The sequence below is a fragment of the Candidatus Methanoperedens sp. BLZ2 genome (assembly GCF_002487355.1).
Classification (GTDB): Archaea; Halobacteriota; Methanosarcinia; order Methanosarcinales; family Methanoperedenaceae; genus Methanoperedens.
In genome coordinates this window covers 1-115,343 of sequence record NZ_NTMG01000062.1, presented here as the reverse complement: position 1 = coordinate 115,343, position 115,343 = coordinate 1, and the positions used below count along the sequence as shown (strand labels likewise).

The window sequence follows — 115,343 nt, the reverse complement described above, 5'->3', positions numbered from 1 at the left end:
GAGCGACATCAGACGGTGTTATACATATAGCCGGGATCACAAGATCCGTTTCTCCTTCCCTGTCCTCGGCATCAAAAAGAAGTATCATTTTACCATTTCTTAATGCATCGATTGCGCTATCAAGACTCATTTTATCACTTCCACATTAACATTATGGCCATCTTTCAGATCAAGGCGGTCACGCAGGTTAACAGGCGCTATTATTTCAATAATATCATCAGGATAATGGGTTCGCTCAGGAGTTATAACGGCGCCTTCAATATCGCAAATCCTGACCCTGAAGCATGAACCTTTCCCGAAGGTCCTGTTCTGGTCTGTAAAACCAGAGATACTTATGCTTTCTGTTATTTTCTTACGAAGATCAATGCTTTTTGCATCAAGTTTGATGTTCAGTGTGCCAGGATACGGGTCAAAACCCAGCTTTTCCAGGAACTGTGTCCTGTAGCCCTCAAGTGAAATGTAATATTGTCCTTCCCCAAGCCCTGTAATTAGCTTTCCACTTAAGATTTTGATGCTTCCATTCCCTGAAAATATCTCGGTGTAATCGTACAATTCCTTATGCAGCGCATCGATCCCATTTTTTGTTATGGAGATCAACTGCCCATCAGGCAAAAACTGCCGTGAGATGAGCTTTTCCTCTTCAAGAGCCTTGAGTTTTCGTGCTGCTGTCTGCTGGCTCAAATCCAGGTGTGCTGCAAATTGTATTGATGATAATTCCAGGGGTTTGTGGTGCGCGCCAAGAAGCGCAAGTTTTTTCAAAGATCGTATATCCATATAATCCACTCATTATTGTATATCTATATAGTCCACTCATTTTTGAGCTGCTACTCAAATATGGGTTTGTGGGTGTATAAAACTTTTCATTGATCATTTTGCAGCCGGATATGATCCCAGTATTTTTAACATTCCAACCTTGCTCTTTATTTTCAAGAGCGTTTCCTTTATGGTTTTATCTTCAATGTGCCCTTTGATATCGATATAAAAAACGTAATCCCCCAGGACTTTCTTGGTTGGACGCGATTCTATTTTTGTCAGGTCAATATTTTTGCTGGTAAATTCGCCAAGTATCTCATAAAGAGCCCCGGGCCTGTTTTTCTCAAGATACACAATAATAGATGTCTTATCATTACCTGTGGGCGATGGCGAATTTTTTCCTATAACAATGAACCGGGTGAAGTTCTCCTTCACATCCTGTATATTTTCATCCAGTATATTCAAACCATACATCCTGGCCGATTCCTCGGATGCTATTGCAGCAATTTCCTTAGATCCCGATGCAAGTTTTGCAGCGTGGGATGTACTCAGGTCTGACCTTATTTCGACTCCTTTGAAATTATTCTTAATATATTTCCTGCACTGGGATAAGGGCTGAGGATGTGACATAATTATTTTTATGTCCTCAAGATTTCCTTTTGAGAGGAGGCAATTTTTTATCCGGACTACTACTTCACCTGTGATTTTTAGCTGGTGTTCCATGAGGAGATCAAGTGTGAGTGTGATCGAGCCTTCAAGGGAATTTTCAATAGGCACTATGCTGCAATCAACTTCTTTTCGCAAAAGTGCATCAACAGTATCAAATATATCATCATAAAATTTCAAATCAGCTTTATCGTCCCATTGTCGTACAGCTTTTTCCGAATACGTGCCCTTGGGCCCGAGAGTTCCTATTATCATCTGCTCCTTATATTGATGCGTAAAAGAAATAGTTTGTTGCTTTTTCCCTCATGCCAGCATCTTTTAGCAAACTTTTAAAAACAATCCATCTTATTATAAGCGGAGATTGATTTGAAGCTTGATAAATATATCCCGATAATTGGCATGGCTTTGATGCTGCTCCTTGTGCAGCTTATTGCGATCGCTTTGAGCAAACCGCTTGAGGTTAATAACTTTAAGGCATTTGAAGATCCAAACGATACAGGAAACGTTTTCGTCTGGGTTGCAATAATTCTTATTTTCACTGCATTCATTTTTCTTATAATAAAATTGAATAAGAAATGGATTCTACAGGCTTTTATCCTGATTACAGTGGGCTGGACTTTAGCATATGTCTTCTATGCGCTTTTTTCAATGTTCCCAATGTTCATAACACCCGATATGAACCTGATCTTAACAATTATAATCTCCGCTGCCCTTACATTTATTTTGTATAAATTCCCTGAATGGTATGTAATTGACATAATAGGTGTAATACTGGGAGCCGGTTCTGCTTCAATTTTCGGGATATCCCTTAATATAGTGCCAGTGATTCTCTTACTTATTCTGCTGCTTGTTTACGATTATATTGCAGTATACCGGACAAAACACATGGTGGCTCTCGCAGAAGGCGTTATGGACTTAAGACTTCCCATTTTACTTGTGATCCCGAAGCACTGGAATTATTCATTCAGGGCTGAAAAATTCGATAAAGAAGACCGCGAAGCCTTCTTCATGGGTCTGGGAGATGCTGTTATGCCAACTTTGCTTGTTGTTTCAGCAAACGTTTTCATCACCGGGACTACTTATTATTCACTCCCGCTTATTGGCGCAATAAATATCCCGGCAATTGGCGCGATCCTTGGAACATTCCTGGGATTTTCCGTACTTATGGTATTAGTTATGAAAGGCAAACCCCAGGCGGGTCTTCCATTCCTTAACGGCGGGGTTATCCTGGGATATGTTGTTGGGAGCCTGATCGCCGGCTCAAGCATATTTGGAGGATATTTTTAAGTTAGACTCCAGGTTAGATTAATCAGCGGTATTTTGTATCGTTAATCTTATTACCTCCGCTTGTTAATATTATCTTAATGAACGGGACTACTTTACAGGTAACAATAAAAGGGGTATATCTTATTGAGAAAGCGCCAGGCCCGGTGCCGATCGTATTGCTGGAAGATGAGGCAAAACGCATGATGCCGATATATATCGGGATATCTGAAGCGATATCCATAAATTCTGCTCTTAATCATGAAATACCACCCAGGCCGATGACACATGACCTTTTTGTCTCTTTAATAACCCATCTTGATTCAACGATAGATGACATACTGATAGATGAATTAAATGAAGGGGTTTATTATGCGAGGATGACAGTTTCCATGGATGGAAAGCGTTTTGAACTGGACGCAAGGCCAAGCGACTGCATAGCAATAGCTCTTCGATGCGGCGCCCCGATACATATAAGGGATAGTGTACTTTCAGAAGCGGTAATGTCAAAAGAAGAGCTTCAAAATGCAGTACCTCTTGAAAGTTATATTTCAGGATGATCACTTTCACGTTGCTATCGAAAAACAGATACGTTAAGTGATCAATCTGGAAGAGCATGGGTTTTGAAAGTAAAGGTATCTATACAGTACACGAATTCACACTGGCGGTAAAGAATGTTCTTACCCGGGGCCATTTCAATGATATGTGGATCCGCGGTGAAATATCGAATTTTACGAACCACGGCTCAGGTCATCGTTACTTTACATTGAAGGATAAAAACAGCCAGTTGCATTGCGTGATGTTCAAATGGTATGGAAAAAATCTCAAATTCGAACTTGAACACGGTATGAAGGTCATTGTTTTCGGGGATCTGGATGTTTATGAGCAAAAAGGTGTTTACCAGCTAAAAGTCAGGGATGTCCGGCCTGATGGTATCGGGGAACTATACAAAGCATATGAGCAATTAAAGAATAAACTTGCTATGGAGGGACTTTTCTCACCTGACCATAAGAAGGCGCTTCCCAGGTTCCCGAAGAAGATCGGTGTGGCAACATCCCCAACAGGTGCTGTTCTTCATGATATTCTCACTGTACTTGGAAGGAGATATCCGGTCAATATTCTTTTTATCCCGACAGTAGTGCAGGGTGACAATGCAGGCCAGAGCATTGTCAGGTCAATTGATGCGCTAAATAAAACTGATGTGGACCTGATCATCCTGGGAAGAGGCGGAGGCTCGATCGAGGACCTGTGGGCTTTTAATGAAGAAACTGTGGCGCGTGCAATTTTTAATTCAAGGATACCGATCATTTCAGCAGTAGGACATGAGACCGATTTTACGATCAGTGATTTTGTGGCAGATATCCGGGCGCCGACGCCTTCGGCTGCTGCTGAAATTGCAGTCCCTGACCGCCTTGAATTAATAAATCACATTACGAGGCTTGGGCACAGGTTAATCGAGAACCAGAGGAGATTTGTCAGCGAAAGCATGTCTTATCTTTCTGACCTTGAGGATGGTGTAGCGCCACATCTTTTTATTGAACGATTGACCCAGTACATCCAGTTTATTGATGAACTGACCCGGAGGCAAACAATGAGTATAGGACGGCTTATGGAAGTTAAGCAGGCTCTTTTGAATGCCCATGCAGGAAAACTTGATGCAGTAAGCCCGCTTGGAATACTTTCAAGAGGCTACAGCATTACATTGAAAACGCCTGGAAAAACACCTGTGCAAAGTATAGGGGATGTTGAAAAATCCGATGAGGTTTCTATAATTGTGAGCGATGGAAAAATAAGGTGCAATGTTTATGGTAAGGAGGAATGCAAATGGAAATGAGTTTTGAGGAATCACTTACAGAACTTGAGGGAATAGTAGATAAACTTGAGAAAGGACAACTTTCACTGGATGAGAGTTTGATGCTTTTTGAGAAAGGGATAAAGCTTGTGAGGGGATGCGACACGAAGTTAAAGAGTGCACAGCAGAAGGTGGAGCAATTGATAGAAGAGAATGGGCATATTAAGGAAGAGCCGTTTGAGGTAAAGGGATAGACCTTGCTATAAAGGAAAATGAGGCTTATTTGCCCATTTCTGATATTCCTGCAGGGCAAATCTTCACAAGGCACTAGAATACCGTAACGGCATCTATATATATTCCGTAACGCAATCAGTAGATATATGACTGAACGTAAATATACCCGCTGGAAAAAATGCCTGATATGCGACGATTTTGTGAAACTCATGTTCCCGGAGGATGCAAGGGATATACTCATAATTTACGAACCCGTAGAAGGAATGAGCGATGAATCCGGCAACTGGAAGAAAAAACAAATGGGATATATACACAGATCCTGTCTTTTAAAGGCTGCATCATCGTCATTGAAAAAAAATAATGAAGAAAGAAACAGCAGTATTCCAGAGGGCATATAGTGGCATATAAGGATTTACGTGAATTTATCGGAATTCTCGAAAAACGAGGACTTCTGAAGCGGATAAAAACAGAAGTGAGCGCAGAGCTTGAGATCACTGAAATTCTTGACCGGTGTGTTAAAAATAACGGCCCTGCACTTCTTTTTGAAAACGTAAAAGGCTATAAGATGCCTGTATTTGCCAATGCATTCGGTACAATGGAACGAATGTGTCTTGCACTTGATGTAAATGATCTTGATGACATCGGAGCAAGGATACGCAAACTCATGGAATTTGAAGCCCCATCCGGGTTATGGGAAGGAATAAAGAAGCTTCCCGAGGTCGTTGAACTTACATCATTTGCCCCAAAATATGTAAAATCAGGCCCCTGCAAAGAAATAATTCTTAAAGAAGGTTTTTCACTTGATGACCTTCCAATATTGAAATGCTGGCCGGAAGACGGGGGGCGCTTTATAACGCTTCCTCTTGTATTCACAAAAAACCCAAAAACCCAAAAGCAGAACGTAGGGATGTACAGGATGCAGGTCTATGACGGCAAGACCACAGGTATGCACTGGCATATCCATAAACACGGAGCAAGGGATTATGCGGATTCGGCAGGCAACGGAAAAATTGAGGTTGCGGTTGCTATCGGGGCAGATCCTTCTGTTGTATATTCGGCAACTGCGCCTCTTCCTGATAATATCGATGAGATGATGTTTGCAGGATTCTTGCGTAAAAAGAACGTGGAGCTTGTTAAATGCGAAACAGTTGACCTTTATGTTCCTTCACACGCCGAAATTATCCTTGAAGGATATGTTGATGAAAAAGAGCGCCGCACAGAAGGACCTTTTGGCGACCACACAGGATATTATTCACTTGCAGATGAGTTCCCGGTATTCCATGTAACATGCATTACACACCGAAAGAATCCCATTTATCATGCGACCATCGTGGGAATACCGCCAATGGAAGACGCATATCTTGGAAAAGCAACTGAAAGGATCTTTCTTCCGCTTATGAAAGCCCAGCTTCCTGAAATCGTCGATGTCAACCTGCCTGTTGAGGCCGTTTTCCATAACCTGTGTGTCGTATCAATAAAAAAACGGTATCCTGGGCATGCAAAAAAAGTCATGTTCGCGCTCTGGGGAATGGGACAGATGATGTTCGCAAAGACCATAATCGTGCTTGATGATGATGTAAATGTGCAGGATATGAGAGAAGTTCTCTGGGCAACGACCACGCGAATGGATCCTGCAATGGATGTCACGATAATCGATAAAGCGCCGACCGATACGCTTGACCATGCTTCGCCTCTGCCCAACCTTGGCTCAAAAATGGGAATTGACGCCACGCGAAAAGGACCGGACGAAGGATTCAACCGGGAATGGCCTGATGCTTTGAAAATGGATGCTGGAGTAAAAACGCGGGTGGATAAGATATGGGAGGAGCTTGGATTGTAATTAGTCCTTGCTCAGGTCTTCTCCTCCATAATATATCTGCTGAACTGTATTGTATATGTCTTCCATGCCTGATCCATAAGTCGATGAGGCAGGGATAATATTCTGGCTTGCCCCAAATGATTTGAGCGCCAAGAGGAATTCAATACTTAGCTGGCTTTGCATCGTAGGTACCTCGTTATGGATATCATCTTCAAGATCCATAATATTCCTGCTCCAGTTAATTATTTTCTCACGTTCATCATCTTTTAGCAGATCTGATTTTGGAAGGATATTTAAGAAAGGAACATTGAACCGCATCTGAACCGATGCAGCCTGGAGCATCAATGAAATAAATCCCGATGGGGTTTTTGAAATTATGGGATCATACAGGAAACCGATGATCGACTGGTCTGCGCCAAGGGTATCAATAAGGAATTTTCCGGACTGGCGAAGCACAAATAGTTCCATCTGCCCTGGCGTGTCAAAAATAACATAATCGGCTTCAAAGCTTTCAATTATATCTTTCATCTCATCGATATTTAAAGCAAGAAGATCTGCTGCAATGATCTGGGCTCCGTTTGGCCCAACTCCATATTCCTTTATTACATCATCCAATTTTACCCAGTCACGGATATCCACATCAGGGACATAAGGAGCATTTTCAATACCGGGGTCAAGGTTTACCGTAATTGCATCATATCTCTGATTTTCCATCCATCCAAAAAAAGCGTTTGTAAGTGAAGATTTGCCACTTCCCGCCGAGCCGATAAAATAAAGATTGATCATTGCTATCAGGTAGTAAATATCGGTCAAGAGAGAAAAGATTTTTGATGTTAAAAAAATTGAAATTATATGCAGATTTTGTTGTGCTGAGGCATACGCTGTTTGCCATCCCCTTTGCATATCTTGGCGCAATCCTGGCAAGTAAAGGTATTCCTGAACTTCGGGTTTTGTTCTGGGTCGGGCTTGCGTTCCTGGGGGCGCGAAGCGCCGCAATGGCGCTGAATAACCTTATTGATAAGGATATTGATGCAAAAAACCCGAGAACGGCGAATCGCGAGATGCCTGCGGGTAAGATAACATTATCCGAAGTATGGGGATTAATAGTCATATCCTATTTTTTCCTGTTTTACTCAGCCTATAAACTGAATCCATTATGCCTTGCGCTTGCGCCCATCATTCCGGTTACGTCAATAATATATCCATATCTTAAAAGATCTCTTCCGATATCGCATTTTGTCCTGGGGATGAACCTTGGTTATGCGCCTGTGGGAGGATGGCTTGCAGTAACGGGAATATTTAATTTTCCGTTCGGCGCTCCGGAAATTGCCATGCTTCTGTTACTTTTTGCTGTTACCTTCTGGGTAGCAGGTTTTGATATTATTTATTCGCTTCATGACATTGATTTTGATATCAAGAATAAGTTGTATTCTGTCCCGGCTGTTTTCGGTGTAAAGAGAGCGCTTGATGTGTCATTTGTATCGCATATATTGATGCTTATACTCCTGGTCGGGTTAATGTTAGTGTTGAAGCTTGGGATTATTTTCAAGGTGGGGCTGATTGTTATTGCTGCTCTTATATGGTATGAGCATACGCTTGTTAAAGCTGATAATTTTACCAATGTTCCTGTGGCGTTCTTTAATGTGAATGCTGCTGTGAGTTTGAGCATGCTGGCGTTTACGGCATTGGATATTGTTTTAAGCTGAACAGTTGATATTGAGGACTATATCCAGAAAAAGAGGGAAAGCCTTTCCCAATTATTTCTGCGAACATTATTTGTAATACACCGCCAATTACCCACCCATGCGCAAAAAACAGAAAGACTGGTCAAAGGACATGGCATTTCAGCGCATGATCTGGCTTTTTGAACTGGCTCACATTGAATTTGAGAAAAATCCCGCTCGCAGCAACCGTTATGTGCAGCTTGCGCGAAAAATAGGGATGAGATACAGGGTCAGGATGCCCCCTGAATTCAAGAGGCAAATCTGCAAGCACTGCCATGCTTATTTAGTTCAGGGCGTTACTGCGCGCACAAGGCTTCAGGGTACACATATAGCCACTACATGCACCTCATGCGGAAAGCAAATGAGATTGCCATACTGAAAATTAGAACCGTGAAATATGGAAAACATCATTAATTCAGGAACTTTTTCATTAATTATCCTTCCAATCCTGATTTTTTTGGCTCGTATCGTAGATGTTACATTCGGGACTATCAGGATAATATTTGTTTCAAGAGGTCTGAAGTGGCTTGCCCCGATTTTTGGTTTTTTTGAAATAATGATATGGCTCTTTGCAATCGGCCAGGTTTTCAGCAATATGACAAATATTACTTATTATGTAGCATATGCTGGAGGCTTTGCCTGCGGAAACTTCGTAGGTATCTGGATAGAAGAGAAAATGGCCATAGGTACAATGGTCGTTCGAATTATTACAAAAAAAGATGGGATACAGTTGATAGAATTTTTAAAAACAGAAGGTTTTGGTGTCACGAGCATTGAGGCAGAGGGAGCTACAGGAAAGGTAAAAATCATTTATACTATCATTAAGAGGCGAGACCTTCAACAAATTGTGGGCATTATTAAAAGATTTAATCCAAAGGCATTTTACTCAATAGAAGAAGTCAGATCAGCAGCTGAAGGCATATTTCCACCTGAAAAACAAGGATTAATGGGTAATTTCACAGGTTTTTCCAGGCTTATGAGACCTGGAAAATGATTCCAACTCTAAAACCTATTCAATTAACCGAAAATCAGTAATTGAGAAGATTTTAATTATTGGGACGCTAAAGTAGACTTAATGAGTGAAGAGGTTGGTAAAAGAAAAGCGAACCGATTGATCGATGAAAAAAGTCCGTACCTTTTGCAGCATGCATATAATCCTGTGAACTGGTACCCGTGGGGGGAAGAAGCTTTTGATAAAGCCAGGACCGAAGATAAACCTGTTTTCCTCTCTATTGGATATTCCACATGCCACTGGTGTCATGTGATGGAAAAGGAATCCTTTGAGGATGATGATGTTGCAGCATTGATGAATGACACCTTTGTTAGTATCAAAGTTGACCGGGAAGAGAGACCCGATATTGATAGTATCTATATGGCAGTCTGCCAGGCTATGACAGGAAGCGGGGGATGGCCGCTTAATTTATTACTGACACCTGACAGGAGACCGTTTCACGCTTTGACCTATATACCGAAAGAAAGTAGGTTCGGCCGGGTTGGTATGCTGGACCTGATACCCCAGGTCAAAGAGCTCTGGAAATCGCATAGAGATGAAGTTGAAGAAGCTGCGAACCATAATGTAAATGCTCTCAAGCCTGCGTCAGGATCCCTTGCAGGAGAAAGACTGACTGAAGAGATACTTCACATTGCATACGAACAGCTTCTGGGAATGTTCGATGAAGAACACGGCGGGTTTGGTGATGCGCCTAAATTCCCGGCGCCTCACAACCTCATGTTCCTTCTTCGCTACTGGAAACGCACTGGAGACAGGATGGCTCTTATGATGGTTGAAAAGACACTTTACGCCATGTGTATGGGAGGAATTTATGACCATGTGGGATTTGGTTTTCACCGCTATTCTGTTGATCAAAGATGGCTTGTTCCGCATTTTGAAAAAATGCTTTACGACCAGGCTATGCTGGCAATGGCTTATATTGAAGGTTACCAGGCCACAGGAAAAAAAGATTTCGAAAAAACATGCCGGGAAATTTTTACCTATGTATTAAGGGATATGACCTCACCTGAGGGAGGATTTTTTTCAGGTGAAGATGCCGACAGCGAAGGTGAAGAAGGGAAATTTTACCTCTGGACTGAAAATGAGATACGGCAGGTTCTCACGGATGAAGAGTATAAATTAGTTAAGAAGTTATTTAATATCAATGTAAACGGAAATTTCCCGGGAAATGGACAAAATATTTTTTATTTATCAAAACCTGTCACTGAAGTTCCTGATTTTCCAGCAAATATAGAGAAGATCATTGAGTCCTCACGACGCAAATTATTCGAAGCACGTGAAAAACGTATCCATCCTGGCAAAGATGACAAGATCCTGGCAGACTGGAATGGATTAATGATAGCAGCCCTGGCTAAGGCTTCCCAGGCATTTGACGAACCAGAATATGCAAAAGCTGCTCAAAATGCTGCGGATTTTATTCTTTCCACAATGCGTAACGCAAATGACGGAATTTACCACCGTTACAGGGAAGGTGAAGCCGCAATTAAGGGTTTTTTGGATGATTATGCGTTTTTGGTCTGGGGATTACTCGAACTCTATGAGGCAATCTTCGAGATCCGTTACCTGAAGGCAGCTCTTGAATTCAATGAATATTTACTTACGCATTTCCGGGATATGGAGGCCGGTGGATTTTTCCTTACATCAGATAATGCAGAGAATATTCTCATAAGGAAAAAAGATATTTATGACGGAGCCATTCCGTCAGGTAACTCGATAGCGATGCTAAATCTTATCCGGCTTGGCAAGATCACGGCTGATCCGGAACTTGAACGAAAAGCTGATGCTATCGGGCAGGCATTCTCTCTGAAAGTTGGACAGGCACCTGCTGGTTATACCATGCTTATGTCTGCGCTTGATTTTACTATGGGGCCATCGAGTGAGGTTATAATTGCAGGGGATCTGCAGGCAGATGATACGATGGAGATGCTAAAGGCCCTCAGGAAAGAATTTATTCCGGATAAGGTTGTAATTTTGCGGCCTGATGAAGAAAGTGAGATTACGCGAATTTCTGATTATACAAAAAGCCTTTCAAGCAAGGGAGGAAAGGCAACTGTGTATGTATGCCGGAATTTCAGCTGCAGATTGCCTGTAACTGAGCCAGGGAAAATGCTGGAATTATTGTGAGTGAAACCCGCAGAAGAGAAACACATCTATTTTCTCACCCATAAGAAGTACAATGCAATTACAATAAAATTCATAATTAATATGATCAATATTATAGACCATGTCGAAACCAATGATGTTTCAATTCGTGTGATGACCGCTGTTTCAACAGGCTTCTGTGATGCCCCGGGCTGTTGTGGGGTTTTAAGAGGGGATATGTTGGCATTAGGATTGGCATTGGTATTAACATTGGAATTGGCACTGGTGTTGACATTGGAATCGGCATTGGCAATAGGTCTCGCTTCACTTATCTTCGCAATTATAGCAAACGGTGAGAATGTAATTGTCTTTCCTTCAAAGAATGTGTCTGTGTCGTCTTTTGATAATACGTTGGTTTCAAGTTCTATCCAGCTATTCCCGTTCCATTTCACCAATACAATATCGCTGCTTGTAACATTGTTAGCGCTCATCCAGGAGTTTTCAACCCTGAATTTAATGAGGGCTTCCTTAATGTTCCTTGATGTTGCAAAGCCTGGTGTTCCCACCCGGATGTTGATATTTTTATAAACAAGACCCTTCGGCGGCGTCTTAACAAGGGTGGAAGTACCATTCAATACTTCCGTTAAGGTCGTTATTATATCCATAGTGGTATTGCCCGTTATATTGACGAACATTACAGGGTTCTTCACATGTGTAAACCTGTAGAATGTGGTCACATTCCTGTATATTGGCAGGTCGGATCTTTCAATCAGCTTAATATTAGATACGTTCTCTCTGGATGAACTCCCTCCGCCGCTGCTTATGGGTGTATTGTCTGGCAGGGAATATGTATATGAAGAGCCTGCTTCAACGGTTACTGGATCAGAACCAGGTACTGTGGCGACCGGGTTTTCATCTGATGGAGAGGCACTCGCCCGGGATACCAGAACAAGAAGAACTATCAATAAAATTATTTTAAATGTAACGGAGATTTTACCTGGAAATTTACTTTTAATTATTTCACTGAATTTATTTGTCATATCAGTATTGTTTGTTAACAATCCTTTTTCTCTATTCTGCAATTTAGTTATACCCCTCAGTATATAAATCATAACTTTGCAATTTTTTTGGTGATAGCCGGAATAGCTTGCAGCATAAATAAAATTTCTGAGATCTACTTCCCAATTTTAGATTTCGATTTAACAGGAACTTTGCAACAAACTTTATCCAGATACGACTCTATCCGACCCAGCGCCTCAATAAGCTGCTCGCGCGATGTTGCATATGAACAGCGCAGATGCCCCTCGCCGCAATCCCCGAATACATTTCCAGGAACTACTGCAACTTTCTCTTCTTTCAGGAGCCCGCCTGCAAACTCCTCAGATGTCATTCCGGTGCTTTTGATACTGGGGAATGCATAGAATGCGCCTTTGGGTTCAAAACAATCAAGACCAAGTTTATTTAATCCATTCACGATGAGGCGGCGTCTGCGATCATATTCCCTGATCATCTTTTCCATTTCACCGTTTCCGTTCTTCAGGGCCTCAATAGCGCCCATTTGCGCGGTTATCGGCGCGCAAAGCATTGCATACTGGTGGATCTTGGTCATAGCCCCGATCAAATCTTCGCAACCCGTCGCAAAACCGAGGCGCAAACCAGTCATGGCATGGGATTTTGAAAACCCGTTCAATATTATCGTTCTTTCTTTCATTCCCGGAATTGATGAAAAACACGTATGTGAGCCGCCATATGTTAATTTGCAATATACTTCATCCGAGATCACGGCAAGGTCGTATTCATTGACCAGCACAGCTATTTCCTCAAGGTCTTTTCTCCTCAGGACCGCACCTGTAGGATTATTTGGATAGCTCAGCACAAGAGCTTTTGTTTTCTCTGTTATGCTCTTTTCTATCTCTTCTGCTGTTACCCTGAACTCATTTTCCCTGTTTGTCCGTACTGGAACGGGGATCCCTCCTGCAAGGGAAACGCTTGGTTTATAGGAAACATAACTCGGTTCCGGGACGATCACTTCATCCCCCGGATTTATTATTGCCCTGAAAGCAAGATCTGCGGCCTCACTAACCCCTGTTGTGACCAGGATCTGGTTCTGGGGGTTGTAATCAATATTATATTCTTTTTTATAACTTTTCGAGATTAATTCCCTTAATTCAAGAAGGCCAAGATTAGAAGTATAGGATGTGAATCCTTTATCAAGAGAATATATGCACGCCTCCCTGATATGCCAGGGTGTGACGAAATCAGGCTCACCTACCCCAAGTGATATTACCCCTTCCATCTCAAGCACAAGGTCAAAGAATTTCCTGATACCTGATGGAGGGATGTTCTTTACTACTTCTGCAACGAATTCATCAGACATAAGATCACTATGGTGACACCGGCAGTCTCTCAGAACGCTCTTTCTCAAACAGGATATCCCCGTCCTGCTTGTATGTTCTCAACACAAAATGCGTGACAGTTCCCTGCACCTGTTCAAGGGTAGCTATCTTTTCCGCAACGAAAAATGCAACATCTTTCATGGACTTACCGCGCACGGTGAGTGAAAGATCATGTCCTCCAGAGATAAGACGGACTGACACAACCTCAGGGAATTTGGCTATCCGCTCTGCAATAGCATCATATCCCGTCCTTGAACGTAAAAGAACTTTTAGCTCGATAATAGCATATACATATTCTTCCCCTGCTTTTTCCCAATCAATTACAGTCTTGTATTTCCTGATAATCCCCTTTTTTTCCATTTCCTTTATCTTTGAGGCAACTTGAGCTTCCGTAAGCTCTGTCATTGTTGCTATTTCTTTTGGCTGTATTTTTGGGTCATTTTCAAGAATATCAAGTATTTCTTTCATTGTCTTGCCTCGCGACTTTTTATTGTTCTGGGAGGTAATAGGTTTTGTGTTCAAATATTCCAAAACGATAATATTTTAGAAGAGCATGAATTAGTATCAATGGTTTACGTTACAGGTTTTAGATGTTTCAGGTGTGGAAGGCTGCATAAACCCTATGAAATAGAGCGGTTGCCAATTCCAAGGTGCGAGTGCGGCTCGGCTGTGGATGCTGAATATGATTACAAATCCATAAAAAAAGTAATTCTTCGCGATGAATTCATGCGCACACCTGCGACCCACTGGAAATACTGGGCTTTCATGCCTGTAAAAGACCTTTCAAAGTGCATTTCGATGGGTGAAGGCAGCACGCCTCTTCTTGAAAACAAAAGACTTTCAAAAACAGGGCGATTGCTCATAAAATACGAAGCTGTAAACCCCACAGGCTCTTTTAAAGACAGGGGATCCGCTCTTGAAATAACAAAAGCGCTTGAGTTCAAGAAGAAAAAAGTGGCGCTTGCATCAACTGGTAACATGGGTGCATCCATGGCCGCGTATGCGGCTTTTGCAGGGCTAAAATGCAAAGTGTTCATTCCTGATATCGTGGGAAAAGAAAAGATCATGCAGATAAAAGCATATGGTGCAGAAACGATACTTGTTGCCGGAGATTATTCTGTGGCCATGAGGCGCGCCGAAGAATTTGTGATGTCAAACAACGATTCATTCCTGACAGGAGATTATCCATGGCGCAGCGAGGGCACAAAGACTGTAGGATTTGAAATAGCAGACCAGTTGTACTGGCATGTTCCCGATTATATTGTAGTGCCGGTTGGTAATGGAACACTGATATGGAGCATTTATGAAGCATTCCATGAGCTTGCGCTTGTGGGAATAACAGATAAAATACCCAGGATTATAGGCGTACAGGTTGAAAATTGCGCACCTGTGGCTGATGCCTGGGAAAATAACTTAAAAGAAATAATCCCTGTAAAAAATCCTAAAACAATAGCAACAGCCATTGCATGCGGGGATCCGATAGATGGCCTGGCCGCACTCAGGGCAATAAGGGATTCAGGAGGCTTTGCCATAAAGATCACAGATAATGAGGCGCTATTGGCGCGTAATTTGCTTTCCTGTAATGGGATTTTTGTTGAACCCAGCGGTGCTGTTGCGTATGCCGGATATATAAAGAATAAGCTGGAAGGCACAGGTGTTTGTATTGCCACAGGACATGGATTAAAGGATATGTACGGGCTGGAGTGATGAGCGCTGATGCCGGCGCTATGCTGGATATCAGATAATAAAGTTAAAAAATACCTTGGAGACTTCGATGAAAGTTGATATAGAAGAACTAAAAAAAGAAAAAAAAGCTAATTTCAAGGAACGATTGGATTTCATTGATAGATACGTTGAATGGATTAAAGCGACGCCAAACAAAGTATGGTCAAAGCAATATAAAGATTTCATAGACAGTTCATTTCAAAAAAAATGATTTTCTCGGATAGAGGCTAGACCAGCGCCGGATTGGACAGGCTAATGCTGGCGCTACAAATTCAGTCGATAAATAAAAAATAGCGTTACGCTCTCGTTCCACGCCTGAAGCGCCATGCAACAAGCAGCGCCATAAAGACAAAAATCCCTGAGGGGAACGGCGCCGCTTTCGCCGGGGGAGCGCCTGTTTCGGTTATTTCCGGTGCGGGGGTCGTTCTGGTGGCGGCGCCGGTGTATTGCTCATCGAGGATGTAGGGGTTGGCGATGGTGAAATCGACTTTTTTGTCATTCATGCCCTTGTAAAACTGAACAAAAATATTTATAGGTGCGTTTCCACCTTTCCAAGCCCCATTGGGGGCTATTTTCCACGTATAAGTTTTTGACCATCCAGACTGTATATTCATGATATCTATCCGTTTTTCAATCATACTTGGTCCATCTATGACTTCAAATGCTTTTGTAACTCCTGGTTCATACAATTGTATAATTACATCACCATTAATTTTCGATATCACATCAACTTTTATATCAGCAGTTTCCCCTATTTTTAGTTCAACACCATTTGCGGTTGCATTTTGTCCGTTAAACCAAGCTTTAACGATACCATATTCATTTTCGGCGCCTGCTGCTGTTTGAAATATCAAAATGAATGACATCAAAAACAAAAAATAATTTTTAAAACTCATTTTTTCACCTTGTACGCGGCAGATTCTTCGATAACTATCCAATCTTTATCTCCAACTCCTTCTATTTTACCCGGAGGCACTACTATAAAGGTTCCAGTTGTAAAATTGAATTTAATACGAGAGTTCTCTCCTATAATCGAATTGGTTACTGAGTCTTTCGCAGTACCACGTTCCCTCACATACACCTGCGCCTCATGCCCGAAAATCGGATCAGGATGCACCTCATTATCAATATCCTGCACCTCAAACTTCACGAACTCACCTTCCACATCTATAGCCCATGCATTAAAAGTCGCGATCCACGGCTCAAGAGTAGGCAAAATATGCACTCCATTTCCTCCCAGCAGATTAATATTCCTCAATTTCAACGTATAAAGCTGCTCCTCACCATAAGGCATTTCCGCATCCAAGAAATTTGGCTCCTGGTTGATCAACAAAGTCACGCTCTCATTCCACGCCTGAAGCTTCCCTGGCTCATAAATATTCCCATCCACATCCACATGATATGCCCTCATGCTAACAGCAAGCGGCAGTTTGAACCCGCGCGACAGGAACTTTGCAGCATCGCGGTTTGCCTGCTTCACTTTATCTGGTTCAGAAAAGTTTTTCTTTATCTCATCATCGATCTCCTTACTTCCTTCAGAAAACTTCTCCCGTATCTGGTACTTCACCTGGTCAACATACCATTCCCTGATAACAGAAATCACCTTTGCACCTGCGCTATTATATTTACCTGTATAATAATTTGACTTATTCACATACCCCGCCTCTTGAACAGAGATTTTCTCGATCAGGTCATCCCTTGCCGCATTGATCAGGTCAGAAGGAACAGGATAATTCTCATAATTAATATCAGGGTCAAGATGAATATCACTCCTCATCCGTTCACTAATATCATCAACAGCATACTGCGACTCCTCAGAAACCCATGCGGGTTCATCCACTGTAAATGATTTTTTGTCAGTATCACCATTCAAATCCATGTTCTTCAGGTTCGATATCTTATTAGAATCGAAAAAATCCCTGTATTGCAGGTATGCAGGTTCAAGATTCGGGTCTATGTAATCAACCCCATTCAAGAGAGTCAATCCGTATGTCACATTCTTTGAAACATAAGTCCCGAACAGATCATTCTTCGATGCAAGAGATTTACCTGCAAAATCAAGATTGATATTGGTATTTGAATTCTCAACAGCCTTCAACGTGATCGCCACCCTATCAGTCCTCGAATCCACCGCAGTCATATAATTATAATGCGGCACCTGCCTCGTGCAACCTGCCCCGCACGATTCAGTCACCCAGTACGTGTGCCTCCAGACATGATTTCGCGTCCATGTGAGCTCCCAGGTTTCACCATACAGGTTTCCAGGAACATACGAGTCTTTTGCTATCGTTCCTGTCTGCGTCATGCTGTCAGGTTCGCCCCATTCCTCAATACTGTCACTTTCCTCATATCCGTCATGCGATCCCGGATAATCCGTTGTTTGCCTTGCAACACCAGTTGCAAATAAAGTACTGTAAACCGGGGTAATGACAGCTCTTATCTTCTTATTCACGATCGAGCCTCCGGGCTTTGAATCATTGTTCAGGTAATCAGTAATAACTGTGGTATTAAAATCGTATTTTCCTTTCTGTGATTCTTCCTTTGCCTTATCAGGATCATCAGTTGAATTATATGCATCCTCCTTCGGGTCAACTTTGATAGAATTATTATCAAGCATCACATCCTCGTATTTCTTTTTCTTTCCCGATATCGTGTATGCGGTCTGGTTTGCATATTCAACAAGGCTCATCGGGTCAATTGAGTTAAAAACAAAACCCTGGTCAAGAAGCAGCGCCCCGTTAAGGATCAGGGAAAGGTGCGTATTATTAACAATGTTAAGAGGCGTGTGTTTTCCATATTGCATATACCCCCGGCCCCATGTGTATGCCATTGCAAACGCAGTTGTTTCTGTCATCACTGCATTTGTTCCGTTAACTCGTTGTTCGTATTCTTCAGTAAGGTCATGCAAAAGCGGATATCGCGATGTGATAAGTGTTTCCACGATTGCGTTCTCGCTTAAAAGCTCTGATTTCATATCAAGATCATTAAGATGAATCCTTACAGGAATGGATACTTTCCAGTATGTTTCATAACCATTTCCATTCTTTCCAGGTTCAAATAGCGGCGGACGTATAGTCCTGTTGAGTTTCGTTCTTATCGGAGTAATGGTTATTTTTTCCCATGAATCAGGAGGTTCCACGTTCACAGAATATCCTCCGTATGTGAACATATCGTACATGTAGTTTGATTGCATATACTCGTCAAATGTGGAATTTGTCATGGCGCGGGCCCAATTCATGTTGAACCTATAAGGGTCGCCGTTTGTGCCGTTGTAATACTGGCTTGTGTTATCAGGTATGATTACAGGTGTTTCCCCGATTTTTTTGAGTGCTTCCATAGCCGCATAGTTTAAAGCACGTTTCAGGTCTGCCTTTGCGTATGCCAGCGCCTGGTCAGGCGCTGATATTTCAATATTTGATGACATGGTCTTTGCCATTTTTATATCCATGCGTGTGAGATTGAGTGAGATGATGGTGGACAGGATTACGAGGAATATACCGATAACAACGAAGGGAACACGGGCTGAGTCATCGCGGAGGAAATGGATATTTTTATGGCATCTGTCATTTTTTAGGTGCATGTAAGGCGGCGAGAAAGAACTGTTTTGTTGATAAGGTTTACTATTCTTTTCAGATTACTATTCTTTTCAGATTTTTTGAAATTAGATTCAAACCATATATTGCACCTTACATCATTGACTTTACATCTTCGCAATGGCAGAAATCATATGTCGCGTATACAATTTCCCTTTGAACCACTTTTCCTTTCGTGATTCAATTATATCGCACGAAAAATCCCTTAACAATTCTTCCATTTCAGGTTTATCAAAATAATGATAAACTATACCGTTTTTCCTCGAAAAAGTATCTGGTTCAATCTCAATGCCACCATATCGCATATCATCTTTCCCGAACACTTCAATAAACAAAATACCTTCTTTTCTTAAAATGCGTCGAAATTCCCGGACTGTAAATTCCCTTTCTGTCAATAAAAGATGCTGCAGCACACCATAACACCAGATGATGTCAAAAGATCCATCCATAAAAGGCAATTGGAAAACATTCGCAGCTATGATACCTATATCAAGTTCACGGGTCTTGCTGCTTTCTCTTAACATTTGCAGGGCCTTTAACGAAACGTCCACACCTACAACTTCAAATCCCCGCATCCGTAAAGGCAGCGAATATTTGCCGCTTCCGCAGCCTGCATCAAGAAGCCGTCCTTTTCTTATAGACGGATCCAGTAACTCAAGTGAATAATGACCTTTCCAGATACTTTTTCCATATTCATCTTCCCATGCTTTGATATGATGCGCCATTGTCTTCCTGACTATAACTGGAACTATTATAATGTATGGAGATTATCTTTGCATGATGAAAACAGCAATGACAATAGCAGGTGCGGATTCCGGTGGTGGGGCGGGAATAGCCGCAGACCTGAAGACATTTGCAGCGCTCGGGGTTCACGGAACATGTATTATAACATCGGTTACTGCTCAAAACACGCAGGGTGTCCTTAATTCCTTTGACATCCCTCCGGATTTCATTGAAGAGCAGTTCGAGGCTGTTATTGGCGATATAAAAATTGATTGCGTCAAGACCGGTATGCTTTCATCACCTGAAATTGTAAGAGTTGCAGCAAGGCTTGTAAAAAAAGAAAAATTGCCTCTTGTTATTGATCCTGTAATGGCTGCCGAAGCAGGTGGAACTTTGCTGAAAAGTGAAGCGGTTCAGGTTTTAATAGAAGACCTCCTGCCTCTTTCTGTAGTGGTTACTCCGAATGTTTCAGAAGCACAAAGACTTTCAGGGATGAAAATAAGAGACATCTCAGATGCCAGTAAAGCTGCAAAGATAATTTCAGAACTTGGCGCTAAATCCGTTATTGTTACAGGTGGACATCTTAAAGGAACGGACATTCTTTATTCAAATGGGGAATTCATCCTAATTAAGGGAAAATTGATAAAAGGAGGCACTCACGGCTCCGGATGCACGCACTCGGCTGTTATTACGGCGCAACTTTCAAAAGGAGCGACCCTTATAGAGGCCGCGCATTGTGCAAAGGAGTTCGTTGAACAGGCAATAACCCTGAGCTTTAAAATTGGGAAAGGAGCAGCCCCGGTAAACCAGATCGGACATGTGCTTGCCGATGCCCAGAGGTTTCGTGTTATCAGGAATATAGAGCAAGCTCTGGATTTGATCATAAATAGTCAGGGGTTTTCCGACCTGATCCCTGAGGTTGGATGTAATGTCGCTATGGGTATCCCAAATGCTTCCTCAGTTTCAGATATAGCCGCAGTCTCAGGAAGGATCGTCCGTTTGAAAAATGAACCTCATGCAGTAGGATGCGTTGCTTTTGGCGCCAGCAGTCATATTGCCAGGATTGTATTGACCGCTATGCATTACAATGACCTGATGAGGGCTTCGATGAATATCCGGTATTCAGAGGAGACGCTTATTACATGTGGGGATCTTGGTTTTTCCATTGCGTCATTCAGGAGAGAGGATGAGCCTCAAGGTATGTCTACTATGGAATGGGGTGTATCGGATGCAATAAACAGAGTTGGGAAAGTGCCTGATGTCATTTATGATAAAGGCGGTGTCGGAAAAGAAGCAATGATAAGGCTTCTGGGCCGTGATGCCATGGAAGTGGCAGGAAAAGCAACAAAGATAGCAGGTGCGATGAAGAAATTTTGAATGCCAGCATTATCCTTATAAACTCAATGAGCATAGTAGTTCCTTCAGTACTTATTTATATTAAATTATAATTCCGGACAAATATGATATTCGAAAAAATACCCACAGTTCCCACAGCCGAAGAACTTCTTGACAAATCCTACCGCCGTGCCACCCGGGCCAAGCGTGGAAAGCAAATCCTTGACAGGAAATCCAAGCTCCAGGCTGAAGAATCAATGCTCCTTACAGCAGCAAATATACTAAGTGATAATCTTGCCCATATAGTACGGAAATTCCCAAGCCTGGAACAGTTGCCGCCTTTTTATCTTGAGCTTGCAGAGGTAATGGTGGGTGTTGAGGAGATGAAAATGAACCTTGCTTCGGTACAGTGGGCAGGTGAAAAAATAGGAACCCTGGCAAGAAAATATGTGGGTATGATGCGCGAAGCCGATGATTCGAAAGTTGTGCGAAAACAGGCATTTGGCAGGATATCATCAATAGTCGCAAGTATCGATGGAAACCTGCGCTTCCTGAATGAAGCACGTAACAAGTTAAGAAAGCTTCCCGCTATCGATGAAGGGCCTACCATCGTTGTTGCAGGCTACCCGAATGTGGGAAAGTCAAGTTTCGTGGCTCTTGTGAGTAGCGCCCGTCCTGAGATAGCCCCTTATCCTTTTACAACGAAAGGGCTTGCAGTTGGGCATTTCACACGAAATAATATACGGCATCAGGTAATTGATACACCGGGGCTTCTTGACAGGCCGCTTGAAGTGAGAAATGAAATTGAGCTTCAGGCAATAACTGCGCTAAAACATGTCGGGAAGGTAATACTTTATGTCATTGACCCATCCGAGACATGCGGTTATTCTCTTGATACCCAGATGCATCTTCTTGAAGAGATAAAAAATAGATTTCCAGTGCCATTCCTTATTGTTGCGAACAAGAAGGATATTTCTGCTACGGAAATTGGTGATATGAGTATGTCTACACTAACTGGCGAGGGTGTCGATGCAGTGCTTGAGAGATTGCTCGAAATGATGCCTATTATTGATCCATTGGTAAGTGTAATGTAGTGTAGAATCCTGATATTTTTCGAACTACAGATAGAATTTTTTAACAGATTATCTCTTTACAGTCTTATCCAGGGCCTGTTTTTAGTTATGTTGGTATGTATTGGCGCCTATAACACCCTTTTGACTTTTATTAGCAAAAATGAACACGAAAATAGTGAAAGCTGCTTTCAGTAATTTCAATCCATGCTATTTCTTTTTTTCAATTATTAAAAATGTTCTAAAACCAAACTCTTTAATATCTTCAAGATTCTTGATAAGGTAAGGCCATAGCACAGTTCGGAACTGCCATACCAATATTCGCAATCACTAAAAGAGGACGAGAACTACTGCTTGAGCGGGCAAAGGAAGTAAGGGACCCCATACTGGTGAACACTATGAAACTTCCTGTCCTGCCTGAAGAGAAACAGCCAGCACCGTTGGTGTGAGAAAATGAAAAAAAAATTGAAGATAGCAGTCGCTTCAAGCGACGGGAAAGTTATAAACCAGCATTTTGGCAAAGCAAGAAAATTTATCGTAATAGAATCGGACGGAGAGGTGATCAAAGTCCTGGATGTGAGGGAGAACAAACCTGCCTGTGGTTCTCTTGAATACGGAGGTCATGCTGATAATGTCCTGAATGAAAGTGTATCTCTTATCGGCGACTGCGATGCCGTACTCTGTAGCAGAATCGGAGGAGGCGCAGCTGAAGGATTGCTCTGTATGGGAATAGAGCCTGTTGAAGCTCCCGGGTTCATTGAGGAAAATGTTCTTGCATTTGCCAGATACAGGTTGAAAGCCTGCTTTATAAAAAAATAGCATAATATGGACAATAATTGCTCGAATGAATAACCTTATATTACATTAATTCGAATTTAAGGATGGTGATGAACCAATGAGGAATCGTCTTTGCCAACAATGGCCAACAAATTGAACAATCGAAGATAGAACATTTACCACCTTCAGCAAAACTTGTTTTTAAGGTGCTTGAATCCAGTGGATTCATAACACAGAAAGATATTGCGAAGCAAACCTATCTTCCGGCAAGAACAGTAAGATATGCCCTTAACAGACTAAAAGAAGAAAAAGTTCTTCAAGAACGCTTCTATTTTCAGGATGCTCGACAGAGCCTGTACGGGTTAAATATTATAGAGCCGGAGGTGGTGGGTAAATAATTTTTTAATGTAATTAAAATGTCAGCCACAGATAAGCGTTTCATTAACGCTTTTTATTTACTTTCGCCTTACGGCGCTGGGGGTTGCAACCCCCGGACCCTGAGGATGCGCCGCCGATGGCGGAGTTTCAGTTACGATTATCGGTTACAAAATAGATAATCAAATCGGATTCATATTTTGAAGAACCTATTCGCAAGATTATAATTCAACAGCTCCTTTATTTTGAGATCAGGAATATCCTGGTCCGGGCAAAAAAATTTGGAAATATATTGATCGTCCTGATCCCAAAAAGAAAGGCTGAGCTCTTTATTTTTACATCATTCTTTCTGCAATAATCCCTGAAATCCGAAATACTCATGAAATGAAGATTGGGCGTATCAAACCATTCGTAAGGAAGCGATTGGGTGATTGGCGTCTTTCCCTTAAAAAAAACCTGGAACCGCGCCTTATAATGTGCGAAGTTGGGAAAACCGATAACGACTTCTTTCCCGACTCTCAAAGCTTCCTTTAAAACCGTATCCGGTTTTTTTACCTGCTGAAGGCTATGGTTCATAATGACATAATCGAATGACTGGTCGCCGTATTCCGAAAGCCCGTTATCAATATCCTGGTGCGATACACCAATACCCCGGGCAACGCATTCATATATCGCTTTCTCATCTATTTCGATCCCGTGAGCTTTAACATTATTTTCTCTTATCAAGATAGAAAGCAGCTCCCCCTTATGGCAGCCAAGATCCAGCACTGATGAGCCCGGTCTTACCATCTTCATCATGATCCTGTAATCTACATTAATATAATCACTTACCATGTTCGTCCGCTATTGCATATCCATTATGGACCTTTTTCAAAAAATCCGTGATAGCTTGGGTCCGGTTCTGTAAATTCCGGGAATTTGCCGTTTCCCCAGTTGAACTTACCCGAATCCACGATTACACCGCCGACTGACGTCCCATGCCCGCCAATGTACTTGGTAGCCGAATCCACAACTATGTCCGCTCCATGTTCTATTGGCCTGACTATACCCACCCCGACCGTGTTATCAACAACAAATGGTATGCCTGAATCGTGCGATATCTTTGCGATCGCTTCAAAATCCGGCACATCCAATTTTGGATTGCCGATCGTTTCTGCATAGATTGCTCTTGTCCTGCCGTTAATTGCCTTTTTGAATTACTCAGGTTTTGCAGAATCAACGAATTTCACAGTTCGTCCCAGTTTGGGGAATGTATTGTGAAACAACTGGTAGGTTCCGCCATAAAGATTATTTGCTGCATGTTCCGAATTCTTAAAAACATACGATGTTGTCTGATAAATGGGCACAGCTCGCGCACCTGTAGCCGGGTCAGGAGTCTCCTGTCCAGCGTGTAATGCTATTGTTTCTAATCTATTTTTTGCCATTTTCTGTTCCTTCTTATTGGTTATTTGTTAGATGAGTTATGGACGAGTATTCTTAAATATGCAGAGAATAAGGCGATAATTGCTGGTTTGGTTTCAAAAAGAGAATAATTGCGGCAAAAAGCTTCAATAAAGAATACTCATTTTCTTGATATGTAAATTTCCTTTCCCGATATGGTTTTTAATTTTTTTTTAGTTTTACAAGTTGATACCATTTGTATTGTGATACAACACTGCATGTCATTAAACCGAGCACAATCAGATTTTGCATTAAGTAAATATTACTTTCATCTAATGTTGATCCCAGGATATCTTTCATTTGTATTATTGCATTCAGGAGAAATAGGAGACATCCAAAGGAAAGCAATATCCAGATATCCCTGAAGAACGAATCATTAAGAAAGGCTTTAGCGCCCAATGTTTTTAGATCTATTCGCGATCGTAAAATGTTGGTTATATGAACAGCAAGATAAATTCCTGTGATTGCCAATAATATTGTAATAAGTTGGATAAGCGTTTTTATTGTGAACATATTATACTCACATTTTTTTGTGTTATATATACTGAGCATCTAAATAATTTTGTATTTTAGCACAATTTACCGCTATAATTACGAATAATATTTTATAAAGTATAAGGCAATTTTTCCCTTCTATGTTACAGAATTGGAGGATTTCTGCATAAAATAGCCTATTTAAGAGGTTTAAATATGAATGTCCGATTATTAGTAAATGCCACTTCCGGCAGAAGTGAAATGTGCTTGGGAGTCACATTTCACGTCCTATCTTTTTTACTTTAAGATTGAATATTGACAGTAATAAAATTGGAAAACGAAAATGAGTGAATTAAATGGTAAAAATAAAAGGACACGAAATTGGTTCAATAATTGTCAAGGACGCCAGTAATCGAAGAGCTATGCAATTTAAGAATAATATTGTTACGGTTTTAAGAAGGATCGGTGTTAACGAAAATGACATTGATATCCCTCTTGAAAGGGTAGCAATAAAAAAAGCCAGAGCTTCCGCAACCTGGTACCTATCAGGCTATCGAATGCATTACAGTCATAACCTGCAAAGTAAATATGTAGAAAATCTTCATGTTCTATTCAAAGTAATTGAGATTGAAGCAAATCTTGTCATTTCTGAGACAAAATCACTTCACGATTTTATTTCAGAGTTCAAAGAGGATTCGGATGTTGATAATAAGCGCAAAGAAGCGCGAGAGTTTTTTGGCTGTGAACATGATGAGACCGATTTTGAGGTCATTAATAAAAAATACAAGGCGATGGCAAAAGAATTGCACCCGGATATGCCAGCTGGAGACGCTGAGAGATTCAAAAAGCTAAATATTGCACATAAGACACTGAAGAGAGAATTGACCTAGATCTCCTCAGACTTCAAGGTATTGAAAATTCTTTCAATTTCAATTAATAGCTATTGTAAAAGTTACAATACTTTTCAGATAGGCTCTAAGCCGGATTTAAGAGATGAAGTCTGCCTTATACATTCGTGAAAACAAAATTAAAGCTTGTAATAAGATTGGATTTTTCCAATCTTAAACTGCGACTGCACTTTCAGAATACGATTTACCCCATATGTTAGATATGCTGGTAAATGTGTCAGCGTATATTTTGGCTGCATTCTTTACAGGTTCCAGAATCTCTTTGAACGGGCTGACCGCTGGCGTGTTATCAAAGAAGTTGTCAATTGCCTTTTCATACGTTTTTGCCCAGAGATTATAATATTCTTTTTTTGTCTCCGTATCAGCAGTTTGTTTTGATAGTTCCCTGGCTTTCAGTGACAGTTTTTCAAGGGTCGCTATCCATGAATTATAGAGGTTCAGATTAGTGTTTGCGCTTTGCACGAAACCCTCAAATATTTCTTTTGAAGGCTTCGCTGACTTGATATCAAACAACCCGCCATAGGACTCCTGAAATGTATTCAGCCATAATGCGTAAAATTCCTTATAAGCTTCAGGACTCGCATTCCCCCGCGAGATCTGTGCTGATTTCGCAGAAAGTTCTGGTATGGATTCAATCCACGGAGCGTAAATCAACGTAAACGAATCTTTCCATTGTTTTGATATCCGGACAAGGATATCTAAATAAAAATCCGGTGTGCCTGTGAGGTTTTCGAAAATCTCTTTTATATTTTGCCGCAACGGCAGTGTTAGAAGCTCGTCGAATATTTTTCCATACGACTTGATCCATAGATCATAGACTTCTTTATATTTTGCAGGATCCGGTTCTCCATTGAGTGCTTCTCGTGTCACCCTCGAATTCTCTTCTAAATCTATAATCCATGACCTGTATAATTTATTCGATTCCTCTGCACTTACCAGGAGTTTCTCAAACAGCTCTCCTGTCTTGAAAATATCCCTCTTTTCTTCGATAATTTGATTTAGATTCATTTTGAATCACCATATACAGTTGCGAGGGCAAGGGTATTTAATCTGTGTAAAAAGGCGGTTTTTAGTATATTGATTTCGAAAAAAGAAGGATTGAGGCAAATTGTCTTATATTTTCTTACTTTTTGCTCTTTTTTTAACTGGCATATAATCCTCAAGTGTAAATAACAGCACTCCCTTCATTTCCGCCTCCTTTTTCATCCTGTCAGTAAATCCCGATTTGCTGATCAGCGCAAAATATTCCTTCCTGTCGTGATGCCACTTCACATAACCCGCTTTTTTAACAAGTTTGAAATAAACATCTATATCGACTTTGTTATTCTCCCATTTGCATTCACAGAATAGAATCTCCAATGTGTCATCATTAACAGCCACAAGGTCGATCTCGTACTCATTCTGTCCCTTCGGAACCATCGGGATTTTGCCCCATTCCCTGCCAAGTTTCTGGAACCTGAACGGTAATTTTTCCTGGGAGTTGAGAGAAATTAACATCTCCTTACCGATTTGCTCAAACGTCTCTCCAAGATAGGCATTAAAGCTATTTTTCACATCATCGATTGCCGGTTTTTTATCTCCCTGTTCAATTTCATCCCTGTGCGATAAGACATAGCGGAACCAGAATCTCAAAAAGTTGTCTTCAATCCTGTAGATGGTCTTTTTTGTTGTGGGTTTCTCAAGTACAGGATGTTCTTTTCTCACAAATCCGAGTTTTATTATTGTGTCCAGATAATACGGCAGGTCTTTTGCTTCCAGATAAGATTTGGAGGCAATTTCTCCAGGTCTTGCTGCTCCTTTTGATATTGCATAAAGGATATTCATGAACGTCGCAGGCTCTTTCAGTTCTTCCCGCAGTAAAAATTCGCCTTCTGCATACATTACAGCCTCCTTTGCGAAAAATACATTCTGTAAATTCTCATAATATGATTTGTTTGGGTCAAAGAATAACAGGTAAAAGGGAACGCCTCCGGCTGCACCATATATGTTCACTATTTCATGAAGCGGCTGTTCAGGGAAAAATTTCCTAATATGCCTGAACAGGATAGGTTTTACCTGCATCTGACCGGTTCTTCTTCCGTATAGCGGACTTGAATGGGACAGCGTGCTTTTCTCCATCATTGATACAGATGAACCGCACAGGATGAGGTGAAATAAACCAGCTTTTAGTATCTCATCCACTATCAACTGGAATACCGAAGGGATGGAATCATCCATTTGAGCAAGATATGAGAACTCATCAATAACTATTACCAGTTTTTGTCTTTTGTTCCATTTTGTTTTTATATATTCGAAAACTTCATCAAAGGTTTCAAGATTTGGCTCAAAATCATTAAAAAATTCAGCAGCTTTTTTTCTTAACCTGAAAAGATTCGGTTTTGTTCCTCGTTTATCAGCCAGAAAGTAGATGTTGGGTTTATCTTTCAGGAAATTACTGATCAACTCAGTCTTGCCTACACGGCGACGGCCATAGATCACTGAAAAAGAGAAACTCTCCGATAGATATTCCCTGTTCAAATAAGCTCTCTCTTCATCGCGGTCAATAAATTTTCGGAGCATAATCATTATAGTCTATATCCGAATTATTTATACCTTTCGGAATGATCATCCTTTCTTTACAAAGATATGATATGATCCTTCTTTTGACTCGACATCCAGGAACTCATCACCGGATTTGGTCAGCCATACATCTATATTCTGCCATGCTTCAGGATCACTGGCTATAACTTCAAGTATCTCGCTTTCAGCTCACTCAAATTTATTTTTTATTTGATCCTTTTTCTTTCAATACCGAATCTAAGAAGCTCTGATCCACCCATGAGTCCCAATTCACTTTTCCATCCAGCAGATTATTATCATTCATGAATTCCTCTTCGTCTTTAAAACTCCGGACCGCTTTATCTATAAGTTCCGGATTCACATAGAATGTATTAGCAGGGAATTGTTCTCTAACTGCTTCCTCTTTATCTTTTCTTGCAGTGGCATAGATCGTAATCGCCTCATCAAAATGTTCATCTGACCATTGTGCGGTTTCCAGATCGACTTTTAACAGTCTTTTAACAAGATCCGGATGTTTCTTTGCAAAATCCCCCCGGACAGTAATGGCACTTGGCGATGACCATTCCGGATTATCTTTTCCGCTTATAATGATTCTTGCTTCTCCTGTTGAAACAAGCGGATAAACCGTAGTTTCACTCTCGACCAGGGCATCAATATCGCCCCTTATCAATGCCGGACCTGATGCCTGGAAGTTAAGATTGAACGATTCGATATCTGCAATGGACATATTTTCTTTCTTTAATGATTTTACGATAGCTGCATGGCGTACAGTCCCTTTCAGGTATGCTACCTTCTTGCCTTTCAGATCACTGATCGACCTTATTTTTGAGTCGTTCCTGACTACTATAGCTGTACTCGTAAGAGGATTAAATGAGGATATGGCTATTAATTTAATATCTGCACCAGCCGCCGCTGTACGTAATGCGGGGTTGCTGCCCGTATAAGCAAAATCAAGACTTCCGCTTGCTAAAGCGGTCATGGCTTCGGAACCTCCGCCTGTGAATGGATAAAATTCCACTTTTATCCCGTCTTTTTTAAATTCATCAGCCATCCATCCTTTTTGTTCAAATATTATAAATTTGGCATGACCGGGAGCAGTGCTTCCGATACGGATTACAGAAATCTTCTCTTCAGTTCCCTGTGAATTATTTGCTGCAATGATAATTCCTGCCACAGCTGCTATCAGCACGATTCCGATGACTAATAGTGATTTGTTGACCATATTTTTCTCCTAACTAAGCATTTCAATAAATGATTCTATACGATTCTGGGTCTGCTCTACAGATTCTAATTGTCCCAGTTCAGCAACTTCGAGGTTGATCGTTGGAACACCGGTTTCTTCTTTTACGATGTCGGCGATCATCCTGGAAATCCCTGATTGGAAGCTGCATCCCCAGTTATTTCCGCAAATAACACCATCTGCCCTGGATTGTTTAACCAATTCAACTACCCACCGGGCGCGAATTTCAGTAGGCTGTTCGTAGTGATATGAAAGCACACTCCTGGCCAGATTCTCATATGGATCTCCGGTCTCATCAACATCAGCATATATTTTGCTTAAGTGATCGTCAGTTCCTACATGTATACCGCCTTTATCTTCAAGAAAATCACCGCGAAGACCAAAACAAGAACCGCATGAAAATATCCTGACAGGATCATCAGCCACCCCATCTGCTTTTACCGAATGTTTCACTCTTTCCCTGACCTCATGATTCGCTTCTTCCAGGACCTGTGTTGCAGCAAGAGAATCGCCGCGGTCAAACCTGCCAAGAGTGATAGTACTTGAAGTCTCCACACTATTCATCGGAGGAGTGGAAGCTGACCATGAAAGTTCAACAGTTTCACGCGCCAGTCGCCGTCCTTTATTTTCAAGCTTAATCTCTTTTTTCAGGTCTTCATCGCTTGCTTCACTGCCTTTTATTTCGCCAATCTTTTTTATCAATCCATGAATTCTTGCTGCAAGATATTTTACAGTCCAATCTTTATCCTGGCTGATCGGATAATCCAGGAGATATACGGGGACTTTGTGTTTACCGCTTCTGTAAGATTCGATCGCATAACCTATATCAGAGCAGCGCAGGCAAAGATATGGCGCTATCAGGTCAACAGGCACTATTTCCTGGTGGATTGCTTCTATGGCAGCTATCGGATTATTGCAGGCATCGATTGAAACCGCTTTTCTCCCGCCTTCAAGGATTTTCATCACCCTGTTGCCAGCTTCCCGTAAACTCAGTCCTTCCTGCATATCCCTTGCCCAGCCCCGAAGTGGTCCTGGTACAATGGGTATCCCGCCCGCAGCAAAATAAGGATCAACTGTTTGTCCTCCCTGGACATGTATGATAGGTGTACCCTCATTATGTGCTTTTAAAAGACGATCCCGCAGTGTAAGGGAAAGATATCCCCTTTTTATCCCGCTGAAGAATTCTACATCTTTTGACAGCTGGCTATTATGGTATCTGCTCATACTGAACGCATGGGGAAATCTTCCTGGAGCTTCAAGTGTCATAAAATTCCAGATCTCTGCGGATGAAACATGAGTTCCATCCCTGAAATCCAATCCTTTTGTTTCAATAAATCGCTCTTTTATTTCCTCAGGATATGCAAATATTTTCTCTTTATTATTTAATTCATTCATTGTTCCACCTGTTCAATTTTTAAGTAATTCTTAGTATTTTTTATAATATTGCAGAATCAAGATCCCCTTTCCAGTATGTTGCCCTCTTTTCGATCCAGATAAGAATATAATTCATTGAAACACCAATTATTGAAAGTGTTAATATTCCTGCATACATCTCCGGGATGCGAAACATTAATTGGGAATCCTGGATAAAATATCCTAATCCTGATCTGGCAGCCAGCATCTCGGCGGCTATCACTACCATTACAGCAGATTTTGCTGACAGCCTTGCACCGGCGATTATAGACGGAAAAGATCCGGGAAGTATAACTTTCTTGAACAAATAATAATTCGATATCCCGAATGATTTAGCAGCCTTAATATAGAGAGGATCTACGTTTTTTACTCCGCTTATTGTGTTAACCAGCATGAACCAGACTGCTGCATAAAATACCATTGCAATTTTTGATACCTCACCAATTCCAAGCAATAGAATAAACAGTGGAAGAAGGGCAAATTGCGACGTATTTCTTAAGCTCTGCATGAGCAAATCCGTATACTTCTCAAAACGCGTGTACCATCCCATAACGAATCCCAGCGGGATCGCAACAATAGCGGCTAATCCGAATCCTATCAGGGATCTTTCCATACTTGCTTTGAGATGGAAAAACAACTCTCCGGACAAAGCTAAATTTTTTAGGGCAATGACCGTATCGGAAAATGGAGGGAAGAATACGGAACTAACTATTCCGCTCCTTGGTAATATCTCCCATGCTATAAAAAACAAAAAAACAAGTATCAGACCATGCGACCGTCCGATCACTTTGTCTTTCAAATTACTGAATATTTCTCCTGACATAATTAACTCCTGATTTTTGATCCTGCCTTGCTACTTTGCTACCTTGCTACCTTGCGTACACAGATGCCAGTTCCCAGTCTTTCTGTGCTTTTAACACTTCATCTTTAAGCGCATCCCAGACTTTATGCCGGTTCCGGGCAAATTCGTTGCTCGATCTTATGTTTCCGTTCCTTGGTCTTTCAAGATCGATGTCTATTAACTGTTTAACAACACCCGGCCTTGCAGTCATAACAGCTACCCGGTCTGCAAGGAATACTGCTTCATCGATGCTATGAGTTACAAAAATAACAGTTGTATCTGTCCCTTCCCAGATCCTTAGAAGCTCGTTCTGGAGAATTTCCCGCGTCTGGGCATCTAAAGCTGCAAATGGTTCGTCCATCAACAATACATCCGGATTGGTGGCAAGAGATCTTGCGATTGCAACTCTTTGCTGCATACCTCCGGAAAGTTGATAGGGGAACCTGTCCTCAAAGTCCGAAAGACCGAATTTGGATAACAGCTTACGTGCAATTTTTTCTCTTTCCTCTTTTTGAATACCGTGTGTTTCAAGTCCGAATTCTATATTTGAAAGGGCATTTCTCCATGGAAAAAGCGCATACTGCTGGAACACATAACCTGTTTTGAAACTGGGCCCGACTATCGGTTTGTTATCCAGGTAGACATTTCCGCTCGTAGGGTTCGTGAGTCCGCCTATGATATCAAGAAGAACGGACTTTCCACATCCGCTTGGCCCGACCACAGTGAGGAACTCTCCCTTTATAATACTCAGGTCAACACCGTTTAATACCTCGACTTCGTTTGTTATCGAGCCATTTTTATTAACCTTCTGGCCATCCTTAAGTTTGAATTTTTTTTTCAGACCTTCGGCTTTTATTTTTTCCACAGGTCAAGCCTCATTCTCAAGAATATTTTTATTTCTTATCAGCTCGACAAAAGCCTCAGCCCGGGTTCTTATAGCTTCAACGTCAGAGCCTGCATACTCCGTGTGTATCTCAAGCAGAGGCACACCTTCTACTTTCAGTACATTCTTTGTTTCTCCGGCTTTGAAGGAGAATGCGTCGCAGTAGCGCAATGTGTGATATAATACCCCCTGTGCCCTGTGGTCCCTGATAAGCTGCTTCAGGTTTTTGAGCCGCCTGTCTGTTTCCAGGTCCAGAAAGGGAAGTGCAGCATGAGGAACGCGGTTAATATACGCACCTGCTATCCCTTTTATAGATGCTTCCCTGATATTTACATCAAGTGAAGGATTAAGACCTGACCATAGATCATCGCCCACTATTCTTCCCCCAACCTGCTCTATGATATTTATCAATTTTGTATCTCCCGGTGGAATTATGCTTCCTGATATCAGGATACGGGCATCTCCATTCAGGTTTCCAATTACGGGTTCACCATGTTTTTCTTTCAGTTCAGTCAGCAGTTCCTGCAACAATGAAAGATACTTTTCCCTGTCGAGGTAAAATCCTGCATGTACTATATCGAAAACCTCGCGCCATTTTATGGGCTGGTGTTCTATTGCCTGGTATTTGTATAATTGTTTCAGGGATTTTCTGATGTCATTATAGAGCTTGATGGATTCTGATAGCTTGTTCGAATTAAGCTCAGTTCCTGCAAATACTTCCAATTTCCGTGTGAACGATTGCAGTTCTTTCCTGAAATATTCCTGTCCTTCGGGCTCAGAGAAATGCTTTGGTACTCCAAGTATCAGCGTATTCACCTTAAAATAATGTTTTATAACTTCTGCCACACGGTATGTTTGCAGGCAGGTTGCGTCTACTGCGACTATATCCGAATTTATAATATATGGGTCTTGATTCCGGGCAAAAAGCCCTACAAGTTCTCTTGTATAAACACAATTTTTTGTTGAGATGTATCTTGCGCCAATTTCAACTAACCTGTCGTCTCCACCTGTTCCCAGCCTGATCGGGATCAATCCCAGTGCGTAAATGATCTCTTCAGGGATATTGTAGTTGAACCAGCCGGCGACTTTAGCTCCTTTTTCTCTTGCTTTTACAAGCTCCCGGGGTCTTTCCTTTACAGCCTGATTTATTTTTTCTAACGTTTCCAATACCATTGTTATACCTTTCCGCTGTAGTTTCTTGCAAGTACTGCTGCCCCAAGCGCTCCGACTAACTGAGGATCATATTCCGGTGCCACTATTTTGGCTTTTAGCACTTCTTCAAGTGCAGATCTCATCCCTATATTTTTTGCAACCCCGCCTGAGAAGAAGACATCACTTTCGACGCCAACGCGCGAAAACATGCCTGATACCCTGTTCGCAATAGCATGGTGTATTCCTTTGAGGATATTCTCTGGTTTTTCTCCCCTGGCCAGGAGGGAAACAGTTTCTGATTCGGCAAATACGGTGCATGTGCTGCTCATAGGAACGATTTCTTTTGCCCGCAGCGCTAAAGAACCAAGATCATTAAGCTTGACCTTGAAAACATTAGCCATCACTTCAAGGAACCGGCCTGTACCTGCTGCGCATTTATCGTTCATGGCAAAATCCACGACATTTCCATCCTTATCCAGGCGTATTGCTTTGCAATCCTGCCCGCCCATGTCGATAATTGTTCTTGTGGTCGGATGCAGGTAATATGCGCCTCTGGCATGACAGGTTATCTCTGTCACAGTCTTGTTTGCATATGGCGCTGAGATCCTCCCATAACCTGTTGCGACGATATATTTCAGGTCTTCACGTTTGAGGTTTGCTGACTCCAGCGCTTTCCGGAGAGCGAGCCGTCCATTCTCTTCCGTATCTATTCCTGTTGGAATCAGCCCATAGCCAGCTATCGAACCATTTGATATGATCACTGATTTGGTCGTCAGCGAGCCTACATCTACTCCGGCAAATTTTGGTATGTTATCTGATTTTGTTGTCATATATCCTCCTGATAACACTCTAATCCCTGTTCTTATAATACACTTTAGAAATCAGCAACTGTCGCCTATTTTATTCCGGATTCTGCATGGTTGCGGCAATAATTTCCCATTCAATTCTGTTTCTTGTGTTTCTTGTTTTCCACGAAAGTATAGATCGCCAGCATGCCAAATGGCACTATAAAAGCAAGGAAAATCGTATGGACACCAAAAGAATCCCCTATCATTCCGGCAAGTGTAGGTCCTGTTATAGAGCCCAAGGCATTACCAAAAGAAAAAAAACCCGCTATCTTACCTTTTTCTCCATCAATATTTCCAACTTCTGTAAAATTGATCAGGGTTATAAGACCGGTGCCTACGCCATTTATCAAAGAGGCTACAGCCAGCGCAATAGAATCAGTTCCAATTCCTAAAAGAAGAAGTGAAAAGATAGTTGTAATGTAAGCAAATAAATATAAACCATTATTGTTTTTCTGAAGGTATGTCCCCCCGAAGAATACAACAAACAATGTGGACACCCCTTTTATAGAGATAAGCGCTGCAGCTATGCCCGGAGATAAACCCAGGTCTTTGATCGCCAGCACGATTATAAAGGTTGTAAAGGTCATGAAAAATGCGGAGTTCAAACCATTTTTTATAGTTGCGCTAACAAGAAGCCTGTTTTTTGTAAGAGACTTATAGTGGTTTGAAGTATCAATGAAGCTAAAAATTTTTGGTTTTACCTGCGAAGTATTTTCGCGGTACAGGCGGGAGGATATGATAACAAGCGGTAAAAGCAAGAATGCACTTGTTAATACAAAATAGCTTGTATAACCCATGGCTAAAATCGCTATTCCTCCGATTAATGGACCGATCAATGCCGATCCTATGGTTATTGAACCCTTAAAATAGCCGGCTTTACTGGCTCCAATAGTGTTCATATGTTTAAAAAAATCAGCATTATTTGAAGTTGTCCTGATAGTTTTCGATATGCCATAGAATAACATTATTAGCAGGAGAAAACTGGCATTTGTTGCAAATGAAATGGAAATTATTATCAAAGATCCGAATATACAACTTACAGAATACATCTTTTTTGAGCCAAAATAATCTATGAGAAACCCAGCAGGTAGAACTATAAGTAAATCCCCGATCCCTGTAAATCCTTTTATCAGGCCGATTTCAGCAGACGTTGCATTGAGACTGAGAGCATACACCGGAATGATAAAATTCATCATGCCAACGGCAATCCCTGAGCTGATGTTCACAAGCATAAAATTGAAGAGAAGTTCATTTCGCTCAAGAAATTTCATGGCCAAACTCTGAAAAGAAAATATATATCCCTATAGAAATCAGCAAGAATTGTTTTATTTATTCGGAAAAACGAACATTTGAGGCAAGGTTCCTGTATCGATACCGATGGGATAAAATCCAACTTAACCAACTCCTGAAGATAATACAGTTCTTCCACCTTTTGCTGACCACACGAACACACCCGTTATTACCAGCGCAAGCACAAAACTCGCAAAAAAGCCGGCTGTGAACCCTGCTACGGTAATGATCATACCGGTCACCAGCGGGCCCATCGAGTGCCCGATATCCATTGTTGATGAAAGGGCTCCCATGGATGCGCCGATCTCTTCCCTTCTGGCAATATCGGCGACATACGCGCTTGTAGCTACTGTGGACAGTGAAATGCCAAGGCCTGTCCCGATACTGATCGCGATGAATTGGGGGAAGGATGAAGAGAGAGAAATGGCTCCAATCGATATCCCTGACAGGAGGAGACCCGTGCATATCTGCAGGCGCTTATCAATGCGATCAGCGATCCAGCCGAATACTGGTTTTGTGGTCGCGATCAGTAACACCTGCACCGCAAAAATGATGCCGATATGGTACGGATCAACAGCCCTGGATGCGAGGAATAGCGGCAGGAATGTTTCGAATGTTCCGAATGCAAAATAGGTCGCCATATCGACAAGAGCGATAGCACGAAGCCTGCGGTGGGAAAAGAAATCAACAAAGCTCTTCCTGAATATCGACAGGGTGATAACTTTCAGTGGTCGGTCATTTCTTTCCCTGTAGAACAGGGTCATCACAAAGACAGGAAATGCAGCCAGCGCGGCAGCAACATAGACCATCCTGAACCGAAAAATACCAGGGTACGCAGCAAAGAATGAAAGGATCATGCCGCCAGCAATGGGCGCAAATGTCCGGCCGATCAGGGTTGAGGATGCATACTTACCGAGCATCTCTCCTTTTTTGTCAAAGAAGCGTTCAACAATGATAGCAGAGATGACAGGCCCCAGGATCGCAGTCGCAGTACCATGAAAGAACCGGACAGGGATCATCCAGAGGGGCGCTTCAATGAACAGGTATAGCAGCGGAGCGACCAGGAATATCGCCCCCGCAGTGATAAGCAGGCGCCGCCTTCCGAGACGGTCCGAGAGAACACCCACCGGAAAGCTGAACAGGATGCCGGCAAATGGCGAGATGGCGGAAATCAGGCCGATCACTGCATCGCTTGACCCGATCGATTGCATAAAGAGGGGTAGCACCGGGTTTTTCGAGATAGTGGTTGAAAAGATCGCAAAAAAACCCAAAAGAGAGATATAGTACATCAATCTGCAGTCAGTGGACGTCGGTGCTTGTGGTTCATCGGGTTCCGGGATCGAGAGCTTCAATTTATTACTCCTGTAAATGTTTGGGCTATCAGGCTGCATCTTAACAAAGCTGTTTGTATTGATGTCCGGAATGGCAGTATCGAGTCCCGATATTATTTCTTCACTATTTTTAACTGTTTTTCAGACTACTCTACTCTAATTCTTTTCCGATGCTCCACCAATCCGCCATCAGCCAGTATCTCGCGAAGGAAATCAGGAAGTTTCGTCGCAGTATATACTGTACCTTCATGAACAATTATTCCATTCCCCGGATCGATTTCAATAATATCTCCTTCTTTACAATCGATCTTAGCTTCAATAACAGGCAGGCCCACATTGATTGCATTCCTGAAAAATATCCTTGCAAATGATCCTGCCACGACACAGGCTACTCCCGCATATTTTAATGCCAGCGGCGCCTGTTCGCGGGATGAGCCGCATCCGAAATTCTCACCAGCCACTATTATATCGCCTTTTAGCACCTTTTTTGAGAACTGCGGGTCTATTCCTTCAAGGACATGCGCTGCGAATATATTCAAATCAGTAGTGCGCAGGTATTTTCCTGGAATAATTACATCAGTATCTACATTGTCGCCGAATTTCCACACTTTTCCGGTGATCTTGTTAATATTAATATTATTTTTATTAAAATAATTATTGATCGTCATATCAAAACCTCCCTCGGATCTGCTATCTCCCCACGCAATGCGCTTGCTGCTGCTGTTTCAGGAGATGAGAGGTATATCAATCCCCCGGCGCCCATGCGTCCCTTGAAGTTGCGGTTTGATGTGGAAAGGCACGTCTCGCCTTCGCATATCACTCCCTGGTGAGCGCCTAAGCACGGCCCGCATCCTGGCGGCACGATGACCGCACCTGCTTTTAGAAGAGTTGTAATTATTCCGGAGTTAGCGGCTTTTAGAAGTATTGAACGCGAAGCAGGAAGCACAATTGTCCTGACTTTCACATGCTTTTTGTTCAGGATATTTGCAGCAGCCTGGAGGTCTTCATATCTTCCATTTGTGCACGAACCTATGAAAACCTGGTCAAGCGGTGTCCCGGCGACTTCGCTTATGTTGAAAACATTATCGACTTCATGCGGTTTTGCGATCTGCGGCTCAAGATATGAAACATCATAATACAGATCTTCGCAGTATGTTGCGTTGTCATCAGAATAGACCGGCTCGTATTTTTCTTTTGCCTTTCCCTTCAGGTAATCAAACGTCTTTTCATCTGCAGGCACAATACCGGTTTTTGCCCCCATTTCTATGGACATATTGCAAAGCGTCATGCGCTGAGCTATCGACAGATTCTGGATCGTTTCTCCGTAATATTCGATGGCTTTATAATTAGCCCCATCGGTTCCTATGTTTTTTATGATATTAAGTGTCAGGTCTTTTGCCGATACCCCTTTTGGGAGTTTTCCATCAACCGTTATCTTGATCGTCTGCGGCACGCGAAGCCAGAGTTTTCCGGATACGAAAACTTCAGCCATGTCAGTTGCCCCGACACCTGTTGCAAACGCCCCGAAGGCGCCGTAAGTGCATGAGTGCGAATCCGCTCCTATTATTAGTTTTCCAGGCATGGCAAATCCATTTTCAGGAAGCACCTGATGGCATATCCCTTCACCTATATCAAAGAAGTTAGTAATTTCCTGTTCTTGAACCCATTGTCTTATACCCTGATGCAGTTTTGCGCCGGTATCTGTATGAGCAGGCGTATAGTGATCAAACGGTATGATTATTCGCCCCGGATCCCATACTTTTTTTGCACTCATCTCTTTGAAGGCTTTTACTGCAAGCACACCCGTGCCGTCATGCGCCATTGCATAATCAATACTGGCAATCACAAAATCATCTGCAGCGGCTTGTTTTCCGGCTGCGCGGCTGAGTATTTTTTCGCTGATCGTTGGCATGGTTATTTGCCCATTGTCTTAGAGCGGATATTTAGCACTATAGATATCAGCAAGTATTGTCTCGTTTATTCGGAAAAGCGAAGAGTAGGGGCAAAATGATTATGTATATTTCAAGAAATCTAAACTCTGTTCGGTTCGTTTAACCTTTTATAAACTTTTTTCAGCATATAATCCTTTACGACCTCTGCAACCACGTTATCATCCATAATTTTTGCAAAAATCTCTTTATTTTGTTCCATTCTTTCTATCAATTTGTTGATGAAGACGTCCTGGAATCCGTATTTAAAATTGCCAATAGTATTGGTTTTTGCTTGTTTTGATAATGTTTCATCTGATACGAGTTCTTCTTCGATCTGGTCAAAGAACAGTTTATCAGCATCTGTAAGCGGTTTCCCAAATCTATCATTGAATACGTTTATGATCTGGGAAAGCGCCGCAAATTCCTCTTTGTCCTTTTTTGTGCCAGCTTCTGTAGTGGGTTTTAGCTCATATTCCCCACCTTTTTCAAGAGTAATACTTCCTTCACTGATTTTCTGGAGCCTGTAATATTCAAGAGCGACTTCATCATTCAATTTTAACTTCTCTGACATTCCCTTTTTAGGAAGTTTATTGGCAAGCAAACGCCCATAAGCATAAAATTTTTCAAGCTCTGCATCTTGAAAAGGCATAATTTGTGATAAGAATGAGTAAAGACGCAAGTAAACTGTTAAAGTATGTTTGAAATCTTCCTGGACTTCCTCTTTTTTGATGGCTTTATAGCGGTCAACCGCCGGGTCGATATAAGCATTTAATTGAGCAGAATCCCTGTCGGTGCGAGAGCCACTTTTCTTGAAAAAAACATTGCAGAAAGCATCAATTTCCGATTGCCAGATGACTTGCGTTCCTTCCAATTTTGTTTTTAGATCATAAAGCTGGTTTGGATCGGTCGTTTCTGCCAGGAATGTTTTTTCGTAATACGGTTGGAAAGAGTCCAAAATTTCTTGAGTATCATTAACGAAATCAAGAATAAAGGTATCTTCCTTGCCAGGGTAAATCCTATTTAATCGTGAAAGGGTTTGAACCGCTTTAACTCCTGATAGTTTCTTATCAACATACATTGTGTGAAGTAACGGCTGGTCAAATCCTGTCTGGTATTTATCCGCAACCAATAACAGTTGATATTCCATGGTATTAAATTTATCCGGGAGTTCTTTTTCACCGAAACCATTTATGTCAGATTCCGTGTGAAGTATCCCGAACTCATCTTTAAAAGCTGAAAAAGCAACAAGGGTTTTTATTTCACTATATCCTTTTTCTGTTATATATCGGTCAAATTCCTGTTTATACCGAACAACATGAGGGCGTGAAGCTGTAACCACCATTGCTTTGGCTTTTCCCCCGATTTTCTTCATTGTGACCTGGCGGAAATGTTCAACTATAATTTCTGTTTTTTGAGCCAGATTATGCGGATGAAGGGATACAAACCTTGCAATGGCCCTGGTCGCTTTTTTCTTATTTATTTTAGGGTCATCTTCGATTTGCTTGGATAGTCTGAAAAAGGTCTTGTAGGTCGTGTAATTTTTTAATACGTCCATAATAAAACCCTCTTCGATAGCCTGGCGCATTGAGTACAGATGGAATGGTATCGGTTTACCTGTTGAATCTTTTATGCCAAATACCTCAAGAGTTTTTGGCTTTGGTGTGGCAGTAAATGCAAAGAAACTCAAATTCTTGTGCTGTCCTCTTGATAACATTGATTTTCTGATCTCATCTTCTGTATCTGACCCTGTGTAGGTTTTTTCCCTCTCTTTTCGGGCTGCATCTTCCAGATTGCCTGTCGTAAGAACCTCTTTTAGTTTTTTGGCAGCCTCCCCGCTCTGCGAACTATGTGCCTCATCCACGATTACCGCATAATTCCTGGCAGGGATCTGCCCGATTTTCTCTATGATAAAAGGGAATTTCTGCAATGTCGTAATGATAATATTTGTTCCTGAACCAAGCGCTTCTGCCAGTTGATTGGAATTCTTATCAATTTTCTGGACAACTCCCTGCTTATGTTCAAATTGATATATGGTATTCTGCAACTGCTGGTCTAATACAAGCCTATCGGTAACCACAATTACGGAATCAAATACCCTTTTATCGTTTTTATCATGCAGGCTTGATAAGCGGTAGGCGAGCCATGCAATAGAATTGCTCTTACCACTGCCTGCCGAATGCTCTATCAGGTAATTTTTTCCTGGTCCGTTTGTCCTTGCATCATCTTCCAGCTTTCGGACAACATCTAATTGATGATGGCGCGGAAAAAGAATGCTTTCCTGCTTGAATATTTTCCCTTCAAATTTGTATTCTTCAACCTGTAAATGAAGAAAACGACTTAATATATCCATCCAGCTATCTTTTTCCCAGATATATTCCCACAGGTAAGATGTTTTGTAACCATCCGGATTTGGCGGATTTCCTGCCCCTTTGTTATAACCAAGATTGAACGGAAGGTATTTTGTTTTTAACCCATCAAGTTTCGTGGTCATATACACTTCATCAGTGTCAACTGCAAAATGAACCAGGGCTCTTTTCTTGAACTGGAAAAGCAATTCCTTTGGATCCCTGTCGTCAATAAACTGTTTTTTGGCGTTTGTTACATCCTGTCCTGTAAATCGATTTTTAAGCTCAACCGTTGCAACAGGCAGACCATTAAGACAATGAAGCATATCAACAGATTTTTCACTATTTGGACTGTATTTTACCTGTCTTGTTACAGTTAACTTGTTGAGTTTGTACAGCCTCTCTGCTTCCGGGTTTAACCCGCTTGCAGGTTTGAAATAAGCCATTTTATAGCGGACGCCGTAATCAATGAAGCCATTTCTTAAAACATCCAGGGTGCCCCTGTTATCAAGTTCTTTTGTGAGGCGCTGTAATAGTTTTGATTCCAGAGCTTTGCCATGTATTCCGAGGGATTTTTCCCATGCTTCAGGCTGGCTTTCCTGCAGAAAAGCAAAAATCGTTTTTGTGTCAAGAGCCAGCTCGCGGTTGAAATCATCGGGATTTCCTTTCAGATATCCGCCTTTTTGGAGCAGGCTGCTTTCAATTGCTTCTTCAAAGGCTTTTTCAGTGTGTATTGGTGTTGGAATCGGTTTCACGACCTCAGAATTCTTATTTTTTATAATGAATGGAAAAATTCCTTCTTAACTTTATTGCAATTTTATAATAGTCTTCTTTATTATAAATTTATCTATAACCTCTTTGATATTTTTAATTTCTTCTGGAAAAAGGAATATTTGCATAAGTAATCAACCACAGAGTACACCGAGAACGCAGAGGGTTGCCATTTTTCTCTGTATACTTTGTCTCTGTACTATCATAACCGCTAAAACTATATAGTTTATTCCTAATATACTAGTAATAATTATGTATGAAAGAAGCATTATCGAGAGAAACCCATGGTGGACATCGGGAAGCGTGCCTGAAGAGCTTATTGGTATTAACCGCAAGGAATACATTGGAAAAATAACGGAGCGTTTAAAAGACCAGAAGATACTTGCAATCCTTGGTATCAGGAGAAGCGGCAAATCAACGCTAATTTATCAATCGATCAAGTATCTTCTTGATAATGGTACTGACCCAAAAAAGATATTCTACATAAATGCAGATGACTTCGAGAAGCCTGGAAGAGCGAACCTTGAGGAAGCGCTTGATTTCTGCCAGCAGAATAATATGGTTTCCCTGAAAGATATAAAAATCTATGTTTTCATTGATGAAATCCAAAATATCAGGGGATGGCAACAGCTCTTGAAAAAATATTATGACCTTAAATATGCTTCAAAATTCATTGTTTCAGGCTCATCTTCCAGTCTTATTTATAAGAATTCATCGGAAAGCCTTGCAGGAAGAATTAGCTTTATTGATGTTTTCCCGCTTACATTCAGGGAGTTCCTGCAGTTCAATAACTTAGAGGTACAAAAGGCAGAGCTTCAATTTAAATCCCTGGAACAAATGTATTACAGGCTTTCCCCGAAAATCAACGAGATAGCTGGTTTCCTATCGCAGTACCTGAACGTGGGGGGATTCCCGGAATGGTTCGATATAAAGAATGAGGAGACCTGGTTCAAAATACTGTCAGAGGAGTATACAAGCCTTCTTATCTACAGGGATATTGTAAGAATTTTCAGGATTCGCGACCCGCTGCTCCTTGAATCCGTCTTCAGGTTCGTATCCGCCCATTCAAGCGAGCGTTTCAGTTATCTTGGGATCGCAAAACAGAATGACGGGGACAAGGAGACCTCAAAACAATATGTTTTCCATCTCGCCCGATCACATCTCATCAATCTATCAGATTTTTATACAAAAAGCAAAAAGGCTTCTGAGCGAAAGGAAAAAAAAATATATTTTTGCGATATGGGTCTAAAGAATTCCATCGGCGGGCGCCAGGATATCGGTTTTGATGCCGAAACTTGTGTATATCTGCACTGCCTCAAGCATGTTTCCGGCTACCCCATGGGAAAAATATTTTACTGGCTTGATAAGAAAAAGAACGAGACAGATATTATTATGAGTTATGGGTCTGAATTAATTCCGGTTGAAGTAAAATACAGGTCTTCTATTGATGATTCGGATTTGAAAGGGATTTTGGGTTTTTGCCATGATTTTAGTGTTAAAAATGCGTATGTTGTGACAAAAACGCTAATGGAAGAAAGGGAGATAGATGGTGTGATGGTTTCATTTATCCCGTTATGGTTGTTTTTGCTGGTGTTTTGAGGTCAGGTTCATCTCTGTTATAGTTCACAAATCGGTTAGGTATAAATACACGCATGAAGGCACTTAATATTATGGCACACAAGACTCTAACAATTTCAGAAGAAGCATATGAAGCTCTGGCTGGGCTTAAGAAAGAAGGAGAGAGCTTTACTGATCTTGTAAAACGTATCACTGCGCCTCTTCGCAAGAGAAAGCTCAGTGAATTTGCGGGTATGATAAAAGATGAAAACTTTAAAAAGGCAGCGCTTGAAGCAAGGCATTTTAAAAGTACCAGATTACAAAGATTGAAGCTATGATCCTTTTTATCTTTCAGGACAGTATTTGTGCGCGCGCCCGGTATTCTATGTCGCCTCTCTCACATCGATTTTTCCTGTTACGATTTCTGAAATCAGGGCGGTGCGGTATTCTTGCAAGAGAAGGAGTTCTTTTTCGATTATAGAAACGGCGCTGTCTATTTTGGCGGATTCCAATTCGATAAGCTTTACAATATGTTTTTGTTCTCCAATCGAAGGAATTAGACAAAAAACCTCCTTTAGCTTTTCTCGTGTTAAATGAGCTATGCTTACTCTACTGACAATCGAATCAAAGTAGCCCATTTGCCCATACAAGAAAAATAAATATAAAAAATAGTGGGGGTTATTACCATCCAACATTGTAACTTTATGAACTGAATTTTGAATGTAGCACTCTTCGATTATATTTTTCCAAATAGCAGTTCTACCAACTTCACCACCTTCACTAACCAATAAATCATTCAATTTTACTCTATATTGTTCAAGTTCTTTTTCAGAGAACCACATTTGTTTTATATCATCTGCATTAACTTTTTGCCAACCAATATTTTGAGCACGCAGATATGGTTTATAAAAATAACCACCCTTATCATCACTTGTTAGCATTTTTCCTAAGACTACCTCTGCAACATATTTCAATTTTTTCACTTTCCAATGCTCCGGCACCTCCCCCAGCCACTCAATCCCCGAATCCTTCATCGGGGCATCAGGGTTCAGACCCTTTGTTACAGCCTGGTTGATGACTGCGGCGCGCTCCTCTTTGAGCAGTTCGATCATTTTTTGTTTTTTTTCGATGAGGGAGTCTATTTTCCGGGTGCGGTCGTCGAGGAAAAGGGAGATGGATTTTTGTTTACCTATGTCTTTTGGGTAACAGATAAAAAAATCTTCAAGAAATGAGTTAGTTACTCTTTTTTGTCCAGCGGCGCCGGTCATTGAAGCTTCGCCTAACTTCATAAAAATATCAGATTTCGTTAAATAATATAATAACTCTTTAATAATATTTTCCTTTGGTCTTAGAACGTGAAATTCAGTTGAGCCAAATCCAACTTTGCTTCCTAAATTTTTAATTAAAGCCCCTTTGCCGTTTTCAAAACAAGGAGTAATTTTAGCCACTATAATATCATTTTCCTCAAAATATGTGAATCCGTTCCATAAATCCTTTATTGGCTTTTTAATTTCTATATCAATTTTCCCATCTTCAGAAACTTTCTCCATAGGCAAAAAGGTAACCAAATCTTCTGAGTTTTTATCAAACTTAGAATTTGATTTAACAGGATTTATATATGATATCCATTTCAACCTCTTAACTTCCCAATGCTCCGGCACCTTCCCAAGCCATTCCACGCCCGAATCCCTATACGCAGGGTAGGGCTTCCAGCAGCTGGCTGGCGCGCCTGTAGCTGCATTCTGTTTGAGTTCTGCGCTCATTGCGCCGCCTCCTTCTCTGTTACTGAAGAAAAATGCCACTTATATCTGATTTTATTGGTTGAATTATCAACGATAGAACACGGATTGCGCGGATGACGCTGATGCGCGCGGATCTCGTTATCCGTGTAAATCCGCCTGATCCGCGTCATCCGTGTTCCTGATTGGATGATTTTGCCCATACTCACAGACTTATGCTGCTCTACTTTGCGTTCTTCTCGTCCTGGCATGACAAAAATTAACAACGAACTTGTACGAACTCATGCTGCTAGAGTTCGTTTCAGTTCGTTTTAGTTCGTTGTTTTTTTCATGTCCATTTATGAACCGGGGTTCATAGCCGACTTTGCGGTGAATCGGTGCAATTAATCTGCGTTTATCTGCTTTTATCTGCAGTTCCTTCATTCTGGACAGGATAACAGGATGAACAGGATCAAAAGATAAGGAGTATCCTGTCGATCCTGTTAATCCTGTCTGAAAAATATAAAACTGTTTTATCACTGTCTGAAAAATAGAAAACTGTTTTATCACTCTATCGCCTTCCTCAATAACCCTTCAGTCTCCTTCTCCAGAGCCAGAATATCCGCCCTTATTTCCGAAAGCCTCCGCAACGGCTTATATTTATAAAAAAACTTCGTGAAATTAATTTCATATCCCTTCTTTGTTTTACTATTATCAATCCACGCATCCGGTACATGCGGTAATACTTCCCTCTCAAAATAGGTCTGTATATCTTCTTTGAGCGGCACCCGTTCATTATCCCTTAAATTAGCATCCGACTTGAGCTTTCCTTTCCCATCTTTCACAATATTCCCGCCTTCATCTCTCAAAGGTCGCTCAACCGTAATTTGCCAGTAGCCAAATTCTGAATTATCATATATCCTTGAAAATTCATTCTCCTTGAAATCACCATACATCCTGGTTATCGTTTCAATATGACCCTCGCCGATTTCATTGCGCTTATTACCCAGGCTTCTTGACATTTTATTGTAAAAGGTGACTGCGTTTACCAACTGGATTTTTCCCTTTCTCTCTTTGGCTTTTCTGTTAGTTACTATCCAGATGTAGGTGAAAATGCCCGTATTATAAAATAATTGATCGGGCATTGCAACAATGGCTTCAAGCATATCGTTTTCAATGATCCATTTTCGGATGTCGCTTTCCCCGCTTCCCGCACCGCCCGTAAACAAAGGCGACCCATTAAAAACAATTCCTATTCGAGATCCGCCATTTGCAGGTTTCATCTTGGAGATCATGTGCTGCAAAAACAAAAATGAACCATCGCTGATCCTTGGCAGTCCTGCGCCGAAACGCCCTCCAAAACCCCTTTTTTCATGTTCATCTTCGACCTGCTTTTGAACTTTCTTCCACTCAACGCCAAAAGGAGGATTTGAAAGCATATAATCAAACGTTTCATTCTCTAATCCATCATTAGTAAATGAATTTCCGAATTTTATATTTGAAGCGTTCTGGCCTTTGATGAGCATATCTGATTTACAGATTGCATAAGATTCCGGATTTACTTCCTGCCCGAATACTTCCAGTCTTGCATCAGGATTAAGCTCACGCACATATTCTTCAGATATTGACAGCATGCCTCCCGTTCCGCTGGTCGGGTCATATAGTGTTCTGACGATACCCTCTTTTGTTAAGATTTCTTTATCATTCACGAAAAGCAGATTAACCATCAGCCGGATCACTTCTCTTGGTGTAAAGTGCTCTCCTGCCGTTTCATTGGATAATTCAGAGAATCTCCTTATAAGTTCTTCAAAGATGTATCCCATCTCCAGATTGCTTACTTTATTCGGGTGCAGGTCAATCTCACCAAACCGCTTAACGATCATATAGAGCAAATCTGCATCATCCAGTTTTGAAATATGTTCATTGAATCCAAAATAATCAATGATTTCTCTTGCATTTATGGAGAAACCGTTGATATAATTATTGAGATTGGCAGCAATATTATTTGGATCTGCCTTTAATTTCTCAAAATCAAATTTGCTTTTGTTGTGGAAATTGAAACCTGCAATGCTGTTAAGGACAGGATCGGTGTTCTGGATATTCATGGTGGCAATTTTGGGTAGATAATCCAGGACTTTTTGTTTTGTCGGTTCCAACACGCAATCCAAACGTCTTAAAACAGTTAGCGGTAGTATTACTTTACCGTAATCCGATTGCTTATAGTCGCCTCGTAGAAGGTCAGCAATCTCCCAGATAAAATTAGCATTCTCCTTGACGTTTACCATAATATCGACACCATTTAGGCTTTGAAACTCATCTATACTATATAATTGTACTTTTTTTAAAAGTAAAAACAGCTAATCCATATCCTCCCTCAACCGCGCCGCTTTCGTAAAAAAGCTATCCGTGGAGAAATGCAGCACCAGGCTTGATGCGATCATCCCTGCCACAAAAATTGATGTGAAAATCGCTATCTGTATGGATGCCGCTTCCATCGGGTCAGCGCCGCCAAGCAGCATTCCAGTCATGACGCCGGGTATCCACAATGCCCAGGGTTTTTCATATTATGCTTCTAACTCAGAGCGCCTGTTTTTATCTCACAATTAACCCTTTCTCAGAACCATATATCCTGTCGCTACAAGACCTGCCGCAGCAAAAAATATCCAGTTCCATTGCCGGGTTTGGCCGTATCAACGGGTTTTGTTACTGGCGAACTGACCTGGGCTGCGCCGGCTTCCTGTGACGATGTGGATGGGGTTGTTGCTGCCGATGATAAGGTGGACGCAATGGGTGTGGTAGTTGTAGTGGTTGCATTGGCTATTGTAGCTTTAAAATCTACTTTTGGGCTATCCTTTAAAACCTGTTCAAAATATGGATAAAATCGCAGTTTTCATTTGCTTCCTTTGCCTCGAATACACCGAACTTATCTCCTGCTTTTATTTTGAGCACATTCCGGGATATCAGCCATGTGTATCTGAACTGGACAAAGGCTGACATGCCTTCTGCGCCTGTAAATATACTATCCACATAAGTTACGAATACGGGCACATCGGACTCACCGTTTACGTTTTTCTCAATATAGGTATATACTTCTCCTTCGTTCACAACCCGTTGGTCAAGATTTTTGCCGTCCTTATTGAAAGAAAGCCATGCCTGTCTTGGATTTGTTGCTTACCTGGAAAAACTTTTATCGCCTTTTTCATTCATCTGTCTCATGACCTCTTCATACTCAAGGGGATGTTCATGTTTCATCTGTTCCTCTGACAGGTTGCCTGTAAGCCATGCTTTTGACATGGGGAATACTTCAGGGCTATAATGAACATTCCACCAATGGACAATAAAAATAAACAGCGTAGCCAGTAATGCCTCATCTGTATGAACGATAGTGGAAAGATGCACGTAGGCATAAGGAATTACTTCCATAGCCTGGAATGGGTATAACATTATTAACCCGGTTACGCAAAGCATCACCATTCCCCAGAATGCACCCCAGTAATCAAATTTCTCTTTCCAGCTATACCTTCCATATTTTGGCGCTTGTGCTTTTCCAATGTAGAACATTATTGTCTGCCAGAAATCCTTTGCATCTTTTAAAGTCGGCCATACTTTTCTATCCAGCAATGATTCCTTATCAACAAAAACATGATAAACAACATGATACACCCCAAGGATGACCATCCCTATCCCTGCAGCATGATGTATCTGTGTCCTCATTGCAAATCCTCCAAGAAAATTGATTATAACCGGGGACCACCATGCATCCGGGAATTTCAGGGGCATTCCACTTATTACTAAAAGCATGAACGTCCCTATCATTGCCCAGTGCTCTGCAAGCTGATTGAAAGTAAACCTTTTAAAATAAATTTCACCCATATTTCTTTCTCCATTTTTATTAGATTCTAAAGCTTCAATTATTTTTTGCCGGGACATATTCTAAAATCTCCTCTGGATCTTGAGCCTTGATAAGAAATCAAGAATTACCATTCCTGTAAAGAAACCTATCACGGTAGTGGTCAATATCTTGAAAAATATTGCTATCCAGTAAGCAAGGTCAAATGGACCAAGGAAATAATCTTTCATATTAGAATCCATGCCCGTTTTATTCCACTTAAGCTCGGCAGTATGCAAAGACTCTTTATCATGTACAAGCCCTCCTGCCACCTTGGCATCAAAATTCACTCCCTCGTGGCAATTCTCTTTTCCGCATGTTTTAGGAATATTTTCAGGGTAAGTGCTTGAAGTGGGATCTGTATGGGATTTAGTTTTATGATTCTCATGGCAGTCGGCGCATGTTGCAACAAGGGTATAGCCTCTATCAAGCGCCCTCCAATGGAATGATTCTTTATATGTATCGAACCGGTCTGCCTTAATACCGTAATACCATGCACTCATCATCTCATTGTTTGAATGGCACTTGGCGCATGTCACAGGGCTGTTATGATGATTAGAAGATGAATTGGGATCTTTTATGGCCCGGATCTCATGTATTCCATGACAATCTGTGCAGGTTGCAGCTTCAGGATGGCCTTTCTGGATCGCATCCCAGTGAATGCTTGTTTTATAATCTTCAGTCTCCTTTACATGACATTTAGAGCAAATGCCTGTAATATTATTTCTTGTGGGCCTGCCCACAAAATCTCCTGACATTACAGTATTGGAGATCAAACTGGAATTGGATTTTTCTGCTCCACCATGGCAACTTGCGCAGTTAAAGCCTTTATCGTAATGAATATTGTTCCTGAATTCATTCACCACTTTAGTGTGGCAATGATAACATGAAACATCTTCCTGGGCACTAACAACACCGATAAATATCGATAATAAAACCATTAAAATCAATGTATATTTATTTTTAAATAGTGAATATATTTTATTGCTTAGAGACATTCAATGATACCTCTCTTAGTCGATCTATCCTTCCTTATAGCCCGTTTTTAATAAGTTAATTTTAACGTAATGCTTTATATAACTTATCATTTTTTTTTATCATTATTTTATATGTTATAACTATTTATCTTGAAAAGTTGATTAAATCAATAATGAACGCAGTTGATATTGAAAAAGAAATAGTATGTATTTATTCATTTCCTGACGAAGTTTATATTAAAATAATTCGTGAAGTGGGATTTGAATGTGATTTCTGCGGTAAATGCTGTACGAGTGAATTTAACGATCATGTCTTCCTGCTCGATGATGATGCGCAAAGGATAATCGAAAACTTCGGGAGGGAATTTCTCAGGCCTGCGCCATATTTTGATCTATGTGACAACCTTGGGAGATTTTACGTAATGGGTTATGCCCTGAAAACCAAACCCGATGGGGACTGCATATTCTATACCGGCACAGGATGCGAACATTATGAAGCTCGTCCCTGGATATGCAAAATATATCCATATATGCTTCACAGGGAGCCTGATGAAGAAGGAAATATTGAATTCAGGCAAATAAGCGGCCTGGATATGCATGGATTGTATCACAATGAAATAAGTGATAAGATATGCGAAGAGATAATAAAATCAGTAAAGGATTATGAATCCGGATTTCTCAGGCAAAAACTTGGATTTATCAAAGAAATCGAAAGATATTTCAAAGAAAATAATTTAAGAAACAGCAAGCAGATGTATGACCGGATGATGAGGCAGTATGAGAAAGGTAAAGAAATAGAGATATATGTATTCTTCCAGGGAATATTTAAAAAAGAAATAATAGCCAAACAAATTATTAACCCTGAGTGATATTGAGTAATCAAATTCGAATAAATATAACAGATATAATAGATATTTATGACAAAAGAATGTTATTATTGCGGTTTTAGGGATCCTATGCCGTTCACATGCAAATTTTGCGGTAATTCCTATTGTTATAACCACCGGCTTCCTGAATCACACAATTGTCCAGGGCTGTTAGAATATAAATCGAGGGCAAGAGATACCGGGATCTTTTATAAGAAGGACTCTGTAGTTAGACGGAAACAAAACCATTTCTTGAACTCACTAAATAATATTATTTCTGCTGTTAAAAGTAATTATTCTCTGATGATTCTTTTGATCGTTCTCATTTCTTTTGTGTTGCAGTATATTATTCCCGGATATTTTTCTTATCTGGCTCTTTCACCCTATTATATTTTCTCCAGGCCATGGACACTTATCACACACATGTTCCTGCATTCCGGGCCTGTACATCTTCTCTTCAATATGATGTTTTTATTCTTTTTCGGACCTGAGCTTGAGCGACGGATAGGGGGAAAAAGATTCCTCTTTGTATTTTTCATTTCCGGAATTATCGCTGCGATCGGCTATTCATTGTGGTCGGTTTTCATTTTGAAACAATATTCGACAGCCGTTGGTGCGAGTGGCGCTTTGTTCGGGATATTTGCATGTCTTGCTATTCTTGCGCCAGATATTGAGGTTGGCTTGTTTTTTTTTATTCGCATGAAGATAACATATGCATTGATATTTTTTGCTCTTCTGGACCTTTTGTTCATAGGCTCAAGCGGTGACCTGGTAGCAAGAAGTGCACACTTAAGCGGGGTGGTAGCGGGTCTGGCTTTTGGAAAATACTTAAAAAAGAAAGGAAATTATCTTCGTTAATAAGATATTATATTTCTCCGGGTCCTGCTATTCTTTTATAATCGCTATGGTATTCGTATGATTTATCTCCAGCTTTTAAGATGATCTTGAACCCGGGTGTAATTACCTGTGCATACACCATGCCTTTTTCAGGATAGCCAAGGCTGGTGTCCGGCCACTCAACCGCTTCTTGTTTAACCAGCTGAATATTTTCAATGGGAATTTTTAATCGTTCAGAAAGATCTTTTTTGGCCAGATCCACCACCGGAGAATATTCAGGGGTGACAGAATTATTATAAATCGGCTCATTTTGACTTTGTTCCACGCAACCCGTGAAATAAATTGATATTAAAAACAGGACCATTAATCGTTTCATAATATTGTATCTTTCTTGAACATATTTAATATGATTGCAATCAAGTTCAATCATTATATTGAAAATATATTTATATCAAATAGACCATATTAAACGTCTATAATGAACGGAGAATTTACGGAAATAATCGAAGCATCACGACCATCTGTGACTGTAATCGGACTTGGGGGTGCCGGAAGCAACATAATAACCTTCCTTTCTGAAAAAAACATTGCTGGCGCAAAGATCATTGCGGCAAATTCAGATATCAGCCATCTTATCCTCCAGCGGGCGGATAAATTATTGCTGCTTGGAAAAGATAGAGGTAAAGGCAAAGGATGCGGTGGATTCCCGGAAGTTGGCGCAGAATGCGCATGGGAAAGTAAGGAGGATATCCAAAAAGAACTTGAAGGAGCAAATATTGTATTTATCGTCGCAGGTCTTGGGGGAGGGACTGGAACAGGCTCAGCCCCTGTTGTTGCAGAAATTTCACGCTCAATGGGCGCACTCACAATAGCCTGCTTGACAATGCCTTTTGAAATCGAATCCTTGAGGCGTGAAAATGCCAAAAAAGCAATACGTGCTCTTTCGCAAACATGTGATTCCGTCGTTTTGATAGATAACACAAAACTCAGGCAGGTCGCAGGAAACCTGCCTCTTAAGACGGCTTTTGCTGTAGCGAATTCATTAATCGGAGCATTCATTAAAAGTATTACGGAAACCATCACCCTCCCGAGCCTTATGAACCTTGATTTTGCAGACTTAAAAGCTGTGCTTGAAAATAAAGGTATTTCCTCATTCGGGATAGGGGAATCAGAAGGTCCGGACCGCGTGAAAAAAGCAGTATTAAAGGCAGTATCTGCTCCTCTTCTTGATATTCCTGATCTTGGGTCTGCACATGGTCTGCTGATCCATATCAGTGGCGGGCAGGACCTGACCCTTGAAGAAGTGGCGCATGTGGATGAATTGATGGCGCAACAGGTTCCAGGTACAAAAAGGATAATCTGGGGTGCAAATGTGGATGAGACCATGACAGGGCGAATCCGCATTATGGCATTGTTCGCAAGTGTTGGCAACCCTTTTGAGTAAGTGTAAAGGGTTGTTTTTTTGTTATAATCATAATTATTACAATCATTTTTTAAATCTTTAAACTGCAATAATTATAAGTAGACAGTAATCCAATATGAAAATAATCATTCAAGACGATCATTGACGATTTATTGAGTGAACCAGAATATGGAGGAAGAAAATGATACATGAGAAATTATGGAACAGGATATTATTCTGTATGTTAATATCTATCTTACCAGCGATGCTGCTTGTTCCTTTATGAGCAGCACAAAAAGAGATTCTTTGATTTTTCCGTAGATTTTTTTGCTTTCGTACTTTTTGCTTTTGAGAAAAAAGCTCTTTTAAACAAGTTTATATCGTATTGAAATAGATACGTCTAACCCGAAAAATATGCTCGAAATAATAACTCCCTCCCGTCTGCATCTGACACTGATCGATATGAATGCAAGCATTGGGCGCGTTGATGGAAGCATTGGCCTGACTCTTGATAATCCCGTAATAAAAGTTAAAGCCCGAAAATCGGATATTATTGAAATAACAGGTAAGAGCGAGCATATTGAACGCATAAGGAATAGCGCAAAAGCTCTGCTTCCTGATGGCGAGGGAATACAGATCTCAATCGAAGAAGATTACCCATCACATATCGGTCTTGGTTCAGGCACCCAGGCAGCTCTTGCGGCTGGCATGGCTGTAAGTGAATTATATGGCCTTGGCCTGTCTGTTCATGAGATCGCAGTAAAAGTGGGAAGGGGAGGCACAAGCGGAATTGGAGTCGCTGCATTTGAAAATGGCGGATTCATACTTGACGGGGGTCACAAATTCAGCCAGAAGAGGGCATTTCTTCCCTCAGCTGCAAGCAAGCTTCCGCCAGCGCCAGTTTTATTAAGAAAAGAGTTCCCTGATTGGGATATTGTTGTAATTGTGCCAGAACAGAAAGGTGCGTCACAGCAAAGTGAAGTGGATATATTCCGGAAAGAATGTCCGGTTCCACTCAAAGAAGTTGAGGCACTATCCCATGTGATCCTGATGCAGCTTCTTCCTGCACTTTTTGAGAATGACATCGTTACATTCGGGAAAAGTATTTATGCAGTCCAGGAACTGGGTTTTAAGAAACGGGAAGTTGAATTGCAGCCAGCTTCATTTGATTTGATACAGGCTTTAAGAGATGGCGGCGCCAATGGCGCAGGGATGAGTTCATTCGGGCCAACCGTGTATGCTTTCGGGGAGGATATGGAAAACCTCAAGAAAATCGCAAGTGAACTCCTTGGTGGCAAAGGGCTGGTATTTAGTACCAGAGCGAGGAACATGGGAGCGATTATTGATAGATGTCAATAAGAATTAGTATATTGAAACATTATGAAAGTCTCTCCAGGGACTATGATCATAGATTTGACAATCCCCGCATCAATTATATGAGGTCAGTAGAGAAAATAGTTCTCCTGAGTAGCCTGAAGATGGGATCAATACTTGATATTGGTTGCGGAACCGGAGAGCAATCTTTGTTCCTGGCTGAAAAAGGATATCGCGTACTGGGTTTAGATATATCTAAAGAGATGATAAAAATAGCAAAAGAGAGGATAAAAGATGCCAGATTCAAAGACAATTTGTCTTTTGTTATTGCATCAGCTGAATTTCTTCCATTTCGCGATAAAAGTTTTGAAGGCATAATTTCCATCTTTGGAATATTTAATCATATCCAGAAAGTCGATAATGCCTTCCAGGAGACATCCAGGGTTTTAAAAACCGGCGGACAGGCCATCTTTACAATTGTTAACAGGTGGAACCTGACCTGGTGGGTCAATGCTTTTATAAGATGTAAAGTAAGCTGGATAATATCTTCCCTGAGAAGTAAAGAGTATGTAGTGAATGGATTGTGGACGTATTATTTTTCAAGAGGGGACCTGATAAAAAGACTTAAGGGTGTCGGATTCAAAGTAAGAATTGGAAGTTTGTTATTGTTTGTGTACCCGTTTTATTCAAAAAAATTATTATTGCATGAAAAAATATTCATTCGTTTTGAGGATGCAGCCCGATGGTATTACCCATTCAATAGCCTGGGTTATTATCACCTTGTCATAATAGAAAAAGATGCCGTATAATGCTTTGAAAAACTACAGCTTCACAGGCAAAAAATTATTTTGTGTTTTTGGAAAGGTATTTAATATCCTACCACCATAATGGGTTGCCTTCGCTTATAAGAATTTGAAAATCAATTGAAAATAATAATTATTGGAGAAAATTAAATGGCAAGAATGCATACACGCAAAAAAGGTCAGGCAGGGTCCACAAAACCAATCAGGACGGAGCCCCCAAAGTGGTCGAACACGAACAAGGATGAGATCGAGAGTACTATACAGCAGCTTGCAACGAGCGGAACATCCTCAAGCAAGATCGGCATGATCTTAAGAGACCGTTATGGCGTCCCTGATGTCACACTTGTGACCGGTAAGAAGATAGGGACCATAATGAAGGAAAAGAATGTTTCTTCAAAAGTCCCGGAGGACATTCATAATATTATAATCGATGTACTTGATCTCAATAAACACATTTTAAAGAATCCTAAAGATATGCATAATAAGCGCGCGCTTAATAATAAGATATCAAAAATAAGGAGACTTGAAAAATATTATCGCCGTGAAGGTGTACTTCCAGCAGACTGGAAATTCTCTATTCAGAGAGCAGAAATGCTCATTTCATAAGTCCCGATGACTGATGGACAGGAAAGCCTCGTTGAAATTGAGGCTTTAAGCAGGCAGGTAGCAGAAGCCATATTGGAACATGATATAGTTCGGCTTATCTCGCATAACGATGCTGATGGATTATCTGCTGCCGGTATCATGTGTAATGCCCTTCATAGGAAGGGCATACTTTTTCATGCTGCGATAGTCAGCCAGTTTGACCAATCAACTTTAGACTTAATTGAAAAAACATCCAATGGACCCGTTATTCTTTGCGACATGGGAAGCGGCCAGGTCGAACTGACTTCCAGGATAAAAGAAGCCATTATAATTGACCATCATAAACCAACAGGGAAACTGGAACATATCCAGTTCAATCCGCATCTTGTGGGTATTGACGGCTCAACTGAATTATGTGCTTCATGCGGCGCTTATATGGTGGCCCGCCAGATGGGTGATAATACCGACCTTGCAGGACTTGCTATTGCAGGGGCGACAGGGGATAAACAGCCAATGAAAGGCGCTAATAAATTTATCCTCGATGAAGCCATTGCCAGGAAGACAGTAACTTCCAGTAGAGGGCTTCGAATGGGGGATGGGTCACTCGCAGAAATTTTTGAAAATAGTGTAGACCCTTATCTTGATATAACCGGTGATAAGGATAAGATCAAGGTCTTTCTGGATAGTCTTGGAATAAAAGGTGAATTGCGAAATCTTTCAGAAGAACAATTGATGAAACTTTCTTCTGTAATCATATTGAAACTTGTAAAGCAGGGAAGCCTTCCGGCTGTTGATTCTCTTATAGGTGACAACTATAACCTGAACAGGGAAGTTGTACAAAATATTTATGATTTTGTAAATATCCTGAACGCCTGCGGTAAAGATGAAAAGGCAGGAATTGCACTTTCGCTGTGTATGCGGGATGAATCGGTCATTGATGAGGCAAAGGTCATAACACGAGAGAACCAGCGCGCTTTGATCAGCGTAATTAAAAAAGCACAAGCCCGGATCAAGTCAGCCCGGAGTTTCAGGTATGTGCTTCTGGAGGATTCAAGCGGCACTGGAATAATTGCAGGAACAATGACGCGATACTTATATCCGGATAAGCCTTTCCTCACATTTAACGAAATTGAGGGAAAGATCCGTGTTTCAGGCCGCGGGACAAGGAAATTGGTGGGCAAAGGACTTGATCTTGCAGCGGCTATGAGGGAAGCATCAGCAGCTGTCGGAGGCATGGGAGGGGGACATGATGTCGCATCCGGTGCCACGATACCCACTGGAACGGCAATGAAGTTCATAGATCTGATCGATTCAATTATTGAAAAACAGTTAAAACCAAAAGCATGAAGATAGAAGGAAAATTAACATTCAAAAGCGAAAGAGCAGGAGAACTGGTTAATATTATTGCGGTTAATATTATTGCCCGGTCCCTGGCGCCGGATAATGTTCCTGGAATAAAGACAATTATTGAAGATGGTTCTGCGATGGTTTTATTCGAAGGAGAAAAGGTAGGTACGATCCTTGCTTCGGTTGATGATTACTTGATGAATGCAAAAATTGCGTATGAAATGATAAATTTAAATAATATGATCCCCGGGTCATGTACTAAAAAGACAAATTGATATTCATGTCTCATCCATTTGATGACACTCTATTGATCAAACAAGTTGACCAACTGCTGCAAAGCTATTTGCGCTGGACAGGACGAGAGCTTATTCCTCCTTGTGGACTGCAAGAACGTGCCAGGGCACTATTTTATCAGCCGTTCGTAGTTCTCTCGCATGGGACACAGGAAGATCCTGTTTTGAACTACGGTAATCAGGCAGCACTTGACCTGTGGGAGATGACGTGGGAAGAATTCATTAAAATGCCATCTCGCCTTACTGCGGAGCCTGTTAATCGGGAAGATCGTGAAAGATTCCTTGAAGAGGTCAGACGCAATGGTTATATCGACACATACCGCGGAGTACGCATATCTGGAAAAAGTCGGAGATTCTTGATAGAGAGGGGCACGGTCTGGAATATCATTGATGAGAATAACAAATATGCGGGGCAGGCAGCGACTTTTAGCAGATGGACATATTTATAACTAATTTTTCCTTTTTCTTAAGAATTAAACAAGAAGTAAAGATTGTTAAAATTAATAAACAAATACATGTATATCATTCCTAACATTGCGCCTTTTGCCATCCTTCTGTTTTGAACGGGAATCCGATGCATTACTGACATTATGAGAAAGACTATTGTCAATTTGAACGGGACGAACCATTCCTGGTTATACAGGGGATTTAGTTCTTTGTTTTGCGGGTTTTGAAGTGCAAAATACGTGATCGTCAGGTCAGATATTTGCAGTATTGTGAATAATATTCCAAATAATATTATAAATCGTATGTATCCGGAATTACCACCGATCAAAGATTTAAATCTATAAAGAAAATTATATTTTACCTCACTTTTTACCTCCTGATTTTCCAGATTATTCACATGATCTTTTGCGTAGGTCATCTCATACACACCAATTCTAAACATCACCTTTATCTATTTAAATATATCTAATTGATTATATAATTATAATCGTTATTATCATAAGACATTTATCCAATTGAAAATGAAGTTTTATTCAACAGAGCAAAATATTCCAAAGCTTTTTATTGGTATACCTTGTCTTTTGAGGGAATATGCGAGCCGTTATTCCATTCAGGAAAAGTAATGCAAAGTCAAGATTAAGCTCATTGCTATCTGAAAAAGAGCGCGAGGAGCTTGCGATGGCTATGCTGAATGACGTGTCTGGAACACTTGTGAGTTCAGGATGTTTTGACGTGATCGATATTTTATCCACATCAATGATCGAAATCGAAGGTGTAAATATCGTTCTGACCGAGCTGGGTTTAAATGAAGCCCTGAATGAATATCTTGGCAAGATGTCCTCACATAAAATAAATGAGCCAGTCCTTATAATTATGGCGGATATCCCGCTTGTCTCAACAAAGAACATATTGGACATTGTTTCAACCAATGCAGATATCGTGATCGCACCCGGCAGGATGGGAGGCACGAATGCAATATTTATCCGCGACCCGGCAAGTTTCCATGTGGATTATTATGGTGCAAGTTATCTTAAACATCTTAAAATCGCTTCAGACCTTCATACAGAGGTCTTTGACTCTTTTAATCTCAGTACAGACATAGATGAAGTTCCTGACATTATAGAAGTCCTTCTTCACGGAAAAGGGTATTCGCAGGAATACTTAAAGAAGATCGGCATAGATATATTAGCGAACGGTGGTCGTGTAGGGGTTAAAAGGTAGACCTTTCCGATAAGCGTAGACATGCTTGTTTTCAATCTTGTTCTGTCTATCCCTTGATCCAGAGCCTTCCAGGACATGAAAGGAGAAACATTATCTGAGGTATTCGATTTTATTGAAAATAAAAAGTCTATAAAAACAAGCTCGCAATCAAGCCAACCAATATCGCAATTACGAAACTAAGCAAAGTTCCGATTAAAACTTATCGAATGACCAGCAAAATATAGGTCAGTTCTTTGCTGCGATAAACACTCATCCCCGCAGATTCTATTTTTGCATTTTTAACCATTTACATGAACTTGATGCCCTTCGGCATCTCTCCTACCTTTTCCCTGAAAACCTCAGGCCAATTCTTTTCATCATACCCTTTCTGGGCAAAGAACGTGCTTGCCCATCTCTCAAGCCCGATTCCTGAACAGCCGCTCCATACGTCTTTTCCCGATTGCAGCTTTACATTGAATCCTTTGGTATACTTATCTCCGTTGACGCTAAGGTTCTGGAACTCAAGCCATTCACCATCCTTTCCCCGGTAAGGAAGCGGCGCCTCAAAGTCAATGGTCCCTACACCTGTTTGTCCGGCAAGACCTGTGAGTCCTTCCTGTGCCATGAACCATGGTGTTACCCATGCCATTCTCCATTCAAGGTCAAGGATATCATTAAAAACATGTTTATAGCACTCCTGCATCTGCTTTGAATGTTCAAGCACCTGTTCTGGAGTGCCAATGAACAGGAGTTCGATCCTGTGGAATTCATCCACTCTTTCCATGCCGTGTATGCCGCCGCTCTCGTACCTGTGTGATGTGCCTGAGCGGTCAAACACCTTTACAGGGAATGATTCATCCGAAACCGTTTTTCCCTGCATGAAAGGCCAGAACGATGGGCACTGTGCATAACACAATCCGCCCAGGGGTTTATCGATCTTCTCTGCGATCATATCAATGGGGACTTCTAATGTGACTTTGTAATTATCTATAACTTCTTCCCAGAATGCAGGGTCTCTTGTTTTGGGAGGGCAAACATAGTAGATTTCCGGATATACGCCCTTTGCATGCCCCGAATGTTTCCAAACGTCCCATGGAACAAGCTTGGGGAAGATCATTTCAACATAGCCAAGGGGTTTTATGACTTCTTCAAGCACAATTTGTTCAAAAGTCCTGAAAATCCGTGTCATCTGGGGGCCATGTATCCACTGCCCGCGGCCTGCGGCACGCTTTATCCAGCCGCGCTTTTCCGCTTCAACCGTGGGATCACCGTTGAATGTCATTTCCTTTTTCGGACCTTCCCAGAGAAGGCTCCAGTGCTCCGTTTTTCCACCAAAGCTTTGCGCTGCGATCTTATCTTCAATGAGTGAAATTATCCTGTCCGGGATCTTATTCTCAAGCTGCGTTTCACCTACCTCAAGTGAAAGAGTGATCATCCCGTCCTCAAACTCAATTGATTTTACAAAAGGTATCTTTTGCTGGTGCAGCGGTTCCTTTGATGGCATTTTTACAATGAACTCTTCAACATCAACACCTCTAACGCCAATCTTATATGCCTTGCCAATAACGCCAGCAAGAGGCTTCCTGAGCCTTATGAATGCGTCATGTGCGCGCAGGTACCTGTCTGATTCGATATCAAAGAATATACTGTTATCACGGATTTCCCAGTTTATGATCTTAGCACCCCTTCCGGCCGGAACGCCCTTCTGGAGGATGGTCGCTTTTGACTCTTCAATGAATTTTTCAACTTCTGCCCTGGCAGCTGTCACATCCGCACTTGTTTTATAGCTTCCTTTTAAGTGAAAGTAAGGTTCCATAGTTTCAGTCCCATAAATTATTGATATGAAGATATTGATTACGATTTATCGGTTCTTATACGATTTAGATGTTATTTAAACTTTCATTTTTTGCGCCACTACCGCAAAATGATCTGAATGATACGGTTCAAGATTCATCAATTCTTTTACTTTAAACTTTCCTTCCAGTTTTTTCACTTCCAGATCGGCCACATCCCCTGGATCTCTTGTTGAATCAATGCTTCTTGCCTTTATCATTAAAACAAGGATACCATCTTTTTTGAGATACATCCGGGCATTCCTGATAGCGATCATGGCCTGATCTTTCTGAGCCACATCCTGATAAATAATATCCACTTCAGGAACCATATTTTGATATGATTTCGGATTTTTTGCATCTGCCAGTATGGGTGCAAGGTTCATCCTTGAAGCACTGATATTAATGAGATCTTTCATTGCCCGTGGCGAGAATTCTACGGCAAAAACAATGCCACCGGAAACGATATCTGAAACATGGCTCACAGTCGTTCCATTTGCCGCTCCAAGGTAAAGAACACTGTTATTTTTCCTTAACGATATCGGTGAACCTTTTAATACCAGGGCTGCAAGCTTGCTTCGAAACGGGTCCCAGATGCGATATTCTTCATTTTCAATATCGATGAGTTTTTCATCATAAACTCTTATTCCGGGAACAAGATTTTTTGTAATTAATCTTTTAGAACCATCTGAAATAACAATAAAAGAATTATCAAGCCCGGTTCCGATTAATTCGATTGTTTCCATTTATCGCGGTTGTTTTTGATTTAAAATTTATCGATCATTAAGTCTTTTGAAAGAACATCTGATAATTTAAAACAACGAACAAATACGAACTGATACGAACTCACGCGCCAGAGTTCGTTCGTGTTCGTTTCAGTTCGTTGTTTTTATCATATATCAAAACCTTATACTTATATTTCCTTAAGCAATCGCGCAATATCGTCCCCGACATCAGTTGTCGTGTTTGAGCCGCCCATATCGTATGTTTTTATTTTATTGTTAACAATATTTTTCTCGATAGCCTGCACGATCTGTCTGGAAGCCTCTTTTTCACCCAGATGGTCAAGAAGCAGCGCCCCTGCCCAGATGGTCGCTATTGGATTAACCTTGTTCAGTCCCTTGTATTTTGGCGCGCTGCCATGGATGGGTTCGAACATGCTTGTGCCTTCAGGATTAATGTTCCCGCCTGGAGCAAGTCCAAGACCTCCCTGGATCATTGCGCCAAGATCTGTTATTATGTCACCGAACATATTTGGTGAAACAACTACATCGAAAAACTCAGGATTCTTGACAAACCACATGGTTACAGCATCCACATAATTGAAATCCGTTTTTACCTGCGGGTATCCGGAAGCTATTGACGTGAATTCTTCCCGCCAGAAACCGTAGATATCAGATAATACATTCGCCTTATCCACTGAAGACAGATGTTTATTCCTGTTCTTTGCAATCTCAAATGCATAACGGATCACCCTGCGTGTGCCTTCTTTACTGATAAGACCAAGCTGGTAGCCTATTTCTTCACTATCTGAAGTGATATCAAGGCCGAATTTTACATTATACATGTTCCTTATAACTTCAAGTGTTTTCTTGCTCTTCCCTTTTTTGGCACGCCCGCCAATTCCGATATAGAAGTCTTCGGTATTTTCCCGCACTACTACAAAGTCAATATCCTTTGCAGTTTTATCTTTCAACGGGGTCCAGACTCCTTCAAGAAGTTTCACAGGACGGAGGTTTACATACTCATCAAAATAGAACCTGATATTCAGGAGAATTCCTTTTTCAAGTATTCCAGGCTTTACCCTTTCATCTCCGATTGACCCGAAATAGATCGCCTGGTATTTTGAAAGATCTTTTAGCGTATCTTCGGATATCAGCTCACCTGTTTCAAGATAATGGTCGGCTCCATGCGGATATTCGATCCATTCAATATCAAAGCCGAATTTTTCACCCGCAGTTTCAAGGACTTTTCGTCCTTCTCTTATTATTTCCGGGCCGATACCATCACCGGGGATTACAGGGATTTTGTATTGTGTCATTTATTGTCCTCAAATTTCATTTTATTTCATTTTATTTTTCCCCTCTGAATTCCCTGTCAGGTAATTAAATTAACTACCGGACTTTCGGAAGCATTAAAGAATCATAAAAAATCCATGCAAAAGTATTTTATACATCTCTTTCGATTCTAGGCAATATGAAGGCATATGAGTTTGATTTCCCGGAGGATCGGTACTACATGAAAAATCACGTATGGCTGAAGCCTGAAAATGGGGAAATACTCATAGGAATAACCGAACTCGGCCAATCATTATCCAAAGGAATCGTACACATTGATCTTCCTGAAATAGGAGAATCAATCAAAAAAGGAGACATGCTTGTGGCATATGAAACGATAAAGGCAGTATCCCAGATATCAGTTCCATTTGATACGAAAATAACATCAGTAAATGAAAAGCTCTGGGATGACCCGAATGTTATCAATAGTGACCCTTACAATGAGTGGATCGTGAAAGTAAAAGGGAAATTTGATGAAAGCAAAGTAATGAAAGTTGAAGAAGCAACAGGATATTATGTCAGGCTGATCGCTAAAGAACGAGAACGATATGCTGGTAATTAACTTTATATATTACAATGTAATAACCTAACAAAAGAGGAAAAATAATGGTTGAAATAGAGGGACATAATCTTCCGGAAGAATTGTATTATACTAAAGATCACACATGGGCAAGGATTGAAGACAATGGTACTGTTACAGTTGGTCTTGATGCCTTCGGAACAAAAGCAGCAGGAAATATAGAATTTATTGACCTTCCCCTTGATGATGACGAATTCGAAGCAGGAGAAGCATTCGGATCGCTTGAATCAGCAAAATGGGTGGGCGGCTTATTAACGCCTGTTTCCGGTACTGTAATAGAAGTAAATGAAAATATCGAGGATGAACTTGATCTCTTAAAAGGAGACCCATATGGAGAAGGCTGGTTGATTAAATTAAAGCCCAGCAACCTGAAGGATGACCTGAAAAGTCTTGTTCATGGACTTGATGTAAGTCCGTGGCTTAAAAAAGAGATCGAGAACCGGAAGAAAAAATAGATTACAGCTTTTGTTCTCTTTTTTTATTTAAGTATAAAACCAGATAGGCCACAGCCCGGATAATTAGCAGTATAAATGCAACTTTAAGAAAAGTTGCCATCGAGCCTTGCGCTTCTGTGATTATACCTGCAAAGCTTACAATCAGGGTTCAAAGGGGCAAGAAAGCTCCCGACTTCAGTCGTGGAGAGGAATTGCCCCTTTGCAAGTGTGATACCTAACCCGAAAAAAGAATTGTTAAGGTTCGATTTTAAGGGTTAGGCATAACGAATATATAGGATTAAACACATATATAGATTGTTAAGGTTCGACATGAATATGAATAAAAATGAAACCATCAAAGCCACCCTTAAAGCAACAAGAGCAAAACGAAAGAATCAGACTTGCAAAGTCTATGAAATCAAATTAGACAAATCACATCTCAACAATGCAACAAAAACACACCTTAACAGATTATTCATCGAAGCAAAATGGTTCTATAATCACATTCTAGCTCAACATAAGATTTTTGGAATGGATGATAATGTTCATCAAGTTCCAGTAAAAGTCAAAGATATATTTGAAATCCGTGACTTGCAATGCCTTTCAGCACAGATGAGGCAAAGTATTCTCAGCAGGACACAGGACAATATCAGAGGATTAGCAGAACGAAAAAAGAAAGGATATAAAATCGGGAAATTGAAATATAAAAGTTTGATTCAATCAATCCCGCTAAAACAATATGGAAATACCTATAAAATATTGAATACAAAATATATTCGTGTACAGGGAATCAAACAGAAATTAAAAGTAATTGGATTAAAGCAAATCCCTGTTGATTCAGATATTGCTAATGGTACTTTGATTCACAAAAATGGTGATTATTATTTATCAATCACGACATATCAGGAAAAAGGAAAGACAAAACAAGTACATGCAAACAAATCAGTAGGAATAGATTTCGGTCTTAATAGACAATTAATGCTTTCAAGAACGGGAATAGCAATCCAGTATTCCATCCCGATCAGTCCGAAACTTCGGAGAATTGCAAGAACACTCAGCAAGCAGAAACTCCATAGCAAGAATTGGAATAAGACCAGAATCAAACTCAATAAGGAATATGATAAAACAACCAATATCAAAGAAGATATTAAAAACAAAGTCGTTAGCTTCCTGAAAAACAATTATGAAACTGTATGCGTTCAGGATGAGAGTTTAAAAGCATGGCAACGGATATGGGGAAGAAAAATCTTATCTACTTCAATCGGAGGGATAATAAGCACACTTAAGAAAAAGGTACATACTCTGATTGAAGTACCAAAGAATTTCCCATCAACCAAAACATGCTCGAAATGCGGAAACATTCAGGAAATAGCTCTGGATGAACGAGTTTATATTTGCAAAAATAAGAATTGTAATAATATCCTGGATAGAGATCACAATTCAGCAGATAATATGGAAAATGAAGGATTAAAACAAGTAGGTACGGTGCGTACCGAATTAACGCCTGTGGAAATTGAAGCCAATACTTCGATGTTCCTGAGATATTTGAACAATATCCCATACATCAGAGCAAGTTCGGTTTATGAATCAGGAAGCTCCCGGCTTTTAGCCGGGGAGTAGCTCACACAACACAAAACATTTAAAGGATAATTGTTAATTCAATAAAATGTGGTTTTATGAGTGGGAAAATCATTCCTGAAAATTTTAAAGAATGCAATCTTGCGGATAGAATTCTTCTTACACTGCATCTTGCTGACAGGAGAGGGTATGGAATGTGTCCGGATCATATCTCAAAGATGCTAATATATGGGGAGTCAAATGAAGAGCAGGTCAGGCAAACTCTCTCTTCTATGCATTTGGTATCGCACCAGAACGGCATCTATTGCTTGAAAGGAAGTGAGGGTCTTCTTTCTGAAACCAGAAGGAAGCTTCTCTCCAATGGAGTGATAAGGGAGAGATACGAAGCAGAAGCTATGCTCTTTTCCACTGAATATGCTTCGCTATGCCCTTTCATCAAGTGCATTGCTATAACCGGTTCTATGGCTTCCGGGGGTTTTTCCGAAGAGGACGACATCGACTTTAACATCTTCACAGAGCATGGATGCAAGTATACAACGTATCTTCTGGGGATCCTTCTTTCCATTAAGTATTCGGTCAAACACAGGAAAAAATCCCTGGCGCGAAAATCAAGGACTCCTTTTCTTCCCAAGCTCATCTGCATCAACGTCATCTGGGAGGATGAGGAAGCTTTTCCCTTTGTGCGTCAGGACAAATACATGGCCTATGAACTCCTGAGGCAAAAGCCCATTATGGGCCTTGATTTCTACAAGAAAATACTGGAAAAGAACAGCTGGCTGGAGACCTTCTTCCCTCAGATATGCAATAAAAAATCACAGGAAGTAGAGACAAGAAGAACATCCATCGCAAGAGTATTGCGGCTTATTTATTCAAACCGGGTTCTTTCGCATCTGGGAGAAAGAATGTGCAGGGAAATTTCTTATCTCCTCTGGAGATATGTGCAATTCTCACGCAGGAACAACCCTGAAGCACTTTCTCGCGTCAGGTGGGTCACAGAAATGCAAAAGCCTTATGCTCTATTTGGTGACAGGATATGAGATTGCTGGATATAATAATTGCTATGTATATCATTGTCCTTTTCACTCTTTTCATATATGGGAGCAATTGTTTTGTCCTGACTTATCTTAACAGGAAAAAAAAGAGAGAAAAACCAGCCAACTTGCCCTTTTACCCCATGGTCACTGTCCAGCTTCCGGTTTATAATGAACTTTATGTTGTGGAGCGCCTCATCAGGAAAGTTGCACAGATGGACTACCCTGCGGGGAATCTTGAGATACAGGTACTGGACGACTCCACAGATGGTACTACAGCCATTATACAGCGATGCATTGGCGAACTTCGTAATAAGGGATGTAACATCAATCATATACATCGAACGAACAGAGATGGGTATAAGGCCGGAGCGCTCAGGAATGGCCTGAATTACGCATCTGGTGAGTTCATCGCTGTTTTTGATTCCGATTTCCTTCCTGACAATGATTTTCTCAAGAAATCCATCCACTATTTTTCAGATACTAAAGTCGGGATGGTGCAAACCCGCTGGGGGCATATCAATGAGGACTATTCCCTTCTCACAAAAGCGATAGCTATCGGAATTGACGGGCATTTCCAGATAGAGCAGAATTCAAGGTACAGTTCAGGGCTTTTCCTGAACTTCAACGGCACGGCCGGCATCTGGCGCAACACTACAATTAAAGACGCGGGCGGATGGCAGGACGATACTCTCACCGAAGACCTTGATCTCAGTTACAGGGCGCAGCTCCGGGGATGGAGGCTTGTCTTTCTGGACGGTGTGGTCTGCCCCGCAGAAGTGCCTGTGCAGATAAATGCATTCAAGCGCCAGCAGTTCAGGTGGGCTAAGGGCTCGATCCAGTGTGCAAAAAAATTACTGCCTGAAGTGTGGTCTGCAAATATCCCTGTTTTTAAGAAATTCCAGGCATCAGTGCACCTCACCTACTATGCAGTCCATCCAATGATGGTAATTCTCTTGCTTCTTATCTTACCCCTGATTTTTCTTGCAAGTTCAACCTTCACGACATTTTTTTATTTGAATTTTTTATCAATCGGCACTCTTGGCCAGGTAACCATGTATGCGCTCTCCCAGCGCGATTTATATGGAGGATGGAAAAGCCGTTTGAAGTATCTGCCTGTCCTCACATTCCTTGGAACAGGTATTTCTGCCAACAATACGAAGGCGGTGGTGGAAGCGCTGCTAAAGCGTGAAAGTACATTTGAACGCACGCCAAAGTTCGGGATCGAAAAAAATACAGATGAATGGGAAGGGAAAAAATACAGGGTGAATTTTCCGATAATCACGTTCATAGAAGCAGGACTTGGTATCTACGCTCTAATTGCGCTTTATTTTTCATTAAAAAATGGAAGTTATTTCCTGGCCCCCTTTCTTGCTCTCTATGTTATTGGTTACTTCTATGTCAGCGGACTTACTGTACTACACTCCATTCCACGCTCGTTGTATCCAAAATTAGCCATTGCCTTAATTCTTATTACAGCGCTGGCTTTGAGGCTCTACAGGGCAACAATGGGCGACCTTTCCGAAGATCCCTATCAGCACTGGCTTATCTCTGCAAACCTGGCTTCAAGCGGGGTCAATACCGACCCGATTTCGGGTGCCCTGGAAAAATGGCCGCCAGGATACCATATCATGGCTTCAGGGGTCATATTCCTGTTAGGGAGGGATATACTCTGGCTCAAGCTTATGAATATACTGCTATCCCTTGGAGGGATCTACCTTATATATAAGATAGCGAAGAGGCACTCAGAGAAGGCTGGTCTTCTTGCTGCCGCTTTTTTAGCCCTTAACCCTTTTGAGATCATCACTTCCTCCACATCCTATGCAGAGCCGATGGCGGTTTTCTTTTTTCTCCTGACAGTGTATCTCCTGCAGCAGAATAAGGAAAAAAAAGCTGGCTTAACCTTTCTTCTGAGCGCGGCGACAAGATACGAGGTCTGGTTATCCCTGCCTTTCCTGTTCTATGGAAAAAGGGAAAAGAGGTGGTATCTTATCGCGCCGTCGTTAATTTTTATCCTTGTGTGGTCGGCCTACTCAATCGCATTTCATGGTTTTTTTCCTGAAAGCATAATTGGGCAAAGTCAAGAGGTACTGAGTTTCGAAATTGGAAAGGGGGCGGTTAACGCAGACATAACAGGGCGCATCATACGCATATTTGAGTATTCTTTTATTTCATCGCCTCTTGTCTATGCAGCGGGTCTTTACTTTGCAGGGAAAAACATAAGAAAAGCCGGTCTTTACGCCTTTGTACTCGTTTATATTTTGCTGTTATTTTTTGCCACAGCCTCAGGATTTATCACAGGTTCTTTCAGGTATTTTAGCCTCTTATTACCGCTTATTTGCATTTTTGCTGGAGTACAGTTCTCAAAGACCAAATATCTCCAAGTCATTGCACTGATCTCCCTGATCATAGCACTTCCTTTTTATTTCAGCCTCTACTCGAATCTGGATACGCTTTACCAGCCCATGATCAGGGCAGGCGAGTTCGTCGGCAGCACTGGCGCCGATGGCGTCATTTCCAATTCCCCGGTTCCTCTTTACTTCACAGGGCTTGCAACCTCTCATCTTTTCGGTCCTTCAATTCTTAAAAATGTAAGCAGGAATGATGGGATAAAGTTCCTTGAGAAATACGGTGTGGAGTACATAATATATGTGGAATCACCGCCTGGAGAGCTTGAAAGGTTATTCCCGGGAATGGAAAATGGAGCGAATGCTTCCGGGCTTGAAATGGTCCTTGACCCGAATAGCTGGGAGCAAAGATACGGGGCAAAAAAAGTCTATGTGTACAGGCTCTCTAACGGATTTTTCAAAAGTACAGGAAGCTATATTACTTCTTCGCCTCTTCTCGCTGATATCGACGGGGATGGATACAATGAGATCATAGCGGCCTCTGATAAGCTCTATGTCTGGAAAAGAGATGGGAGTCCACTACCAGGTTTCCCGGCAAAGACCTGGGGATTGATAGCCTCAAGCCCCAGCGTCGCTTACACGAAGAGCGGAGCCATAATATTTGTGGGCTCAGATGATAACAGGCTCTATGCCTGGTGGTATAACGGTTCATCTTTATCCGGTTTCCCCGTGACAACGAATGGCGATGTGTTCTCAAAGCCACTTATTGTGGATATGGATGGAAATGGGGAGATTGAGGTCGTTACCGGATCAGATGACGGCATGGTTTACGCCTTTTATTTAAATGGCTCCACGGTACCGGGCTGGCCTCAGGAGACACTGGGATTCGTTTCCTCTTCTCCTGTAGCTGCTGACCTCGACGGGGATGGGAATCCGGAGATAATAGCAGGCTCGTGGGATGAAAAGCTTTATGCATGGCATACCAATGGCAGCAAACTTTCCGGCTTTCCCCTGAAGACCGGGGATGCAATATGGGCAACTCCGCGAATAATTGATATCGACGGAGATGGAAGCCAGGATATAGTAGTGGCTTCAGACATGGTATATGCATGGAACAATAGAGGTGAGCCCCTTCCCGGGTTTCCCGCCAAAACCGGAAGCTATATAGTGGCTTCGCCTCTGGTGGCAGATATCGATCACGATGGAAAACCAGAGATCATTGTTGCAGGAGATGCCCTCTATGTATACAATACAACCGGCGCTCTGAAGGAGGGCTGGCCGATATATACCGGATATTATTTCTGGGCATCTCCATCAGCAGGAGATTTTGATAATGACGGGCAGCTTGAGATAATTGTGGGCGACTGGAGCGGCAGTGTCTATTCATTCAAGGCAGACGGGACTGTGCTTTCAGGATTTCCCAAACACACAGGAGGGAAGATATTTGCCTCTGCTGCTATAGGTCATCTGAATAACAACGGGAATGGGGAAGTGGTTGCAGGTTCATGGGACAAGAACATCTATACCTGGAGCGTGGATGGCATAAGCTCTTACCGTAAAAAGCATATGAAGCCGCCAAAAATCGAAGAAGGCCCTCCGGTCTTTTACGGAATATCTGTTTCAAAAGAATACGGGGTTTTATTTTTAGCTGCTAATTTTTCAGGTTTGGCGGAACGGCCAAAGCTCAACTATTATGGGGACGATGGCGTCTGGCACCCATCTCCAATGGTACTATCACAAGGAATGTATGTTGGCATGATAGCGCCGCAGATGCAGGGAATATTGAAATATTATATCAGTCTTGAGAATAGTAACCAATCATACCGCTTCCCTGAGGTGAACTATTATGAGCTCAAGAACTGACGTACTTCTAATATATCCCTACTTTCACAGAGAGCCGGGGTGGAGAAAGCTCTGGCTTTTCCCACCGCTTGGACTTGGATACCTGGCTTCTGTTCTTCGGGAGAGCGGGATAAGCGTCAGCATACTTGATGGGACTTTCATGCTGCCTGAGGAACTAATTAAACGCGCCCAGGAGCTTTCGCCAGGCGTGGTGGGCATATACTGCATGGTCACAATGAGAGATAATGCACTCAAGGTAGCAAGGGCTCTTGGAAATCGCCCGGATAAGCCTCTTCTTGTCGCTGGAGGGCCATTCCCGACATCAGAGCCCGGGAAATTCCTTGAAGACTTTGACGTGGTGGTTTTGAGGGAGGGAGAGCAAACCATGCTTGAGCTTGTAAAGAGGCATCTTGCCGGGAAGGAACTTGCCGGAATAAAGGGCATTGCGCTAATGGATGACAGCGGAATAATGAAAATGGACTTGAGGGAGTATATAGAGAACATCGATTCAATCCCCCATCCTGCCCGTGACTTGTTTGAGAACCGGAAATACATGAAATACTGGGAAAAAAAGTTTGGCTATTCCTGCACGCCTGTTATTACGACAAGAGGATGCCCATATAACTGCGACTACTGCGCACGTCCCGTGTTCGGGAACCACTACAGGGAAAGGAGTTTCCAGGATGTTATCGGGGAGGTAGAGGAAGTGCTGGAGCTGGGCTACGGCCGGGTGTGGTTCTCGGATGACGTTTTTACGCTCAATAAGGAAAGGATTATGAAACTCTGTAATGAGATAAAAAGGCGCAGGCTTGTGTTCACATGGGACTGTCTCTGCAGGGTGGATAATGTAGACTTCGAGCTTTTCAAGAATATGCGCGAGGCAGGATGTGCCAGAGTTTTATTTGGAATAGAATCCGGTGACAACGGGGTCTTAAGTATGCTTAACAAAAGATTTACGGTCACAGAAGCGCAAAATGCGGTAATGATGGCAAAGAAAGCGGGAATTGAAGTGGGAACATTTTTCATGGTAGGCTACCCTGGCGAGACCGAAGAAACCATACTCAGGACGATTCGTTTCTCCACGCGCCTGCCCTCGGATTACCTGTCCTACACATTACCATATCCCCTTCCCGGCACAGGGCTTTACAAGAAGCTTGAAGACAGGCTAACACGCGATGAGTGGAAAATGGCGGGGCATAATCTCCTGATGTTCAGGGGAGATTTCTCGCAGGTAAAACTGCGGTTTGCGATCTTTAAGGGCATAGTGCAGCACAAGCTCAGGAAAAACGGGTACGCCAGGCTGGCTGACGGATTTGAGGCTGTCACTGATAATATGTTCAAAATGCTTCGGTAGATGCAAAATTATTTTGAAATTTGGTATATTCCGAAAAACGTCATGTATTGCTGGAACTGTCCATTCGAACCCGTGTCAAGTGATTTCGGGGCAATCCTCAGATTCATATCTTGTTTATCGGCTTTTTGTATTGTGTTTTCATTCATATGAATCTCCTTCGTTTATCAACTCAGTCTGTCCAGAAAAAGATAGGTAAAAATCTTCCTGTTCTTTCTTTATTGTGTTCCTGCTCTTCAGTCATTCTTTCAGCCTTCTCTATCATCTTTTCGTTGTTGTTCTGGGTCATAATTCCTCTGGATACTATCTTTTTCTCGGACTTATCAATAATAAGTATAATCATAATTATTTATATACATATTTGGTTAATAAAATGATTATTATAATGACAATCCGGCCGCATAAAAAGCATGAGAAACCCAATTTCTTCTATAAGGATGCAGCAGTAAAGCTGCATCAATTGCTACAATACGAGTTAAAATAATTTGAACCCAAAAACGATTAAGAAGAGAATAAGCAGGGGCTGGTGAATTAAATAAACAGTTAACGAATGTTTACCCAAAAATTTAAATATATTTGAAAAATTGCTATTAAACTTGATTTTTTGCGTTTTTTCAGCTATATATTTCCCGTAATAAATACCCAGTAAAATGACGCCCATCCATGGTATCATAGGAAAATAATCGAATGTGGAAAAGTTTTCAGGAATGAAACCAAGCCAAAAGAAGTATGAAAAACCGAATGTTTGTTGCTGCAAATAAACGCCAGACAGAATAAACAATAAACCGGCAATCAGGTTCAGCTTGTTATACTTTATAAAAACAGGTATGAGAAAAGAGGTAACTGCAAAGAAATGCAGTATCCCGAAAAATATCGCATTCCGGGGTACAAAAACATAAGTGAATAAGGTTATTAATATTGCATAAAAAAGAAGCTTTATTCCCCGTATTAAATACTTCCTTGTTACTTTTTCCTTTTGTTTTTGATAGCTTATATAAGATGTAACACCTGATATGAAAATAAAAATAGAAGCGATAGAAACAGGAAGGATGTAGCGGTATAAACTACTTGAGGGGATCCTTATCAAATTGAAATAATCCAGAGTGATAGAATAATTAAATAAAACCATAAATATGATATCAATACCTCTTACAAAATCAATTGCCTGTATTCTATCCTGTTCGAGGTTTTTTGACATTTATTTATACTCTCAGGGGTTAATCAATAATAAGATAGCAGTATTATACCGAAAAGTTAGTATATATGAGGTCAATAATATAGAATATGAAAGGAACAAAAAAATTAGCTGACGTGGGAGAATGCTATGCCTTTACTTGAGATCAAAGAAATTACCTGCGGGGTGAAAGAAAAAGATATTTTTTCAGGACTCTCACTTTTAGTTCATCCTGGTGAAGTCCATGCAATTCTTGGAAAAAATGAAAGGAGGTAATCTATATGGGAAAGATAAATCGTCAATCAAATAATGACAGAATAACCCTGGTAAGCATAGGGGATGCGCAGATCGGTCTTATGTCTGTAGGTGAGGTATTTGAAAGAATATACCAGGGAAAGAAAAAACCCGAAGAGATCGAAAGAATTGAGCTTGTCAGGGAACTTTCAGATTATAATTTCGTGCCAGACGGGTCATGGAATGAATATGCAGATGTTTTGATCAGCGAATATGAAAAATATTACAATAAAAAGATACTGAGTCATAAATAAAATCATTATAACGTTGGGTTAAAGTAAAGAACACTTAGCCCTTGGAGCTTTAGATGAATCATACCTTTGTAATTGTAATATCAAGATCAAATAGTAAGAACTACGGGATTTCAAGTGTTCATTCCGATAATCTCAGAAGCATTCCGGAACGTCTTGCATTAATAATGGCCGCATCAAGAACTATCATGCCGATAACGAAATAAAAAAATCCCAGACCGAAACCAAACATTACATTTGCTTCCCCATATCCATAAAAAGATCTCATATATTCAAGAAAATAAGTAAGAGGAATCGCTTTTGCTATTAGCTGTATGGCCGGCGGAAGCATAGAAACCGGATAATAGATCCCGCAAATGAACATCATTATCCCTGTTAATGTCCAGGCTACCACCTCAGCGCGCTGTCCGAACCTGAGAATTGAAATACAAACAAGAATTCCAATCGAGGCTGAGGTCAGGAAAAGCCCGCCCAAAAAAACCAGAGTCGGCCAGATTCCGGCAACAAGGAAATCAAAGCTGAAAAAATAGAAGGACAGTACCATAAGGATAATAAAGACAAGCGTGCTTCGAAGAATGCCAAATAGAAGCGAGCCGATTATGAGGTGAAAGCCCCTGACCGGCGCCATGAACGTGTGTTTCACACTTTTGCTCCACATATCAAAAAGCATTACATATGCGATATCTATCTGGCATACCTGGATGATGGATAGAGCGATCGCACCTATCAGGAGAAAAGATATAGTGGTTTGTGCCATTGAAAAAAATGTTGCCATAAGACCAATAGACATAAGACCGATAAATGGCCAGAATATCACCTCAAAAATGGTGAAGAAATTCCGTTTTGCTATTATCCAGCTTTTATAAAACGAAGCCCATATCCTCCCGGCTTCGATCCCCGGATCAGACATTATTTTCACCTTCCTTATTCTTTAATTTTGGCAGGAGTATATGAAAAGTACTTCCTTTACCGTCACTTTGAGCCCATATTTTTCCATAGTGTTTATCTATTATGCTTTTGCAAATGGAAAGCCCGAGTCCCGCGCCGCCGTATTTTCTTTTTGCTGACCCGTCCACCTGGTAGAATCTTTCAAATATGCTATTTAATTTATCAGCAGGAATACCAATACCAGTATCTGAAATACTGATTTTGACATGTTCACTATCTTCTTTTGCTTTAATTGTGATTTTTCCCGTATGAGGTGTAAATTTTATTGCATTTATAAGTAAATTCATTATAACCTGTAACAGTCTTTCTTCATCTCCCCAGATTTCAGGAAGTTGTTGAATATCCTTGATGATAATAATTTGTTTATCATTAGCCTGTGGATGGATATCCTGGATAGTTTTTGAAAGAATACTGTTTAAGGAAACAAGCCCGAACTGCAATCCAAGTTTATTATTTTCCAGATTTGAAGTATCCAGTAATTCTTTTATAAGCTTTATCAACCGGTCAGAATTACGAAGTATTATTTCAAGGCTCTTTTTTTGCTCTACATTGACCTTGCCCATTGTTTCATCATCAAGCAATTCCACAAAACCCCTTATGGAGGTAAGAGGTGTCAGTAATTCATGAGTGATATTTGATATGAATTCAGTTTTGACATTGTCTGCTTCTAACAATTCCTCATAGGATCTTTCCAGTTTTACACGATAATCCTTGAGCTTTTGTTCCAATTTTATTTTCTCAGTTATATCGCGTCCTATGCCATGAATTCCAGTGATCCTGTTTCCTTCTTTGATGGGACGTGTTCTTATCTCGGCCCATCGGTGCTCTCCATTATTGCAGACCAGTTCATATATTACCGGTTCTTCAATAGATACACTTGACAAATGTTTTTTAATCCTTTGCTTTGCTGATTCGAGACTTTCAGGAGTGAGCCAATTGACAATATGGGTACCTATTATCTTTTCTTTCCCGGCTTCAAGTATCCTGCAGCCAGCGTTATTAATTGATTGGAATATACCATTCATATCAATTGTGTACATAGGGTAATCTGCATTCTCAAAAAGGTCGCGGTATCTTGCTTCTGATTCTTTGAGCTGATGCTCCAGTCTTATTTTTTCAGTAATATCCCTTGCAATGCCGTGAGTTCCCGTTATCCTTTCCCCGTCCCTGATAAATCTATTCTTAACCTCAACCCATATGTGTTCTCCGTCTTTCCGGACCATTTCATAGACCATCGGCCCTTTATGGATACCGTTAGAATATTCCTTCAGCCTCTTCCTGGCAATCTCCATGCTTTCAGGCGTGAGCCATTCTGATAAGTTGCTTCCGATTATTTCATCTTTTGTTGCGCCAAGTGCATCAATCCCCACATTGTTCATTGCAAGGAAAGTACCATTCATATCCAGGGTGTACATAGCATCCTGGGCATTCTCAAAAAGGTCGCGGTATTTTGCTTCTGAATCTTTCAGGCTGATTTCAAGTTTCTTCTTTTCCGAGATGTCTTTAGTTACCATGTTAATGGTACCCCTACTTTTCTTGCCGCAGATTATCCATTTTCAATATAGTTTTCAAGTCTAATAGACTCTTCATACCCATACGTTCGGGTGGATATTGTTCTTTTTATACTTTAATATATCCCAATATTATTTTAAATTATATTACTTTGGGTTTTTTATTATTCAAAATTGAAGCTAATTTGATCAACCTGTTTATAGTTTTATGCATGCTCTTTAATCCTTCCTCGTCTTTTTTTGCGCCTTCTGCTCCTTTGTCCTTTGACCAGAAAGTTCCGCCAAGATTTGCCCCGAACGAGCCGCCTCCGACTGGAATTGCCTCATTGATCATGTAGAAGTCCAGTATCGTCCGGATCGATGGTTCCTGCCCTCCAATGCGGTCGCCTCCAACAGCAAAAGCTGCCCCGGGTTTGTTAAGGATAAAATGTATATCCTGGGCTGCAAGCGCCCTGCACCTGTCCATTATGACTTTGGTTTGTCCGCTGACCGATCCCTGATATACCGGTGTCCCTATTATGATAGCATCAGCCCATTTGAGTTTTTCATAAACTTCCGGCATATCATCTTTATGGATACATCCTTTTTTCTCGCGTATGCAGTAATCGCAATGGATGCAGAAGTTCATTTTTTTACCCATAGCAGAAAAATATTCGGTCTCAACGTTATATTTTTCTTTTGCGTATTTTAAGGCTTCCTGCACAATGTAATCGGTTGCGCCTTTTTTCGGGCTTCCGCAAATACCAAAAAGTTTTATCCTGTGTTCGGCGTTCACATATTTTGAATTGGCAGGTATACTTCAAATAGATGACGGCGTTAAACTTAAGTATTATCATTTACAGAAATGGTATTGGAGGTAGTTAGTAATGGTAGAATCATCATGGAGTGATTTCAGAAGATTTGAAGAAACTATGAACAGGATGTTTGAAAATTTCTGGGGAAGACCGGCATCAAGACATTTATTGTCATCTGGAGAAAGCGGCGCTATTGTTCCTGCCGAAAATCGTGAACCTTTCATAGATCTGGCGGAGAATGATAAAGAGATAACTGCAACAGCAGAAATGCCAGGTCTTGAAAAAGAGAATATCAAAATCAATGTCACAGAGGACAGGCTTGAGATATCGGCCGAGACAAAACAGGAAGAAAAGAAGGAAGAAAAGGGTTATATTTACAGGGAAAGACGAAGTGGCAGTTATTATAGGGCAATTTCCCTGCCGTCGCCGGTGGATCCTGAGAACTCAAAAGCAACTTATAAGAATGGGATTCTTGAGATCAAAATGCCCAGGACCGAGATCAAGAAGAAAACACCCCTTCAGATTGAATAGATCAATGATGATGGCTTTAAGCCATCAATACTATTTTAAAAAAATTTAACCTATATATCTTAAATCCTCATCGGTTGAAGCAGGCATTTGTCCCTGCTCCATTTCCCGCAGTTTTGCGACTATCTTTTCCATTTCCGATGCCCTTTCTTCCAGGGCTGCCATATCAACTTCTATTTCAAGGACCTTGCAAAGAACTTTAAGAACGGCCTGGGCGCTTTTAGGATCAACAAGATATCCTGATGTTACACCCATGAGGCAGGCCGCATCAATACCGCGCAATTCCCCAAGACCGAGAAGTAATCCTGATGCTCCCACAATACCGCCGCCGGGTTCATTGGGCTTGAATTCAACACCGTATCCTTTCAATTCCTTAACAAGTTTAATATTGTTAGCTGCCCCGAGAACTGTTTCAGTCTCAACGAGCTGGCCAACACCATATCCTCCAAGGGCATAAATTCGCTTTACCTTGAATTCTTCTGCTATATCAAGGAATACACCGGTCAATTCATAATGTCCTTCGTTCGTAGCGCTCTGGTGGTCCCCAATGAGTATTAATATATCATTTTTACCTTTTGATTTATATGCGTATAATTCATTTTTTACAAGCCTGATGGTACCATCGTCTTCGACAATGACCTGGGGGGGCAGATGCGGTGAGTAAATTTCCATTATTTTTTTAGCGCCCAGTTCCTCGATCATATGTTCTGCCACAAGTTTCCCCACATGCCCGACCCCGGGAAGCCCTTCGATAAGTATAGGGTCTTTAAGTCTGGGTTTTTTTGTCCGTAAAATTGTTGTCTTGATCATGATTCTGTCTTCTTGGTTATCCGTCTGTATTTCCCGTATCTGTCTTCAAGAGAAAATCGAGCAGGGCGAGAATATGTTGTCGGGGAGCCGCACACGGGACAAATTTCCTTGAGCGTGTATCTCCCGCATTTGCATTTTCTGATCTTTGATACCATATGTGCAGTTTTTGATACTACGAGCCGGCCTTTTGTTCACTATGCCTGTGGAACTCACCGTTTCCACCTGCTTTTTCTATTATCTTGATAGCCGATTGCGCTGCATTCTTAAGTACGCCTTCAGCCTTCTTATAATCAGGCGCTATAACATGGATCCTGTACCTGGGTGCGCCCACGTAACTAATATCTACCTTTATATCATTACCGTCGGCTTTATTTGCGGCGATAAGGGCTTTGCGTATATATTCTATCCCATCAGGGAGATAGCATGTCAGGTCTATATAACCTGATATGTCAACCTGCGGTTTTTTCAGGTTATCATTCGCGACTTTTGTGATCGCATCAGCAATTTCTTTTCCCACTCCAATTTTTACAAGGATCGATGCACCTTCCGATCTTGAATTTTCAAATGCTGCATATACACTGCCAAATTTGGAATAGAAAAGGTCTGTTAATTTAGGAAGATCATCTTTGCTTATTTTAGCGGTCTTGGCAACATATTCGATCCATTTTTCCGCTTTCTGTTCATTCTTCCATTGCTGGATCTTTTCACGGCGCTGGTGCTCATTTACATCCTTGAGCGAAAGGTCGATATGATGTTTTGCAGTATCAACATAGAGTACTTTGCAGACTATCTTCTGGCCTTCCCTCACATGGTCCCTTATGTACTTGACCCAGCCGGAAGCCACATCCGAGATATGGATCAATCCTTCTTTATGTCCGTATTCATCAAGTTCTACGAAAGCCCCAAAATCGGTAACCCTCTTAACACTGCATACAACATTGTCACCTTCATCGGGCCATCCGCTTCTTTCCATCACTCAAGAACCTCTATGATCTGTGTTTTTACGAATGCTTTACCACCTGTTGGTTCGGAAAGCGTCCTGTTGCATACAAGACAGGTCACGGGAGTGCTTGCGCATCCGAAAATGACCTGCTCATTCTCACAGTCGTTACATTTTACTTTTAAAAATCTGCTCTTTGGTTCCATAATTAAGACTCCACGATCTCGAATTTCCCTGACCTGAAACATTTGGGTTTCTGATGTGCTTTCTTACAGGTTTTGCATCTGTATCTCAGGTTAATACGCTTTGTGGGCTTGTCTCCTCCGGGTACTTTTGAGAATTTGCCTGAATTTCCGATCCCTGTATGCCTGGCCTTTTGCCTGACTATTCTTGTCAATGTCGATGCCTGCCCCTTTTTTACTCTTTCCACCACGTGCGGTGTATGGGTCTTGCATGACGGACAATATGTATTGAAGTTTTTGGGTATTTTCATGAGAATCACCTTTTAACCATGATCTGAATGGCTGCTTTGCGATTGATCAATGCTTTAGCATTCACCGTCGATAACACAGCAACATCTTCCTTTGCCAGGGTATAATTGCGTCCATCGACTCCTACAAATGTTGGAATGTCTTTTAGCAGACGCACCACAATGTATTCTTTACTTATATCCTTTTTGTCTGGAAGCTCTTTACTTATATCATTTTTTTCCGGGGATTGTTTACTTATATCGCTTTTTTCTGCGGAAAGTATTTCGGGTAACTTATCTTCCTGCTGCAGCACTTCAGGCTTATGATAGACAGGCTTCTCCCGTTTGAATATACTGTTTACTATTTCACTTCTCCATTGCGTCATCACTTCAAGAAGCCTGTTATAGAATATCCTTTCTTCACCGGTCATGGAATCAAGGTTTTGTTTTTCCTTCTGTCTTGAAGTCTCATGAAGGGACATTTCTGCATTATACCTTGCTTCATTGATAATTTTGGTCGTCCGCTTATATATTATGCTTTCGATAGCGTTTTTGACCGTTTTTTGTTCATCCTCGATAATGGCATGCTTTGTACTGTACTGATCATTGATCCTGCGTTTTTCATCTTCAAGGCTCTGGATCTGCTGGACGATATTCCCGTAAAAATCATGCTCAAGGGGAACAAGTTTCTTTCGCTCCTCTCTTTCTACTTTCAGTATGTTCTCAAGATTTATCCGGGATTTTTCAGTTTTTTCAGGCATATTCAGCAGCTCCACGGCACATTAGATATATTGCCGCATATTCTGGCAGGGTGTTCTTACCTTCTGTAACTGTAAAGCTTTTTCCTTTCATTTCAACTTTTGAATTCTGGGGGCGAAGAGGCGGAATTACATCAATGTCTATCATCTTTTCACTGAATACCACGGCATCATTAAGAGGCTCAAAATTTTTGAATTCAGACAGAGTCAATGGCACGACCCGCATCCCCGAGCCGCCGTGAAGAGAGGAAGGAAGTCGTATGAGGCGCCTGATATCGGCTGTAACGGGTTCGTCTGTGTGTGCGCTTCCAAGACTGATACTATTTTCTTCGATCGCCTTCTGGACAATTGCGTCAAATATAAAAGAATCATTTATTATCCCCTGATTTTCGATCCGTTCTAATGTTTCGGGGCTATTTGATATATTTCTTATGTTCTTGAATATTATTGTTGCCTCTCGTTTATAATCCAATAGATCACTCTTCATTAAGAAGTTCTTGACCTTATTTTTATGGATCCCAGCTTCCTGCGCTATTTTTTCTACTCCGATTCTGGGATTTTCCTTCTTCATATAAATTATTTGATCGGCAATATCTTCCGGGATCGTATCATAATTCGGTTTATTCAAATAATAATTCCTCATCAACTGTGCAATTTGATCCTGAGCCTCAATTTCATCTTTAATTGAAATATCCTTCAGGAATTGAACAAGGTATTTGCTGATCCGTTTTCCCCAGCCGAATCCACCAGATCCTTCTTCAAAAGAGGCTATCTTCCTTGATGTATCCAGTTCTTTTTTCTTAAATTTCCCATCGTCATAGACCTTATGCTTCGCAGGCCTGAACAAAAAATCGACACTCAATCCGGTTCCGCTCACATAATCCACGATTTCCCTCCTCTCGGCGCTTTCAAGTGCCAGAACTTTCGGGTCACGCACATGGATATGATACCCGCGACCTCCTGAAAATACTATGCTTATATAATTTTCGGAAAAGCCAAAGTCCTCAAGGAGAAAGTCAAGGAGCTTCCCGGTTTCTGATTTCACATTGGAAAGCATTTCCGCATACGATCTTGCCTTCCCGGGTAAATGGTCTGCATCAAGATCAAATATCAGGTCAGCTCCCTGCCATTTTTTCTCTTTCATGGTGCCAGCGCCTGGGAATTCATAATACGCAGCAGAATGGTACGCATGCGCCGGAACCATCCCGCGAATATAATCAAGCGCTTCGTTTTCCCTGGAAAAAGCTTTGTGGCGGCGCATCACGACTTCGGGAAGTTCATCAAAGAATATAAAACCCCATTCGCGCCTTATGAAATCATGGGGCAAGTCAAGTTGGGAGTTCATGTAATAATCTGCAAACTTTTTTCTCAAAAATTGCTTTGTCCTGAAATTCACGGGTTTTTATTGTCCTGCAAGCTTAAAACCATAATGTATCTGGCCGGGTTTATTTATAGTGGTATAACCTTATTAGTGCTGGACAAGGAAAACATTTCAAACTTATTATTGATGTGGTTTTTCCATGTTGAGGCATAAAACCATATTGGGCTCGTAGTATAGTCCGGATAGTACTTGGGCCTCCGGAGCCTAGGACCTGGGTTCAAATCCCAGCGAGCCCGTAAATGTCTAAAAACAATCCGATACTAATCATTACTATTATTATAATAACAATCCGATAATAATCATTACCATTATTATAATTTCGTTTAGATAAATTTAAATATCTTGATGGATTATACTCTATTAAATAACAATTGTGAGGAAGGGTTATATGTCAAAAAATTCTAAAGCAGGAATCATCGTTGAATGGGATAGAGGAATGGCAACAGGGTTCGCATCAAAACAAGAAGCTGAGCGGTTTATTGAGCATATATGTATGAAAACCGCGCCACATCTGGATTATAGTATTTACCGTGAAATCTAAAATTTCAGAAGCGCGCTTGGCTCGTCACCACCGTGCCAGCTTTTCCTGGGGCGCATACGGACAACATGAGCTGACTCGGAATTATCATCAACTATGAATGCCACTCCTTTTTCAGTCCCCATCTTTCTCAGGGAATCACCTATTCCTTCTCGCATATATGTAGGACGAACAGCTTCAAGAGCAGTTATGTCATCCTGTGCTGTAAGGCGATGGCAGATTATAATATCACTTTGTGACATGACATCGGGGTGAAGCGCAGCCGGCCTCTGTGTTGCAAAAATTATAGAAAGACCGGGCTGCCTTCCCTGCCTCAGCCATTCAGTCACAAGTATATCTGTTGCAGGCGTTCTGGCAGCACGGGGTAAAAATAAATGTGCTTCATCTACGAACATCCAGACCATGGGAATGCCTTCTTCATCCGGACTTTCTCCCATTTTCCTTTGTTCATAAATCCGCCTTGATCTTATACTTTCATGATAAATTTTAGAACCAAGGATCTTAACAGCAATGGCCTTGATATTCTGGTTGTCAATCGAGCTAAGGTCAAGAACGATTACCTTTCCTTTCCGGATAATATCGGAAAAAATAATCCCTTTTTCATGAAATATTCCCCACGAAATTGCCGAGCGAAAATAGTTATTAGCGGCATTTCGCAAAGTCGTATCCTGTTCTTTATCCTTTTTTACAAAATCCATGATCGTTTTCAAAGAGATTTCCCGCGTATTTTCCTTGATATCTTCAATTGTTTTCATTATGAAAACACCCATCGGGCTTATCGGATCAAGACCAAATAAAGAACACCAGTCATACCCTGAGAGTTCTGATGGAGGAATAGAAAATGGCTTTACATCAATATGCATTTTTTCATAATGTCCGATGCTTCCTTCCGGGACATACAATTCTATGTCGGTACTTACAGGAGAAAGACCCCATTTTGATAAAATATCCTTTTCCTTGGTATTTGGGTGGCGCATTGTCCAGAAAATTCCCATCGTATCAATAACAAGAGAAGCAATATTCACATTCTCCGGTAGTGCTGCAAGTTCTTCTATCAATGTTCCCATTGTATAGGATTTTCCATATCCGCGTTTACCGCAGATAAGAATAGCATGTGGTCTTAATGCATCCATCTGGACTTTTGATCCCATGGACTTATCAAGAGCCAGGTATCTTCCCACGTTCAGAGTGCCTGTGTCAGTGTCCGTATCTCTCCTTCCGATCACGTATTGTTTATGGGTGACACCTGAGTTTCGAAGATCCTGTGAGATTATTTTGTCTTCTGAATTCATTTTTAAGTCCATTAAAGAAATTGGTAAACGTTGCACAAACTATTTAATATTTATGTTATTATTTTATATAACAAATACTTATTATAATCATAATAATTCTAATTTATATTATTATAATAGTAATTATTATTATACTGGAGTTCGGATAAATTTAAATAATCATGGGATTTACAGTGATTATTCCCGGTTGGGTGGAATAAAATATTATATTTAATTAAAAATGGACACAAAACAAATCAACAGGAAAATGGCTCTGCATACTGCGTCAATAGTTGATGCGCTAAAGTCATTGACCGGTAAAAAGAAAGATGAAGAGAGAATTTGTTCTTATAAGGTTAGAAAATATAAACACCAGCGTATAATTATTCTTGACTGCAAGAACTGTAAGTCGGGTTCATCATCCATCACAGATCCAGCATGCAGGGAGTATATTTTCCAGATCTTGAACTGCGAACCCGCAGCAAATCGCCTTGTACTCTCCCATCTTTTTGACAGGGACTATGAAATGGAAAACCTGGATTTCCTATACTTACTGGCCCGGTTCATTAATAATATCCACGAATATAAAAATTCAGAATTCGGGATGCAGGGCGAACAATATAAAGCCCGCAAAGAATGGTTCCTTTCAATTATAAATGCAAGTACTTCCGACCCTGTAAAAGCATATTCGGAAATAAGGGAAAAAATCAAGACCCTTCAAAAATCAAATACGCAAGCCACTATCGAATCCGATTTTATATCATTACTGGAAAAAATGATATCCAGTGTACCAATGCTTGCAGACCGGATAAAAGGTGAAGTGGAAAGTCCGGAATATTACAGGAATATTATTAAATCACTTGTCAGGCCGGGTTTTTCCACCACAAGGATATACACAGCCCCGCCATCAAATACTGAATTTCTTGAAAGGTATGAAGTGCAAAGATCCTGCGGAAGGATCCTGCCAATAACTATCTACACGCTTACTGACCGACCGGAGAGCCTGTATTTTACGATTCCACCGGAATATGATAACATGCGCCCGGTAGAACTGGAAATTATTGAATCGGTGCGGAAAAAACTAATGAGGCATAGACCAAAGGATATCAATTTTTCAGAATCCGCTAATTCAAGGGATTATTTTGCACGCCTTGGAACACAGATGATTTCAGAGGAAGCCAGAGAGAAGGACTTAAAACTCACCCCGGATGAAATAAACGTTTTATCAGATATACTTGCAAAATACACAACCGGTTTAGGCATACTGGAAGATGTGCTTTCTGATGAGCGCGTTACTGATGTGTATGTAAATTCACCTGCTGACATAAATCCCATCCATGTCGTAGTTGATGGCGAAGAATGTTTTTCAAATATCTATTTATCCCAGGATGATATCGATTCCATGATAACGCGGTTCAGGGCGATAAGCGGAAGACCATTCGGGGAAGCAAATCCGGTTCTTGATATGGACCTGCCTGAGTTCAAAACAAGAGTGTCGGTGATCGGAGACCCGCTGTCATCGGGCGGATTGGCATATGCATTCCGGAAACATGCACGAAATCCATGGACACTTCCGAAACTGATAAACACAGGCTCTATCACTCCGCTTGCTGCTGGTTTATTGAGTTTCCTTATGGATGGCCAGTCTTCTGTCCTTGTAGCCGGTGGTGTCGGTTCAGGAAAAACATCCCTCCTTTGCGCTTTGCTTCTTGAAATACCCCAGAAATACAGGATCCTGACTATTGAAGATACCCCTGAGCTTCCTATTGAGAATCTGCAAAAACTTGGCTGCAAGATACAGGCAATGAATACAAAGTCTGCGGTAGGTGGAACGAACATCGAGGTCAATCCCGAAACAGCGCTTCGCGCAGCCCTGCGGATGGGAAATGCCACCCTGGTACTTGGTGAAGTGAGAGGTCCTGAAGTAAAAGTATTGTATGAGGCAATGCAGGTAGGAGCCTCCGGAAATTCAGTTATAGGCACAATCCATGGGGCATCCACAAGGGCAGTATATGAACGCATTGTCAATAGCCTTGGAGTACCTGCGCCATCATTCAGATCGACGGATGCTGTCATTGTAGCACAGAATGTGAGGATCAGCGGCACAATGAAGAAGAAAAAAAGAGTTGTGGAAATAGCTGAAGTAACAGGGGGAGAATGGGAAGAACATCCGGATGCAGATGATATTTTTAATGATATAATGGTATTCGATGCAGCCCGGGATAAGCTTATAGCGACTGATCTGCTTGACAGGGGAGGTTCGGAACTTGTCAGTAAGATCGCCCATAAATGGGGTATGGGCATTGATGAAGCCTCTCTTAATATAAAGGTGCGGGCAAGGATCAAAGAAACGATCGCAAAAGTTGGCGAACTGCATCCCAAATTTGTGGAATCGGACATGGTAATGAAGGCAAACAATGCTTTTTGCCTTTACCTCGAACAGATGCAGGATGATAAAGGAAAAGTGGATTTCCATGGTGTTTATGACAGGTGGATGGCATGGTACCATGATTTCGTGGAGAAAAACAGGTAAGATAATTTATGGATGATAACCAGAATCTGTATTGCCGTGCCTGCCGTTTTTCCGTGAAACATTTTAGCTGGCTTGTGAAGGATCTTGATGAATACAGGAAAAAAAGCGAAAAAACCGCAAGTAATGAGTTCTTTGCTGCATTAGATTTTTCCGGATTTGAACTTGAGCCGTGGGAAACCCACATACTTTCCTATACTGGCGGCCTTTTGTTATTCATTTCGTTAGTTGGCCTTGATATTATTTTATTTAGCATTTCCACATATGAACGAAATTCAATAATTTTTGCGGCGGTTTTTACCTCGCTTGTTCCCATAATTGTAATGATTTACCTGAGTGAATATCCCAAGATACATGCAAAATTCTTAAAAATCCATACGCTTGGAGATATCCCGGAAATCCAGAGTTATATTGTTATGTCAATGAAGCTTGTTCCCAACATGGAAAGAGCTATAATTTTTGCAGCTGACAATTCATTCAGGCCCCTTGCAAGGGACTTAAAGAAACTTATCTGGGACATCCATATTCGCGTATATAGCAATATCGATGAAGCGCTTATCGATTTTGCAAACCAGTGGGGTAAGAACAGCGAATATTTCAAACGTTCGCTTCACCTTGTAAAAAGTTCTACAAGCGAACCGGATGAAGCCCAGAGAATTATGACCCTTAACAAATCACTTGACATAGTTCTTGAGGGGACAAAAACCATGATGGATGCATTTGCGGCTAAACTTAAAACCCCGACTTATGTCCTGTACTCTATTTTCATATTGATCCCTCTTGCCCTTGTGGCATTGATACCCGCTGTAAGCATCGTTGGCGTAAGGATGGATACGGTAACCCTTGTATTGATCTACAATATCGGACTGCCCCTTCTTACTTTTATATATTCGGAATTTATTTTACTCCAGCGGCCTGCCACTTTTTCACCTCCGAATATTTCAGATAAACATCCTGACCTTTCAAATATCAAATCAACAAGGAAAATCATAATTACTGTTACGTTGCTGATCGGAACAACAGTGGGTTTTTCAGGATATATTCTTCTTTATTTTGGCAATCCTTTCAATATCATATCAACAGAAGCCATGGCTGGATTGGTTTTAGCCACTTTCCCGATCATCTGGGCAATAACTGCGATGATCACGATATATTGCCTCGGACTATATACACCTTACAAAAAAATACGAGATGGGATAAAACAGATCGAGAATGAGTTTGCTGATGCCATGTTCATCCTTGGCCGAAGGATCTCAGAAGGACGGTCAGCAGAAGAAGCCTTCGCGCACACATCAGAAACGATGAAAGGGGCGAAAATCGGCGAATCCTTTGCAGATATTGCAAAAAATCTCACATGCATGCGGACCACATTACATGGCGCTATTTTCAATGAAGAATATGGGGCATTCAAGGATATTTATTCGGACAGGGTGCATACTATGATGAAACTCCTGACCGAGAGTGTACATAGAAGCCATGAGGCAGCAGGCATGGCGATCATAAAGTTAGCAGACCACCTGAAGGAATTACAGGAGGTGGAGGCTAATATCAAGAGGGGGCTGTATGATGTTACTTCCACTATGAGGTCAACGGCTATTATATTTGCCCCGCTCATAGCAGGAGTTACGCTTGCTCTTTCCGAAGTGATCCAGAAGATATTGCAAAATATTTCAAAAGAGACCAGCAATTTGCCAGACGAATACAATATCGGGGATTTTATGAAAGAAGCAGGAACGGGGATGACCCAGACAGTCCCTCCTGATATTTTCGTGCTTGTCGTGGGAATATATATGATCTTACTGGTGATGATCCTTACAAGGTTTGCAGGCGGAATCGAGTATGGCGATGACAGGCCTCAATTCATGTACGATCTGGGACAGACCCTGCCCATATCGATCATGGTGTTCACGGTTACGACTATTGTATCAAGATTGATTTTCAGTTCTATGGTGTGAAGTATTTCCGAATGGCTCACCGCAGAGGACGCAAAGAGCGCAAAGTTCAGGATAATTGTTCTTTGCATACCGGTATAAAAAAAATAAACAACTAACTCTTACGAACTGTTACGAACTCACGCTACCGGAGTTCGTAACAGTTCGTATTAGTTCGCTGTTTTTTTCATGTTCATTTTTGAACCATGGTTCATAGCCGACTTTAGGTGTTTAAATATCAATAGGAGGTCCCAAAATACTTTAATGTAGCTATTATTTGTCTTTAATGCAATTCCAACATTCCTTCAAATACACGCTCGGCGGTTCCTTCCATATAGGCGGTATCATCCAGCGTAATTCTCAATTCCCCGCCTCTCGTATTCACTTTAACTGATTTTCCGGTCTTTCCAAGGCGATGTGCTACTGCTGCACAGGCTACTGAACCAGTGCCGCAGCTTAATGTTTCACCCTCAACTCCCCGCTCATAAGTGCGAATAGTTATTTCATTCCTGGAATCAACATGCACGAAATTCACATTAGTTCCTTTCGGAAAGATCGGGTCATAGCGGATATCCGGCGCTATGCACATTAATTCGGTATTATCAGGTGAATCTACAAAAATCACTGCATGTGGAACTCCTGTGTTGACCGCAGATACTTCATATCCATGCAAAGCCACATTGAGAAATTCCCCTGACCCTTTAGCTGGTATTTGTGTCCTCTGGAATTGCGGTTTTCCCATATTGACCGAAATCCACGTTTTCTCCTCTTGCCGCGAAGTTACGGGTAGAACACCCGCAAGCGTTTGGACACTCGCTTTATCCTGTATATATCCTTTATCCAGTGCATATTTCACAAGACAGCGCACGCCATTACCGCACATCTCGGCTTGTGTGCCATCAGAATTGAAGATCTGCATCCTGATATCCGCTATATCGGATTCGGATCTTCCGAGAAAAAGCACACCGTCTGCTCCTATTCCGAAGCGGCGGTCGCAGTATTTTAACGCAAAACCGGCTTTTTTATTATCCCCGATGATTTTTTCATTATATTCATCGATCAGGATGAAATCATTTCCATTCCCGTGAAGTTTTGTAAAATGCAACATATTATTTTTTCTCTTTCTTTAATGCAGAGGAGATCATCTGGCCTGCGGTCTTTATCATCATATATGCGCCGCCAATTATCAATACAGGCCCGGCGGTGCCAAGAGCCGCTGCTGCAATACCCGCGCTTGCAAGAAGCGCAGTATCCTGGTTAGTGAGGAAACGTGAGACTTTATCAAGTATGGAAGGTTCGATATCTATTGCATCTGTCTCAAGTACTATCTCCCCTTTCTGGAATATTTTTATCCATCCGGTTTCTTCAGAGACTAAAACGGCTGTGATCGTCTCGTCATACAACGTAATCCCTCTGGCTGCTGCATGTTTTGTCCCGAAACCAAGAAGTGTTTCGGATTTTAAGATCCTTGCTCCGTATGCAACCATTTCCCCGTCAGGGGTAAATATCATGGCCCCGTCAAGCGTAGCAAGTTTTTCGACAACAGCATCCATGCCCTTACTGAGTAAATTTCCCGCGAACTGGATCTGGGGATAATGAAGGCGGTAATTTCCTTCAATTTGCTTCCCATCCGAAATTACGAAAAGAGCTCCCTGATTATCCTTTGCAAGCCTCTTTGAGATATTGAGGATGTTGCGCATTACTTCAGATTTCTTATCAGGGTTTTTATCTGTCTGTATCATAAGAGCCTACTTACTTTTAAGATAAGTTATATGTTTTGGTAAATTGATTTCGATTGGACTATAGAAGCAGCAGGTAATAATGTCTCAATTGCAAAAAAAAGAATATGTCCGGAATATGTTCGCAGGTATTTCCAAAAGGTATGATTTTTTAAATCATCTCTTGAGCCTTGAAAAGGATAAATACTGGCGTCGCTTTGCTGTGTCAAAACTTCCACGAGGATATATTATTGATGTCTGTTCAGGTACGGGGGATGTCGCAATAGAAGCTTCAAAAAACAACCGGGTAATAGCCTCGGATTTTTGTTATGAGATGCTGCAATTATGCAGGCCCAAGCTGGAGAAAAAGGATATAAAAAATGTAAGTTGCATCCAGAACGATGCAGAGAACCTTTCTTTTAAGGATGGGACATTTGATGGCGCAATTGTAGCTTTTGGGATACGTAATGTCGCAGATATAAAGAAAGCCTTATCCGAGATGAACCGTGTGGTCAGAAAAGGGGGCAACATAGTTATCCTGGAATTCTCTTTACCTGAGAACAAGGTTTTCAGATCTTTTTATTATTTTTATTTCAAGAAGATCTTACCATTAGTGGGGGCGATTATATCCAAAAGGGATGATCCTTACAATTATCTTCCTGCTTCAGTAATGGCATTCCCAAAAAGGAATGAGTTTGTTGAACTTATGAAAGATGCAGGTATTTCGCATGTTGAATATTTTGACCTGACTTTCGGGATAGTCACGGTTTATGTGGGACATTGCAATGGTGAAAATAGTGTGGGTAAGGAATGTGTCTTCTAAAAGCAATCAGCGTTTAAAATCATAAACACATATTTTTATATATATTGGGAGTATTATATATAGCTGTTACAAATCGCTATAATTCCTAAAATAAACACTAAGTGGTGGTTATTAAATGATAAAAGATTCAAATGCTGAAAAAATAGCAAAAGTGTTCTCAGACTACTGCAAGGACAAAAATTATCATGTTAAAAAATCTGAAGATTCAAACGATATAAGACTTGAAATTTCTAATATAAAAGAAAGAACTATAGTGAATATATACCACACCTCTAAAATTTTAATTCAAGGATTATTTATTAAAGATGAAAGTCCAAAAATAAAAGCATGCTCAACGAGATACGATATAATGCTAAGTGAGCTTAGAACTGAAATTAAACAGTCTTTAAACACACTTGGAGCTGCTTTAGAAATAACTGATAATCAGTACAAAACTAATGCGTAGAAACAAAATTTTGACATCGCAAAATACGCAAATAACGCAAAGCAGGAGCGTTTTTTGTGATATATTTTTGCGCCGCAAGAAGGAATTATAACCGCATTCATCTGCGGTTCCTTTATTCATTGTCCATAATAACTATATTTATTATATATAATATATGTAAATGTTGTGTTTATTCCAAACGTAATTTCATAATCATGAAAGTTTTAGTACTTTCAGGTAAAATACAAGCCCATGCAAATTCGAACATGGTTCGGGATCTTCAATGTAGATGTAGAAAATAATACAATCATAAATGCCGAAATATTCCCGAACGACCTTTCTTCAATCACCAAACGACTCCTCCATGAACCATTGTTATTAAGAGGAAATGTCGCAGGTTCAGACCTTCGCAACCTGGCGGTAAAATATGGTTTTGCAGGTTCGAATGATGAATATGACAAATTGCTCCATGAACTCGAAATCATGCTTGCAAAAGAACAGGTCGCGCAAACCGTGACACCAGACAGGAGAATAATCGCTGCTGTGGAAGCTATCGATGACCTCAATGAGACAGGTAATGTCCTTTCGGAAAGGCTCAGGGAATGGTATATCATGAATTTTGAGGATACAATTTTGAAAGGTGAAGAACTTGCCCGAAAGATCATTGGCATTGGGATGGACGACCCTGGAAAAGCCTCTGACCTGGAAATAATGCAAAGCTTTTCTTCAAGTCTTGTGGCATCGTATGAAACGCGAGACCGTATCGAAGAATACCTGAAAAAAAACATGCCGCTGATAGCGCCAAATATTACATGTATCACAGGACACATTCTCGGTGCGCGCCTTTTGAGTATTGCGGGGGGCCTTGAAAAGCTTGCTTTCATGCCCTCAAGCACGATACAGGTAATAGGTGCGAACAATGCGCTTTTCAAACACTTAAAAGGTAAAGCCCCATCACCGAAACATGGTGTTATTTTCAGGCATCCCCTCATTAATACAGCCCCAAAATGGCAGCGCGGGAAGATCGCACGAGTCCTTGCAGCGAAAATATCGCTTGCTTCCAGGTATGACCTTTATTCAGGCGAGGTAAAAGAAGATTTACAGCGGGAATTAAGATTAAAGGTTGAGGCTATCAGGAAAAACTCTACCAGGCCGAAGAAAAAATCCAGGTAAAAAATAGAATAAACGTGAAACTAATTTATAAATATATAAATAATTTAATGTCAATACTATTCTCTAATAACCACAGACTATATATCACGGTTATTACTATAATAATCATACATCTTCTTGATAAAGAAATGGATAGGTAAAGTAAACCACTATTTACAGTAATAGTGGAATAAAGGGCAGGTAAGGTGATAATTGTGGTAGAGAAAATATTGTCAAATAATATTTTAAGAATATACACATTCGGAATTGCAGTTGAATTCATAATGCTGGCATTATTAATAGTCGGTGGAACAATATTATTGACATCGATTTTGCATTGAATTTTAACTGCCAGTATAAGTCCAGATGATCATAAATACGGTTCGTTAAATAACGAACAAACATTTTCCTTTTATCCAGCACAGCAACGCAATAAATATCTTCAAATAGAAAGAGAATGAATTTAATTTATGGGGTAATATGTATGACAAGCTTTGATGAGATGGTTATTAGTGCTGTAGAAAAAGTAATACCGAGTGTTGTGAACATCAGTGAAGTAAGGCTCATGAAAAATGCATATCTTCAGGTGCATCCTGTTCCGGGAGTGGGTTCCGGTTTTATATTAGATGAGGATGGCCTTATACTTACCAATGCCCATGTGGTTCTGGGTTCACAGGAGATAAAAGTTGCCCTGGAAGACGGAAGGGTATTCCCGGCGCAAATAAGAGGTCTTGATACCATGAAAGACCTTGCTGTAATAAAGATCAACGCCAGGGGTCTGCCAGTTCCCAGAATGGCAAAAGATAACAATCTTAAAATCGGGCAGATGGCTATTGCCATAGGAAGCCCGCTTGGCCTTGTTGGAGGCCCCACTGTAACAGCAGGTGTCATAAGCGCATTGAACCGGTCTATCCAGACTGAAGTGACATTCATGGAAGGACTGATGCAGACCGATGCTGCCATTAATCCCGGAAACAGCGGAGGTCCCCTGGTTAACAGCAGCGGTGAGGTGATAGGGATCAACAGCGCCATCATACCTTTTGCCCAGGGCATCGGATTTGCTATACCAATAGAGGCTGCCATGGAAATAGCAGGCGAGTTGATAGAGTATGGCGAGATCATCAGGCCGTGGATCAGCATGAATGCCATAGATGTCAATCCCAAACTGGTGGCTTATTATAACCTGCCCACTACAAAAGGTGTAGTTGTTACTGATGTAGTGAGAGGAAGCGAAGCCGATAGGTCTGGTATAGAGGTAGCGGATATCTTAATCCGGATGGATGGAACAGAGATAAATAACGTCAGGGATCTTATCAAAGTGCTCAATAAGCATAAAGTGGGCGATATTGTCACGATGGAATTCTTCAGAGGCCAGGAGATAGTGAAACTCAAGACAATGCTTGAAAAGGCGCCATCTTTGCAGAGTCCACGGATTCGATAATAAATTATTCAGATGCTTTAATTACCTGGAGGAATTTTATGAAAACTTCGTTCCAATTAGGGAAAATAATGGGTATACCGATAAAATTGCATATAACATTTCTTCTGATCCTGCCATTTTTTGCATGGAGTTTTGCAGCAACCCCTTCACCGTTTGGTTTCAGCGACCAGGAAGTACCGTTTCGATATGTACTTTCGCTGGCTGCGGCAATATCGCTTTTTGTCTGCGTATTATTGCATGAACTCGGACATTCTTACATAGCCAAAAAACACGGAACCAACATCCAGAGTATAACACTTTTTCTTTTTGGCGGCGTTTCATCATTAGAAGAAATCCCACGAGATCCAAAGACTGAATTGAAAATGGCTCTTGCAGGCCCTGGTGTCAGTTTTTCGATTGCTTTAATATTGATAATTATAGATCTCTTTTTCAAACCTCCCGGTGAATCGTTTGTAGATTATTTCTTTTTAAATCCAATAAACGATCCATATCTTCGTCTTGTCTGGATGATATCAATCATAAATATCATGCTTGGCATCTTTAACCTTATTCCGGCATTTCCTATGGATGGCGGCAGGGTGCTCAGGGCATGGCTTGCACAGAGGATGTCTTATATCAAGGCGACGCGGGAAGCAGCAGGAATAGGAAAGATGTTTGCCATCTTTATGGGGATTTTCGGATTATTCTACAACTTCTGGTTTATACTCATCGCATTCTTTATTTATATAGGTGCTTCGGAAGAAGAAAAATCCACAGAGATAAATCTGATACTTGAGGGCGTTAAGATAAAAGAAATTATGTCTAAAGAAGTTCAAACCGTAACTTCAGGAATGTCTATTGAAGAGCTTGTGGAATATATATTCAGGTTCAAACATATGGGGTATCCGGTCGTGGATGATGGGCAGTTAAAGGGCATAGTCACATTTACAGACATACAAAAAGTCCCCAGGGAAGAAAGAAAAGCCGTCAAAGTATCACAGGTAATGACTAAAAATATTATAAGTCTCCAGGAAGATGATGATGCAGTAAACGCATTAAAACTAATGTCACTGAATAACATCGGCCGTATAATAGTTAAAAAAGGCGAAAAAATTTCAGGAATAGTATCAAGGACTGATCTTATGCGGGTTATACAATTATTGGAATAAGCGATTGTTACTTCATGACAGAACGCAAAGCATAGCAGCAAAACCTTTGCGAACTTTGCGGTAAAAAAGTTTCTATCCGCGGTTAGCACTGTCGCCCAACCGAAAAACCGACAAAACTTTAAGCTTAATTGCTGTGTAGATGCGTTAAAGTGATAAAATGCAGATACTACTTATTCATTCGGATTTTATTGAATATGAAACCAAAAAAAGCACGCCTGTTGCTGAGAAAATAGATGATGACCTCAAGAAAGGAAGGATGGAAGAAGTCCTTGCTGTTTTTGTAGCTGTTGAGAAAAGCGATGAAGATAAACCTGAATATGCTGCTTCACAGACTGTTGCTGAAATAAAAAAGGTCACTGAACAGGTAAAAACAAATCGTGTAATGTTATACCCGTATGCACACCTGAGTTCAAGTCTTTCATCACCAAAAACTGCGATTGAAACACTGAAAAAGATCGAAGAATTACTTAAAGAAGCGCAGTTTGAAGTCAAACGTGCTCCATTTGGCTGGTATAAATCCTTCACAATAAAATGCAAAGGGCATCCTCTTTCTGAACTTTCAAGAACGATAAGGATCGGGGAAGAAAAATGCGTTATGGTATTAAAGGAAAAAGAGAAAGAAGAGGTTGTTTCCGAAGCCCTGAAATCAGAAGCAAAAGCCACTTCTTACTGGCATATTCTAACTCCTGAAGGTGAATTGCTAAAACCGGAGGAATTTGATTTTAAGGGTCATGATAATCTTAAAAAGTTCGTGAATTATGAGATTCACAAGAGCCGGGCAGTAGACAAGATCCCGCCGCATGTTGAACTCATGAGAAGGCTTGAGCTTGCTGATTACGAACCTGGCTCTGACTCCGGAAATATGCGCTTTTATCCCAAGGGCAGGCTCATGAAGAGCCTTATTGAAAATTATGTCCTGGAGGAGACTGCAAAAATGGGTGCAATGGAAGTTGAGACGCCTTTGATGTATGATATGAACCATCCCACATTGAAGAAATATCTTGACCGCTTCCCTGCGCGGCAGTATTCCATTGAAGCTGACAAAAAGCAGTTATTCCTGCGCTTTGCTGCATGTTTCGGGCAGTTCCTTATGAACCACGACATGACCATTTCTTACAGGAACCTGCCTCTGCGGATGGTGGAACTCACACGCTACAGTTTCAGGAAAGAGCAAAGCGGAGAACTTGTAGGACTGCGCCGCCTTCGAGCATTCACCATGCCTGATATGCACTCGCTGTGCAAGGATATGGATGAGGCGGTAGAGCAGTTCAACGAACAGTACAATATGTGCATAAATGTTCTCTCAAAGATCGGCATTAATCTTTCGGATTTTGAAGTAGCGATTCGCTTTACCAGGGATTTTTATGAAGAGAACAGGGATTTCATTGTAGGGCTTGTTAAAACAGTCAATAAACCAGTATTGATAGAACTCTGGGACCAGAGGTTCTTCTATTTCGTACTCAAGTTCGAATTCAATTACATAGATGCCATGGACAAGGCAAGCGCCTTATCAACCGTGCAGATCGATGTTGAGAATGCAGAACGCTACGGCATAAAGTATATCGATTCAACAGGTGCGGAAAAAAGACCTTTTATCCTTCATTGCTCACCCAGCGGAGCTATTGAAAGATGCATCTATGCGCTCCTTGAAAAAGCTAACATGAACTCGGAGAAAGGAATTGTCCCGATGTTTCCTGTCTGGCTTTCACCCACGCAGGTGCGTGTGATCCCGGTTGCGGGAAAGCACATGGAGTATGCAAAAAAAGTAGCGGGAGAATTGAACGGCAGGGTTGACATTGATGACCGTGAGGAGACCGTTGGCAAGAAGATCCGCGATGCTGGAAAGGAGTGGATACCGTACGTAGCCGTTGTCGGGGACGAGGAAATAAATAGCGGGAATATTACTGTCACTGTGAGAAGTGAATCTTTGCCGAATAAGCCCTCAAATATAAAGATGAGTGTTGGTGAACTTAATGAACGGATTTCAAAAGAAATATCTGATTTCCCCTTCAAGAGACATCCGCTTGCTGTAAAACTGACGGAAAGGCCGAGGTTCGTGTAGTATAGAAAATTTTACCTAAAAATACAAAAATCGCTAAAGAAGTTTAAAAATAAGACATCTTTAGCGAATTTTATTTATTATATTGAGTTTATATAATAGTAAGAACCCTTACTCAGGAAATTATGAACCGGGATTGCCTACACCTCTTTTGCAGCTCTGAGTAGTTCTTCTTTTGACGTATCCCAGTTATGCATTTTCTTGTTATGCTGTTGCACGAACGAAACTAACTCATCATCGTTCTCGCTCCTGATCATAAAATTACATCTTTTGCAGCTTATTTCCTTAACCATAGTTACTCACCTCCACAAACAAACTTTGGTCTGGGAATTAATAAACCTTGTGTAAGGATTGCAATAGCTGACATCTTTCACCTGGAACTGAGCAGTCAAATAAAATTGTTGTTGGAACCCTCAGGTACATTACGTGAACTACCCCGCCCTTTCGGGCTGGGGTTTCCTACGAGTTCTGTGATAGAAACCGCAACATGATATTGATAGAACTATTCCTATCCCTATCAATTAAGTTCCCGCATTATCTGATTACTGCATTTCCGGGTAAGCTTGTTTTTTACCCGGTTGAGTCTCTTCCAGTGATTACTTCCTTTTTTACAATGATCTCTTGTCAACATATGGTTTTTCAGGAACTTCATGAACAATTCCAAGATAATATTTCCCTTCGGCCTGAGAGACGTTTACCTGGTAAACTTTATTATAATTTCGTAATAATTCAAATACAAGAGGTACATCGTTGTAATAATGGAAGCTTGAGCAGTAAGTGAACGCTGGGGTGGTTACGGTAAGGATGGCTGAGAACGCTATCTTGTGTGACCGAGGAAGGTCTCATAACGTCCTCCTCGAAGATGGATACAGACCCTACAAGTTTCTGGGTCACTGGATTCCACCAAGAGAGAACAGGTAGTATAGGCATAACCTAATGGGAAAACCAAGCAATGCGTTATGAGAAGTCCGACGAACTCATAGTAGCAATGAAGGTCAGGCCAAGAACATATAGAACCTGTGCCGCAGGGTACAGGAGGCGACTGTAAGAGGACAAAACCTGACCCAGCAAAGGGGTTCCAGATTTGGAAAGAGTAGAGGTGAACAGCACGATAACATCAATCGGATTCAAAGAAAACGCCAGAAAAGTAAGCACTGTCAAAATGGCAATAAAACGCTATCTTGCGCGAGAAGAATCTGTCCTTAAAAGTGGAATAATGAACGATGGCGAATTCGAGGAGAGTATAGAAGGTACTCCACAGGGAGGAAATATCAGATACGCCGATGACATCGTTATTTTCTGCAAGTTTGAATCAGATGCGCAGGATGCACTCATACGAGCAAAGGAGATGCTTCCATTTCAATGGACGCTATAGAAGTCCCAGGGATAAGGCAAAGAAGAAGTTCAAGGGGTTGAGGGAACTATTTCAAAGATGGTACAGTAAAGACATTGTTCGGTGAATTAGATAGTTATATAAGGGGACGCTTGAGGAGCTTTAAAGCTAAAAAGCGTAACTGGAACACTATTTTATACACGCTTCCTGAGCCTGAATTGAGAAAAATGGGGCTGGTTTCACTTTCTTCGTTGCTGAATGAACACATCTCCTGCAAAGGGAAAAGCCAAACGAAAGCTGCATACGGGGAATCTGTACGTGCAGTTTGATGAGGAGGGGGAGGTTGTTAAGACCTCTTCTTTACTCTAGCCCCTTGACCCCACGAAAGTCAAGTCTTTCGCTGACCTTGTATTCATCAAATCCTTTTTTCAAGCCAGCCCCGCCTTGTCACATCCACATTTCTTGTCATTCACGAAACCACTCTCCCATCCTTTATCCGTATTATCCTGTCTGCTTTCTCTCCAAGTTCAGGTTCATGCGTCACCATGACAATAGTCTGTCCTTTTTCGTTCAATTCGCGAAATAGCCCGACTATCTGGTTTGAGGATTCCGTATCAAGATTTGCCGTCGGTTCATCCGCAAGAAGGATTGCAGGCTCATTCGCAAGTGTCCGGGCAATTGCTATGCGCTGCTGCTGCCCACCCGAAAGCTCACTTGGATAATGCGCCGCCCTGTCACCTATTCCCACAAGCTCCAGAAGTGAACTTGCTCTGGTATATTTTCGATCATCCATTATCATCGGGAGTGCAACATTTTCAAGTGAATTCAATTCCTTAAGCAAGCTGAAGAACTGGAAAACAAACCCCATTTTCCTGAGCCGAAAATCAGCTCTCTCATTATCATCAAGAGAAGACACCTCGATCCCATCGATAACGATTCCCCCCGATGTTGGAGTATCAAGAAGGCCAATCATATTTAAAAGCGTTGATTTCCCGCTGCCTGATGGACCCATAAGCGCAACGAATTCACCTTTTTCGATCTTAATATCAATTCCCCTTAGAGCATGAACCTCAATTTTGCCCATATAATATATCTTCTTAAGGTTATCGATCTCGATCAAAATATCCCGAAGTAGGCAAGTGCAGTGATAAAAAAGAAATCGCAGCTTGATATTTTCTAATCAAATCGTCATCGTTATTAGGAACCATTTAATATATATAGTATGTTGATTATCATAGTAATAATTAGGAGGTTAAAATGAAAAAGAAGTTAGCTACATGCATCATATCAGTTCTACTGGTGAGTTTTGTAGCTGCATCTGTTGCTTCTGCAACACCTGTCGATGCCCCAAGTTCTCATCTGCCTGGTAATATAGATAATAGAGGTTATGGATTAACAGACACTGCATGGGACGATGTAAAATGGTCTACAACACCGAGTAATTCTCATAACAACCAATATCCGCCATACTTTCAGATGAAATGGAGTACCGGCTATGCATCTTATTTATCTGCTTGGACTAATCTTCCTGGAGGAACGATAGATACGCTTGCAAAATATAATGGGTGGATAAATTATGGTTACACTTGGTCTTCCATAGTTCCAAATAGTAATTACGAGACAGAGGTCCAGGTAAAAGGTGTAGGTACTACAGGTAATCCCTATAATATGCAAGTGAGATTTTATGCATATGATAGCAGTGTGAGCGATTACAATTATATCGTACTTGATAACATTGGCTTGACAGTATAAGGAGCAAAATTATGAATAAAATAACTAAAGTTATCCTAATATCTTTAATAATTGGTTTATTAATCGGAACAGGGTATGCTATCTCGTCAGATTCTATAAGATTAGGCAAAAATAATGTTTTTGTAGAGACTGTGACGGGAACAGATGGCAAGCCTGTTATCTTCATTAAACCACCAACATATGGCACATCTCAGTTCGAAGCATATAAAGCAGAGAGAGGAGCAGACCTTAAGAATTCTGCACAAAAAAATCCTAAGACAATAGTATGGGCAACCATCAACTTTAATGACATCAGCCCAAGTGAGCTTGAAAGACTTAAAACTAAATACTCTCTAATGCTTATGGATATCAGTGGAGCTGCCTCAGAGACGTTTCAAAGCGAGGTTAGAAAAGATGCTACAGCAGTTGCGGTAAATGTCGAAGAATTAGGTGAAAAACCTGAATGGTTCTCGAAAGTTTACTATGTTACAGCCAAGGCATCCGTGATCGACCTCGATAAGTTATCTGTAGAGCCGAATGTAATTCTGGTTGATCTGAACATAAATGGCGAAATACATAAACCAGTATATATCCCAAGGTAAATGGAATAAGAGCTTATGTTAAAAAAGCTCTTTTACTTTTTAATCATTCATATTTGTTCGTAAGGCTGAGAACGTTAGCTATCCAGGTGCCATTCTCAGTACAATCCTCGCTATTTTTCAGACAATCGATTCCCCAACATCTGGAATATCTTCCAATTTGTTCTCTGAAGCGATATTTTCAATGTCCTCCGTTAATCCTTCAATAGCTCATGCTGCCTTTGCATAGGCCCTTAATTTGAATATACTTCTCCCCTTTTAGTTCCAGAAGGTCGCTAATGTCGTAGAGATACTTTGCAACTCCGGCATTTCCCGTCATTCACGAAACCACTCTCCCATCCTTTATCCTGATTATCCTGTCTGCTCTCTCGCCAAGTTCAGGTTCATGCGTCACCATGACAATAGTCTGTCCTTTTTCGTTCAATTCGCGAAATAGTCCGACTATCTGGTTTGAGGACTCTGTATCAAGATTTGCCGTCGGTTCATCCGCAAGAAGGATTGCAGGCTCATTCGCAAGTGCCCGGGCAATTGCTATGCGCTGCTGCTGCCCACCCGAAAGCTCACTTGGATAATGCGCAGCCCTGTCACCTATTCCCACAAGCTCCAGAAGTGAACTTGCTCTGGTATATTTTCGATCATCCATTATCATCGGGAGTGCAACATTTTCAAGCGAATTCAGTTCCTTAAGCAAGCTGAAGAACTGGAAAACAAACCCCATTTTCCTGAGCCGAAAATCAGCTCTCTCATTATCATCAAGAGAAGACACCTCGATCCCATCGATAACGATTCCCCCCGATGTTGGAGTATCAAGAAGGCCGATCATATTTAAAAGCGTTGACTTTCCGCTACCTGATGGACCCATAAGCGCAACGAATTCACCCTTTTCGATCACAAGGTCTATCCCCCTGAGAGCATGAACCTCAATTTTGCCCATATAATATATTTTCTTAAGGTTATTGATCTCGATCAAACCTATCCGCTCCATATTGCTTTAATAATATTTGTCCTTGAGGCGATAATTGCGGGATATATCCCTCCGATAATGCATGTGAGAAGTATTGATAGATCGGCTGCCATTATTGAACCTAATGATATCCGGGGCATGATTATGAGTTTCATACCGTACTCAGGCGTCATGATAAGCGGATTCTGCTGCATTCCGTTTATCAGGAATAAACCTATCAAGGTACCAAGCACTGTCCCGATGATACCTATGAATAAAGCCTGCGCAAGATATATCTTCAAAATCATTTCGCCTCTTGCGCCTATTGCTTTAAGGACACCAATTTCACGGATCTTGTTTTTTACGGTCGTGTAAATTATAAGGCTGATTGCGATCGCGGCAACAAATATGGAAATGCCTGATGTCATCGAGGATATTGCCCCAAATGTCTCGATCATTCCTGCCATTCCTGCTGAAAGTTCCTGCCAGGTCTTGACATTAGGAAGTGTGGTCTCTTTCTGGAGAATTAATTTATATTTTGTGGATTCTTCAGGATTCTCAAGCCGAATAATGATATTGCTGGCTTCATCTTTTTCGATGAGTTCCTTTACGGTACTGTATGTTGATATTATGGCATACCTGTCAAGTTCAAATGTACCTGTACTGATGATACCTTTTACCCTGAATTCGACGGGTTTTCTATCCTGATATGTGAGAATAACAGTATCACCAACATCCACTTTCATTACTTCTGCAAGAGAGGTGCCAATCAGCAGTTCATTTTTATCCTTATCATCAAGGAATTCTCCCCTCTCCAATGTTTTTGAAAGTGTGGAGGCTTTTTCTTCAAGTGATGGTTTTATCCCGAATATTGCAATTCCGATTTTTTCAGATCTTGATTCGAGATCTATACTGCCTGTAATCCGGGGAGCAGCACCTACAATGCCTTTTATCCCTGTGACCTTCGAAAGCACGCTTTCTGATTTTGGAATAAAGCTATCGCCAGTATTTGGCTGGATCTGCAAATGCCCTGTGTAAACATTAACAGTATTCCCTACAAAAGCATCCTGCATCCCGTTATTCAACGCTGTCGTAAAAAGCGGTCCAACGACCCCTATCGTTATGGCCAGGATGACCATCAGTGTTTCACGCCTTCTTTTTGACATATCCTTTATGGCAAGGAACAGCCAGGCTTTCATGGTCAGTGTTTCCTTTTTACCAGGTAAAATATTATAGCAGCTATTGCTATTATTCCAATTAATATCGGCAGGAGGTTTTGGCTTTCTGCTGGATTCACAACAATGATCATGTCTTTTTGTATCTCATGTTTTCCAAAGTCATCTTCAAAGGTTATATGCAAAACACCGTTTTGTTTACCGCTGCTATCAGCATCCAGTGTAAAGAGCGCATTTGAATAATCATCCTTTTTTATCTCCCCAAGATAAGCAAGATTATCCCCGGAGAGTGCGGATTCAAGACGTGCCATAACTCCTTTTGCATCTCCTGTGCCTGTATTTTCGATCTTTATATTAAGGGTAAAAGGCTGGTTCTCCATTAATCTTGCAGGTTCTGTGATCTTTTTGGCGATGTCCATATTTGCTCTTCCTGAGGCAATTATGCCAACAAGTTTGCTCTCGTTATACTCTATGCCCCTTTCGTCAAGATACTTAAGCTCAAGATCGATAGGATAATTTTTGATAGCTGCGTCCTTTTCCAGGGAAAACCATATTTCTGAATTTTTCTGTGACCCCTGAGGCATATCTTTAAAGATCAGTTCCGAATCCGAAGAGAGGGGGATAAGGGCTTTATCTTCCGGGTTCAGGCTGATTTTTAACCATTTAATTTCGTTATCGCCCACATTTTCAAGAGAGATTTGTATTTTAAAAACTTCCCCTGGCTCGACCTGGCTATTGTTTGATGCTACCGATACATTTTTTATCTCTATCAGTGTCTCCCCTTTGATCGTTAGTGTGATCTTGCCGTTATATTCCTTATTATCATAAAAAATTGTATAGGGTAGATCATAAACCCCATATTTTGCGTCCCGGTCAATATCTATCTTGAAAAATGTTTTTCGAGACATGTGCGGCATCAGGTCAAAATAAGGTGTGTATTCATCTCCTGATCCTCCTGCGCTGATAAGATATCCGGGGTTATTTATTTCACCGAGCTTGTTATTCGGAGAGTAGGATGCAGAAAATGGATATCTTAAAAAAAGATATGTTTTGACATTACTAAGGGAAGTATCCTGATCATTTTGTATCGTGAATTCAAGCCCGATGTTCCTGTCACCAGGCGTCAGGTGAGGAGCAGAAAGCACAGTTGTTACATTGAAAGGATCAGCCTGTACGTTTATGACAAATGCTAATATTAAAAATAATGTAATTATATATTTTCTCATATGTTTAACTCCGGTTTCTGATTCATTGATTTATTGTATGTATCCCAATTTTTATCATAATTTACCTTCAGCATAAAATCAAGAGATCCTTTAATCATATCATTTACCTGTTCCTCAGGGAATATAATGCCTCTACTGCGAATTATTAATGATGCGATTCCATGGACATAAGACCATAATGAGAATGCGACTATATCCACGTCCATCCGGGGGAACAATCCCTGTGTCATACATTCTTTCACATTATTCTTGAGCAATTCATATGACTTTAGACCGATGTCACAGAAATTCGTCTCCTTTATATTTTTTACAGGACCTCTCATCATAAACATCAGGTCATAATATTCAGGATTTTCAAGGGCAAATGAAATATATGCCTCCCCATGTTTGAGCAGACGTTTAAGGGGATCATTTGTATTGAGTGAAGTTTTCTGCCATTCGTATAGCTTTTCAAATCCTTCTCCCCGGAGAGTGTAAAGAATTTCATCTTTATTTTTGAAGTATAGATAAATAGTCGCCGGGCTGTATTCAATTTTTTCTGCAATATTTCTTATGGTTATGTTATTGAACCCCTTATCCAGGAACAACTTCATTGCTGTCTTTAGAATAAGTTCTTTCATTTCAGATTTTTCAGTTTCTTTTCTTTCTTTTATTCCCATAACTAAACATTGTTAATTTAATAAACATTATTTTTCATATTATTTATAGATTACGGATGGCAGGAAGCACTCCTTGAATGATATCAGAAGGGAAAGGAACTGTTCGAGTCTGGAAGGAGCACTGAAGGAAAAGATTCCACAAATTACGAAAGTTAAGGCAGTTCGGGATCGAGATATGACTCGTATGTCGCGATCGCATTGAAAGTGGATTTTACTTTGGATTTAATGCAGCAAGAAAAGCTTTAAACGATTTGCATTTATTCGAAAGCACATCAAAATCCAATTCAGCGGCATACTTTGGAAGACGACTTTTTATATATCCATCTTTCTTTTTTAGCGCATCAGAAGGTTTTGAGTGCTTCCAATTTAGATCTTTGCTGATGCATATCCACTCTTCGATCTCATATTCTGCAAGTATAATTTTAACAGGCGTTGTCATATTATTCGGTATATGGCCCTTTGCCCTTTTTCATATCTATATGAATTCTGAGGGCCATCAGCATCAAGAACTATTATGATCAGGTCACATGTGTTATCCTTATCAACCATTTTCAAAATTTCATCCAGCTTTCCATTACAATCAGCTGGTAAATGTTTTGGTTTTTGAATTATTAAATTTTTATTTACGAGATTCTCCGTTTTAAGTCTTTCAATTACAATTGGAAAAAAAGGAACACCCCAGGAATCTTCGACTATTAGTTTTATTTTCATGTTTTTTATTCGATGTGAGATATCTCTCCATAAAGCCAGCCTGTACTAAACGTTATACCCTTTTCCTTTAAGAAATCTCTTATTTTATCTGGATCTTTAATTCTCTTGAATCTCGATTCTCCCCGTTCTTTTTCTACAAGGATCATATCATCAGGCTCGGTCATATCAACTACAACTGGCGAGTGTGTTGTTATTATTGCCTGGATATCGCTTGCTTTTATTGTATCTAGAATAAGTTCCAAGGTTTCAGGATGCAGGGAATTCTCAATTTCATCGATTATGAGTAGAGGCGGTTTTAGGTAAATCGCTATAAGAACAGTCAAAATCTTATAAATTCCATCGGAGGTATTAGGTGGTAAAAGGTCAAACCCGTTCTCAAAGAATTTTATCATAACCCTGCCATCGTCAGTAATATGCGGGCGCACATCTATTTTTGGAAAAACTAATGAAAGTGGATTGTAAATTTCTTCTGGTACTTTACCTTCTTTAAGATAAATTGTGTGATATACGCTTGCTAGATTGGTTCCATCTTCTTTTATTGTTTCTTCCCTTCTGAATTGTTGGGGTACTTTCATTAGACGGATATTGAGCGGATATAAAATTAATTGCTTATCGAAAGTTAAGGAGATTATATTAGCTGCAATTGTATAAAGCGCATTGAAAAGCAAAATGGTTCCTTCTTTGAATCCCAATTCTTCTTCACATTCTATAGCAGGACATAAAATTGTAATTTCCTCAGACCTTTCTCCCGTAATAATACTCTCTTTAGGAACCTTAAAGACAGATAACATAAGACTGTGTGAGGTATTTTTGTCTGTAAAAATATCACCTGTCCAAGAAAGTTTTCTGGATGCATATTCAAAAAGTCTTAGCTCTGAGCCCACTCTTAATTTTGTTCCTTCTGTAAAAGAGCCTTTTATCTTTTTCAATTTGATTTTAGCCCCTTTGGAAGTTTCATATTTATTAAGATTGTTCATAAAATATTCTGAAGCTTTTACATCATGCTTAATCGTTAGCCATTCACCTTCTTTCTCAAATTTAAGAAAACCTCTTATATCCAATACTTCTTTAAAAATCTGGAATTTTCCCCCAGTTCCAGTAAAGCTAGTCTCAAAATAGACATCATACTCTTCAATATCAAAAAGCAGCCCCATAATTATAGGCAGCTCTTCCTTTCTTTGCCATACTACATTGTTATAACCCCACCACTCTAAAAATGGAAAAGGATCTTTATCAACATATATCTTTTTCAATAACCTGAATGCTTCAATCAAATTCGATTTCCCTGAAGCATTAGCCCCCACAACTACATTCATCTTCCCAATATCGATTTCACAATCATGAAGGCTTTTGAAATTCTTAATAAAAACCTTTTTTAGAGACGCTTTCACCATCAAAGCATTATTTAAAGAGCATACTATTTAAATTTTTGTAACCTCAAATAATAAAACATCGATACAAATTCACATCTCCTTCCTCAGCTTCGCTATCCTGTCCCTTATCTTTGCAGCCTTCTCAAACTCCTGGCTCCTGGCAGCCCGATGCATTTCAGCTTCAAGCTCCACAATATAATTGAAAATCTCCTCTCTGGGCGGCGCCTCCTCGGTTACCGCACGCGGTTCAACAGCCTTTTGTATAGTCTGCGGCGTGATGTTATGCTCTTTATTATATTCTATCTGCATGGTTCGCCTTCTGTTTGTCTCATCTATCGCCCTTTGCATCGAACCAGTCATCCTGTCTGCATACATCACCACTTTCCCCTCAACATTTCTTGAAGTCCTTCCTATTGTCTGCAAAAGAGAGCGGTCAGAACGCAGGAAACCTTCCTTATCAGCATCGAGGATAGCAACAAGCGCGACTTCAGGCAGGTCAAGTCCTTCACGAAGGAGGTTGATCCCTACGAGTACATCGAATTCACCAAGACGCAGCCCCCTGATTATCTCGATTCTCTCCAGCGTCTCTATCTCAGAATGCATGTATCTTGCTTTGATCCCGGCTCCAAGAAGATATTCTGTAAGGTCTTCTGCCATTCTTTTTGTAAGAGTTGTAACAAGAACCCTGAATTTTTTTGCGGTCTTTGCGCGGATCTCCCCGATCAGGTCATCAATCTGTCCTGTTATGGGTTTTACTATGATCTCAGGATCAACAAGCCCTGTGGGGCGGATGATCTGCTCTACGACCTGTGCGCTCATGGCAACCTCATAATCAGCAGGCGTTGCCGAAATATACAGAGTCTGGTTCACCCTTTCGCTGAATTCATCGAACGTGAGAGGGCGGTTATCGTATGCTGACGGCAGCCTGAAACCGTAATTCACCAGAGATTCTTTTCGCGCATGGTCTCCTGCCTGCATACCGCGTATTTGCGGAATGGTAACATGCGATTCATCGATCACTATCAAAAAGTCCTTCGGGAAATAATCCATAAGCGTATATGCGGGCTCACCCGCTCTTCGGCCGTCCATGTGGCGGCTGTAATTTTCTATTCCCTGGCAGTACCCGATCTCATGCATCATCTCAATATCGAATTTTGTGCGCTGTTCAAGGCGCGCCGCTTCCAGTATTTTTCCAGTTCGCTTTAGTTCCTGTAATCTTCCTTTGAGTTCTTCCTCTATTGATTCAATAGCAAGATCGATCTTTTCCTGCGGCATAACAAAATGCTTGGCAGGATAGATGACCAGGGCATCTTTTTCCAGAATAGTTTTTCCTGTCAGCGGGTCAAATTCCGAGATGCGTTCAATCTCATCACCGAAAAGTTCGATCCTGATTCCGGTTGATGCATAAGAAGGAAATATTTCGATCGTATCACCGCGCGCCCGGAATTTCCCTGTACTGAAATCAAGGTCATTTCGTTCATATTGCATATCCACAAACCTTGAAAGTATTACCTTTCGCGGCGCTTCATCTCCTTTTCGAAGAAGAATGGACATATCACGCCATTCCTGCGGCGACCCGATGCCATAAATGCAGGAGACGCTTGCTACAACAATAACATCCCGCCGCTCGAACAGTGACCGTGTTGCAGAAAGGCGCATCCTGTTAATCTCCTCGTTTATGGAAGCGTCTTTTTCAATATAGGTATCAGTCTGGGGGATATAGGCTTCAGGCTGGTAGTAATCATAGTAGCTTACAAAGTACTCAACTGCATTTTCGGGGAAAAAAGCCTTGAATTCGGAATAAAGCTGTGCTGCAAGGGTCTTGTTGTGCGAAATGACAAGAGTCGGGCGCCGGGTATTCTGGATAACATTGGCGACAGTGAAGGTTTTCCCGGAACCTGTCACACCAAGAAGTGTCTGGTGTTTCATGTCCTGATTAAGACCCATGGTCAGCTTCTCGATGGCTTTTACCTGGTCGCCTTTTGGTTCAAATACTGATGTGAGTTTAAATGTCAATGTTATCCCTTTAGTTTAGATTTATTCAATTGATAATAAAGGGAATCCTGTTCATTTATTTTTTTTTCAGTTATGCATAAAGTACGGTAAAAGTGCTTTCTTATATTTTCTGGCTATGTGAACGCCATTACCTGTTCTGTGGAAACCATGTCTACCATCCTGTGTCTTCCTTCTTTAACAAGTTCTACTAATCCAAAACCTTCCAGGTATTTTAAATCCCTTAATACAGATTTCCAATCCCTATGCAAAATTTCTGCAATTTCACTTACATTGATATGAGGATTTTTTGCGATATGATGAAGCATTTCAAGCCTTCTGGGTGTGAATAATCCTGCTGCCTGATGTGGTGTCAGCAAGAGGGTGTTATCGTCCTTTATAATACCTTTTTCAGCATTGCCTAAGATTTCATTTATTTCTGCATCAATTTCTTTTTCACAGATTATTCTTATTTTCATAACTTTTCACAACCATTACTCGTAGTTCACGTCCAAGCTCTTCGACAAACTTCCTTGCCTCTGTCAGTGTCATATTTATGGTATCGGGCAGAATAACCTCTGGCAGAAACTATCAAGAATCCTTACTGCAAACAAATATCCGATAGGCATTTCAGATCATTCATTGCTGTCTTATATCATCTATATTCATTTCCCGTAGAAAATGCACTTTTAATTCAGGATGATGTTCCCGTACGTTATGAAAAAAACGTCTGTCGCCTGTTATGAGAATAGAATTTTCACGATAAGCGCATGCAAAAACAACAGTATCAAATCCACTTAAATGTGTTTCTACACCTTTTTCCATACAATATTCCGTAAAGTTCTCATTCAAATATAATATCAAAGAAGCATTTTTCTTAATACTTTCATAAACATCTTTAGCAATTCTACTTCCTACTGCCCTGCTCATAACGATAGCAACTTCTACCAAAACTGTTGAGGGAATTATCAATTCGTAATCACCATTGATTACATCTTTGAATATATTGTCTGCCTTGGTATGCAGGACTTTAAATTCGTCATAATTATCTTTGTATATCTTTTTAGTTGGTTCTATAAAAGCATAAACAAGAACATCACTATCGATTGTGACTTTCATTACTATATCAGATATTTCTTTTCTCTCATTATTCTTATTTCGGCAGTTGGATCAATCGGCTCTTTTAAGTGCTTTGAGATTGTTTTCTTTAGATTTTCATATTCCTTGATCTCGGCTTGTACATCCCGCTTTTTCTGCTTATAAATATATTGTAATAGCATATGGATTTCATTATCCATTCCAAGAAGCCTTTTCTCGACAACTTCCAAATTCATAATATTTCATATTATCTATTTGTATATAAGAATATTCCAGTATCATTTCTGCTTCATGACGCTGTCCTCTACAGCCTTCAGATCACCATCTGAAAGCAGCGCCGCATATCCATCCTCGGACACTGGAACAGAATAACTCGGGGATCACCAATATATAAATTTACTTATTGTATTTTTTGAATATAGCCCTTTCTTAGGTTTTGTTTGTCAGGCTCTACCTGTTGATTTCTGTATATTCTTTGAAACTTGGGTCAATAACATTTTATACTTCTTTATTACATAGTATTTATCATAAAATATTCATCATAAAACGGCGTGGCAGGATCTTGAGCTCAAATAAAAATACTGAACAAGTTAAAGATAAGTTCAGGGAAGATTTGACTTTCTTCGATTTAACCAATATTATTGTGGGTTCGATTGTTGGGGCTGACATTTATATAGCTTCTGCATTGACAGCAGGAATGATCGGACCTTTTTCAATAATCGTCTGGATTATTCCAGGTATAATGGCCACAATATTAGCATTGGTTTTTGCTTACTGTAGTTATTACATTCCGAAGGTGGGAGGTCCTTTCGCTTTTGTTTCTTATGCTTTTGATGATTTTTTTGGTTTCCTTACCGGCTGGAGTATGTGGGTTGCAGAAATCCTTGCATTACCGGTTTTTGCTATAGCTTTTGTACAATACCTGCAATATTTTTTCCCCTGGATTCTGTTCAACAAATTCTCGTAAAAGGATTGTTCGTATTTGCTTTAACTTTTATAAATATAATTGGAGTTAAAGCTGCAGGAAAAGTCAACGACGTTTTGACTGTCATTAAACTGATCCCGCTAATTTTATTGATCTTCGGGGGGATTTTCTTTTTCGTATTTAATCCAGAAACTCTTGTTACAAATTATACACCATTAGCCCCGCTGGGTTTGAATAATTTCGGGGCTGCCCTGGTGTTGATATTCTGGGCATATGCCGGATTTGAACTGGGCACACTGCCTGCAAGTGAAGTTAAAGATCCAAAAAGAACAATACCAAAAGCGATAGCAACCGGTATGATGATTGTCACAGCATTTTATCTTTTTACTAATTTTGTTATTTATGGGACAATTAAATGGTCTGCTTTAGCAACGACTTCAACTCCCCTGGTTGATGTTGCATTAGTAATTTTTGGGACGGTTGGAGCCTTAATTATGGCTATAGGGGCTTTATTATCAGTATCAGGATCTGATGAAGCAAATATCCTCACCACCGCACGATTATCGTATGCAATGTCTATTGATGGCTTATTTCCCGGAATATTTTCTAAAATCCACACAAGCTTTGGCACACCATATATGGCATTATTGATCCATGGGATAATTGCATTTACGTTGTCCATTTTTTCCGGATTACGTGGATTGATCTCATTTTCTGTTTTTAATCTTGCATTTTCATACCTGTTAACCTGTCTTGCCCTGATCATACTAAAAAAACGTACAGAAAAAGGTTTATATGGGCAAAATATTTTGCCCTGGATTGGTATCGGCGTATGTCTATATCTCCTTTATTCCACATCTATGTTCGATAAGGTTGTTGGTTTGGCGTTAATATTCTTCGGTATCCTTCTGTATGTGTTTTTTTCACCAAAAACAGATATCCTCCATCTAAAAGAGTTGTTTATTTCTGAAGAAAATATTTTTATAAGGAGAATGGAAAGGAAAGAGCGGTTCTTAGCAAATTTTATACGGTTGTTGCGTAAAACCTATCGAAGAGTCAGGGCAATTTAGCGTTTGATGGTATCTAATAGGCGGTTGTCACAAATTCAGGTTTTCAAACAATGATCAAATATTCAGACAAGCTCTAAGAAATATGTACCTCTTCATGTTTCATTTTCTTAAGCCCGCCCTCTTTTCGCCGGAGCACAGGATGTACGGATGCGGCTTCTAAAATCCATATTTGTCCTTTCTCAGTCGGAATGCTTTCTCTCCTCCTTCCATTACGGAAGTGATTTCATTTCTGACCGTTTTCTTATCAATTGCACCTTCTTCTTTTAATATTCCTCTTGTTTGACTTGTTGAATCTTTGTAATCACAGCAAATTACTAATTCAGCATCTCCATTAACAACAAGATTTGCATTATGACTTGTAAACACTAATTGCCTTTTCTTTTTTGCATCCCAAATGTTTTTTATTATTTGGTCAATTGCTCTGTTGTCAATATCATCTTCAGGCTGGTCAATAAGAAGCGGAATTCCGGACTGATTTAATAAAACTGTCAAAAGTGCTGTTGCTTGTTGTCCTGCCGATGCTGCCGCAAATGGAATAACATCACCAAGTTTATTATTGGTTTTGTAATAAAATTCAGGATTAAATTCTAACTCATTTGTAGATAACCTCAACCAATCATCTGTTGAAATTTTACTACATAGTTTTGATTTCTGTTCTTCGGTAAATTTACAAGATGTCAGAATTGGAGTTTCAGGAATTTTCAATGTTTTATCATCTGAAACTTTTAGTTCGACTAACAATCTAAATTCCTCTAAAACTGAAATGTATTCTTTAATTGGTTCGTTTGATTGTTTGATATGCTCAATTATTGCATCAATTTTTTCTTCTCTAATTCTTGTTCCTTCAAAAATATTTTTTAGTTGCGTTTTGAAAGGTTGGAAATTAATGCTCTTTGTTACTTCGGCTTTTATCAAATTATTTGATAATTGTGTAAACTGTTTTGCTTGTTCATTTAATAACAAAACCTTATCTGTATGAAATTTTAACCAATTCTGCTTTTGAATATTAAAGTCATTTTCAAAATTTCCAATTTCTTTAATAAGTGATTTTTTGTCTGAAACTTCTTTATTAATTCCACTTATTTCCTTTTCAATTTGCTGAATTTCATGAAGCTGTTGTTTGCTTGATTGAGACTTGCTTTTTGCAATATCATAAGCAGCCTCAAAAGATTCTTTTTTCAATCTCCATTCATCCAACATTGCATTGAATTTATTCAAATATTCAGCACTAAAAATGTTTTTTAATGTTGTTGCTGCTGTCTTTATCTCAACAAATTTTGCTTCAACTTCTGCCGAAATATTTTGAATTAATTGTTTGTTTTCAGTTTCATCAACTTTTCTTAATGGTTCAGGATATAATTCAAGAAGTTTAAGAAGCTCATCTGCTTTATTTTCAACCACACTTAATTCTTTTATAGAATTGTTTATTATGGTTTGTTCTATTTCATATTTTGATTTTTTATTAATGGTCTCTTTGTCAGCATCTGAAATTCCTTTCAGAGATTTTCTGATATTGTCAACTTGTGTATTTAATGACTGGAATTGAAGATTGAAGTTTTTAATCTCCTGTTCAATTTCTTTTTTTCTTATCAACTGATTATATGAATTTTTAAGTTTTGTCCCAGTTTCACTAAGTTGAAATTTCAATGTATCTAATTGGCTAAGAATAGGTTGTTCAATAAATCGTTTCAATTCCTCTGTCTTTACACCAACATCACTTAGCTGCTTTTGACTATATGATTGAATTGGAAGTAACTTACGAATATCTTCTTCTTTCACCTGCTGAAATTCATCTTCTCCGATTTTCAAAAGTATTTCTCGCCCAGAATTGCGCTTTACAACGTGAAGAATTCCATTCTTCTCCATTGTTATTCTTACTTCTCCATTTACATCAACCAAAGTTTTTTGAATTAATGCATTCCTTCTTTTTTCAATAACAGTTAGCTCATCGTAATCAGCATTCTGAATTGTTTGGTCACATAATCCCCATCTCAAATATTCCAGTATTGTTGATTTTCCGGTTCCTCTTCCGCCTATTAGAGCATTATATTGTTTGTTGAAATCTATATTGAATGTTCCTAAAAATTTGGAAGTTGTAACATCAATTGATTTAATATAAATTTGAGGTAATTCAGGTTCTGTCTGTGAAATTCTGGATTCTTTCGCCAAACAAGCTTGTCGTATTGCTTCTGCTGTTGGTTCTGCCCACTTAATCCATGTTGAATGTTGTCCGAATTCTCTGCCATCTTCAAAACGATTATCAGATGTTGAAATAACAGCAATGGATTTGTTTCCATAATGAACATCACCACCATTGATTTTATTTTGATAACCCGATTCAGGTGAAATAGCTTTGTCAACATAGCCACCAACGCAAGGCATTTTTCTGTAATGTTCTTGAAAACCTCGTCGCAAAATTGAATCCTGCCCATCTTTTCCGACATGAGGTAAAATAATATAGTGTCCACGACAATAAGCAAGTTCATCTAATTTTTTATGGAGATGCACTAAGTACCTATCCGAAAAGTAGAAAAACAATGACATAGAGAAATAATGTAGTAA

General features: G+C 40.7%; 121 protein-coding genes, 1 tRNA gene and 3 pseudogenes (1 of these 125 running past the window's edge). 56 read left to right on the top strand and 69 right to left on the bottom strand.

Annotation, left to right across the window (positions count from 1 at the left end):
• The 3 genes from ribB to pheA form a co-directional block, all read right to left on the bottom strand.
• A protein-coding gene (gene ribB / locus CL181_RS11940) for a 3,4-dihydroxy-2-butanone-4-phosphate synthase (RefSeq protein WP_097299533.1) crosses the window boundary here: on the bottom strand, positions 1–130 show its 5' portion. It extends 539 nt beyond the left edge of the window; 130 of the gene's 669 nt are visible here — the first part of the coding sequence; its start codon is at positions 128–130; its stop codon lies off the left edge, out of view.
• Positions 127–774 carry a winged helix-turn-helix domain-containing protein/riboflavin kinase gene (locus CL181_RS11935; protein ID WP_097299532.1) on the bottom strand — a complete coding sequence of 216 codons (648 nt, stop codon included), beginning with the start codon at positions 772–774 and terminating at the stop codon, positions 127–129. Before CL181_RS11935 ends, ribB begins: the two co-directional genes overlap by 4 nt.
• Before the next feature lie 93 nt (positions 775–867).
• Positions 868–1,674 carry a prephenate dehydratase gene (gene pheA / locus CL181_RS11930; RefSeq protein ID WP_097299531.1) on the bottom strand — a complete coding sequence of 269 codons (807 nt, stop codon included), beginning with the start codon at positions 1,672–1,674 and terminating at the stop codon, positions 868–870.
• A 111-nt stretch (positions 1,675–1,785) separates the two neighbouring features.
• Here pheA and CL181_RS11925 point away from each other — a divergent pair, with 111 nt between their 5' ends.
• The 6 genes from CL181_RS11925 to CL181_RS11900 all read left to right on the top strand — a co-directional run bounded on the left by CL181_RS11925 (position 1,786) and on the right by CL181_RS11900 (position 6,548).
• Complete coding sequence (locus CL181_RS11925; RefSeq protein ID WP_255251557.1) at positions 1,786–2,706, top strand: presenilin family intramembrane aspartyl protease PSH; 921 nt, start codon at positions 1,786–1,788, stop codon at positions 2,704–2,706.
• Positions 2,707–2,783: 77 nt separating this feature from the next.
• The gene (locus tag CL181_RS11920; protein WP_097299530.1) at positions 2,784–3,242 is read left to right on the top strand and encodes a bifunctional nuclease family protein; all 459 of its coding nucleotides are present in this window, start codon (positions 2,784–2,786) and stop codon (positions 3,240–3,242) included.
• 56 nt (positions 3,243–3,298) lie between these two features.
• Positions 3,299–4,516, top strand: a complete 1,218-nt coding sequence (gene xseA / locus CL181_RS11915) for an exodeoxyribonuclease VII large subunit (RefSeq protein ID WP_097299529.1) — start codon at positions 3,299–3,301, stop codon at positions 4,514–4,516.
• Positions 4,507–4,728, top strand: coding sequence for an exodeoxyribonuclease VII small subunit (locus tag CL181_RS11910; protein WP_255251556.1), 222 nt, complete (start codon positions 4,507–4,509; stop codon positions 4,726–4,728). Before xseA ends, CL181_RS11910 begins: the two co-directional genes overlap by 10 nt.
• A gap of 126 nt (positions 4,729–4,854) precedes the next feature.
• Positions 4,855–5,106 (top strand): hypothetical protein, encoded by a 252-nt coding sequence (locus CL181_RS11905; protein ID WP_097299527.1) that lies wholly within the window; start codon positions 4,855–4,857, stop codon positions 5,104–5,106.
• Positions 5,106–6,548, top strand: coding sequence for a menaquinone biosynthesis decarboxylase (locus CL181_RS11900; RefSeq protein WP_097299526.1), 1,443 nt, complete (start codon positions 5,106–5,108; stop codon positions 6,546–6,548). The genes CL181_RS11905 and CL181_RS11900 overlap by 1 nt, the downstream gene beginning before the upstream one ends.
• Here CL181_RS11900 and CL181_RS11895 read toward each other — a convergent pair whose 3' ends face one another.
• The gene (locus tag CL181_RS11895) at positions 6,549–7,340 is read right to left on the bottom strand and encodes an ATP/GTP-binding protein (protein WP_217993166.1); all 792 of its coding nucleotides are present in this window, start codon (positions 7,338–7,340) and stop codon (positions 6,549–6,551) included.
• A gap of 17 nt (positions 7,341–7,357) precedes the next feature.
• Here CL181_RS11895 and CL181_RS11890 point away from each other — a divergent pair, with 17 nt between their 5' ends.
• From CL181_RS11890 to CL181_RS11875, 4 genes are all read left to right on the top strand, one after another.
• Entirely contained in the window at positions 7,358–8,233 is an 876-nt protein-coding gene (locus tag CL181_RS11890; protein WP_097299524.1) for a UbiA-like polyprenyltransferase, read from the top strand.
• Between the two features lie 97 nt (positions 8,234–8,330).
• Positions 8,331–8,630: a ribonuclease P protein component 4 gene (locus tag CL181_RS11885; protein ID WP_097299523.1), complete on the top strand. Its 300-nt coding sequence runs from the start codon at positions 8,331–8,333 to the stop codon at positions 8,628–8,630.
• Between the two features lie 18 nt (positions 8,631–8,648).
• Complete coding sequence (locus CL181_RS11880) at positions 8,649–9,245, top strand: DUF2179 domain-containing protein (protein WP_097299522.1); 597 nt, start codon at positions 8,649–8,651, stop codon at positions 9,243–9,245.
• An 81-nt stretch (positions 9,246–9,326) separates the two neighbouring features.
• On the top strand, positions 9,327–11,387 hold the full coding sequence (locus CL181_RS11875; protein WP_097299521.1) for a thioredoxin domain-containing protein: 2,061 nt from the start codon (positions 9,327–9,329) through the stop codon (positions 11,385–11,387).
• Positions 11,388–11,413: 26 nt separating this feature from the next.
• Here the strand turns inward: CL181_RS11875 and CL181_RS11870 are convergent, their stop codons facing one another.
• From CL181_RS11870 to CL181_RS11860, 3 genes are all read right to left on the bottom strand, one after another.
• Positions 11,414–12,427, bottom strand: a complete 1,014-nt coding sequence (locus CL181_RS11870; RefSeq protein ID WP_217993165.1) for a PGF-pre-PGF domain-containing protein — start codon at positions 12,425–12,427, stop codon at positions 11,414–11,416.
• A gap of 92 nt (positions 12,428–12,519) precedes the next feature.
• The gene (locus tag CL181_RS11865; protein WP_097299519.1) at positions 12,520–13,722 is read right to left on the bottom strand and encodes an aminotransferase class I/II-fold pyridoxal phosphate-dependent enzyme; all 1,203 of its coding nucleotides are present in this window, start codon (positions 13,720–13,722) and stop codon (positions 12,520–12,522) included.
• A gap of 7 nt (positions 13,723–13,729) precedes the next feature.
• Positions 13,730–14,209 carry an Lrp/AsnC family transcriptional regulator gene (locus CL181_RS11860; protein WP_097299518.1) on the bottom strand — a complete coding sequence of 160 codons (480 nt, stop codon included), beginning with the start codon at positions 14,207–14,209 and terminating at the stop codon, positions 13,730–13,732.
• A gap of 99 nt (positions 14,210–14,308) precedes the next feature.
• Between CL181_RS11860 and thrC the strand changes: the two genes are divergently transcribed.
• Both thrC and CL181_RS20445 read left to right on the top strand, forming a co-directional pair.
• A complete protein-coding gene (gene thrC, locus CL181_RS11855) occupies positions 14,309–15,448 on the top strand; it encodes a threonine synthase (protein WP_097299517.1) in 1,140 nt (379 codons plus the stop codon).
• Positions 15,449–15,515: 67 nt separating this feature from the next.
• The gene (locus CL181_RS20445) at positions 15,516–15,677 is read left to right on the top strand and encodes a hypothetical protein (RefSeq protein WP_176505195.1); all 162 of its coding nucleotides are present in this window, start codon (positions 15,516–15,518) and stop codon (positions 15,675–15,677) included.
• A gap of 85 nt (positions 15,678–15,762) precedes the next feature.
• On the opposite strand, the gene CL181_RS11850 is transcribed toward CL181_RS20445, so the two are convergent.
• The 3 genes from CL181_RS11850 to CL181_RS11840 all read right to left on the bottom strand — a co-directional run bounded on the left by CL181_RS11850 (position 15,763) and on the right by CL181_RS11840 (position 19,784).
• A complete protein-coding gene (locus tag CL181_RS11850) occupies positions 15,763–16,362 on the bottom strand; it encodes a sarcinarray family MAST domain-containing protein (RefSeq protein ID WP_097299516.1) in 600 nt (199 codons plus the stop codon).
• A complete protein-coding gene (locus CL181_RS11845) occupies positions 16,359–19,046 on the bottom strand; it encodes a hypothetical protein (protein WP_097299515.1) in 2,688 nt (895 codons plus the stop codon). Before CL181_RS11845 ends, CL181_RS11850 begins: the two co-directional genes overlap by 4 nt.
• A 120-nt stretch (positions 19,047–19,166) precedes the next feature.
• Entirely contained in the window at positions 19,167–19,784 is a 618-nt protein-coding gene (locus CL181_RS11840) for a bifunctional 2-polyprenyl-6-hydroxyphenol methylase/3-demethylubiquinol 3-O-methyltransferase UbiG (protein ID WP_097299514.1), read from the bottom strand.
• A gap of 52 nt (positions 19,785–19,836) precedes the next feature.
• Between CL181_RS11840 and thiD the strand changes: the two genes are divergently transcribed.
• The 4 genes from thiD to CL181_RS11820 all read left to right on the top strand — a co-directional run bounded on the left by thiD (position 19,837) and on the right by CL181_RS11820 (position 23,362).
• On the top strand, positions 19,837–21,159 hold the full coding sequence (gene thiD / locus CL181_RS11835) for a bifunctional hydroxymethylpyrimidine kinase/phosphomethylpyrimidine kinase (protein ID WP_320410179.1): 1,323 nt from the start codon (positions 19,837–19,839) through the stop codon (positions 21,157–21,159).
• Positions 21,160–21,242: 83 nt separating this feature from the next.
• Entirely contained in the window at positions 21,243–22,211 is a 969-nt protein-coding gene (locus CL181_RS11830) for an NOG1 family protein (protein ID WP_097299513.1), read from the top strand.
• A gap of 429 nt (positions 22,212–22,640) precedes the next feature.
• Positions 22,641–23,006 carry a NifB/NifX family molybdenum-iron cluster-binding protein gene (locus CL181_RS11825; protein ID WP_097299512.1) on the top strand — a complete coding sequence of 122 codons (366 nt, stop codon included), beginning with the start codon at positions 22,641–22,643 and terminating at the stop codon, positions 23,004–23,006.
• A gap of 164 nt (positions 23,007–23,170) precedes the next feature.
• Positions 23,171–23,362 (top strand): winged helix-turn-helix domain-containing protein, encoded by a 192-nt coding sequence (locus CL181_RS11820; protein ID WP_255251555.1) that lies wholly within the window; start codon positions 23,171–23,173, stop codon positions 23,360–23,362.
• Positions 23,363–23,579: 217 nt separating this feature from the next.
• Here CL181_RS11820 and metW read toward each other — a convergent pair whose 3' ends face one another.
• From metW to CL181_RS11805, 3 genes and pseudogenes are all read right to left on the bottom strand, one after another.
• Positions 23,580–24,173 carry a methionine biosynthesis protein MetW gene (metW, locus tag CL181_RS11815; protein ID WP_097299510.1) on the bottom strand — a complete coding sequence of 198 codons (594 nt, stop codon included), beginning with the start codon at positions 24,171–24,173 and terminating at the stop codon, positions 23,580–23,582.
• Positions 24,174–24,217: 44 nt separating this feature from the next.
• Positions 24,218–24,763: pseudogene (locus CL181_RS11810) on the bottom strand (PLP-dependent transferase); the annotation flags it as partial.
• A gap of 178 nt (positions 24,764–24,941) precedes the next feature.
• Positions 24,942–25,292 carry a hypothetical protein gene (locus CL181_RS11805; RefSeq protein ID WP_097299509.1) on the bottom strand — a complete coding sequence of 117 codons (351 nt, stop codon included), beginning with the start codon at positions 25,290–25,292 and terminating at the stop codon, positions 24,942–24,944.
• A gap of 317 nt (positions 25,293–25,609) precedes the next feature.
• Between CL181_RS11805 and CL181_RS11800 the strand changes: the two genes are divergently transcribed.
• The gene (locus CL181_RS11800; protein WP_097299508.1) at positions 25,610–26,143 is read left to right on the top strand and encodes a J domain-containing protein; all 534 of its coding nucleotides are present in this window, start codon (positions 25,610–25,612) and stop codon (positions 26,141–26,143) included.
• A gap of 171 nt (positions 26,144–26,314) precedes the next feature.
• On the opposite strand, the gene CL181_RS11795 is transcribed toward CL181_RS11800, so the two are convergent.
• The 14 genes from CL181_RS11795 to CL181_RS11730 form a co-directional block, all read right to left on the bottom strand.
• Complete coding sequence (locus CL181_RS11795) at positions 26,315–27,169, bottom strand: hypothetical protein (RefSeq protein ID WP_097299507.1); 855 nt, start codon at positions 27,167–27,169, stop codon at positions 26,315–26,317.
• Between the two features lie 105 nt (positions 27,170–27,274).
• Positions 27,275–28,720 (bottom strand): ATP-binding protein, encoded by a 1,446-nt coding sequence (locus CL181_RS11790; protein ID WP_097299540.1) that lies wholly within the window; start codon positions 28,718–28,720, stop codon positions 27,275–27,277.
• Between the two features lie 45 nt (positions 28,721–28,765).
• Positions 28,766–28,897: a sulfurtransferase TusA family protein gene (locus tag CL181_RS21555; RefSeq protein ID WP_097299539.1), complete on the bottom strand. Its 132-nt coding sequence runs from the start codon at positions 28,895–28,897 to the stop codon at positions 28,766–28,768.
• A gap of 22 nt (positions 28,898–28,919) precedes the next feature.
• Positions 28,920–29,942: an aliphatic sulfonate ABC transporter substrate-binding protein gene (locus CL181_RS11780; protein ID WP_097299506.1), complete on the bottom strand. Its 1,023-nt coding sequence runs from the start codon at positions 29,940–29,942 to the stop codon at positions 28,920–28,922.
• Between the two features lie 9 nt (positions 29,943–29,951).
• Positions 29,952–31,355, bottom strand: a complete 1,404-nt coding sequence (locus CL181_RS11775; protein WP_097299505.1) for a 2-hydroxyacyl-CoA dehydratase subunit D — start codon at positions 31,353–31,355, stop codon at positions 29,952–29,954.
• 40 nt (positions 31,356–31,395) lie between these two features.
• Complete coding sequence (locus tag CL181_RS11770) at positions 31,396–32,196, bottom strand: ABC transporter permease (RefSeq protein ID WP_097299504.1); 801 nt, start codon at positions 32,194–32,196, stop codon at positions 31,396–31,398.
• A 46-nt stretch (positions 32,197–32,242) separates the two neighbouring features.
• Positions 32,243–33,079, bottom strand: a complete 837-nt coding sequence (locus CL181_RS11765) for an ABC transporter ATP-binding protein (protein ID WP_097299503.1) — start codon at positions 33,077–33,079, stop codon at positions 32,243–32,245.
• Between the two features lie 3 nt (positions 33,080–33,082).
• Entirely contained in the window at positions 33,083–34,270 is a 1,188-nt protein-coding gene (locus CL181_RS11760; protein WP_097299502.1) for a 2-hydroxyacyl-CoA dehydratase subunit D, read from the bottom strand.
• 2 nt (positions 34,271–34,272) lie between these two features.
• Complete coding sequence (locus tag CL181_RS11755) at positions 34,273–35,079, bottom strand: acyl-CoA dehydratase activase (RefSeq protein WP_097299501.1); 807 nt, start codon at positions 35,077–35,079, stop codon at positions 34,273–34,275.
• 110 nt (positions 35,080–35,189) lie between these two features.
• Positions 35,190–36,368: an MFS transporter gene (locus CL181_RS11750; protein WP_097299500.1), complete on the bottom strand. Its 1,179-nt coding sequence runs from the start codon at positions 36,366–36,368 to the stop codon at positions 35,190–35,192.
• 123 nt (positions 36,369–36,491) lie between these two features.
• Positions 36,492–37,739, bottom strand: coding sequence for an MFS transporter (locus CL181_RS11745; protein WP_217993164.1), 1,248 nt, complete (start codon positions 37,737–37,739; stop codon positions 36,492–36,494).
• A gap of 125 nt (positions 37,740–37,864) precedes the next feature.
• Positions 37,865–38,386, bottom strand: a complete 522-nt coding sequence (locus tag CL181_RS11740; protein WP_097299498.1) for a 3-isopropylmalate dehydratase small subunit — start codon at positions 38,384–38,386, stop codon at positions 37,865–37,867.
• Entirely contained in the window at positions 38,383–39,630 is a 1,248-nt protein-coding gene (locus CL181_RS11735) for a 3-isopropylmalate dehydratase large subunit (RefSeq protein WP_097299497.1), read from the bottom strand. Before CL181_RS11735 ends, CL181_RS11740 begins: the two co-directional genes overlap by 4 nt.
• Before the next feature lie 119 nt (positions 39,631–39,749).
• The gene (locus CL181_RS11730) at positions 39,750–42,749 is read right to left on the bottom strand and encodes a type I restriction endonuclease subunit R (protein WP_217993163.1); all 3,000 of its coding nucleotides are present in this window, start codon (positions 42,747–42,749) and stop codon (positions 39,750–39,752) included.
• Positions 42,750–43,017: 268 nt separating this feature from the next.
• Here CL181_RS11730 and CL181_RS11725 point away from each other — a divergent pair, with 268 nt between their 5' ends.
• Positions 43,018–44,364, top strand: a complete 1,347-nt coding sequence (locus tag CL181_RS11725) for an ATP-binding protein (protein ID WP_097299496.1) — start codon at positions 43,018–43,020, stop codon at positions 44,362–44,364.
• A gap of 71 nt (positions 44,365–44,435) precedes the next feature.
• Positions 44,436–44,660 (top strand): antitoxin VapB family protein, encoded by a 225-nt coding sequence (locus CL181_RS11720; protein WP_097299537.1) that lies wholly within the window; start codon positions 44,436–44,438, stop codon positions 44,658–44,660.
• A gap of 45 nt (positions 44,661–44,705) precedes the next feature.
• Here the strand turns inward: CL181_RS11720 and CL181_RS11715 are convergent, their stop codons facing one another.
• The 4 genes from CL181_RS11715 to CL181_RS11695 all read right to left on the bottom strand — a co-directional run bounded on the left by CL181_RS11715 (position 44,706) and on the right by CL181_RS11695 (position 48,586).
• Positions 44,706–46,085: a restriction endonuclease subunit S gene (locus CL181_RS11715; RefSeq protein ID WP_097299495.1), complete on the bottom strand. Its 1,380-nt coding sequence runs from the start codon at positions 46,083–46,085 to the stop codon at positions 44,706–44,708.
• 189 nt (positions 46,086–46,274) lie between these two features.
• Positions 46,275–46,610, bottom strand: a complete 336-nt coding sequence (locus CL181_RS11705; RefSeq protein WP_097299493.1) for a hypothetical protein — start codon at positions 46,608–46,610, stop codon at positions 46,275–46,277.
• Positions 46,607–48,325, bottom strand: coding sequence for a class I SAM-dependent DNA methyltransferase (locus CL181_RS11700; protein WP_097299492.1), 1,719 nt, complete (start codon positions 48,323–48,325; stop codon positions 46,607–46,609). Before CL181_RS11700 ends, CL181_RS11705 begins: the two co-directional genes overlap by 4 nt.
• Positions 48,326–48,397: 72 nt before the next feature.
• On the bottom strand, positions 48,398–48,586 hold the full coding sequence (locus tag CL181_RS11695) for an ABC transporter permease (RefSeq protein ID WP_255251554.1): 189 nt from the start codon (positions 48,584–48,586) through the stop codon (positions 48,398–48,400).
• A 135-nt stretch (positions 48,587–48,721) separates the two neighbouring features.
• On the opposite strand from CL181_RS11695, the gene CL181_RS11690 reads away from it, so the two are divergent.
• Complete coding sequence (locus CL181_RS11690) at positions 48,722–48,919, top strand: hypothetical protein (RefSeq protein WP_141398891.1); 198 nt, start codon at positions 48,722–48,724, stop codon at positions 48,917–48,919.
• Here the strand turns inward: CL181_RS11690 and CL181_RS11685 are convergent.
• From CL181_RS11685 to CL181_RS11675, 3 genes and pseudogenes are all read right to left on the bottom strand, one after another.
• Positions 48,894–49,184, bottom strand: a pseudogene (locus CL181_RS11685) (S-layer protein domain-containing protein); the annotation flags it as partial. The gene CL181_RS11690 and the pseudogene CL181_RS11685 sit on opposite strands and share 26 nt — an antisense overlap.
• 27 nt (positions 49,185–49,211) lie before the next feature.
• Entirely contained in the window at positions 49,212–49,970 is a 759-nt protein-coding gene (locus tag CL181_RS11680; RefSeq protein WP_097299488.1) for a formate dehydrogenase subunit gamma, read from the bottom strand.
• 3 nt (positions 49,971–49,973) lie between these two features.
• Positions 49,974–50,870: a cytochrome c3 family protein gene (locus tag CL181_RS11675; protein WP_176505193.1), complete on the bottom strand. Its 897-nt coding sequence runs from the start codon at positions 50,868–50,870 to the stop codon at positions 49,974–49,976.
• A gap of 209 nt (positions 50,871–51,079) precedes the next feature.
• On the opposite strand from CL181_RS11675, the gene CL181_RS11670 reads away from it, so the two are divergent.
• The 3 genes and pseudogenes from CL181_RS11670 (at position 51,080) to CL181_RS11665 (ending at position 52,630) form a co-directional block, all read left to right on the top strand.
• Complete coding sequence (locus CL181_RS11670) at positions 51,080–51,775, top strand: YkgJ family cysteine cluster protein (RefSeq protein WP_097299486.1); 696 nt, start codon at positions 51,080–51,082, stop codon at positions 51,773–51,775.
• Between the two features lie 48 nt (positions 51,776–51,823).
• Positions 51,824–51,931: pseudogene (locus tag CL181_RS21190) on the top strand (AN1-type zinc finger domain-containing protein); the annotation flags it as partial.
• A gap of 144 nt (positions 51,932–52,075) precedes the next feature.
• Entirely contained in the window at positions 52,076–52,630 is a 555-nt protein-coding gene (locus tag CL181_RS11665) for a rhomboid family intramembrane serine protease (RefSeq protein ID WP_255251558.1), read from the top strand.
• A gap of 7 nt (positions 52,631–52,637) precedes the next feature.
• On the opposite strand, the gene CL181_RS11660 is transcribed toward CL181_RS11665, so the two are convergent.
• Positions 52,638–52,985 (bottom strand): hypothetical protein, encoded by a 348-nt coding sequence (locus CL181_RS11660; protein WP_141398890.1) that lies wholly within the window; start codon positions 52,983–52,985, stop codon positions 52,638–52,640.
• A 102-nt stretch (positions 52,986–53,087) separates the two neighbouring features.
• Here CL181_RS11660 and ftsZ point away from each other — a divergent pair, with 102 nt between their 5' ends.
• The 7 genes from ftsZ to CL181_RS11625 all read left to right on the top strand — a co-directional run bounded on the left by ftsZ (position 53,088) and on the right by CL181_RS11625 (position 58,802).
• Entirely contained in the window at positions 53,088–54,053 is a 966-nt protein-coding gene (gene ftsZ, locus CL181_RS11655; protein ID WP_097299483.1) for a cell division protein FtsZ, read from the top strand.
• A 372-nt stretch (positions 54,054–54,425) separates the two neighbouring features.
• Complete coding sequence (locus CL181_RS11650; RefSeq protein ID WP_097299482.1) at positions 54,426–55,370, top strand: beta-ribofuranosylaminobenzene 5'-phosphate synthase; 945 nt, start codon at positions 54,426–54,428, stop codon at positions 55,368–55,370.
• Positions 55,361–56,134 carry a class I SAM-dependent methyltransferase gene (locus tag CL181_RS11645; RefSeq protein WP_097299481.1) on the top strand — a complete coding sequence of 258 codons (774 nt, stop codon included), beginning with the start codon at positions 55,361–55,363 and terminating at the stop codon, positions 56,132–56,134. The genes CL181_RS11650 and CL181_RS11645 overlap by 10 nt, the downstream gene beginning before the upstream one ends.
• Positions 56,135–56,278: 144 nt before the next feature.
• Positions 56,279–56,734 (top strand): 30S ribosomal protein S15, encoded by a 456-nt coding sequence (locus CL181_RS11640; protein WP_097299480.1) that lies wholly within the window; start codon positions 56,279–56,281, stop codon positions 56,732–56,734.
• A 6-nt stretch (positions 56,735–56,740) separates the two neighbouring features.
• On the top strand, positions 56,741–58,060 hold the full coding sequence (locus CL181_RS11635; protein ID WP_097299479.1) for a DHH family phosphoesterase: 1,320 nt from the start codon (positions 56,741–56,743) through the stop codon (positions 58,058–58,060).
• Positions 58,057–58,335 (top strand): KEOPS complex subunit Pcc1, encoded by a 279-nt coding sequence (locus tag CL181_RS11630; protein WP_097299478.1) that lies wholly within the window; start codon positions 58,057–58,059, stop codon positions 58,333–58,335. Before CL181_RS11635 ends, CL181_RS11630 begins: the two co-directional genes overlap by 4 nt.
• Before the next feature lie 32 nt (positions 58,336–58,367).
• Entirely contained in the window at positions 58,368–58,802 is a 435-nt protein-coding gene (locus CL181_RS11625) for an MEKHLA domain-containing protein (protein ID WP_217993162.1), read from the top strand.
• A gap of 17 nt (positions 58,803–58,819) precedes the next feature.
• Here the strand turns inward: CL181_RS11625 and CL181_RS21550 are convergent, their stop codons facing one another.
• A complete protein-coding gene (locus tag CL181_RS21550; protein ID WP_369332919.1) occupies positions 58,820–59,218 on the bottom strand; it encodes a DUF5658 family protein in 399 nt (132 codons plus the stop codon).
• 173 nt (positions 59,219–59,391) lie between these two features.
• Here CL181_RS21550 and cofC point away from each other — a divergent pair, with 173 nt between their 5' ends.
• The gene (gene cofC, locus CL181_RS11615) at positions 59,392–60,021 is read left to right on the top strand and encodes a 2-phospho-L-lactate guanylyltransferase (protein ID WP_097299475.1); all 630 of its coding nucleotides are present in this window, start codon (positions 59,392–59,394) and stop codon (positions 60,019–60,021) included.
• Between the two features lie 286 nt (positions 60,022–60,307).
• Here cofC and CL181_RS11610 read toward each other — a convergent pair whose 3' ends face one another.
• The 3 genes from CL181_RS11610 to CL181_RS11600 all read right to left on the bottom strand — a co-directional run bounded on the left by CL181_RS11610 (position 60,308) and on the right by CL181_RS11600 (position 63,873).
• Positions 60,308–61,816, bottom strand: a complete 1,509-nt coding sequence (locus tag CL181_RS11610) for a serine--tRNA ligase (RefSeq protein WP_097299474.1) — start codon at positions 61,814–61,816, stop codon at positions 60,308–60,310.
• Positions 61,817–61,891: 75 nt separating this feature from the next.
• Complete coding sequence (locus tag CL181_RS11605) at positions 61,892–62,578, bottom strand: fibrillarin-like rRNA/tRNA 2'-O-methyltransferase (protein WP_097299473.1); 687 nt, start codon at positions 62,576–62,578, stop codon at positions 61,892–61,894.
• A 167-nt stretch (positions 62,579–62,745) separates the two neighbouring features.
• Complete coding sequence (locus CL181_RS11600; protein WP_097299472.1) at positions 62,746–63,873, bottom strand: isocitrate/isopropylmalate dehydrogenase family protein; 1,128 nt, start codon at positions 63,871–63,873, stop codon at positions 62,746–62,748.
• A 197-nt stretch (positions 63,874–64,070) separates the two neighbouring features.
• On the opposite strand from CL181_RS11600, the gene CL181_RS11595 reads away from it, so the two are divergent.
• The 6 genes from CL181_RS11595 to CL181_RS11570 all read left to right on the top strand — a co-directional run bounded on the left by CL181_RS11595 (position 64,071) and on the right by CL181_RS11570 (position 73,056).
• A complete protein-coding gene (locus CL181_RS11595; RefSeq protein ID WP_176505192.1) occupies positions 64,071–64,451 on the top strand; it encodes a glycine cleavage system protein H in 381 nt (126 codons plus the stop codon).
• Positions 64,452–64,495: 44 nt separating this feature from the next.
• A complete protein-coding gene (locus CL181_RS11590) occupies positions 64,496–64,924 on the top strand; it encodes a glycine cleavage system protein H (RefSeq protein WP_097299470.1) in 429 nt (142 codons plus the stop codon).
• A gap of 315 nt (positions 64,925–65,239) precedes the next feature.
• Complete coding sequence (locus CL181_RS11585; RefSeq protein WP_176505191.1) at positions 65,240–66,523, top strand: zinc ribbon domain-containing protein; 1,284 nt, start codon at positions 65,240–65,242, stop codon at positions 66,521–66,523.
• Positions 66,524–66,579: 56 nt separating this feature from the next.
• Positions 66,580–67,518 carry a hypothetical protein gene (locus tag CL181_RS11580; RefSeq protein ID WP_097299468.1) on the top strand — a complete coding sequence of 313 codons (939 nt, stop codon included), beginning with the start codon at positions 66,580–66,582 and terminating at the stop codon, positions 67,516–67,518.
• Positions 67,515–71,723 (top strand): FG-GAP-like repeat-containing protein, encoded by a 4,209-nt coding sequence (locus CL181_RS11575; RefSeq protein WP_097299467.1) that lies wholly within the window; start codon positions 67,515–67,517, stop codon positions 71,721–71,723. The genes CL181_RS11580 and CL181_RS11575 overlap by 4 nt, the downstream gene beginning before the upstream one ends.
• Positions 71,707–73,056, top strand: a complete 1,350-nt coding sequence (locus tag CL181_RS11570; protein WP_097299466.1) for a B12-binding domain-containing radical SAM protein — start codon at positions 71,707–71,709, stop codon at positions 73,054–73,056. The genes CL181_RS11575 and CL181_RS11570 overlap by 17 nt, the downstream gene beginning before the upstream one ends.
• Positions 73,057–73,064: 8 nt before the next feature.
• On the opposite strand, the gene CL181_RS20440 is transcribed toward CL181_RS11570, so the two are convergent.
• From CL181_RS20440 to CL181_RS11565, 3 genes are all read right to left on the bottom strand, one after another.
• On the bottom strand, positions 73,065–73,202 hold the full coding sequence (locus tag CL181_RS20440) for a hypothetical protein (protein ID WP_176505190.1): 138 nt from the start codon (positions 73,200–73,202) through the stop codon (positions 73,065–73,067).
• Positions 73,203–73,225: 23 nt separating this feature from the next.
• Positions 73,226–73,396 (bottom strand): hypothetical protein, encoded by a 171-nt coding sequence (locus tag CL181_RS20435; protein WP_176505189.1) that lies wholly within the window; start codon positions 73,394–73,396, stop codon positions 73,226–73,228.
• A gap of 132 nt (positions 73,397–73,528) precedes the next feature.
• Entirely contained in the window at positions 73,529–74,251 is a 723-nt protein-coding gene (locus tag CL181_RS11565; RefSeq protein ID WP_097299465.1) for a heparan-alpha-glucosaminide N-acetyltransferase, read from the bottom strand.
• 126 nt (positions 74,252–74,377) lie between these two features.
• On the opposite strand from CL181_RS11565, the gene CL181_RS21185 reads away from it, so the two are divergent.
• Both CL181_RS21185 and CL181_RS11560 read left to right on the top strand, forming a co-directional pair.
• Positions 74,378–74,503, top strand: coding sequence for a hypothetical protein (locus tag CL181_RS21185; RefSeq protein ID WP_255251553.1), 126 nt, complete (start codon positions 74,378–74,380; stop codon positions 74,501–74,503).
• A 5-nt stretch (positions 74,504–74,508) separates the two neighbouring features.
• On the top strand, positions 74,509–74,775 hold the full coding sequence (locus CL181_RS11560; protein WP_097299464.1) for a hypothetical protein: 267 nt from the start codon (positions 74,509–74,511) through the stop codon (positions 74,773–74,775).
• 118 nt (positions 74,776–74,893) lie between these two features.
• On the opposite strand, the gene CL181_RS11555 is transcribed toward CL181_RS11560, so the two are convergent.
• From CL181_RS11555 to CL181_RS11545, 3 genes are all read right to left on the bottom strand, one after another.
• The gene (locus tag CL181_RS11555) at positions 74,894–75,682 is read right to left on the bottom strand and encodes an ABC transporter permease (RefSeq protein ID WP_097299463.1); all 789 of its coding nucleotides are present in this window, start codon (positions 75,680–75,682) and stop codon (positions 74,894–74,896) included.
• Positions 75,675–77,234 carry a PAS domain-containing sensor histidine kinase gene (locus tag CL181_RS11550; protein WP_097299462.1) on the bottom strand — a complete coding sequence of 520 codons (1,560 nt, stop codon included), beginning with the start codon at positions 77,232–77,234 and terminating at the stop codon, positions 75,675–75,677. The genes CL181_RS11555 and CL181_RS11550 overlap by 8 nt, the downstream gene beginning before the upstream one ends.
• Positions 77,235–77,373: 139 nt before the next feature.
• Positions 77,374–78,006, bottom strand: coding sequence for a flavodoxin family protein (locus CL181_RS11545; RefSeq protein ID WP_097299461.1), 633 nt, complete (start codon positions 78,004–78,006; stop codon positions 77,374–77,376).
• 91 nt (positions 78,007–78,097) lie between these two features.
• Between CL181_RS11545 and CL181_RS11540 the strand changes: the two genes are divergently transcribed.
• A complete protein-coding gene (locus CL181_RS11540; protein WP_097299460.1) occupies positions 78,098–78,556 on the top strand; it encodes an Hsp20/alpha crystallin family protein in 459 nt (152 codons plus the stop codon).
• 45 nt (positions 78,557–78,601) lie between these two features.
• Here CL181_RS11540 and CL181_RS11535 read toward each other — a convergent pair whose 3' ends face one another.
• From CL181_RS11535 to CL181_RS11505, 7 genes are read right to left on the bottom strand one after another with little or no spacing between them, the layout of a single operon-like run.
• On the bottom strand, positions 78,602–79,363 hold the full coding sequence (locus tag CL181_RS11535) for a proteasome assembly chaperone family protein (protein ID WP_097299459.1): 762 nt from the start codon (positions 79,361–79,363) through the stop codon (positions 78,602–78,604).
• Complete coding sequence (locus CL181_RS11530; protein ID WP_097299458.1) at positions 79,360–79,518, bottom strand: RNA-protein complex protein Nop10; 159 nt, start codon at positions 79,516–79,518, stop codon at positions 79,360–79,362. The genes CL181_RS11535 and CL181_RS11530 overlap by 4 nt, the downstream gene beginning before the upstream one ends.
• A gap of 17 nt (positions 79,519–79,535) precedes the next feature.
• Entirely contained in the window at positions 79,536–80,336 is an 801-nt protein-coding gene (locus CL181_RS11525) for a translation initiation factor IF-2 subunit alpha (protein ID WP_097299457.1), read from the bottom strand.
• On the bottom strand, positions 80,336–80,509 hold the full coding sequence (locus tag CL181_RS11520; protein WP_097299456.1) for a 30S ribosomal protein S27e: 174 nt from the start codon (positions 80,507–80,509) through the stop codon (positions 80,336–80,338). Before CL181_RS11520 ends, CL181_RS11525 begins: the two co-directional genes overlap by 1 nt.
• A 2-nt stretch (positions 80,510–80,511) precedes the next feature.
• Positions 80,512–80,796, bottom strand: a complete 285-nt coding sequence (locus tag CL181_RS11515) for a 50S ribosomal protein L44e (protein WP_097299455.1) — start codon at positions 80,794–80,796, stop codon at positions 80,512–80,514.
• A 5-nt stretch (positions 80,797–80,801) separates the two neighbouring features.
• On the bottom strand, positions 80,802–81,533 hold the full coding sequence (locus CL181_RS11510) for a hypothetical protein (RefSeq protein ID WP_097299454.1): 732 nt from the start codon (positions 81,531–81,533) through the stop codon (positions 80,802–80,804).
• Positions 81,526–82,875: a DNA primase small subunit domain-containing protein gene (locus CL181_RS11505; RefSeq protein WP_141398889.1), complete on the bottom strand. Its 1,350-nt coding sequence runs from the start codon at positions 82,873–82,875 to the stop codon at positions 81,526–81,528. The genes CL181_RS11510 and CL181_RS11505 overlap by 8 nt, the downstream gene beginning before the upstream one ends.
• Before the next feature lie 198 nt (positions 82,876–83,073).
• Between CL181_RS11505 and CL181_RS11500 the strand changes: the two genes are divergently transcribed.
• A tRNA-Arg gene (locus CL181_RS11500) sits at positions 83,074–83,147 on the top strand.
• Between the two features lie 152 nt (positions 83,148–83,299).
• Positions 83,300–83,452, top strand: a complete 153-nt coding sequence (locus CL181_RS20430) for a hypothetical protein (RefSeq protein WP_176505188.1) — start codon at positions 83,300–83,302, stop codon at positions 83,450–83,452.
• Here the strand turns inward: CL181_RS20430 and CL181_RS11495 are convergent.
• On the bottom strand, positions 83,449–84,741 hold the full coding sequence (locus CL181_RS11495; protein ID WP_097299453.1) for an ATP-binding protein: 1,293 nt from the start codon (positions 84,739–84,741) through the stop codon (positions 83,449–83,451). The two genes, CL181_RS20430 and CL181_RS11495, sit on opposite strands and share 4 nt — an antisense overlap.
• Before the next feature lie 220 nt (positions 84,742–84,961).
• Here CL181_RS11495 and CL181_RS11490 point away from each other — a divergent pair, with 220 nt between their 5' ends.
• Positions 84,962–87,253, top strand: coding sequence for a type II/IV secretion system ATPase subunit (locus tag CL181_RS11490; protein ID WP_097299452.1), 2,292 nt, complete (start codon positions 84,962–84,964; stop codon positions 87,251–87,253).
• Between the two features lie 8 nt (positions 87,254–87,261).
• Positions 87,262–89,205: a hypothetical protein gene (locus CL181_RS11485; RefSeq protein WP_097299451.1), complete on the top strand. Its 1,944-nt coding sequence runs from the start codon at positions 87,262–87,264 to the stop codon at positions 89,203–89,205.
• 259 nt (positions 89,206–89,464) lie between these two features.
• Here CL181_RS11485 and dapF read toward each other — a convergent pair whose 3' ends face one another.
• Both dapF and CL181_RS11475 read right to left on the bottom strand, forming a co-directional pair.
• Positions 89,465–90,289 carry a diaminopimelate epimerase gene (gene dapF / locus CL181_RS11480; protein ID WP_097299450.1) on the bottom strand — a complete coding sequence of 275 codons (825 nt, stop codon included), beginning with the start codon at positions 90,287–90,289 and terminating at the stop codon, positions 89,465–89,467.
• Position 90,290: 1 nt separating this feature from the next.
• On the bottom strand, positions 90,291–90,923 hold the full coding sequence (locus tag CL181_RS11475) for a DNA integrity scanning protein DisA nucleotide-binding domain protein (RefSeq protein ID WP_097299449.1): 633 nt from the start codon (positions 90,921–90,923) through the stop codon (positions 90,291–90,293).
• A 79-nt stretch (positions 90,924–91,002) separates the two neighbouring features.
• On the opposite strand from CL181_RS11475, the gene ubiE reads away from it, so the two are divergent.
• The 7 genes from ubiE (at position 91,003) to CL181_RS11445 (ending at position 97,949) form a co-directional block, all read left to right on the top strand.
• Complete coding sequence (gene ubiE / locus CL181_RS11470) at positions 91,003–91,722, top strand: bifunctional demethylmenaquinone methyltransferase/2-methoxy-6-polyprenyl-1,4-benzoquinol methylase UbiE (RefSeq protein WP_097299448.1); 720 nt, start codon at positions 91,003–91,005, stop codon at positions 91,720–91,722.
• Between the two features lie 115 nt (positions 91,723–91,837).
• Positions 91,838–92,167 (top strand): hypothetical protein, encoded by a 330-nt coding sequence (locus tag CL181_RS11465; RefSeq protein ID WP_097299447.1) that lies wholly within the window; start codon positions 91,838–91,840, stop codon positions 92,165–92,167.
• 231 nt (positions 92,168–92,398) lie between these two features.
• A complete protein-coding gene (locus CL181_RS11460) occupies positions 92,399–93,319 on the top strand; it encodes an NOP5/NOP56 family protein (protein WP_097299446.1) in 921 nt (306 codons plus the stop codon).
• Positions 93,320–93,513: 194 nt separating this feature from the next.
• Positions 93,514–93,639: a hypothetical protein gene (locus CL181_RS21180; protein ID WP_255251551.1), complete on the top strand. Its 126-nt coding sequence runs from the start codon at positions 93,514–93,516 to the stop codon at positions 93,637–93,639.
• A 143-nt stretch (positions 93,640–93,782) separates the two neighbouring features.
• Entirely contained in the window at positions 93,783–94,739 is a 957-nt protein-coding gene (locus CL181_RS11455) for a S1C family serine protease (RefSeq protein WP_097299445.1), read from the top strand.
• Positions 94,740–94,777: 38 nt separating this feature from the next.
• On the top strand, positions 94,778–95,887 hold the full coding sequence (locus tag CL181_RS11450; RefSeq protein ID WP_097299444.1) for a CBS domain-containing protein: 1,110 nt from the start codon (positions 94,778–94,780) through the stop codon (positions 95,885–95,887).
• A 157-nt stretch (positions 95,888–96,044) separates the two neighbouring features.
• A complete protein-coding gene (locus CL181_RS11445) occupies positions 96,045–97,949 on the top strand; it encodes a threonine--tRNA ligase (protein WP_097299443.1) in 1,905 nt (634 codons plus the stop codon).
• Positions 97,950–98,086: 137 nt separating this feature from the next.
• Here the strand turns inward: CL181_RS11445 and CL181_RS11440 are convergent, their stop codons facing one another.
• Positions 98,087–98,239 carry a DUF1059 domain-containing protein gene (locus CL181_RS11440; RefSeq protein WP_097299442.1) on the bottom strand — a complete coding sequence of 51 codons (153 nt, stop codon included), beginning with the start codon at positions 98,237–98,239 and terminating at the stop codon, positions 98,087–98,089.
• 791 nt (positions 98,240–99,030) lie between these two features.
• Here CL181_RS11440 and CL181_RS11430 point away from each other — a divergent pair.
• Positions 99,031–99,321 carry a hypothetical protein gene (locus CL181_RS11430; protein WP_097299440.1) on the top strand — a complete coding sequence of 97 codons (291 nt, stop codon included), beginning with the start codon at positions 99,031–99,033 and terminating at the stop codon, positions 99,319–99,321.
• Between the two features lie 427 nt (positions 99,322–99,748).
• Here the strand turns inward: CL181_RS11430 and CL181_RS11420 are convergent, their stop codons facing one another.
• Positions 99,749–100,363: an ABC transporter ATP-binding protein gene (locus tag CL181_RS11420; RefSeq protein WP_097299535.1), complete on the bottom strand. Its 615-nt coding sequence runs from the start codon at positions 100,361–100,363 to the stop codon at positions 99,749–99,751.
• 173 nt (positions 100,364–100,536) lie between these two features.
• Here CL181_RS11420 and CL181_RS11415 point away from each other — a divergent pair, with 173 nt between their 5' ends.
• Together CL181_RS11415 and CL181_RS11410 are read left to right on the top strand one after the other, a co-directional pair.
• A complete protein-coding gene (locus CL181_RS11415) occupies positions 100,537–101,031 on the top strand; it encodes a hypothetical protein (protein WP_097299438.1) in 495 nt (164 codons plus the stop codon).
• 11 nt (positions 101,032–101,042) lie between these two features.
• Entirely contained in the window at positions 101,043–101,612 is a 570-nt protein-coding gene (locus CL181_RS11410) for a hypothetical protein (protein ID WP_097299437.1), read from the top strand.
• Between the two features lie 316 nt (positions 101,613–101,928).
• On the opposite strand, the gene CL181_RS11405 is transcribed toward CL181_RS11410, so the two are convergent.
• The 11 genes from CL181_RS11405 to CL181_RS11355 form a co-directional block, all read right to left on the bottom strand.
• Positions 101,929–102,594, bottom strand: a complete 666-nt coding sequence (locus CL181_RS11405; RefSeq protein WP_097299436.1) for an ABC transporter ATP-binding protein — start codon at positions 102,592–102,594, stop codon at positions 101,929–101,931.
• On the bottom strand, positions 102,582–103,751 hold the full coding sequence (locus tag CL181_RS11400; protein WP_097299435.1) for an FtsX-like permease family protein: 1,170 nt from the start codon (positions 103,749–103,751) through the stop codon (positions 102,582–102,584). The genes CL181_RS11405 and CL181_RS11400 overlap by 13 nt, the downstream gene beginning before the upstream one ends.
• Positions 103,752–103,753: 2 nt before the next feature.
• Positions 103,754–104,953, bottom strand: a complete 1,200-nt coding sequence (locus tag CL181_RS11395) for a COG1361 S-layer family protein (protein WP_097299434.1) — start codon at positions 104,951–104,953, stop codon at positions 103,754–103,756.
• The gene (locus CL181_RS11390) at positions 104,950–105,612 is read right to left on the bottom strand and encodes a TetR/AcrR family transcriptional regulator (RefSeq protein WP_097299433.1); all 663 of its coding nucleotides are present in this window, start codon (positions 105,610–105,612) and stop codon (positions 104,950–104,952) included. Before CL181_RS11390 ends, CL181_RS11395 begins: the two co-directional genes overlap by 4 nt.
• A gap of 211 nt (positions 105,613–105,823) precedes the next feature.
• Positions 105,824–106,051, bottom strand: a complete 228-nt coding sequence (locus tag CL181_RS11385; protein WP_097299432.1) for a hypothetical protein — start codon at positions 106,049–106,051, stop codon at positions 105,824–105,826.
• Complete coding sequence (locus tag CL181_RS11380) at positions 106,048–106,323, bottom strand: hypothetical protein (protein WP_097299431.1); 276 nt, start codon at positions 106,321–106,323, stop codon at positions 106,048–106,050. Before CL181_RS11380 ends, CL181_RS11385 begins: the two co-directional genes overlap by 4 nt.
• A 5-nt stretch (positions 106,324–106,328) precedes the next feature.
• On the bottom strand, positions 106,329–107,717 hold the full coding sequence (locus CL181_RS11375; protein ID WP_097299430.1) for an AAA family ATPase: 1,389 nt from the start codon (positions 107,715–107,717) through the stop codon (positions 106,329–106,331).
• 69 nt (positions 107,718–107,786) lie between these two features.
• Positions 107,787–109,712, bottom strand: a complete 1,926-nt coding sequence (uvrB, locus tag CL181_RS11370; protein WP_097299429.1) for an excinuclease ABC subunit UvrB — start codon at positions 109,710–109,712, stop codon at positions 107,787–107,789.
• A 113-nt stretch (positions 109,713–109,825) separates the two neighbouring features.
• Complete coding sequence (locus tag CL181_RS11365) at positions 109,826–110,167, bottom strand: hypothetical protein (protein ID WP_097299428.1); 342 nt, start codon at positions 110,165–110,167, stop codon at positions 109,826–109,828.
• Positions 110,168–110,327: 160 nt separating this feature from the next.
• Positions 110,328–110,807 (bottom strand): PIN domain-containing protein, encoded by a 480-nt coding sequence (locus CL181_RS11360; protein ID WP_097299427.1) that lies wholly within the window; start codon positions 110,805–110,807, stop codon positions 110,328–110,330.
• 2 nt (positions 110,808–110,809) lie between these two features.
• The gene (locus tag CL181_RS11355) at positions 110,810–111,022 is read right to left on the bottom strand and encodes a hypothetical protein (RefSeq protein ID WP_097299426.1); all 213 of its coding nucleotides are present in this window, start codon (positions 111,020–111,022) and stop codon (positions 110,810–110,812) included.
• A gap of 326 nt (positions 111,023–111,348) precedes the next feature.
• On the opposite strand from CL181_RS11355, the gene CL181_RS20925 reads away from it, so the two are divergent.
• Both CL181_RS20925 and CL181_RS11350 read left to right on the top strand, forming a co-directional pair.
• Positions 111,349–111,753 carry an APC family permease gene (locus tag CL181_RS20925; protein ID WP_217993161.1) on the top strand — a complete coding sequence of 135 codons (405 nt, stop codon included), beginning with the start codon at positions 111,349–111,351 and terminating at the stop codon, positions 111,751–111,753.
• On the top strand, positions 111,654–112,781 hold the full coding sequence (locus tag CL181_RS11350) for an APC family permease (RefSeq protein WP_255251550.1): 1,128 nt from the start codon (positions 111,654–111,656) through the stop codon (positions 112,779–112,781). The genes CL181_RS20925 and CL181_RS11350 overlap by 100 nt, the downstream gene beginning before the upstream one ends.
• A gap of 156 nt (positions 112,782–112,937) precedes the next feature.
• Here CL181_RS11350 and CL181_RS11345 read toward each other — a convergent pair.
• Positions 112,938–115,343 (bottom strand): TrlF family AAA-like ATPase (locus CL181_RS11345; protein ID WP_141398887.1); only part of this gene is annotated, 2,406 nt, incomplete at its 5' end.

Coding starts and splice junctions, on each gene's coding strand:
- CL181_RS11750 (WP_097299500.1), bottom strand. CDS start 36,368: ATGAAATTTCTTGAGCGAAATGAACTTCTCTTCAATTTTATGCTTGTG.
- CL181_RS11910 (WP_255251556.1), top strand. CDS start 4,507: ATGGAAATGAGTTTTGAGGAATCACTTACAGAACTTGAGGGAATAGTA.
- CL181_RS11905 (WP_097299527.1), top strand. CDS start 4,855: ATGACTGAACGTAAATATACCCGCTGGAAAAAATGCCTGATATGCGAC.
- CL181_RS11665 (WP_255251558.1), top strand. CDS start 52,076: ATGATTCTTTTGATCGTTCTCATTTCTTTTGTGTTGCAGTATATTATT.
- xseA (WP_097299529.1), top strand. CDS start 3,299: ATGGGTTTTGAAAGTAAAGGTATCTATACAGTACACGAATTCACACTG.
- CL181_RS11790 (WP_097299540.1), bottom strand. CDS start 28,720: ATGCTCCGAAAATTTATTGACCGCGATGAAGAGAGAGCTTATTTGAAC.
- CL181_RS11495 (WP_097299453.1), bottom strand. CDS start 84,741: ATGAATTCAGAAGACAAAATAATCTCACAGGATCTTCGAAACTCAGGT.
- CL181_RS11800 (WP_097299508.1), top strand. CDS start 25,610: ATGGTAAAAATAAAAGGACACGAAATTGGTTCAATAATTGTCAAGGAC.
- CL181_RS11605 (WP_097299473.1), bottom strand. CDS start 62,578: ATGGAAACAATCGAATTAATCGGAACCGGGCTTGATAATTCTTTTATT.
- CL181_RS11875 (WP_097299521.1), top strand. CDS start 9,327: ATGAGTGAAGAGGTTGGTAAAAGAAAAGCGAACCGATTGATCGATGAA.
- CL181_RS11850 (WP_097299516.1), bottom strand. CDS start 16,362: ATGAGTTTTAAAAATTATTTTTTGTTTTTGATGTCATTCATTTTGATA.
- CL181_RS11935 (WP_097299532.1), bottom strand. CDS start 774: ATGGATATACGATCTTTGAAAAAACTTGCGCTTCTTGGCGCGCACCAC.
- CL181_RS11600 (WP_097299472.1), bottom strand. CDS start 63,873: ATGACACAATACAAAATCCCTGTAATCCCCGGTGATGGTATCGGCCCG.
- CL181_RS11680 (WP_097299488.1), bottom strand. CDS start 49,970: ATGTCCCGGCAAAAAATAATTGAAGCTTTAGAATCTAATAAAAATGGA.
- CL181_RS11555 (WP_097299463.1), bottom strand. CDS start 75,682: ATGTCTGATCCGGGGATCGAAGCCGGGAGGATATGGGCTTCGTTTTAT.
- CL181_RS11510 (WP_097299454.1), bottom strand. CDS start 81,533: ATGCCTGAAAAAACTGAAAAATCCCGGATAAATCTTGAGAACATACTG.
- CL181_RS11575 (WP_097299467.1), top strand. CDS start 67,515: ATGAGATTGCTGGATATAATAATTGCTATGTATATCATTGTCCTTTTC.
- CL181_RS11400 (WP_097299435.1), bottom strand. CDS start 103,751: ATGAAAGCCTGGCTGTTCCTTGCCATAAAGGATATGTCAAAAAGAAGG.
- CL181_RS11365 (WP_097299428.1), bottom strand. CDS start 110,167: ATGAAAATAAGAATAATCTGTGAAAAAGAAATTGATGCAGAAATAAAT.
- CL181_RS11735 (WP_097299497.1), bottom strand. CDS start 39,630: ATGCCAACGATCAGCGAAAAAATACTCAGCCGCGCAGCCGGAAAACAA.
- CL181_RS11805 (WP_097299509.1), bottom strand. CDS start 25,292: ATGTTCACAATAAAAACGCTTATCCAACTTATTACAATATTATTGGCA.
- CL181_RS11360 (WP_097299427.1), bottom strand. CDS start 110,807: ATGAAAGTCACAATCGATAGTGATGTTCTTGTTTATGCTTTTATAGAA.
- thiD (WP_320410179.1), top strand. CDS start 19,837: ATGATGAAAACAGCAATGACAATAGCAGGTGCGGATTCCGGTGGTGGG.
- CL181_RS11570 (WP_097299466.1), top strand. CDS start 71,707: ATGAGCTCAAGAACTGACGTACTTCTAATATATCCCTACTTTCACAGA.
- CL181_RS11610 (WP_097299474.1), bottom strand. CDS start 61,816: ATGGAACCTTACTTTCACTTAAAAGGAAGCTATAAAACAAGTGCGGAT.
- CL181_RS20440 (WP_176505190.1), bottom strand. CDS start 73,202: ATGAATGAAAACACAATACAAAAAGCCGATAAACAAGATATGAATCTG.
- CL181_RS20435 (WP_176505189.1), bottom strand. CDS start 73,396: ATGATTATACTTATTATTGATAAGTCCGAGAAAAAGATAGTATCCAGA.
- CL181_RS11830 (WP_097299513.1), top strand. CDS start 21,243: ATGATATTCGAAAAAATACCCACAGTTCCCACAGCCGAAGAACTTCTT.
- CL181_RS11525 (WP_097299457.1), bottom strand. CDS start 80,336: ATGGAAAGAAGCGGATGGCCCGATGAAGGTGACAATGTTGTATGCAGT.
- CL181_RS11405 (WP_097299436.1), bottom strand. CDS start 102,594: ATGGAGCGGATAGGTTTGATCGAGATCAATAACCTTAAGAAAATATAT.
- CL181_RS11410 (WP_097299437.1), top strand. CDS start 101,043: ATGAATAAAATAACTAAAGTTATCCTAATATCTTTAATAATTGGTTTA.
- CL181_RS11660 (WP_141398890.1), bottom strand. CDS start 52,985: ATGAAACGATTAATGGTCCTGTTTTTAATATCAATTTATTTCACGGGT.
- CL181_RS11770 (WP_097299504.1), bottom strand. CDS start 32,196: ATGTCAGGAGAAATATTCAGTAATTTGAAAGACAAAGTGATCGGACGG.
- CL181_RS11920 (WP_097299530.1), top strand. CDS start 2,784: ATGAACGGGACTACTTTACAGGTAACAATAAAAGGGGTATATCTTATT.
- CL181_RS11755 (WP_097299501.1), bottom strand. CDS start 35,079: ATGACAACAAAATCAGATAACATACCAAAATTTGCCGGAGTAGATGTA.
- CL181_RS20445 (WP_176505195.1), top strand. CDS start 15,516: ATGAAAGTTGATATAGAAGAACTAAAAAAAGAAAAAAAAGCTAATTTC.
- dapF (WP_097299450.1), bottom strand. CDS start 90,289: ATGTTGCATTTTACAAAACTTCACGGGAATGGAAATGATTTCATCCTG.
- CL181_RS11505 (WP_141398889.1), bottom strand. CDS start 82,875: ATGAACTCCCAACTTGACTTGCCCCATGATTTCATAAGGCGCGAATGG.
- pheA (WP_097299531.1), bottom strand. CDS start 1,674: ATGATAATAGGAACTCTCGGGCCCAAGGGCACGTATTCGGAAAAAGCT.
- CL181_RS11580 (WP_097299468.1), top strand. CDS start 66,580: ATGAGTGGGAAAATCATTCCTGAAAATTTTAAAGAATGCAATCTTGCG.
- CL181_RS11760 (WP_097299502.1), bottom strand. CDS start 34,270: ATGGTATTGGAAACGTTAGAAAAAATAAATCAGGCTGTAAAGGAAAGA.
- metW (WP_097299510.1), bottom strand. CDS start 24,173: ATGGTAAGTGATTATATTAATGTAGATTACAGGATCATGATGAAGATG.
- ubiE (WP_097299448.1), top strand. CDS start 91,003: ATGTCTCAATTGCAAAAAAAAGAATATGTCCGGAATATGTTCGCAGGT.
- CL181_RS11650 (WP_097299482.1), top strand. CDS start 54,426: ATGCTCGAAATAATAACTCCCTCCCGTCTGCATCTGACACTGATCGAT.
- CL181_RS11560 (WP_097299464.1), top strand. CDS start 74,509: ATGGGAAAGATAAATCGTCAATCAAATAATGACAGAATAACCCTGGTA.
- CL181_RS20430 (WP_176505188.1), top strand. CDS start 83,300: ATGTCAAAAAATTCTAAAGCAGGAATCATCGTTGAATGGGATAGAGGA.
- CL181_RS11885 (WP_097299523.1), top strand. CDS start 8,331: ATGCGCAAAAAACAGAAAGACTGGTCAAAGGACATGGCATTTCAGCGC.
- CL181_RS11675 (WP_176505193.1), bottom strand. CDS start 50,870: ATGGTTTTATTATCGATATTTATCGGTGTTGTTAGTGCCCAGGAAGAT.
- CL181_RS11865 (WP_097299519.1), bottom strand. CDS start 13,722: ATGTCTGATGAATTCGTTGCAGAAGTAGTAAAGAACATCCCTCCATCA.
- CL181_RS11720 (WP_097299537.1), top strand. CDS start 44,436: ATGGCACACAAGACTCTAACAATTTCAGAAGAAGCATATGAAGCTCTG.
- CL181_RS11585 (WP_176505191.1), top strand. CDS start 65,240: ATGAATAAAAATGAAACCATCAAAGCCACCCTTAAAGCAACAAGAGCA.
- CL181_RS11880 (WP_097299522.1), top strand. CDS start 8,649: ATGGAAAACATCATTAATTCAGGAACTTTTTCATTAATTATCCTTCCA.
- CL181_RS11395 (WP_097299434.1), bottom strand. CDS start 104,953: ATGAGAAAATATATAATTACATTATTTTTAATATTAGCATTTGTCATA.
- CL181_RS11490 (WP_097299452.1), top strand. CDS start 84,962: ATGGACACAAAACAAATCAACAGGAAAATGGCTCTGCATACTGCGTCA.
- CL181_RS11725 (WP_097299496.1), top strand. CDS start 43,018: ATGTATGAAAGAAGCATTATCGAGAGAAACCCATGGTGGACATCGGGA.
- CL181_RS11520 (WP_097299456.1), bottom strand. CDS start 80,509: ATGGAACCAAAGAGCAGATTTTTAAAAGTAAAATGTAACGACTGTGAG.
- CL181_RS11385 (WP_097299432.1), bottom strand. CDS start 106,051: ATGACAACGCCTGTTAAAATTATACTTGCAGAATATGAGATCGAAGAG.
- CL181_RS11635 (WP_097299479.1), top strand. CDS start 56,741: ATGACTGATGGACAGGAAAGCCTCGTTGAAATTGAGGCTTTAAGCAGG.
- thrC (WP_097299517.1), top strand. CDS start 14,309: ATGGTTTACGTTACAGGTTTTAGATGTTTCAGGTGTGGAAGGCTGCAT.
- ftsZ (WP_097299483.1), top strand. CDS start 53,088: ATGAACGGAGAATTTACGGAAATAATCGAAGCATCACGACCATCTGTG.
- CL181_RS11455 (WP_097299445.1), top strand. CDS start 93,783: ATGACAAGCTTTGATGAGATGGTTATTAGTGCTGTAGAAAAAGTAATA.
- CL181_RS11775 (WP_097299505.1), bottom strand. CDS start 31,355: ATGAATGAATTAAATAATAAAGAGAAAATATTTGCATATCCTGAGGAA.
- CL181_RS21550 (WP_369332919.1), bottom strand. CDS start 59,218: ATGACCTACGCAAAAGATCATGTGAATAATCTGGAAAATCAGGAGGTA.
- CL181_RS11780 (WP_097299506.1), bottom strand. CDS start 29,942: ATGGTCAACAAATCACTATTAGTCATCGGAATCGTGCTGATAGCAGCT.
- CL181_RS11420 (WP_097299535.1), bottom strand. CDS start 100,363: ATGGGCAAAATTGAGGTTCATGCTCTAAGGGGAATTGATATTAAGATC.
- CL181_RS11845 (WP_097299515.1), bottom strand. CDS start 19,046: ATGCACCTAAAAAATGACAGATGCCATAAAAATATCCATTTCCTCCGC.
- CL181_RS11630 (WP_097299478.1), top strand. CDS start 58,057: ATGAAGATAGAAGGAAAATTAACATTCAAAAGCGAAAGAGCAGGAGAA.
- CL181_RS11590 (WP_097299470.1), top strand. CDS start 64,496: ATGGTTGAAATAGAGGGACATAATCTTCCGGAAGAATTGTATTATACT.
- CL181_RS11515 (WP_097299455.1), bottom strand. CDS start 80,796: ATGAAAATACCCAAAAACTTCAATACATATTGTCCGTCATGCAAGACC.
- CL181_RS11390 (WP_097299433.1), bottom strand. CDS start 105,612: ATGGGAATAAAAGAAAGAAAAGAAACTGAAAAATCTGAAATGAAAGAA.
- CL181_RS11840 (WP_097299514.1), bottom strand. CDS start 19,784: ATGGCGCATCATATCAAAGCATGGGAAGATGAATATGGAAAAAGTATC.
- CL181_RS11450 (WP_097299444.1), top strand. CDS start 94,778: ATGAAAACTTCGTTCCAATTAGGGAAAATAATGGGTATACCGATAAAA.
- CL181_RS11355 (WP_097299426.1), bottom strand. CDS start 111,022: ATGAATTTGGAAGTTGTCGAGAAAAGGCTTCTTGGAATGGATAATGAA.
- CL181_RS11460 (WP_097299446.1), top strand. CDS start 92,399: ATGCAAATTCGAACATGGTTCGGGATCTTCAATGTAGATGTAGAAAAT.
- CL181_RS11375 (WP_097299430.1), bottom strand. CDS start 107,717: ATGGTGAAAGCGTCTCTAAAAAAGGTTTTTATTAAGAATTTCAAAAGC.
- CL181_RS11440 (WP_097299442.1), bottom strand. CDS start 98,239: ATGGTTAAGGAAATAAGCTGCAAAAGATGTAATTTTATGATCAGGAGC.
- CL181_RS11645 (WP_097299481.1), top strand. CDS start 55,361: ATGTCAATAAGAATTAGTATATTGAAACATTATGAAAGTCTCTCCAGG.
- cofC (WP_097299475.1), top strand. CDS start 59,392: ATGCGAGCCGTTATTCCATTCAGGAAAAGTAATGCAAAGTCAAGATTA.
- CL181_RS11860 (WP_097299518.1), bottom strand. CDS start 14,209: ATGAAAGAAATACTTGATATTCTTGAAAATGACCCAAAAATACAGCCA.
- CL181_RS11530 (WP_097299458.1), bottom strand. CDS start 79,518: ATGGTATCAAAGATCAGAAAATGCAAATGCGGGAGATACACGCTCAAG.
- CL181_RS11715 (WP_097299495.1), bottom strand. CDS start 46,085: ATGAGCGCAGAACTCAAACAGAATGCAGCTACAGGCGCGCCAGCCAGC.
- CL181_RS11540 (WP_097299460.1), top strand. CDS start 78,098: ATGGTAGAATCATCATGGAGTGATTTCAGAAGATTTGAAGAAACTATG.
- CL181_RS11890 (WP_097299524.1), top strand. CDS start 7,358: ATGTTAAAAAAATTGAAATTATATGCAGATTTTGTTGTGCTGAGGCAT.
- CL181_RS11595 (WP_176505192.1), top strand. CDS start 64,071: ATGAAAAATCACGTATGGCTGAAGCCTGAAAATGGGGAAATACTCATA.
- CL181_RS11415 (WP_097299438.1), top strand. CDS start 100,537: ATGAAAAAGAAGTTAGCTACATGCATCATATCAGTTCTACTGGTGAGT.
- CL181_RS11740 (WP_097299498.1), bottom strand. CDS start 38,386: ATGACGATCAATAATTATTTTAATAAAAATAATATTAATATTAACAAG.
- CL181_RS11475 (WP_097299449.1), bottom strand. CDS start 90,923: ATGATACAGACAGATAAAAACCCTGATAAGAAATCTGAAGTAATGCGC.
- CL181_RS11640 (WP_097299480.1), top strand. CDS start 56,279: ATGGCAAGAATGCATACACGCAAAAAAGGTCAGGCAGGGTCCACAAAA.
- CL181_RS11485 (WP_097299451.1), top strand. CDS start 87,262: ATGGATGATAACCAGAATCTGTATTGCCGTGCCTGCCGTTTTTCCGTG.
- CL181_RS11795 (WP_097299507.1), bottom strand. CDS start 27,169: ATGAATCTAAATCAAATTATCGAAGAAAAGAGGGATATTTTCAAGACA.
- CL181_RS11825 (WP_097299512.1), top strand. CDS start 22,641: ATGAAAAAAAAATTGAAGATAGCAGTCGCTTCAAGCGACGGGAAAGTT.
- CL181_RS11465 (WP_097299447.1), top strand. CDS start 91,838: ATGATAAAAGATTCAAATGCTGAAAAAATAGCAAAAGTGTTCTCAGAC.
- CL181_RS11550 (WP_097299462.1), bottom strand. CDS start 77,234: ATGGTAACTAAAGACATCTCGGAAAAGAAGAAACTTGAAATCAGCCTG.
- CL181_RS11380 (WP_097299431.1), bottom strand. CDS start 106,323: ATGAAAATAAAACTAATAGTCGAAGATTCCTGGGGTGTTCCTTTTTTT.
- CL181_RS11670 (WP_097299486.1), top strand. CDS start 51,080: ATGAACGCAGTTGATATTGAAAAAGAAATAGTATGTATTTATTCATTT.
- CL181_RS11565 (WP_097299465.1), bottom strand. CDS start 74,251: ATGTCAAAAAACCTCGAACAGGATAGAATACAGGCAATTGATTTTGTA.
- CL181_RS11535 (WP_097299459.1), bottom strand. CDS start 79,363: ATGATCAAGACAACAATTTTACGGACAAAAAAACCCAGACTTAAAGAC.
- CL181_RS11700 (WP_097299492.1), bottom strand. CDS start 48,325: ATGGTAAACGTCAAGGAGAATGCTAATTTTATCTGGGAGATTGCTGAC.
- CL181_RS11445 (WP_097299443.1), top strand. CDS start 96,045: ATGCAGATACTACTTATTCATTCGGATTTTATTGAATATGAAACCAAA.
- CL181_RS21185 (WP_255251553.1), top strand. CDS start 74,378: ATGCCTTTACTTGAGATCAAAGAAATTACCTGCGGGGTGAAAGAAAAA.